Origin of the sequence: Cryobacterium algoricola (assembly GCF_004402485.1) — a bacterium.
GTDB classification, from domain to species: Bacteria; Actinomycetota; Actinomycetes; order Actinomycetales; family Microbacteriaceae; genus Cryobacterium; species Cryobacterium algoricola.
On record NZ_SOFG01000011.1, the window covers coordinates 911,058 to 1,010,144 of the forward strand.

At 67.2% G+C, this 99,087-nt stretch carries 101 protein-coding genes, 3 tRNA genes and 1 pseudogene (1 of these 105 cut by a window edge); 66 read left to right on the top strand and 39 right to left on the bottom strand.

Going from position 1 to position 99,087, the window contains the following annotated elements; all coding sequences use genetic code 11:
* Positions 1-1,684: the 3' portion of an HNH endonuclease signature motif containing protein gene (locus tag E3O44_RS10940; protein WP_134534752.1), read on the top strand. Its footprint begins 11 nt before the window's first position; 1,684 of the gene's 1,695 nt are visible here — the last part of the coding sequence; its start codon lies off the left edge, out of view; the stop codon is at positions 1,682-1,684.
* Positions 1,685-1,806: 122 nt separating this feature from the next.
* On the opposite strand, the gene E3O44_RS10945 is transcribed toward E3O44_RS10940, so the two are convergent.
* The 3 genes from E3O44_RS10945 to E3O44_RS10950 are packed head-to-tail and all read right to left on the bottom strand — an operon-like array spanning position 1,807 to position 3,447.
* Positions 1,807-2,445, bottom strand: coding sequence for an anthranilate synthase component II (locus E3O44_RS10945; RefSeq protein ID WP_134534753.1), 639 nt, complete (start codon positions 2,443-2,445; stop codon positions 1,807-1,809).
* Positions 2,442-2,603: a hypothetical protein gene (locus E3O44_RS19235; RefSeq protein ID WP_166787341.1), complete on the bottom strand. Its 162-nt coding sequence runs from the start codon at positions 2,601-2,603 to the stop codon at positions 2,442-2,444. Before E3O44_RS19235 ends, E3O44_RS10945 begins: the two co-directional genes overlap by 4 nt.
* Before the next feature lie 10 nt (positions 2,604-2,613).
* Entirely contained in the window at positions 2,614-3,447 is an 834-nt protein-coding gene (locus E3O44_RS10950; protein ID WP_241976250.1) for a class E sortase, read from the bottom strand.
* An 80-nt stretch (positions 3,448-3,527) separates the two neighbouring features.
* Between E3O44_RS10950 and E3O44_RS10955 the strand changes: the two genes are divergently transcribed.
* Positions 3,528-3,773 (top strand): cell division protein CrgA, encoded by a 246-nt coding sequence (locus tag E3O44_RS10955; protein ID WP_134534754.1) that lies wholly within the window; start codon positions 3,528-3,530, stop codon positions 3,771-3,773.
* A gap of 79 nt (positions 3,774-3,852) precedes the next feature.
* Here E3O44_RS10955 and E3O44_RS10960 read toward each other — a convergent pair whose 3' ends face one another.
* Together E3O44_RS10960 and E3O44_RS10965 are read right to left on the bottom strand one after the other, a co-directional pair.
* The gene (locus tag E3O44_RS10960; RefSeq protein ID WP_134534755.1) at positions 3,853-4,692 is read right to left on the bottom strand and encodes a rhomboid family intramembrane serine protease; all 840 of its coding nucleotides are present in this window, start codon (positions 4,690-4,692) and stop codon (positions 3,853-3,855) included.
* An 11-nt stretch (positions 4,693-4,703) separates the two neighbouring features.
* The gene (locus E3O44_RS10965) at positions 4,704-5,243 is read right to left on the bottom strand and encodes a peptidylprolyl isomerase (protein WP_134448572.1); all 540 of its coding nucleotides are present in this window, start codon (positions 5,241-5,243) and stop codon (positions 4,704-4,706) included.
* 122 nt (positions 5,244-5,365) lie between these two features.
* Here E3O44_RS10965 and E3O44_RS10970 point away from each other — a divergent pair, with 122 nt between their 5' ends.
* A complete protein-coding gene (locus tag E3O44_RS10970) occupies positions 5,366-5,893 on the top strand; it encodes a hypothetical protein (RefSeq protein ID WP_134534756.1) in 528 nt (175 codons plus the stop codon).
* Between the two features lie 98 nt (positions 5,894-5,991).
* Here the strand turns inward: E3O44_RS10970 and E3O44_RS10975 are convergent.
* The 9 genes from E3O44_RS10975 to dnaA all read right to left on the bottom strand — a co-directional run bounded on the left by E3O44_RS10975 (position 5,992) and on the right by dnaA (position 16,054).
* Positions 5,992-6,064 (bottom strand) — tRNA-Ala (locus tag E3O44_RS10975).
* 57 nt (positions 6,065-6,121) lie between these two features.
* Positions 6,122-6,195, bottom strand: a tRNA-Ile gene (locus tag E3O44_RS10980).
* 151 nt (positions 6,196-6,346) lie between these two features.
* On the bottom strand, positions 6,347-6,757 hold the full coding sequence (locus E3O44_RS10985) for a DUF3566 domain-containing protein (RefSeq protein ID WP_134534757.1): 411 nt from the start codon (positions 6,755-6,757) through the stop codon (positions 6,347-6,349).
* A complete protein-coding gene (gyrA, locus tag E3O44_RS10990; RefSeq protein WP_255454374.1) occupies positions 6,750-9,242 on the bottom strand; it encodes a DNA gyrase subunit A in 2,493 nt (830 codons plus the stop codon). The genes E3O44_RS10985 and gyrA overlap by 8 nt, the downstream gene beginning before the upstream one ends.
* 91 nt (positions 9,243-9,333) lie before the next feature.
* Positions 9,334-11,310, bottom strand: a complete 1,977-nt coding sequence (gene gyrB, locus E3O44_RS10995) for a DNA topoisomerase (ATP-hydrolyzing) subunit B (RefSeq protein ID WP_134534758.1) — start codon at positions 11,308-11,310, stop codon at positions 9,334-9,336.
* Positions 11,311-11,432: 122 nt separating this feature from the next.
* The gene (locus E3O44_RS11000; protein WP_134534759.1) at positions 11,433-11,921 is read right to left on the bottom strand and encodes a DciA family protein; all 489 of its coding nucleotides are present in this window, start codon (positions 11,919-11,921) and stop codon (positions 11,433-11,435) included.
* The gene (recF, locus tag E3O44_RS11005; RefSeq protein WP_134534760.1) at positions 11,914-13,104 is read right to left on the bottom strand and encodes a DNA replication/repair protein RecF; all 1,191 of its coding nucleotides are present in this window, start codon (positions 13,102-13,104) and stop codon (positions 11,914-11,916) included. Before recF ends, E3O44_RS11000 begins: the two co-directional genes overlap by 8 nt.
* Positions 13,105-13,112: 8 nt before the next feature.
* Positions 13,113-14,261, bottom strand: coding sequence for a DNA polymerase III subunit beta (gene dnaN / locus E3O44_RS11010; protein ID WP_134534761.1), 1,149 nt, complete (start codon positions 14,259-14,261; stop codon positions 13,113-13,115).
* Between the two features lie 371 nt (positions 14,262-14,632).
* Entirely contained in the window at positions 14,633-16,054 is a 1,422-nt protein-coding gene (gene dnaA, locus E3O44_RS11015; protein ID WP_134534762.1) for a chromosomal replication initiator protein DnaA, read from the bottom strand.
* 442 nt (positions 16,055-16,496) lie between these two features.
* Here dnaA and rpmH point away from each other — a divergent pair, with 442 nt between their 5' ends.
* The 8 genes from rpmH (at position 16,497) to E3O44_RS11055 (ending at position 21,680) form a co-directional block, all read left to right on the top strand.
* Complete coding sequence (gene rpmH, locus E3O44_RS11020; RefSeq protein ID WP_010204566.1) at positions 16,497-16,634, top strand: 50S ribosomal protein L34; 138 nt, start codon at positions 16,497-16,499, stop codon at positions 16,632-16,634.
* A gap of 8 nt (positions 16,635-16,642) precedes the next feature.
* Positions 16,643-17,035 (top strand): ribonuclease P protein component, encoded by a 393-nt coding sequence (gene rnpA / locus E3O44_RS11025; RefSeq protein WP_166792618.1) that lies wholly within the window; start codon positions 16,643-16,645, stop codon positions 17,033-17,035.
* A gap of 27 nt (positions 17,036-17,062) precedes the next feature.
* Positions 17,063-17,374: a membrane protein insertion efficiency factor YidD gene (gene yidD / locus E3O44_RS11030; protein WP_134534763.1), complete on the top strand. Its 312-nt coding sequence runs from the start codon at positions 17,063-17,065 to the stop codon at positions 17,372-17,374.
* An 8-nt stretch (positions 17,375-17,382) separates the two neighbouring features.
* Positions 17,383-18,360: a membrane protein insertase YidC gene (yidC, locus tag E3O44_RS11035; RefSeq protein ID WP_134448555.1), complete on the top strand. Its 978-nt coding sequence runs from the start codon at positions 17,383-17,385 to the stop codon at positions 18,358-18,360.
* Positions 18,361-18,426: 66 nt separating this feature from the next.
* On the top strand, positions 18,427-18,945 hold the full coding sequence (locus E3O44_RS11040; protein ID WP_134534764.1) for a Jag family protein: 519 nt from the start codon (positions 18,427-18,429) through the stop codon (positions 18,943-18,945).
* A 15-nt stretch (positions 18,946-18,960) separates the two neighbouring features.
* Entirely contained in the window at positions 18,961-19,590 is a 630-nt protein-coding gene (gene rsmG, locus E3O44_RS11045; protein ID WP_134534765.1) for a 16S rRNA (guanine(527)-N(7))-methyltransferase RsmG, read from the top strand.
* A 51-nt stretch (positions 19,591-19,641) separates the two neighbouring features.
* Positions 19,642-20,610: a ParA family protein gene (locus tag E3O44_RS11050; protein ID WP_134534766.1), complete on the top strand. Its 969-nt coding sequence runs from the start codon at positions 19,642-19,644 to the stop codon at positions 20,608-20,610.
* A gap of 2 nt (positions 20,611-20,612) precedes the next feature.
* On the top strand, positions 20,613-21,680 hold the full coding sequence (locus E3O44_RS11055; protein ID WP_134534767.1) for a ParB/RepB/Spo0J family partition protein: 1,068 nt from the start codon (positions 20,613-20,615) through the stop codon (positions 21,678-21,680).
* A gap of 488 nt (positions 21,681-22,168) precedes the next feature.
* Here the strand turns inward: E3O44_RS11055 and E3O44_RS11060 are convergent, their stop codons facing one another.
* The 6 genes from E3O44_RS11060 to E3O44_RS11085 form a co-directional block, all read right to left on the bottom strand.
* The gene (locus E3O44_RS11060; RefSeq protein ID WP_134534768.1) at positions 22,169-23,128 is read right to left on the bottom strand and encodes a D-alanine--D-alanine ligase family protein; all 960 of its coding nucleotides are present in this window, start codon (positions 23,126-23,128) and stop codon (positions 22,169-22,171) included.
* 42 nt (positions 23,129-23,170) lie between these two features.
* The gene (locus E3O44_RS11065; RefSeq protein WP_134534769.1) at positions 23,171-24,490 is read right to left on the bottom strand and encodes an aminotransferase-like domain-containing protein; all 1,320 of its coding nucleotides are present in this window, start codon (positions 24,488-24,490) and stop codon (positions 23,171-23,173) included.
* A gap of 136 nt (positions 24,491-24,626) precedes the next feature.
* Complete coding sequence (gene trxA, locus E3O44_RS11070; protein WP_134534770.1) at positions 24,627-24,950, bottom strand: thioredoxin; 324 nt, start codon at positions 24,948-24,950, stop codon at positions 24,627-24,629.
* 70 nt (positions 24,951-25,020) lie between these two features.
* Positions 25,021-25,995 carry a thioredoxin-disulfide reductase gene (trxB, locus tag E3O44_RS11075; RefSeq protein WP_134534771.1) on the bottom strand — a complete coding sequence of 325 codons (975 nt, stop codon included), beginning with the start codon at positions 25,993-25,995 and terminating at the stop codon, positions 25,021-25,023.
* Between the two features lie 134 nt (positions 25,996-26,129).
* Entirely contained in the window at positions 26,130-27,749 is a 1,620-nt protein-coding gene (gene murJ, locus E3O44_RS11080; RefSeq protein ID WP_134534772.1) for a murein biosynthesis integral membrane protein MurJ, read from the bottom strand.
* The gene (locus E3O44_RS11085; protein ID WP_134534773.1) at positions 27,742-30,153 is read right to left on the bottom strand and encodes a DUF6049 family protein; all 2,412 of its coding nucleotides are present in this window, start codon (positions 30,151-30,153) and stop codon (positions 27,742-27,744) included. The genes murJ and E3O44_RS11085 overlap by 8 nt, the downstream gene beginning before the upstream one ends.
* 80 nt (positions 30,154-30,233) lie before the next feature.
* Here E3O44_RS11085 and E3O44_RS11090 point away from each other — a divergent pair, with 80 nt between their 5' ends.
* The 11 genes and pseudogenes from E3O44_RS11090 (at position 30,234) to E3O44_RS11140 (ending at position 39,711) form a co-directional block, all read left to right on the top strand.
* Positions 30,234-31,667: a CCA tRNA nucleotidyltransferase gene (locus E3O44_RS11090; RefSeq protein ID WP_134534904.1), complete on the top strand. Its 1,434-nt coding sequence runs from the start codon at positions 30,234-30,236 to the stop codon at positions 31,665-31,667.
* A gap of 265 nt (positions 31,668-31,932) precedes the next feature.
* Positions 31,933-32,301 (top strand): annotated as a pseudogene (gene rpsF / locus E3O44_RS19895) (30S ribosomal protein S6); the annotation flags it as partial.
* Between the two features lie 219 nt (positions 32,302-32,520).
* The gene (locus E3O44_RS11100) at positions 32,521-33,024 is read left to right on the top strand and encodes a single-stranded DNA-binding protein (RefSeq protein WP_134534775.1); all 504 of its coding nucleotides are present in this window, start codon (positions 32,521-32,523) and stop codon (positions 33,022-33,024) included.
* A 61-nt stretch (positions 33,025-33,085) separates the two neighbouring features.
* Positions 33,086-33,349 carry a 30S ribosomal protein S18 gene (gene rpsR, locus E3O44_RS11105; protein ID WP_035835236.1) on the top strand — a complete coding sequence of 88 codons (264 nt, stop codon included), beginning with the start codon at positions 33,086-33,088 and terminating at the stop codon, positions 33,347-33,349.
* A gap of 8 nt (positions 33,350-33,357) precedes the next feature.
* Entirely contained in the window at positions 33,358-33,807 is a 450-nt protein-coding gene (gene rplI, locus E3O44_RS11110) for a 50S ribosomal protein L9 (RefSeq protein WP_134448533.1), read from the top strand.
* Between the two features lie 436 nt (positions 33,808-34,243).
* A complete protein-coding gene (gene dnaB, locus E3O44_RS11115; protein WP_134534776.1) occupies positions 34,244-35,635 on the top strand; it encodes a replicative DNA helicase in 1,392 nt (463 codons plus the stop codon).
* A gap of 119 nt (positions 35,636-35,754) precedes the next feature.
* The gene (locus E3O44_RS11120; RefSeq protein WP_134534777.1) at positions 35,755-36,918 is read left to right on the top strand and encodes a Re/Si-specific NAD(P)(+) transhydrogenase subunit alpha; all 1,164 of its coding nucleotides are present in this window, start codon (positions 35,755-35,757) and stop codon (positions 36,916-36,918) included.
* Positions 36,918-37,229, top strand: a complete 312-nt coding sequence (locus tag E3O44_RS11125; protein ID WP_134534778.1) for an NAD(P) transhydrogenase subunit alpha part 2 — start codon at positions 36,918-36,920, stop codon at positions 37,227-37,229. The genes E3O44_RS11120 and E3O44_RS11125 overlap by 1 nt, the downstream gene beginning before the upstream one ends.
* Entirely contained in the window at positions 37,226-38,599 is a 1,374-nt protein-coding gene (locus E3O44_RS11130) for an NAD(P)(+) transhydrogenase (Re/Si-specific) subunit beta (protein ID WP_134448525.1), read from the top strand. Before E3O44_RS11125 ends, E3O44_RS11130 begins: the two co-directional genes overlap by 4 nt.
* Before the next feature lie 228 nt (positions 38,600-38,827).
* Complete coding sequence (locus E3O44_RS11135) at positions 38,828-39,454, top strand: HdeD family acid-resistance protein (RefSeq protein WP_134534779.1); 627 nt, start codon at positions 38,828-38,830, stop codon at positions 39,452-39,454.
* Positions 39,451-39,711, top strand: coding sequence for a hypothetical protein (locus E3O44_RS11140; protein WP_198415894.1), 261 nt, complete (start codon positions 39,451-39,453; stop codon positions 39,709-39,711). Before E3O44_RS11135 ends, E3O44_RS11140 begins: the two co-directional genes overlap by 4 nt.
* 30 nt (positions 39,712-39,741) lie before the next feature.
* Here the strand turns inward: E3O44_RS11140 and purB are convergent, their stop codons facing one another.
* Positions 39,742-41,124, bottom strand: coding sequence for an adenylosuccinate lyase (gene purB / locus E3O44_RS11145; protein WP_134534780.1), 1,383 nt, complete (start codon positions 41,122-41,124; stop codon positions 39,742-39,744).
* Entirely contained in the window at positions 41,121-41,648 is a 528-nt protein-coding gene (locus E3O44_RS11150) for a low molecular weight protein-tyrosine-phosphatase (RefSeq protein ID WP_134534906.1), read from the bottom strand. Before E3O44_RS11150 ends, purB begins: the two co-directional genes overlap by 4 nt.
* Before the next feature lie 151 nt (positions 41,649-41,799).
* Here E3O44_RS11150 and E3O44_RS11155 point away from each other — a divergent pair, with 151 nt between their 5' ends.
* Positions 41,800-42,174, top strand: coding sequence for a hypothetical protein (locus E3O44_RS11155; protein ID WP_134534781.1), 375 nt, complete (start codon positions 41,800-41,802; stop codon positions 42,172-42,174).
* Positions 42,171-43,643, top strand: coding sequence for a hypothetical protein (locus E3O44_RS11160; RefSeq protein ID WP_134534782.1), 1,473 nt, complete (start codon positions 42,171-42,173; stop codon positions 43,641-43,643). The genes E3O44_RS11155 and E3O44_RS11160 overlap by 4 nt, the downstream gene beginning before the upstream one ends.
* Before the next feature lie 42 nt (positions 43,644-43,685).
* Here the strand turns inward: E3O44_RS11160 and E3O44_RS11165 are convergent, their stop codons facing one another.
* Positions 43,686-44,078: a phage holin family protein gene (locus tag E3O44_RS11165; RefSeq protein WP_134534783.1), complete on the bottom strand. Its 393-nt coding sequence runs from the start codon at positions 44,076-44,078 to the stop codon at positions 43,686-43,688.
* A 137-nt stretch (positions 44,079-44,215) separates the two neighbouring features.
* Between E3O44_RS11165 and E3O44_RS11170 the strand changes: the two genes are divergently transcribed.
* The 15 genes from E3O44_RS11170 (at position 44,216) to E3O44_RS11240 (ending at position 57,696) form a co-directional block, all read left to right on the top strand.
* Positions 44,216-45,319 carry a histidinol-phosphate transaminase gene (locus E3O44_RS11170; RefSeq protein ID WP_241976254.1) on the top strand — a complete coding sequence of 368 codons (1,104 nt, stop codon included), beginning with the start codon at positions 44,216-44,218 and terminating at the stop codon, positions 45,317-45,319.
* Between the two features lie 4 nt (positions 45,320-45,323).
* Positions 45,324-46,451, top strand: a complete 1,128-nt coding sequence (gene pdhA, locus E3O44_RS11175; RefSeq protein ID WP_134534784.1) for a pyruvate dehydrogenase (acetyl-transferring) E1 component subunit alpha — start codon at positions 45,324-45,326, stop codon at positions 46,449-46,451.
* A 107-nt stretch (positions 46,452-46,558) separates the two neighbouring features.
* Complete coding sequence (locus tag E3O44_RS11180; protein WP_134534908.1) at positions 46,559-47,518, top strand: alpha-ketoacid dehydrogenase subunit beta; 960 nt, start codon at positions 46,559-46,561, stop codon at positions 47,516-47,518.
* 45 nt (positions 47,519-47,563) lie between these two features.
* Positions 47,564-48,973 carry a dihydrolipoamide acetyltransferase family protein gene (locus E3O44_RS11185; RefSeq protein WP_134534785.1) on the top strand — a complete coding sequence of 470 codons (1,410 nt, stop codon included), beginning with the start codon at positions 47,564-47,566 and terminating at the stop codon, positions 48,971-48,973.
* A 106-nt stretch (positions 48,974-49,079) separates the two neighbouring features.
* A complete protein-coding gene (locus E3O44_RS11190; protein ID WP_134534786.1) occupies positions 49,080-49,838 on the top strand; it encodes a VIT1/CCC1 transporter family protein in 759 nt (252 codons plus the stop codon).
* A 200-nt stretch (positions 49,839-50,038) separates the two neighbouring features.
* Positions 50,039-51,064, top strand: a complete 1,026-nt coding sequence (locus E3O44_RS11195; protein WP_241976255.1) for a metal ABC transporter substrate-binding protein — start codon at positions 50,039-50,041, stop codon at positions 51,062-51,064.
* Positions 51,065-51,071: 7 nt separating this feature from the next.
* Entirely contained in the window at positions 51,072-51,863 is a 792-nt protein-coding gene (locus E3O44_RS11200) for a metal ABC transporter ATP-binding protein (protein ID WP_241976257.1), read from the top strand.
* On the top strand, positions 51,864-52,775 hold the full coding sequence (locus E3O44_RS11205; RefSeq protein ID WP_241976259.1) for a metal ABC transporter permease: 912 nt from the start codon (positions 51,864-51,866) through the stop codon (positions 52,773-52,775).
* Entirely contained in the window at positions 52,775-53,644 is an 870-nt protein-coding gene (locus E3O44_RS11210; protein ID WP_134534788.1) for a metal ABC transporter permease, read from the top strand. Before E3O44_RS11205 ends, E3O44_RS11210 begins: the two co-directional genes overlap by 1 nt.
* Positions 53,641-54,045, top strand: coding sequence for a Fur family transcriptional regulator (locus E3O44_RS11215; RefSeq protein ID WP_134534789.1), 405 nt, complete (start codon positions 53,641-53,643; stop codon positions 54,043-54,045). The genes E3O44_RS11210 and E3O44_RS11215 overlap by 4 nt, the downstream gene beginning before the upstream one ends.
* Positions 54,046-54,236: 191 nt before the next feature.
* On the top strand, positions 54,237-54,473 hold the full coding sequence (gene rpmB, locus E3O44_RS11220) for a 50S ribosomal protein L28 (RefSeq protein WP_134448494.1): 237 nt from the start codon (positions 54,237-54,239) through the stop codon (positions 54,471-54,473).
* Positions 54,473-54,640: a 50S ribosomal protein L33 gene (rpmG, locus tag E3O44_RS11225; RefSeq protein WP_092322741.1), complete on the top strand. Its 168-nt coding sequence runs from the start codon at positions 54,473-54,475 to the stop codon at positions 54,638-54,640. The genes rpmB and rpmG overlap by 1 nt, the downstream gene beginning before the upstream one ends.
* A 3-nt stretch (positions 54,641-54,643) precedes the next feature.
* Positions 54,644-54,949 (top strand): 30S ribosomal protein S14, encoded by a 306-nt coding sequence (rpsN, locus tag E3O44_RS11230; RefSeq protein WP_134448490.1) that lies wholly within the window; start codon positions 54,644-54,646, stop codon positions 54,947-54,949.
* A gap of 322 nt (positions 54,950-55,271) precedes the next feature.
* Positions 55,272-55,559 carry an HU family DNA-binding protein gene (locus E3O44_RS11235; RefSeq protein ID WP_134534790.1) on the top strand — a complete coding sequence of 96 codons (288 nt, stop codon included), beginning with the start codon at positions 55,272-55,274 and terminating at the stop codon, positions 55,557-55,559.
* 127 nt (positions 55,560-55,686) lie between these two features.
* Positions 55,687-57,696, top strand: coding sequence for a bifunctional copper resistance protein CopD/cytochrome c oxidase assembly protein (locus E3O44_RS11240; RefSeq protein WP_174775068.1), 2,010 nt, complete (start codon positions 55,687-55,689; stop codon positions 57,694-57,696).
* A 16-nt stretch (positions 57,697-57,712) separates the two neighbouring features.
* On the opposite strand, the gene E3O44_RS11245 is transcribed toward E3O44_RS11240, so the two are convergent.
* On the bottom strand, positions 57,713-58,795 hold the full coding sequence (locus E3O44_RS11245) for a hypothetical protein (protein WP_134534791.1): 1,083 nt from the start codon (positions 58,793-58,795) through the stop codon (positions 57,713-57,715).
* Positions 58,796-58,983: 188 nt separating this feature from the next.
* Between E3O44_RS11245 and E3O44_RS11250 the strand changes: the two genes are divergently transcribed.
* A complete protein-coding gene (locus tag E3O44_RS11250) occupies positions 58,984-60,276 on the top strand; it encodes an ATP-dependent DNA helicase (protein ID WP_134534792.1) in 1,293 nt (430 codons plus the stop codon).
* Between the two features lie 61 nt (positions 60,277-60,337).
* Here E3O44_RS11250 and E3O44_RS11255 read toward each other — a convergent pair whose 3' ends face one another.
* Positions 60,338-61,018 (bottom strand): hypothetical protein, encoded by a 681-nt coding sequence (locus E3O44_RS11255; protein ID WP_134534793.1) that lies wholly within the window; start codon positions 61,016-61,018, stop codon positions 60,338-60,340.
* Between the two features lie 46 nt (positions 61,019-61,064).
* Positions 61,065-61,478: a DUF4383 domain-containing protein gene (locus tag E3O44_RS11260; RefSeq protein ID WP_134534794.1), complete on the bottom strand. Its 414-nt coding sequence runs from the start codon at positions 61,476-61,478 to the stop codon at positions 61,065-61,067.
* 84 nt (positions 61,479-61,562) lie between these two features.
* Here E3O44_RS11260 and E3O44_RS11265 point away from each other — a divergent pair, with 84 nt between their 5' ends.
* The gene (locus E3O44_RS11265; protein ID WP_134534795.1) at positions 61,563-62,096 is read left to right on the top strand and encodes a DinB family protein; all 534 of its coding nucleotides are present in this window, start codon (positions 61,563-61,565) and stop codon (positions 62,094-62,096) included.
* Positions 62,097-62,168: 72 nt separating this feature from the next.
* Here the strand turns inward: E3O44_RS11265 and E3O44_RS11270 are convergent, their stop codons facing one another.
* Positions 62,169-62,435: a GlsB/YeaQ/YmgE family stress response membrane protein gene (locus E3O44_RS11270; protein WP_134448476.1), complete on the bottom strand. Its 267-nt coding sequence runs from the start codon at positions 62,433-62,435 to the stop codon at positions 62,169-62,171.
* Between the two features lie 286 nt (positions 62,436-62,721).
* Between E3O44_RS11270 and E3O44_RS11275 the strand changes: the two genes are divergently transcribed.
* Entirely contained in the window at positions 62,722-64,182 is a 1,461-nt protein-coding gene (locus tag E3O44_RS11275) for a nitronate monooxygenase (protein WP_241976261.1), read from the top strand.
* A 62-nt stretch (positions 64,183-64,244) separates the two neighbouring features.
* Here E3O44_RS11275 and E3O44_RS11280 read toward each other — a convergent pair whose 3' ends face one another.
* The gene (locus E3O44_RS11280) at positions 64,245-65,144 is read right to left on the bottom strand and encodes a D-hexose-6-phosphate mutarotase (protein WP_166792619.1); all 900 of its coding nucleotides are present in this window, start codon (positions 65,142-65,144) and stop codon (positions 64,245-64,247) included.
* A 212-nt stretch (positions 65,145-65,356) separates the two neighbouring features.
* Between E3O44_RS11280 and E3O44_RS11285 the strand changes: the two genes are divergently transcribed.
* From E3O44_RS11285 to E3O44_RS11300, 4 genes are all read left to right on the top strand, one after another.
* The gene (locus tag E3O44_RS11285; protein ID WP_134534797.1) at positions 65,357-66,415 is read left to right on the top strand and encodes an ABC transporter ATP-binding protein; all 1,059 of its coding nucleotides are present in this window, start codon (positions 65,357-65,359) and stop codon (positions 66,413-66,415) included.
* Positions 66,412-67,239 carry an ABC transporter permease subunit gene (locus E3O44_RS11290; RefSeq protein WP_134534798.1) on the top strand — a complete coding sequence of 276 codons (828 nt, stop codon included), beginning with the start codon at positions 66,412-66,414 and terminating at the stop codon, positions 67,237-67,239. Before E3O44_RS11285 ends, E3O44_RS11290 begins: the two co-directional genes overlap by 4 nt.
* Before the next feature lie 199 nt (positions 67,240-67,438).
* Complete coding sequence (locus E3O44_RS11295; RefSeq protein ID WP_134534799.1) at positions 67,439-68,326, top strand: NAD-dependent epimerase/dehydratase family protein; 888 nt, start codon at positions 67,439-67,441, stop codon at positions 68,324-68,326.
* Positions 68,327-68,458: 132 nt separating this feature from the next.
* Complete coding sequence (locus tag E3O44_RS11300) at positions 68,459-69,301, top strand: fructose-bisphosphatase class II family protein (protein WP_241976263.1); 843 nt, start codon at positions 68,459-68,461, stop codon at positions 69,299-69,301.
* 106 nt (positions 69,302-69,407) lie between these two features.
* Here the strand turns inward: E3O44_RS11300 and E3O44_RS11305 are convergent, their stop codons facing one another.
* Both E3O44_RS11305 and E3O44_RS11310 read right to left on the bottom strand, forming a co-directional pair.
* On the bottom strand, positions 69,408-70,190 hold the full coding sequence (locus tag E3O44_RS11305) for a ferredoxin reductase (RefSeq protein ID WP_241976265.1): 783 nt from the start codon (positions 70,188-70,190) through the stop codon (positions 69,408-69,410).
* The gene (locus E3O44_RS11310; protein ID WP_134534800.1) at positions 70,187-70,780 is read right to left on the bottom strand and encodes a sulfite oxidase-like oxidoreductase; all 594 of its coding nucleotides are present in this window, start codon (positions 70,778-70,780) and stop codon (positions 70,187-70,189) included. Before E3O44_RS11310 ends, E3O44_RS11305 begins: the two co-directional genes overlap by 4 nt.
* 96 nt (positions 70,781-70,876) lie before the next feature.
* On the opposite strand from E3O44_RS11310, the gene E3O44_RS11315 reads away from it, so the two are divergent.
* Together E3O44_RS11315 and E3O44_RS11320 are read left to right on the top strand one after the other, a co-directional pair.
* A complete protein-coding gene (locus E3O44_RS11315; protein WP_134534801.1) occupies positions 70,877-71,578 on the top strand; it encodes an SOS response-associated peptidase in 702 nt (233 codons plus the stop codon).
* 52 nt (positions 71,579-71,630) lie between these two features.
* Complete coding sequence (locus E3O44_RS11320; RefSeq protein WP_166792620.1) at positions 71,631-72,494, top strand: Sir2 family NAD-dependent protein deacetylase; 864 nt, start codon at positions 71,631-71,633, stop codon at positions 72,492-72,494.
* A gap of 12 nt (positions 72,495-72,506) precedes the next feature.
* Here E3O44_RS11320 and E3O44_RS11325 read toward each other — a convergent pair whose 3' ends face one another.
* On the bottom strand, positions 72,507-73,367 hold the full coding sequence (locus E3O44_RS11325; RefSeq protein ID WP_134534803.1) for a DeoR/GlpR family DNA-binding transcription regulator: 861 nt from the start codon (positions 73,365-73,367) through the stop codon (positions 72,507-72,509).
* A gap of 270 nt (positions 73,368-73,637) precedes the next feature.
* Here E3O44_RS11325 and E3O44_RS11330 point away from each other — a divergent pair, with 270 nt between their 5' ends.
* The 5 genes from E3O44_RS11330 (at position 73,638) to E3O44_RS11350 (ending at position 78,901) form a co-directional block, all read left to right on the top strand.
* The gene (locus tag E3O44_RS11330) at positions 73,638-74,930 is read left to right on the top strand and encodes an ABC transporter substrate-binding protein (protein WP_198415895.1); all 1,293 of its coding nucleotides are present in this window, start codon (positions 73,638-73,640) and stop codon (positions 74,928-74,930) included.
* 84 nt (positions 74,931-75,014) lie between these two features.
* A complete protein-coding gene (locus E3O44_RS11335) occupies positions 75,015-75,935 on the top strand; it encodes a carbohydrate ABC transporter permease (protein WP_241976267.1) in 921 nt (306 codons plus the stop codon).
* 1 nt (position 75,936) lies between these two features.
* Complete coding sequence (locus tag E3O44_RS11340; protein WP_134534804.1) at positions 75,937-76,782, top strand: carbohydrate ABC transporter permease; 846 nt, start codon at positions 75,937-75,939, stop codon at positions 76,780-76,782.
* 51 nt (positions 76,783-76,833) lie between these two features.
* Entirely contained in the window at positions 76,834-77,694 is an 861-nt protein-coding gene (locus E3O44_RS11345; protein WP_134534805.1) for a ketose-bisphosphate aldolase, read from the top strand.
* Positions 77,695-77,698: 4 nt separating this feature from the next.
* The gene (locus E3O44_RS11350; RefSeq protein ID WP_241976269.1) at positions 77,699-78,901 is read left to right on the top strand and encodes an ADP-dependent glucokinase/phosphofructokinase; all 1,203 of its coding nucleotides are present in this window, start codon (positions 77,699-77,701) and stop codon (positions 78,899-78,901) included.
* Between the two features lie 43 nt (positions 78,902-78,944).
* Here the strand turns inward: E3O44_RS11350 and E3O44_RS11355 are convergent, their stop codons facing one another.
* Both E3O44_RS11355 and E3O44_RS11360 read right to left on the bottom strand, forming a co-directional pair.
* Positions 78,945-79,694: an SDR family oxidoreductase gene (locus tag E3O44_RS11355; RefSeq protein WP_134534806.1), complete on the bottom strand. Its 750-nt coding sequence runs from the start codon at positions 79,692-79,694 to the stop codon at positions 78,945-78,947.
* A gap of 73 nt (positions 79,695-79,767) precedes the next feature.
* A complete protein-coding gene (locus E3O44_RS11360; RefSeq protein ID WP_134534807.1) occupies positions 79,768-79,947 on the bottom strand; it encodes a hypothetical protein in 180 nt (59 codons plus the stop codon).
* Between the two features lie 146 nt (positions 79,948-80,093).
* Between E3O44_RS11360 and E3O44_RS11365 the strand changes: the two genes are divergently transcribed.
* From E3O44_RS11365 to E3O44_RS11375, 3 genes are all read left to right on the top strand, one after another.
* Positions 80,094-81,752 (top strand): cation:proton antiporter, encoded by a 1,659-nt coding sequence (locus tag E3O44_RS11365; protein ID WP_134534808.1) that lies wholly within the window; start codon positions 80,094-80,096, stop codon positions 81,750-81,752.
* A 102-nt stretch (positions 81,753-81,854) separates the two neighbouring features.
* Positions 81,855-83,249, top strand: coding sequence for a hypothetical protein (locus tag E3O44_RS11370; protein WP_166792621.1), 1,395 nt, complete (start codon positions 81,855-81,857; stop codon positions 83,247-83,249).
* A gap of 98 nt (positions 83,250-83,347) precedes the next feature.
* Entirely contained in the window at positions 83,348-83,776 is a 429-nt protein-coding gene (locus E3O44_RS11375; protein ID WP_166792622.1) for a hypothetical protein, read from the top strand.
* 34 nt (positions 83,777-83,810) lie between these two features.
* Here the strand turns inward: E3O44_RS11375 and E3O44_RS11380 are convergent, their stop codons facing one another.
* Positions 83,811-84,335 (bottom strand): GNAT family N-acetyltransferase, encoded by a 525-nt coding sequence (locus E3O44_RS11380; RefSeq protein ID WP_134534811.1) that lies wholly within the window; start codon positions 84,333-84,335, stop codon positions 83,811-83,813.
* 254 nt (positions 84,336-84,589) lie between these two features.
* On the opposite strand from E3O44_RS11380, the gene edd reads away from it, so the two are divergent.
* Together edd and eda are read left to right on the top strand one after the other, a co-directional pair.
* Positions 84,590-87,085 (top strand): phosphogluconate dehydratase, encoded by a 2,496-nt coding sequence (gene edd / locus E3O44_RS11385; protein WP_134534812.1) that lies wholly within the window; start codon positions 84,590-84,592, stop codon positions 87,083-87,085.
* A complete protein-coding gene (gene eda / locus E3O44_RS11390) occupies positions 87,085-87,717 on the top strand; it encodes a bifunctional 4-hydroxy-2-oxoglutarate aldolase/2-dehydro-3-deoxy-phosphogluconate aldolase (RefSeq protein WP_134534813.1) in 633 nt (210 codons plus the stop codon). Before edd ends, eda begins: the two co-directional genes overlap by 1 nt.
* 84 nt (positions 87,718-87,801) lie before the next feature.
* Here eda and E3O44_RS11395 read toward each other — a convergent pair whose 3' ends face one another.
* Positions 87,802-88,563, bottom strand: coding sequence for a hypothetical protein (locus E3O44_RS11395; RefSeq protein WP_134534814.1), 762 nt, complete (start codon positions 88,561-88,563; stop codon positions 87,802-87,804).
* Between the two features lie 170 nt (positions 88,564-88,733).
* On the opposite strand from E3O44_RS11395, the gene E3O44_RS11400 reads away from it, so the two are divergent.
* Positions 88,734-89,198: a DUF2510 domain-containing protein gene (locus E3O44_RS11400; RefSeq protein WP_134534815.1), complete on the top strand. Its 465-nt coding sequence runs from the start codon at positions 88,734-88,736 to the stop codon at positions 89,196-89,198.
* Positions 89,199-89,321: 123 nt separating this feature from the next.
* Here E3O44_RS11400 and E3O44_RS11405 read toward each other — a convergent pair.
* A tRNA-Gly gene (locus E3O44_RS11405) sits at positions 89,322-89,395 on the bottom strand.
* Between the two features lie 72 nt (positions 89,396-89,467).
* On the opposite strand from E3O44_RS11405, the gene dcd reads away from it, so the two are divergent.
* Together dcd and E3O44_RS11415 are read left to right on the top strand one after the other, a co-directional pair.
* Positions 89,468-90,070: a dCTP deaminase gene (gene dcd, locus E3O44_RS11410; protein WP_134534816.1), complete on the top strand. Its 603-nt coding sequence runs from the start codon at positions 89,468-89,470 to the stop codon at positions 90,068-90,070.
* Between the two features lie 111 nt (positions 90,071-90,181).
* Entirely contained in the window at positions 90,182-90,715 is a 534-nt protein-coding gene (locus E3O44_RS11415; protein ID WP_134534817.1) for a hypothetical protein, read from the top strand.
* A 7-nt stretch (positions 90,716-90,722) separates the two neighbouring features.
* Here the strand turns inward: E3O44_RS11415 and E3O44_RS11420 are convergent, their stop codons facing one another.
* The 3 genes from E3O44_RS11420 to E3O44_RS11430 form a co-directional block, all read right to left on the bottom strand.
* On the bottom strand, positions 90,723-91,169 hold the full coding sequence (locus E3O44_RS11420; protein ID WP_134534818.1) for a hypothetical protein: 447 nt from the start codon (positions 91,167-91,169) through the stop codon (positions 90,723-90,725).
* A 68-nt stretch (positions 91,170-91,237) separates the two neighbouring features.
* Complete coding sequence (locus E3O44_RS11425) at positions 91,238-92,038, bottom strand: isocitrate lyase/PEP mutase family protein (protein ID WP_134534819.1); 801 nt, start codon at positions 92,036-92,038, stop codon at positions 91,238-91,240.
* A 76-nt stretch (positions 92,039-92,114) separates the two neighbouring features.
* On the bottom strand, positions 92,115-93,434 hold the full coding sequence (locus E3O44_RS11430) for an MFS transporter (RefSeq protein WP_134534820.1): 1,320 nt from the start codon (positions 93,432-93,434) through the stop codon (positions 92,115-92,117).
* A gap of 197 nt (positions 93,435-93,631) precedes the next feature.
* Here E3O44_RS11430 and dnaK point away from each other — a divergent pair, with 197 nt between their 5' ends.
* From dnaK to E3O44_RS11455, 5 genes are read left to right on the top strand one after another with little or no spacing between them, the layout of a single operon-like run.
* Positions 93,632-95,500 carry a molecular chaperone DnaK gene (dnaK, locus tag E3O44_RS11435; RefSeq protein WP_134534821.1) on the top strand — a complete coding sequence of 623 codons (1,869 nt, stop codon included), beginning with the start codon at positions 93,632-93,634 and terminating at the stop codon, positions 95,498-95,500.
* Positions 95,500-96,105, top strand: a complete 606-nt coding sequence (locus tag E3O44_RS11440) for a nucleotide exchange factor GrpE (protein WP_134534822.1) — start codon at positions 95,500-95,502, stop codon at positions 96,103-96,105. Before dnaK ends, E3O44_RS11440 begins: the two co-directional genes overlap by 1 nt.
* Positions 96,098-97,105, top strand: a complete 1,008-nt coding sequence (locus tag E3O44_RS11445; protein WP_134534823.1) for a DnaJ C-terminal domain-containing protein — start codon at positions 96,098-96,100, stop codon at positions 97,103-97,105. Before E3O44_RS11440 ends, E3O44_RS11445 begins: the two co-directional genes overlap by 8 nt.
* 2 nt (positions 97,106-97,107) lie before the next feature.
* Positions 97,108-97,524 (top strand): heat shock protein transcriptional repressor HspR, encoded by a 417-nt coding sequence (locus E3O44_RS11450; RefSeq protein ID WP_134534824.1) that lies wholly within the window; start codon positions 97,108-97,110, stop codon positions 97,522-97,524.
* Complete coding sequence (locus E3O44_RS11455) at positions 97,511-98,680, top strand: class I SAM-dependent methyltransferase (RefSeq protein ID WP_420897918.1); 1,170 nt, start codon at positions 97,511-97,513, stop codon at positions 98,678-98,680. Before E3O44_RS11450 ends, E3O44_RS11455 begins: the two co-directional genes overlap by 14 nt.
* Positions 98,681-99,087: the final 407 nt, after the last annotated feature.

Consider the following 99,087-nt stretch of genomic DNA (forward strand, 5'->3'; position numbering starts at 1 on the left):
TTCGGATCCACAGTCACACACCCCGCAGACACCCGGTTCCGGGGCCGCGGGGGATCATCCCACCAGGGCGGGCCTCGCCTCCACCGAGTCGTCGGCTGAGTCGTCGGTCGAGTCGGCTCATCCGGTTGCGATTACTGAGGGCTTCGAGGGTGCGGAGGGGCTGGCCGGGTCTGTGCCGTCGGTGCATGCGGATGCTGTCGCCCGGCTCCTCGAGGCCCAGGCGGCTCTCGCGGAGGCCTTGGCCGCGATCCCGGTCGGACTGCTCAGCGATACGGAAGCCGTGACGGCGCTCAGCACGGTCGAGGCGATCGGGCGGACGGTGGATGCGGCCCGGGTGAACACCGCGACGGATGTGGATCGGCGGGCCCGGGTGCTCGGCCGGGATGGGTTGGCGTGGAAGATGGGCTGCAAGGGCCCCTGGGACGTCCTCACCCGGGTGACGAGGGTGTCGGCCCGGGAGGTCAAGCGACGCACCAAGCTCGGGGACGCGGTGTTGCCGCGGCCGTGCGGTGGGAGCAGCTGGTTGCCGCCGTTGTTCCCGACCGTTGGGGCCGCCCTGACGGCGGGGGAGATCGGGGTGGAGACGGCGGAGCTGATCGTGGCGGGGCTGCAGACGATCAGTCACCGGGTGGCGCCGGATGACCTGCTCACGGCGGAACGTGCTCTGGTCGCCACGGCGGCGGGGCGGATCACACCGGAGACCGAGGATTTGGCCGGAGCGGGTGTCCCGGTAACCACGGATCTGATCCGGGGGATGGTGTTGCAGTGGCAGGCCTTCCTCGACCCCGACGGCGTCCTGCCGCAGGAGGACGTGTTCGAGGCGAAGTCGAACATCGGCTTCGGCCAACTCAAGAACGGGTTGTACCCGGTGAAGGGTGGGGTGACGCCGGAACTGTTCGGGATGATGAACACCCTCTTCGACGCGTTCCTCAGTTTCCACGCCCGGCCCGCATTCCCCACCGAGGAAGAGCAGGCGCTGATGGATTCGGGGCAGATGATCCCCGGCGCCGAAACCGCAGGCGACGACGGCACGGGCCCGGAGCTTGATGTGATCGAAGCCGAGCTGCGGGAACGCCGCCAGGACACCCGCACGAGCGGGGAGAAGCGCGCGGACATCCTCCGGGCCCTGTTCGAACATGCCGCCCGCGACCAGGACACGCCCAGCATGGGCGGGTCCGCTCCGACGGTGTTGGTGCACGTGAACGCGGCCGACCTCGCGAGCGGGGTTGGTGTGGGGTGGATCGACGGGGTCGAGGCCCCGGTGTCGCTGAAGACGGTGCATCAGCGCATCTGCGACGGCGGCTTCCAGGGGGTGTTGTTCGGCGAGAACAACCAGGTCCTCAAACTCGGCCCCGAACGGCGGTATTTCAACCGGGCGCAGCGGCGGGCGATCACCGCCCGGGACGGCGGGTGCATCATCCCCGGCTGCAAAGCGCCCGCGCACTGGGCGGAAGTGCACCATGTGAAGCCGTGGGCGAAAGACGGACCCACGAATGTCGACAACGGGGTCCTCTTGTGTTGGTTCCATCACCACACGATCGATACCTCGGGGTGGGAGATCCGCATGGTCAAGGGGTCACCGCAAGTGCGGGCTCCGGGGTTGATCGATCCGCAACGACTCTGGCGGCCACCGAACCGACACCGCGCCCATCAGGTCCTGACCGGACCACCCAACCGCGACTGAACATCAGATCAAGACAGACTCGACTGACCAAGGCACTGGCTGGCTCACCTTCGCACCCGGCATCCACCACACTCGTGCGACCGCAGCGCGGCACGGAAGAGCACAGCCGCGCGGAGGTGACGCTAGGACAGCTTGAGGATGGGGTGGAGTCCCCGTGCGGTCTCCTGGGCCTCAGGGAGGCCGGTGAGGGCCAGCCAGTTGGCCAGCATGAGGTAGCCACCCTCCGTGAGGACCGATTCAGGGTGGAACTGCACACCGAGAATCGGAGCGGATGCGTGCCGGAGTCCCATGATCACGCCTCCAGCCGTGCGCGAGGTCACGACGAGGTCACTCGGGACCGTGGAATCGACGACGGCGAGCGAGTGGTATCTCGTCGCAGTGAAGGGCTGGGGAACGCCGGCGTAGAACGCGCTGTCGTCGTGCGTGACCTGACTCGTCTTGCCGTGCATGAGCTCCTCGGCGTTCGTCACCGTGGCCCCAAAGGCCTCCGCGATCGCCTGATGACCCAGGCATACGCCGAAGAGCGGCGAGCCGGCCTCGAACGCGGCCCGGACGACGGCAATGGACACTCCCGCGTCGGCGGGCTTCCCCGGCCCCGGCGAGAGCAGCACCCCGTCGAACTCAGCGATGCGCGCAGCGGCTTCCGCCGGCGGGAATGCGTCATTCCGCACGACCTCGGTCTCTGCCCCCAGTTCCATCAGGTACCCGTTGAGGGTGTAGACGAAGCTGTCGTAATTGTCGATGACGAGTATGCGGGTCATGGCGTGCCGACCGTCGATTCCTGGCTGTTGACGATGGTGTCCACCCACGGGAACACCCACGTGGCGAGGACGAAGAGGACAAGAGCGATGAGCACCAGCACCTGGAGGATGCGGAGCCAGAGGGGGCCGGGAAGGACCCGCCACAGTGCTGCGTACATGATGAGCCTCCTAGCCCGCGGCCTGGGCCGCGATGATGGCGGCAAGTTCCGCTGGCGGGCCGGCCGAGATGGGTTGCCAGGAGTCGAAGACACCGTAGGCGATGATGCGTTCCGCGGTCGAGTAGAGCGGGTTGCAGCTCGTGAGGGTGATGATGCGGTCGGTCGCGGTCGCCCCCGGCGCGTGCGGGACGGCGGCGAGGACGCCGACGTCGGTCGGTTGCACGTATTCCAGGTCACGGAACCGGTACGTGTAATACCCGTCGGCCGTCTGCACGAAAATGGGATCGCCGAGCTGAAGCTCGTTGATCAGGTGCATGCCGCCGCCATTGGCACTTCGGTGCGCCGCCACCACGAAGTTCCCGACCTCGCCCGGCATCTGGGTGCCCGGGTAATGCCCGATACCCAGCCGCGGGCTGTTGAGCACATTGAGCCCGACGCCCTCCGCGATGGTGCGCGAATACGCGGCGCCGTAGCGCGGCACGTAGAGCACGGCGAACGGCTGTGCCTCGGCAGGGGCAACGGCAACCACGGGAGTTCCGAAGCCCGACGGCTGCGCAGGAGCTGCAGTCGGCGTATTCGTCGGCGTGGGTGTCGGCGTCGAGCTGGCCGCCTGCGCGTCGTCGATCCATTGCTGGCTGATCTGGTTGGCCGCGCTGGACTGCTCACCGGCGACGACGAGGTCGTTCCACCACAGCTGCCAGGCAATGAAGAGGAAGACGAGCACGCCTCCCGTGATGAGCACTTCACCGAAGACACCGATCACGCTCACCGGCTTGCGGCGCCGGAGTGCTCGTCGCGCGCGACGACTCTCCGCTGGCGCGGCGGGCGGGGTGGCGTCGGACATGGTTCCGATTCTAATCGGCAGAGGCGCCCGGCAAGCCCTGGCGAGGTCGCCCGAGGGGCAATGGCGCTAGAATCGCAGGCATGGCTCGAACGAATCCCCGCACTAAGCCCGCCCGCACCGAGGTCGTTCGCTCTGGCGAGGACGCCCCGAACGCCGTCTGGTTCAAACCAGTCATGTTCGGCTTCATGCTCATCGGGCTGGCGTGGATCATTGTCTTCTACGTGAGCCAGGGCACGCTGCCGATTGGCAGCCTCGGTTCCTGGAACATTCTCGTCGGATTCGGGATCGCCTTCATCGGCTTCCTGATGACCACCCGCTGGCGTTAACCTCTCGGTTACCCCCTGTTTGGGGACCAATTACACCGGTGTAATTATCCCCAGTTGTGGACAGACCTGTGGATAACTTTCAGCCCAGGAACTTGACGAAACTCAGGGCGACGAGAACGAGCGCGAAACCTGCGACAAGCCAGTTCTGCAATGACTGGTGCTTGCTGCGCCGCGTCTGCACGTATATCAGACCGAGAATCGCTCCGCCGATGAGGCCGCCGACGTGCGCCTGCCAGGCGACATTGAGGCCCGGCACGAAGCCGATCACGAGGTTGATTCCGACGAGGATCAGCAATTGTGTCGAATTGCCTCCCAGTCGTCTCTGGATGACCAGGAATGCGCCCATCAATCCGAAGATGGCACCGGATGCCCCGACGACGGCTGTGAGCGGACCGGCCAGGAACAACACCCCGAGGGAACCCGCGAGCCCGCTGAGCAGGTACAGGGCGAGGAAGCGGCCACGGCCGAGCATGCCCTCGAGGATCTGGCCGAAGATCCACAGTGTGTACATGTTGAGAAGCACGTGGAAGATGAAGCCGGTCGAGTGGACGAACACGCTCGTGAGCATCCGCCACGGCTCGAAACTGCCGGGGTACGAGTAGATGCCGGCGTAGAGCAATGCGCTCGTCACGTCGAATCCGGGAAGGAGCTGCAGCAGGAACACCGCGAAGGTGACACCGATGATGCCGTAGGTGACGACGGGACCACGGCTCGACGAGATCCGGGACAGGAGGGCCGGGCGAGTGCGCGGGGCGTTCTGCCGCTGTTCCTTCATGCACTCGGGGCAGATCACACCGACGGCGGCCTGGGTCTGGCACTCCGGGCAGATGGTGCGGCCGCAGCGCTGACAGAGGATGAAACTTTGCCTGCCCGGATGCCGATAGCAGAAATTGGCTGCGGATCCGGGCAGGTCAGTCATTCGAAGTGGGCCTAGACCTGCTCGACGGTGACGGACTCGATGACGACCTCCGTGAGGGGACGGTCACGGCCATCGGTCGGCACGGTGGCGAGCTTCGCGACGATCGCGCGGGAGGCTTCGTCCTCGACGGCGCCGAAGATGGTGTGCTTGCCCTGCAGCCACGTGGTCGGGACGACGGTGATGAAGAACTGCGAGCCGTTGGTGCCGCGACCGCCCTGGATGCCGGCGTTGGCCATCGCGAAGACGTACGGCTGGGTGAAGTCGAGGTCGGGGCTGATCTCGTCGTCGAACTGGAAGCCGGGGCCGCCGGTGCCCTGGCCGAGCGGGTCGCCGGCCTGGATCATGAAGTCCTTGATGATGCGGTGGAAGACGGTGCCGTCATAGAGGGGAGTCTTCGAGACCTTGCCGGTGCCGGGGTGCTTCCATTCGATCTCGCCGGTGGCGAGGCCCACGAAGTTCTTGACCGTCTTCGGCGCGTGGTTGCCGAAGAGGTTGACCTTGATCGGTCCGAGCGATGTATTGAGCGTTGCGACGGCGGTGTGCTTTGACATGGGGTCAATTCTTGCACAGGCGCGCAGGCTGATTCTGACCGTCCGCGGCATCCGAAGCCCTCTTACGGTATTGCGTGGCAAGATGGATGGTGTTCGCCACATGACATCGATGGAGGGTCCAGATGAGCCTGTCACGCAAGCGCCGCAAGGAACTTACGAAGCTGCGCAAGAGCGCAGACGAGTTGTGGAACCACCAGCAGGAGGTTCTCGACCGGGCAAACGTGCTTGCACGTGAAGCCGCACACCAGGCGGGGGTACTCACCCGCGAGGAAGTCGTTCCCCGGGTCCGCGAGAGCTACGACCAGGTCGTTCGCCCCAAGGTCCAGGCCACCCAGGATCTGGCCGACGGTGTACGCAACCAGGTCGTCACCAAGGTGCTTCCCGGTATCGGCAGCGCGATCGGCACCGTCATGAGCGTCGGAGACGTCGCCAGGGACGCCCGCGTTCGCGCCGCTCTCAGCCGCCTGCACTTCCAGCAGCCCGTTGTGATCGAAAAGAAGGGCCCGGGTGCCGGCGCATACATCGCGCTCGGTGTCGCCCTGGCCGCCGCCGCAGGCGTCGCATACGCCGTCTGGCAGACGTTCCGTGCCGACGACGAGCTCTGGGTCGCCGACGACGAGCCCAAGACTGCTACCTCCGTCGAGTCGTAACCGACTCAGGTCGTAACAGACACAGACAGATACACAGAAGGCCCGCATCCACTGGATGCGGGCCTTCTGTCGTTCTACTGCGAGATTGCTGCGGATTGTGGAGCCACGGGGAATCGAACCCCGGACCTCCTGCTTGCAAAGCAGGCGCTCTACCAATTGAGCTATGGCCCCGCACATTCACGGGCGTGATGGCCGGAACGGCCAGGACTACATAAAACTGCTACTGCGTGGGGATACCGGGATTTGAACCTGGGACCTCTTCATTATCAGTGAAGCGCTCTAACCAACTGAGCTATATCCCCCTTATTGGGCAGATTTGAGACTACCGGAAACCTCCGGTTTCTCCCAATCGAGCAGCCGATCAGATCGGAGCCTGCCCGATTGGGAGCGGCGGTGACACGGGTGAAGCAGGTGAAACGGGTGAATCGGGTGACGCGGGTGAAACGGGTGGTGCTAGTTGTTCGTGAAGCCGACGAGCAGTCCGCCGGTGATCTTCACGCTCAGGTTGTACAGCACGGCGTAGACGGCGCCCAGGGCCGTGATGACGACCGTGTTCAGCACCGCCACGACGACGGCGAAGCCCATGACATTACCGATGGAGAGAATGCTGGCCAGATCGGAGGACGAACCGGCGATATCGGCGTACAGGGTGTCGATCTTCCCGAAGATCCCGGTGCCGTTGAGCACCGTGAAGATCAGGAAGGTCGCGACGATGGTCACGATACCGAGGCACAGGGCGATCAGGAACGACAACTTCACCGCCGACCAGAAGTCGATGTAGACCAGCTTGAGCCGCACCTGCTTTGTTGTCGCAGTGGGTCTCCGGCCGGACTTCTTGGCAAGTTTTTCAGCAACACTACTCATCTAACGGTTCTTCCTCTCCCGAATCGCTCTCCGGCTCGTCCGCAGTATCCTCGGCGATCAGGTTACGTTCGGAGTTTTTCGCAATCGCGATGATCCGGTCTTCTTCCGCAAACTTAGCGAAGACGACGCCCATCGTGTCCCGTCCCTTGGCGGGGACTTCTGCGACGTCAGAGCGTACCACCTTGCCACTGGCAAGGACCACGAGTACTTCGTCCTCGTCCTCCACGATAAGGGACCCGACGAGGTCCCCGCGATCATCGTTGAGTTTTGCGACCTTGATGCCGAGTCCGCCACGGTTCTGCAGGCGGTACTGGTCGGCCGCTGTGCGCTTGGCATAGCCGCCCTCCGTCACGACGAACACGTAGCCGTCGTCCGAGACAACGGATGCGTCGAGCAGGCGGTCATCGCCGCGGAAGTGCATCCCGATCACGCCAGAGGTGCTCCGGCCCATCGGTCGCAGGGCCTCGTCGCTCGCGGTGAACCGGATCGACATGCCCTTCCGGGACACGAGCAGCAGGTCGGAGTCTTCTTCGACGAGGAGCGCGGAGACGAGCTCGTCGCCCTCGCGCAGCTTGATCGCGATAATGCCGCCGGTGCGGTTCGTGTCGTACTCGCTCAGCGCCGTCTTTTTGATCAGGCCGTCGCGCGTGGCGAGCGTGAGGTACTGGGCCGCCCCGTAGTCGCGGATGTCGAGGATCTGCGCGATCTCCTCACCCGGCTGCAGTGCGAGCAGGTTGGCGACGTGCTGGCCCTTGGCGTCCCGGCCGGATTCCTGTGCTTCGTACGCCTTGGCGCGGTAGACCCGCCCGGTGTTCGTGAAGAACAGCAGCCAGTGGTGCGTCGTCGTGACGAAGAAGTGCTCCACGACGTCGTCCGCGCGCAGCTGGGCGCCCTTGACGCCCTTGCCGCCGCGGTGCTGGTTGCGGTAGTTGTCGCTGCGGGTGCGCTTGATGTAGCCGCCGCGGGTGACCGTGACCACCATCTCCTCTTCGGGGATGAGGTCCTCAACCGACATGTCGCCGTCGAAGCCGAACATGATCTCGGTGCGGCGGTCGTCGCCGAACTTCGTGGTGATCTCGGTGAGCTCGTCGCTGATGATCGTGCGCTGGCGTTCCGGGCTCGCGAGGATCGACTGGAACTCGACGATCTGCAGCTCGAGTTCGGCGGCCTGGTCGATGATCTTCTGACGCTCGAGGGCCGCGAGGCGGCGCAGCTGCATCGTCAGGATGGCGTCGGCCTGGAGCTTGTCGACGTCCAGGAGCTCCATCAGGCCGGTGCGGGCGTCCTCGACGGTCGGAGACCGGCGGATGAGCGCGATCACCTCGTCGAGGGCGTCGAGCGCCTTGAGGTAGCCGCGCAGGATGTGCGCGTCCGCCTCGGCCTTGTTGAGCCGGAACTGGGTGCGCCGCACGATGACGTCGACCTGGTGGTCGACCCAGGCGGAGACGAAGCCGTCGAGGGGCAGCGTGCGCGGCACTCCGTCGACGATCGCGAGCATGTTCGCGCCGAAGTTCTCCTGCAGCGGGGTGTGCTTGTACAGGTTGTTCAGGACGACCTTCGCGACGGCATCGCGCTTGAGCACGATCACGAGGCGCTGGCCGGTGCGGCCGGAGGTTTCGTCGCGGATGTCGGCGATGCCGCCGATCTTGCCGTCCTTGACGAGGTCGGCGATCTTGATCGCGAGGTTGTCCGGGTTGACCTGGTACGGCAGCTCGGTGATCACAAGGCACGTGCGGCCCTGGAGCTCTTCGATGCTGACGACGGCGCGCATCGTGATGGAGCCGCGACCGGTGCGGTAGGCATCCTGGATGCCCTTGATCCCGAGGATCTGCGCGCCGGTGGGGAAGTCGGGTCCCTTGATCCGCTGGATGAGCGCTTCGAGGAGCTCCTCGCGCGTCGCATCGGGGTTCTGCAGGTACCACAGGGCGCCGGCGGAGACCTCGCGCAGGTTGTGCGGCGGGATGTTGGTGGCCATGCCGACCGCGATGCCGACGGAACCGTTGACGAGCAAGTTCGGGAAGCGCGAGGGGAGCACGGTCGGTTCGAGGGTGCGACCGTCGTAGTTGTCCTGGAAATCGACGGTGTCCTCGTCGATGTCGCGCACCATTTCGAGGGCGAGCGGGGCCATCTTCGTTTCGGTGTACCGCGGGGCGGCTGCGCCGTCGTTTCCGGGAGAGCCGAAGTTGCCCTGGCCGAGCGCGAGCGGATAGCGCAGGCTCCAGGGCTGGACCAGCCGGACGAGGGCGTCGTAGATGGACGAGTCACCGTGGGGGTGGAACTGGCCCATCACGTCACCGACGACGCGCGCGCACTTGCTGAACGCCTTGTCCGGGCGGTACCCGCCGTCGAACATGGCGTAGATCACGCGACGGTGCACCGGCTTCATGCCGTCACGCACGTCGGGAAGCGCACGCCCGACGATGACGCTCATGGCGTAGTCGAGGTAGGAGCGCTGCATTTCGAGCTGCAGGTCGACCTGGTCGATCTTGCCGTGCTGCTCGAGATGAGCCGCCTTCGCGGCGGCTTCCGCTGCGAGCTCCTCGTTGGTGGTGTTGCCGGTGGTGTTGTTGGTGTCGTCAGATGTCAAGGAAACGCACGTCCTTCGCGTTCTTCTGGATGAAGTTGCGGCGGGACTCGACGTCCTCGCCCATCAGTGTGGAGAAAATCTCGTCCGCCGCCGCTGCGTCGTCGAGCGTGACCTGGAGCAGCGTTCGGGTCTCAGGCGCCATCGTGGTTTCCCACAGCTCCTTGTAGTCCATCTCGCCGAGGCCCTTGTACCGCTGGATGCCGTTGTCCTTGGGGATCCGCTTGCCCGCTGCCGCGCCATCGGCGAGGAGCGCGTCGCGTTCCTTGTCGGAGTAGACGTATTCGTGCGGGGAGTTCGTCCATTTGAGCCGGTACAGCGGCGGCTGCGCGAGGTACACGTAGCCGAGGTCGATGAGCGGCCGCATGTAGCGGAACAACAGGGTCAGCAGGAGGGTCGTGATGTGCTGGCCGTCGACATCCGCATCGGCCATCAGGACGATCTTGTGATACCGGACCTTGTCGGGATTGAATTCCTCGCCCATGCCGGCGCCGAATGCCGTGATCATGGCCTGGACCTCGGCGTTTCCGAGGGCACGGTCGAGCCGCGCCTTCTCCACGTTCAGGATCTTGCCGCGAAGCGGGAGAATCGCCTGATACTCCGGGTTCCGGCCCTGGACCGCGGAGCCGCCGGCCGAGTCACCCTCGACGATGAAGATCTCGGAGAGGGACGGGTCCTTGCTCTGGCAGTCCTTGAGCTTGCCCGGCATGCCGCCACCCTCGAGGAGGCCCTTGCGCCTAGCCGTTTCGCGCGCCTTGCGCGCCGCCATCCGGGCGTTCGACGCCTGGAGCGCCTTGCGAATGATCTCCTTGGCCGAGATCGGGTTGCGGTTGAACCAGTCGGACAGCTGGTCGTTGGCGACCTTCTGCACGAAGGACTTCGCCTCGGTGTTTCCGAGCTTCGTCTTGGTCTGGCCCTCGAACTGCGGTTCGGCGAGCTTGATCGACACGACGGCGGTCAGGCCTTCGCGCACATCGTCTCCGGTGAGGTTGTCATCCTTTTCCTTGAGGATGCCCTTTTCCCTGGCGTACTTATTGACGAGGGTCGTGAGCGCCGCGCGGAAACCCTCTTCGTGGGTGCCGCCCTCGTGGGTGTTGATCGTGTTCGCGTAGGTGTGGACGCTCTCCGTGTACGCGGTGGTCCACTGCATGGCCACTTCGAGGGCCATCTTGCGTTCGTGGTCCTCGAATTCGAAGGAGATGATCTCTTCGTTGACGAGTTCGGCCTTCTTGGCACGGTTGAGGTACTCGACGTAGTCGACGAGTCCCTTCTCGTACATGAAGGTCTTGTGCATCGGGGCGCCCTCGGCGTCGAGGTGCTCCGGTCGTTCGTCGGTGAGCGTGATAGTGAGTCCCTTATTAAGGAACGCCATCTGCTGGAAGCGCGCCCGCAGGGTCTCGAAGTCGAAGTCCGTGGTTTCGAAGGTTTCGGCGCTCGGCCAGAACGTGATCGTCGTCCCGGTCTCTTCGGAGGCTTCGTCCTGGCTCAGCGGGGCGAAGGGGACACCGTCGTGGAAGCTCTGCCGCCACACGTGGCCCTGGCGACGGACCGCAACGTCGAGCCGGGAAGACAGCGCGTTGACCACGGAGCTGCCGACGCCGTGGAGGCCACCGGAAACCGAATAACCGCCGCCACCGAATTTACCGCCGGCGTGGAGCACGGTCAGGACGACCTCGACCGTCGAACGGCCCTCCGCCTTGTGGATGTCGACGGGGATGCCGCGACCGTTGTCTGCGACGCGAACGGCGCCGTCGGCGAGGATCTCGATGCCGATGGTGTCGCAGTATCCCGCGAGGGCCTCGTCCACCGAGTTGTCCACAATCTCGTAGACCAGGTGGTGCAGACCTCGGGGACCGGTCGACCCGATATACATACCGGGGCGCTTCCGAACGGCTTCAAGTCCTTCGAGGACCTGGATATCGTCGGCGCCGTATCCATGCTCCGGCTCGATCAATGGTTCGACTGACATCTGTTATGGAGCTCCTGACCGTCGCGCGGGCGACCCTTGAGTCTACCAAACAGGGCATGGCCTCCCGGCCATAAACGGGGATCTGACGCGTTTTGCCTAGTCGGTTGACCTGTTTTGGCTCCCTAGCCGTAGGTATCGCGTGGACCGCGCCCTGGAATTGATCTGGGACCCTTTTTCCAGGAGGGAGCGTTGGGTCCCTGAAAACGGATTGACACGATGCCCGCGTCCGGATAGCGGACGGAGATGTGCGTCATGATTTCGACGCGCATCATCCGGAGCTGGGTTGCCCACGCCGTCGACTCGCAGTGCACGGTCAGCACGCCCTCGTCGATGCCGGCGGGAGTGGAGTGTTTCGATGTTTCCTCACCGGCGAGTTCGATCCAGGATGCGAGCAGTTCCGACTGCGCGAGGGGTGAGTTCCACCCGAGCTGCATGGTCAGGGAGTCGATCGTGTCGCCGAGGCCACGTGGATCGCGGCCGATGCCGAACGGAACACTCGAACCGGTGTCGTCCCGTACCCGGCGCCTGGCCTTCACGCGCTTCGCGTTCGGGTCGCCGAACACATCCTTGAACCGCAGGTAGACCCGTGCGGCCTCGCTCTGCTCAGCCATCGACGACCTCCCCTGCGTTGATATGAATGGTGTGCGCCGCCAGTTGTTTGGGGACATCCTCGAACACGGCCGCAGTGATGAGCACCTGATCGAATCCCAGCACCGCAGCCGCGAGGCGGCTGCGGCGGGACTGGTCGAGTTCAGCGAAGACGTCGTCGAGGATGAGGACGGGATCCCCGCTCGCGGAATCCCTGCGCAGGAGTTCGGCGGCCGCGAGCTTGAGCGCGAGGGCGAATGACCAGGATTCGCCGTGGCTCGCATATCCCCGCGCCGGCAGGGCGTTGAGCATGAAGACGACATCGTCGCGATGCGGGCCGACCAGGGTCATCCCGCGGTCGAGTTCTTTCCGGCGAACGCCGGAAAGGGCCGCCCGGAACAGCTCGGCAGTCGCCCCGGCCTCCTTCGCGATCCCTGCGGTGCCGGCCGATCCACCGGAGGATGTACCGACATCACTGCCTTCGTCGCTGCCGAGCGTGTCGTCCGATCCGAGGATGCTGAGGGCGCCGAGCAGCGCCGGGCCGTGATCGGCGTCGACGACGGCCTCATACGCAGAGCGAAGGGGACCGCCGAGTTCATCGGTGAGCTTCGCCCGCTCGTCGATGATCTCCGAACCGAATTCCACGAGACGGTCGTCCCAGACCTCGAGCGTTCCGAGCTGGGTTGTGCGCAATCCGGACGCCCTGGCGGATTTCAACAGGGAGTTGCGCTGCCGCAGCACCCGGTCGTAATCGGCGAGCACCCCGGTCAGACGAGGGGACCGGAGTACCAGGAGCTGGTCGAGGAACCGGCGTCGCCCCGACGGGTCGCCGCGCACGAGCGCGAGGTCTTCCGGAGCGAACAGGACACTCGAGAAATACCGCGGCAGCTCCCGCGTCTTGATCACCGAGCGGTTGACCTGCGCCCGGTTCAGTCCGGACCGGTTGATCTGCACTTCGGCGAGGAGATCCCTGCCGTTGTATTCGAGCTTCGCCCGGATGATGGCGGCGTCCTCGCCGGACCGGATCATCGCCGCCGTCGTCGACACCCGGTGCGAACCCAGTGTGCTCAGAAAGCCGAGAGCCTCGACCAGGTTGGTTTTGCCCTGGCCGTTGCTCCCGACGATGAGGTTGGGTCCGGGATTGAACGGAACCTCGACCTGCGCATAGTTGCGGAAGTCGGTCAGGGACAGGTGAGTTACCCGCACCGCAGTTCTTAGCGCAACAGCAGGTTCGGCTGGAGCAGGTACTTGTAGCTGTCCGCACCCGGCTGGTCACGCGAACTCTGGCTCGTGATCAGGACAGGTCCCGGCTTGTTGGGGTTTTCCGTCTTCGTGAATGAGATCCGCACGAATTCGGAGTGCACGGCCGTGAGGCCGTCCAGCAGGAACTGCGGTTTGAGGGAGACGACGGTTTCAACGCCGGACAGTATCGCATCGACGGATTCCTTCGCCTGCGCCTGCTCCGACCCGACTGCTTCGAGAGTGAGTCCGTCGGTCGTGAAGCTGAAACGCAGCGCGGCTTCGCGCTCGAGTACGAGAGCGACGCGACGGGTGGCCTCGATCAATTCCGCGGTGTTCATCACGGCGTAATTGTCGACCTGGTCAGGGAAAAGCCTGCGAACGGGTGGGTAGTTCCCCTTGATCAGGAGGCTCGTGACGGTCTTCTTGTCCGCGGTAAATGCGATCAGTTCGCGATCGTCGGTGTTGGTGATCGCCACGGAAATCGTGCCGCTGTGGCCGAAGGTCTTGCCGACTTCCTGCAGGGTGCGGGCGGGTACGAGCGCGGTGATGGTGTCCGTGGCGACCATCGTGCCCGGATCCCAGTCGATTTCCCGGACGGCGACGCGGTAACGGTCGGTCGCAACGAGGCTCAGGCTGTTCTCCGAGATCTGCAGCTGAACGCCCGTGATCACCGGAGTCACATCGTCACGCGATGCGGCGACGGCGACCTGGGCGACTGCTGCGGCGAAATCCTCGGCCGGAACAAGGCCGGCTTGCCCGCTCACGACGGGGATGCTCGGATATTCCTCGACAGGCATGGACAGGAGCGTGAAGCTCGCGCTTCCACAGCTGACGGTGATGCGGGAATCCTTGGTCACGAAGCTGACGGGAGCATTCGGCATCCGGCTGGCGATCTCCGCGAGGAGACGACCGGAGACGAGAACCCGACCGGTCTCTTCGACCTCGGCTGCAATTTCCGTTTGTGCGGAGACCTCGTAGTCGAATGACGAGAGGATCAAGCCGGTCGCTGTTGCCTCGATCAGCACACCACTCAAAATGGGCAGCGTGGTGCGCTGGGGAAGGAGTTTGACAGCAAATGAAACGGCTTCGCTGAAAACGTCCCGGTTGGCCTGAAATCTCACGAAGTCACTCCTGTCGGTCGGAGACCTGTTTGGGCTCAATGGTAGTCGTTCTCACAACGGCTTCTGCGTCGTTCGATTTCCTCCGGCTTCGGAGGAAAGGTTGTCGGCCAGAGAGAAGTTTAAGTTTTTGTTAATCTTCTTAACCGTTGTGGAAACTGTGGATAACTCTGTGGATGCGGCTCATTCACTGGGAACTACAAACATGTAACTTGTGGGCAGCCTGTGAGCGTTAATCGGCTTCCGGTTCAGGACGAGCCTGTCGGCGAGCGGAGTTTGCACAAGCCCTTCCGGAGTTTCCACAAATTCGCACGAGTTGTCCGACGAGTTTCCACAGGGTTATCCACAGCTGTGAAAACTGAGGGATTTTGCACTTATTTGTAGCGGTGGTCCTGTTTGATGCGGTTGGTGAGTTCCGTGACCTGGTTGTAGATCGACCGGCGTTCCTTCATGAGCTCGCTGATCTTCTTGTTCGCATACATCACCGTCGTGTGGTCCCGGTTGCCGAACAACTGGCCGATTTTCGGGAGCGACAGATTGGTGAGTTCCCGGCAGAGGTACATCGCGATCTGACGGGCCGTGGCAACCGCCTGGGAGCGGGAAGAGCCGTAGAGGTCGTCGACCGTGAGCTTGAAATAGTCGGCGGTGTTGGTGATGATGTCGACCGGCGCGATCACATTGTCCTCGTCGAGGGTGATCAGGTCCTTGAGCACCGTCTGGACGAGGTCCATGTCGACCGGAGTCCGGTTGAGGCTGGCGAAGGCGGTGACCCTGATCAGGGTGCCTTCGAGTTCACGGATGTTGGACGAGACCTTCGACGCCATGAATTCGAGGATGTCGTGGGGGACCTGGAGCTTCTCGCTCTGGGCCTTCTTGCGCAGGATCGCGATGCGGGTCTCGAGGTCGGGTGCCTGGACATCCGTGATGAGGCCCCACTCGAACCGGGAGCGCATGCGGTCTTCGAAGCCGGTCAGTGCCTTCGGCGGCAGGTCACTCGTGATGACGACCTGCTTGTTGTGATCGTGCAGGGTGTTGAAAGTGTGGAAGAACGCCTCCTGGGTCTCCGCCTTGCCCTGCAGGAACTGGATGTCGTCGATCATCAGGATGTCGATATTGCGATACCGGGACTGGAATGCCGAGCCGCGGTTGTTCGCGATCGAATTGATGAAGTCGTTGGTGAATTCCTCGGAACTGACATAACGCACGCGGATGCCCGGGTACAGGCTCATGGCGTAGTGGCCGATGGCGTGGAGCAGGTGCGTCTTGCCGAGTCCGGACGAACCGTAGACGAAGAGCGGGTTGTATGCCTTGGCCGGCGCCTCGGCGACGGCGACGGCAGCCGCGTGTGCGAAGCGGTTCGACTGCCCGATCACGAAATTGTCGAAGCTGTACTTCGAATTGAGCCGGGTGTCGTGCGGGCTTTCCACGGGCGGCGCGCTCTCGAAAACCGATTGGGGCGTTGCCGGGGTCTCGACATCCCGCGGCAGTGCGGTCTCCTGGACCGGTCGGAGCGACTCCTGCTCGAGTTCCGGGTTGACGACCACATAGAACGTGGACACAGCGGTCGCATCGGACAACTTGCCCATCGCGGCGAGCAGGGGAACCCGCATCCGCTGGTTGAGCATGCTCGCGGTGAACTCGTTCGGCACCTCGAGGTAGAAGGTGCCGGCGGCGATGCCCTTGGGTTCGACCAGGTTGAGGAAGCCGTAGAGCATGGGAGTGATGGTGTCATCCGATTCGAGGCTGGTGAGCACTGCCCGCCAGGTGTCCGCGATCGGTTGTTCTTCGGCTGCCATTGTTCCCTCTGTCGATACTGTCTGTCGATACTGTTTGTCGGTACTGTCGAAAACTTGTTGAATGCACCCGGCATCGCCGGAAGAGTCGACACCAGTGTGAGCCGAATCGACGGCCTCAGCAAAAGCATCCACAAGGTTATCCACCGCCTGTGTGCAATTCGGGCTGTGTTTTACAGGCAATGGGGGCTGCCTGTGGATAACTTGTCCTCACGGTAGTCAATGACGGCCGCGGCGGCCAACTCTGTTGTGGATTCGGTACGTGTCGTTCACCGGAAACCGCGAAAAGATGTGCAGAATCTTCCGTTTACCGCCGTCGGGTTTGACCAGCACCGATTGAGGCCGTAGTTTTAATCAGTTGACCCCAGCCCGCGGGCTACCTCACTCTTTCCCGGCCGCTCTACATTTTTTGGCCTGCGGAGATTCAATACGTGGAGACCACACAATGAGCAAGAGAACTTTCCAGCCGAACAACCGTCGTCGCGCCAAGGTGCACGGCTTCCGTCTTCGCATGCGCACCCGCGCCGGCCGTGCAATCCTCGGTGCCCGCCGTCGTAAGGGTCGCACCGAGCTTTCCGCCTAAGCACTCCCGTGCTCGCGGGGACCAATCGCATCACGAGCGGCAGCGACTACAAGATGGTCGTTCGCCGTGGCGTGCGTGTTGTTGGTCCGCATTTCGTGACGTACCTGCGTGACAACTCCGAGGGGCTTCCCCCTCGGTTCGGTTTCATCGTCGCCAAGAACGTGGGGAACGCCGTCCGGCGCAACCGAATGCGCCGTCGCCTGAAGGCGGCGTGCTTCGGTCTGCTCCCCTCGGTGCACCCCGGCACGGATGTCGTCATCCGGGCACTTCCGGCGGCGCACGAATTGGACTGGCCCGTTCTTCAGGCCGAAGTCGGCCAGGCGCTCCAGAGTTTCGAGCGCCGAAAAGCGGCAGGCACCACCGGATCCGGGCATCGCCGGCCGGAACGACTGCCCTCGTGATGCAGCGTCTGCGATGAGGTCAGCCTCATGAAGTCGGTCCTCGTGTGGATCCTTCTGATCCCACGCAATCTCGGAGTGCTGCTGCTGCGCGTCTACCGCGCGGTGGTCTCACCGCTGTATGGCGACGTTTGCAGGTACTATCCCTCTTGTTCGGCGTACGCACTCGGTGCCGTTCAGGAACATGGCCTGGTTATCGGGTCCGGTCTGGCGGCTCGCCGTCTTGCCCGGTGTCATCCGTGGGCCGAAGGCGGAGTCGATGACGTTCCGCTGAAGCGCAAGCGTCGCTACGCCGTGACGTCGTTTGGATTTGTAGTCCCAGTGAGCCACGGAAAGGGCTGACCCAAAGTATGGACCTCCTAGGTACGATTCTCTGGCCTTTGAAATGGGCTGTCGAGCTCCTGCTCGTCGCCTTCCACTGGTTGTTCACGACCGTCGGACTCGGCTACAACGACGGCATCACCTGGGTCCTTGCGATCGTCGGGCTCGTGCTCGTCGTGCGCGCCGCGCTCATCCCCATCTTTGTACGGCAGATTCGCAGCCAGCGCAAGATGCTCGAGGTTGCCCCTCAGCTCAAGAAGATCCAGGACAAGTACAAGGGCAAGAAGGACCAGTTCTCCCGCGAGGCGATGTCCCGCGAGACCATGGAACTCTACAAGCGCACGGGTACGAACCCGCTGAGCTCCTGCCTCCCGCTCCTGCTGCAGATGCCGATCTTCTTCGCGCTGTTCTCCGTGCTCAATGACGCCCAGCACGCGAAGGCCGGCGTCGGGCCGCTCAACTCCCAGCTCGCCGAGAGCTTCGGCAGCGCCACCCTGTTCGGGGTCGCCCCGCTGCACGAATCGTTCTCCACCCAGTGGGCCCTGCTCGTGGCCGGCAGCCCGTACAACCTCGCTGTGATGCTCATCGCGGCCACCATGGTCGTGCTGATGACCGCGTCGCAGTTCATCACGCAGCTGCAGATCGTCTCCAAGAACATGTCGCCGGAAACCAAGGCGAGCCCGATGTTCAAGCAGCAGCGCATGATGTTGTACCTACTCCCGCTCGTCTTCGCCTTCTCCGGTATCGCGTTCCCGCTCGGCGTCATGTTCTACTGGCTCACCTCGAACATCTGGACCATGGCCCAGCAGTTCCTGGTCATCCGCAACATGCCGACACCGGGCAGCGAAGCAGCGAAGGCCCGCGAGGAGCGTCTCGCCCGCAAGGGAAAGCTCATCGCCAAGGACGGCGACATCATCGTGGTCGAGGAACCGAAGAAGCAGCAGCCACAGCGCCAGCAGCCCGTTGGCAAGTCCCGGGCCAAGAAGCAGACCGGCCCGAAGAAATAGACTGAGCCGCACGGCCGGAACGGCCGCACGGAACGACTGAACAGAACCACGGAAGAGACGGACATCGTGACTGAGAACACCGACGTGATCGCCGCGGCCTCCCCCGCGGAAGATGACTCCCCCACCCTCGATCAGCTCGAGAAGGAGGGCGACGTCGCCGCGGACTACATCGAGGAATTCCTCGACATCTGCGACCTCGACGGGGACATCGATATCGACGCCCGCAACGGGCGCGCCTACGTGTCGGTCAATTCGACGGATGCCGGAAGCCTGCGTCTGCTCTCGCGTCCGGACACCGTGAACGCCCTCCAGGAACTGACCCGCCTCGCGGTACAGAACAAGACCGGGTCGTTCTCCCGGTTGATCCTCGACATCGGCGGTTCCCGCGAGGCCCGCCAAGCGGAGCTGGGCGTCCTGGTGACCCGTGCGATCGAGCGCATCGTCGCAGGCGCGACGGAAGCGTCCCTGCCGCCCATGTCCTCCTACGAGCGCAAACTCGTGCACGATCTCGTCTCCGAGCACGGATACGTGTCGGAATCGACGGGTGAGGGCCGCGACCGCCACACGGTCATCACCGCGGCGTAGTTTCACGTGGAACACGTGAACGACACGCTCGAGATCGAACCCGTCGTCACCGCGGGACTCTTCGGGGAACGCATCGACGTGGCGCGGGCCTTCGCGGCCAACCTGGCGAGCCAAGGTGAGGAGCGTGGCCTGATCGGCCCGCTCGAATTGCCCAGGCTCTGGAGCCGGCACATCCTGAACTGTGCGATCATGGCACCCCTGCTCCGCCCGGGACTGGTCGGTGACGTCGGGTCCGGTGCCGGGTTGCCTGGGCTTGTGCTCGCGATCATGCGGCCCGACGTTGATTTCGTGTTGATCGAACCGATGGAGCGGCGCGTCGCCTGGCTGACCGAGCAGGTTGCCGAGCTCGGTCTGGCCAATACGAGCGTGATCCGCGCCAGAGCTGAGGATGTGCACCTCCCGCAGCCACTCGATCAGGTCACCGCGCGAGCAGTAAGCGCTTTCCGAACTCTGATTCCCCTGACGGCGCCGCTCGTCAAGGCAGGGGGCGAGCTCGTGCTGATGAAGGGTGCCGGGGCGCCGGGAGAGATCTCGGCGGCGACCAAGGAGATCCGACGGTTCCACCTCAGCAATGTCGAGGTCATCACGCTCGGCGAGGGCGTGCTGCAGGACGTCACGCGGGTCATAAGGGCTACAGTTGATTAGTCCCCGATTGGTGTTTCGCAGCTGCGAACATGGATCGTGCAGCACCCTCGGATGGCTCTTCAACCGTCGAACGTAAGGTTTCACGTGAAACAACCCGGCCAGGATCAGCACGACACCGCGGCCGCACCCGGCTTTGACACCAGCACTCCCCTCGCGAGGGAAATCAGCGAGCTGACGCGCCGACGTCAGGTGATCGCGGCGGAGCGGCTGCCGAAGCCCGAGCGGACGCGGATCATCACGGTGTCGAACCAGAAGGGCGGCGTGGGCAAGACCACGACCGCCGTGAACCTGGCTGCGGCATTGGCGCGTCAGGGTGCCCGGGTGCTCGTGATCGACCTCGACCCGCAGGGAAACGCGTCGACCGCCCTCGGCGTCGAACACCGCGCGGACACCCCGAGCGTGTACGACGTGATCATCAATGACATGGACCTCGCGTCCGTCGTGCAGAGCAGCCCGGAGTTCGGTTCCCTTTTCTGCGTGCCGGCCACGATCCACCTCGCCGGAGCCGAGATCGAGCTCGTCTCTCTCGTGGCCCGCGAACAGCGGCTGAGCCGGGCCCTCAGCCTGCACTTGAAGACGATGACGGATCCGTACGACTACGTCTTCATTGATTGTCCCCCGTCACTCGGACTCCTCACGATCAACGCCTTCGTGGCCGCGAAAGAGGTCCTCATCCCGATTCAGTGCGAGTATTACGCGCTCGAGGGCCTGAGTCAGCTCCTGAAGAACATCGAGCTGATCGAGAAACACCTCAACCCAGAACTCACCGTGTCGACGATCCTGCTGACGATGTACGACAGCCGCACCAATCTGGCCAACCAGGTGGCGCAGGACGTGCGCGATCACTTCCCCAATCAGGTGCTGAGCACCCTCATTCCGCGGTCCGTGCGGGTTTCTGAGGCGCCGAGCTATGGCCAGAGCGTGATCAGTTACGACTTGAACTCGGCAGGATCGCTCTCCTACCTTGAAGCAGCAGCGGAAATCGCCAGGCGCGGTGCCCCCCAGACAGGAGAACGATAGTAATGGCGAAGAGAACAGGCCTCGGCCGCGGCATTGGCGCCCTGATTCCGATTCAGGACGACCCCAACCTCGCTCGTCCCGTCGATGTCTTCTTCCCGTACTCCCCCGCGGCCAAGGCCAGTGCTGCTGCGGCACTAGCCGCCGCCAACGAGGCGGCAGGGATCGGTACGGTCGAGCTCGTAGCCGCGCCGGACGCGGATGGCCCAACTGTTCCCAGCGCACCGGAAGAGCCGGAAACGGAGGTCACCCTCCTGGTACCGGTTCCGGGTGCCCGGCTCGCTCACCTCAACCCCTTTGACATCGTCCCGAATGCGCAGCAGCCCCGCAGCGTCTTCGACGAGTCCGATCTCGCCGAACTGGTGCACAGCATCCGCGAGGTCGGGGTGCTTCAGCCGATCGTGGTGCGCCCGCTTCCGGACCAGCCCGGCAAGTACGAGCTCGTCATGGGCGAGCGGCGGCTGCGCGCGACCAAGGAAGCCGGACTCGATTCCATTCCCGCCGTCGTCCGTGAGACCGCGGACGTCGATATGCTGCGTGACGCGCTGCTTGAGAACCTTCATCGCGCGCAGCTGAACCCGCTCGAAGAGGCGTCCGCATACCAGCAGCTCCTCGCGGACTTCGGCATCACCCAGGACGAGCTGGCACAGCGAATTGGCCGGTCAAGGCCGCAAATCACGAATACGATCCGTCTACTGAAGCTCCCCGAAGCCGTGCAACTGCGCGTCGCGGCCGGGGTCTTGTCCGCCGGGCATGCCCGCGCGATCCTCTCCGTCGGAGACCCAGAAGGGATGCTGCGGCTCGCGGACAAGATCGTCAACGAGGACCTGTCTGTTCGTGCAGCGGAGGCCGCGGCGACCGCGGTGCCGAAGGTTCAGGTGCCGCGCCCGTCCGCGGGCAAGCGTCAGGGGCACCTCGACGAGATCGCCCTGCACCTCGGCGATCGTCTGGACACCCGGGTGAAGATCAACCTGGGCGCGCGTAAGGGGCAGATCAACATTGATTTCGCCACGATCGGCGACCTGAACCGGATCCTTGCGGTTCTGGGAGAACCCGGTTTCGGCTCCAACTAGTCCCTGCACCGCGCGGGAGTACATTCGTGCGGTGTTTCACGTGAAACATCCGGCGCAGGAGCCGTGCGGTTCTGGTTCCGGAATCTGTCCCGTTGATATGATGCTCTGTTCATGTTTCACGTGAAACCATGGCGCGAGCTACAAAATGTGTGCAGGTTTCACGTGAAACATGGCGGTCGAATATCAGACGGCCACATTGCGCCGCTGGATGGAGTCACACCGAGCCTCTGACGTGTCGGGTGAATCAGTAGGGTGCTGTGGATGTTTCACGTGAAACACGCTGTTTTTCCGGTTTGCTGTCGCGCGTCGGGCGTGATGTGAATGTTTCACGTGAAACGGTGTCACAGATGACCAGGAGCGGCGTGAATTTCGAGTGATTTCAGGTCGCCAGAACGCATCCTAAGCCGACTTCAGAGTTTCCGGAATTCTCGGATCGGGGCCAAATTGGATCGAATTCGGTAGAAATTTGGCGATGTGGGCGGTTCGTGTCAGTCAATGGTCGCGACCGCGGCACGTGCGAGAGACTCGTAGACATCACCGAGCGTCGCACCCGAGGCTTCGATGGACTGGGGGACTAGTGAGGTTTCCGTGAGTCCGGGAAGCACGTTCGCCTCGAGGAACCAAACCAACCCGTCATCGTCGACGATCAGGTCGATCCGGGAAATGTGCCGGAGTCCGAGCAAAGCGTGGATTCCGACCGCGGTCTCGGAGACAAGGGACGCTGTCTCTGGGGTGATGCGGGCGGGAGCATAGAAGAGGGTCTCGCCGGCGTTGTACCGGGCTTCAAAGCTGTACACGCCGTTGACCGGGACGATTTCGACCGCGGGAAGGGCGCGGGGGCCGTCCCCTGAGTCGATGACCGTCACGGCGAGCTCGGTGCCGCGTACCTTCTCCTCGACCAGGGCAACGGAATTATAGGTGTACGCCTCCACCATGGCTCGGGGGAGTTCGGCCGCCGTTTCGACGATCGTCACTCCCTGGGCGGATCCGCCCTGGGAGGGCTTCACGACGAGGGGAGTAGGGAGCGCCGTCAGGAGGTGCTCGAGCACGCTCGCGGCACCGAGGTCACGGAATGTCTCCTTGGAGAGGGCGATCCAGTTCGGAGTCGCGAATCCGGCTCTCCGGACGAGTTCCTTGGCGGTGGGCTTCGTCCAGGCGAGGCTCGCCGGGCCGCCGCGCGAGCCGACGTGGGGGATTCCCGTCGTCTCGAGGAGCGCCAGAAGGGCACCGTCCTCGCCGGTTGCGCCGTGCACGACCGGAAAGATGACGTCCGGTGCCCGGGTGGTGAGGTCGAGCAGGAGCCCGGCCTGGGGGTCGAGGAGGGTGACCTTGTGCCCGAGAACGGTGAGGGCATCCGCTACCCGGCGGCCCGATCGGAGTGAGATATCGCGTTCATGCGAGATTCCACCGGCTAGGACGACGATCGCCAGGGGAGAAATATCGGTCATGATCAGGGATTCCTTGCTAATCGCTTGGGAATGGTGCTGGGGTTAGGAGATATCGGTCGGTAGCGGGTTGAAGCGACCGGGGGTGCGGACCGGATCGAGCGAGCCGGTGCCGGCAAATGTTTCCAGGAGGTCGAGCTCGTCGCGGACGACGGTCGCCAGGCGGCGAACGCCGACGCGGATCTCAGCGGGTGTGGGATAGCAGAACGACAGCCGGATGTTCTGCTGCCCGTCGCCATTGGCGAAGAATGCCGTGCCCGGCGTGTACGCGACGAGCTCCTTGACGGCACGAGGGAGCATGGCTTTGGAATTCAACAACGGGGGCAGGGTGACCCAGACGTAGAACCCGCCGTTGGGATTCGTCCAGGTGAGCTCGGGCAGATACTCGTCGAGGGCGTTCAGCAGTGCGTTCTTGCGCTCGTGGTACACCCCGCGGAAGGTATTGATCTGGGCCTTCCAGTCCGCCGTCGCGAGGTACTCCGAGATCACGAGTTGGCTGAATGAGCTCGGCGACAACACGGCCGCTTCGTTGGCGAGCACGAGCTTTTCCCTGATCGCGTGCGGCGCGAGGGCCCAACCGACCCGGAAACCCGGAGCGAGAGTCTTGGAAAAGGTGCCGAGGTAGACCACGCCGTCCTGTTCGAGGGAGCGCATCGCGGCCGGCGCCGGCCGATCGAAGTAGAGGAGCCCGTAGGGGTTGTCCTCGAGGACGAGGATATTGTTCGCCCGGCAGATCTCGAGGATCTCGATGCGGCGTTCCCAGCTCAGTGTGACCCCGGCAGGATTGTGGAAGTTCGGGATCGTGTACAGGAACTTGATGGTCTTGCCGGTGGCGCGGAGCTGCGCGATGTGTTCACGCAGGGCCTCAGGAATGAGTCCGTGTTCGTCCATGGGAACGTGGTCGACCTCGGCCTGGTACGACTTGAAGATGACCATGGCTGTGACGTAGCTCGGGCCCTCGGAGATGACGACGTCACCGGGGTCGAGGAAGAGCTTGCTGACGAGCTCGAGCGCGTGCTGCGAACCCGTCGTGACGACGACGTCGTCGGCGTGGGCGCGGATGCCTTCGAGCGCCATGACGTCGAGGATCTGCTCCCGGAGTGCCGGTACCCCCTGGCCGGAGCCGTATTGCAGGGCGACGGGCCCCTGTTCCCGCATGACGCGTTCCATGGCGTTGACCACGAGGTCAGGCGGCAGGGCGGCCACGAACGGCATTCCCCCGGCCAGGGAGACGACCTCGGGCCGTGAGGCGACGGCGAAGAGGGCACGCACTTCAGAGGCGCGGAGACCTGCGGCTCGCTCGGCGTAGTGGTGGTACCACGGGTCGAGGTTGTTACCGGCCTGGGAAGAGCCCTGTGCAGTCACGTCACATCCGTTCTGGTGAGGCTTCAATCGTAGGCCCACCCGGATATGACAAAGCCCGCCCGGCAGGAGCCGGGCGGGCCTCGTTGACCTCTACGTGCGGTGTTTCACGTGAAACCGTGTCCAGTGGACGGAACGATCAGGCCAGGTAGGCGGCCAGGTCGGAAACGAGGACGACCTTCGGCTTGGCGCCGATGACCGTCTTCACGACCTCGCCCTTCTGGAACACCTTCATCGCGGGGATGGAGGTGATCTGGTACTTCGCGGCCAGGGCGGGGAAGTCGTCGACGTTGAGCTTGACGATGTCGAGCTTGTCGGAGTGCTCTGCGGCGATCTGGTCGAGAATCGGGCTGACGGCGCGGCAGGGGCCGCACCATTCTGCCCAGAAGTCCACGAGGACTGTCTTCTCGTTGTTGATGACTTCCTGGTCGAAAGTCGCGTCTGTAACGGCACGTGCGGACATGTGTGCTCCTTAGCTAAAGCCTGTTGGGAAACTGGCTGTTGGGAAACCGGGTGTTTGGGAAACTGTCTGTTTAGTTGGTGGCTGTCTCGAATACGGCGTCGTCGGTGCCGGTCAACAACTCCGTGGCAAGAGCGGCGAGGAAATTCTCCGCGTCGAGCGCCGCGACGGTGCCGGATGCGGCAGCGGTCACGGCCTGACGGTAGTGCGGGTCGATGACGTCGCCGGCCGCGAAGACACCCGCCTGGCTGGTCCTGGAGGAGCGCCCGTCGACCGCGATGGTGCCATCGGTCGTGAGGTCGAGCTGCTGGTGCACGAGATGCGTCCGCGGGTCATTGCCGATGGCGATGAAGACGCCGCCCACCGGAAGCACGTTCTCGGCCCCGGTAACCGTGTCGCGCAGCTCCAGGCCGTCGACGGCATCCGTGCCCGTGATGCCCGTGACCGTCGAGTTCCAGATGAATTCGATCTTCGGGTTGGCGAAGGCGCGTTCCTGCATGATCTTGGAGGCGCGCAGGGTGTCCTTGCGGTGCACGACATAGACCTTGCTCGCGAACCGGGTCAGGAAGGTCGCTTCCTCCATGGCTGAGTCGCCGCCGCCGATCACGGCGATCGTCTTCTCCTTGAAGAAGAAGCCGTCGCAGGTGGCACACCAGGAGACGCCGCGGCCGGAGAGGCGTTCTTCGTCTTCGAGTCCGAGCTTGCGGTACGCGGAACCTGTCGCGAAGATCACGGTCAGGGCCTCGTGGGTTTCACCGGAGCCGAGCGTGACGGTCTTGACGGAACCCGTCAGGTCGAGTTCGGTGACGTCGTCGTAGACGACCTCAGTGCCGAAACGTTCGGCCTGCTCCTGCATCTTCTGCATCAGGTCGGGACCCTGGACACCCTCGGGGAAGCCGGGGTAGTTCTCGACCTCTGTCGTGTTCATGAGTTCGCCGCCGGCCTCCACCGAACTCGCGATGAGCAACGGTTCGAGGTTGGCACGTGCAGCGTAGATGGCGGCCGTGAATCCGGCCGGGCCGGAGCCGATGATGATGATCTGACGCACGCGTAGACTCCTTCGCAGTGGGGGCAGGGCAGGTGCTCTCGCCTCGCTGCCGGGTACAACACATCCTAATCGGATGCTATTCCGCGCCTCCCGGCCAGGACCCCGCGTTCACGGTCGGTTGCCAGTGTGCCGGGCTAGTTCGTTCCGCGCGGGCGGAACCGGTTGATCAGGGGTACCAGGAAGACCCGGAGTTCCTCGCTGCGCATGAGCAGCAGCATGCCGAAGTAGGCGAGCGCCATCACAGCCCCGATGATGGCCATCGACACGATCGCTTCCAGGCGGCCGGAGACGGCGAAACCGCCCTCGTGTGTACCGCCCAGGAGAAACAGAAGGCCCAGGCCCAGGATGAGGGAAGGGAGTGCGGCGACCAGGTAGCGGATCAGGCTCCGCAGGATGCGGCGGCCGTCGATCCCGCCCAGGCGGCGACGCAACAGGTGGCCGGCCAGGACCGTCTGCAGGATTCCGGACACCGTCACGACGAGCGCGATGCCGACCGCGATCCAGGCCGGGGGCAGCAGGGAGCACCCGAGCACTCCGCCCACGACCAGAATGACCTGGAACAGGGTGAAGAAGAACGGCGTACGGGTGTCGCCGAGCGCATAGAAGGTGCGCTGCAGGACGAACAGCACGCAGAATGCGACGAGGCCGAGGATATAGGCGATGATCACGTTCCCGGTGCCCTGTACCTGCTCGAACTTCCCCTGCGTGAACACTGCGGCGAACGGATAGGCGCAGACGAGGATGACCGTCGACGCGAGCACGATCAGGAGCGATGTCCCTCGGATAGCCGACGAGGCATCCGTTCTGAGCTTCACGACGTCACCGCGGGAGGCATGCTCGCTCATGCCGGTGAAGTAGGCCGTGGCGACCGAAACGGTGATGACCGAGTGCGGGAGCATGAAGATGAGCCAGGCTGTCGCAAGCACGGCGACGGATGCCTTACCCGTGGCCTGGGTGACGACCTGGGTTTCGACAATCCCTGCGGCCGTGGTCAGCAGGAGCATGCCGAAGGTCCAGCTCGCGGTCTTCCCTGCAGCGCCGAGACCGACACCGCGGAACTGGAAATCGGGGCGGAAGCGCAGTCCGATTCGACGCCAGAAGTAGAAGAGCACGACGGCCTGGGCGACGACGCCGAGGGTGGCCGTGCCGCCCAGCAGAGCGATCATGCCCGGCGTGAATTCGCCTGCCGTGCGATCGCCGTTCGGGTCGGTACCGGCGACGAGGGCGAAGGCCAGGATTCCCGCGAGGGCGACGACGTTGTTGAGGACCGGGACCCAGGTGAAGGGTCCGAACGACTTGCGCGCGTTCAGGACCTCACCCAGAACCGTGTACAGGCCGTAGAAGAAGATCTGGGGCATGCACCAGTAGGCGAAGGCGATGGCGAGGTCCAACTGCGCTGAAGGCAGGTGCAGGCCGATGAAGGGTGTGATGACCGGGACCAGGAGTGTCGCGGCGAGGGTGGTGACCGCGAGGATGGAGAGGGCGAGGGTCAGCAGCTTGTTGATGTACGCGGTGCCGCCGTCGAGGTGCAGGCCGGCCCTGACGATCTGGGGGACGAGAACCGCGGTGAGGACTCCGCCGGCGACGATCGTGTAGACGGTATTCGGCAGTTGATTGGCCAGCGCGAACGCGTCGGCGCTCGTGCCGTAGAGGCCGATCACGGCGGCGAGGACGATGACCTTCACGAAGCCCAGGATGCGGGAGACGATCGTGCCGGAGGCGAGGAACGCGCTCGCGCGCCCGATGCTAGCCACGCGGCACGACCGGAGGCTCGGCGGGGATGTCGGTGGAGTCATCAGTGGGGTCATCGGTGGGGTCATCGGTGGGGTCATCGGCGGTCGGAACGATCGCAGTGCGTTCCCGGCGGCGGCGCTGCACGTTTCGCCAGATCCCGAATCCGAAGAAGAGGACGAGCAGTGTCGCGAAGATCAGCGAACCGAGGCCTTCCCAGTCCGCGCGCACGTTGATCGGGATGTGAGCGGGCTGGCCGGCAATGGACCCGTCCGGCGTGAAGAGGGTGATCCGCAGGGTGACCGCGCCGTTTCCGACGGCGGCGGTCACGGGGACCTTGACGGTCCTGGCGGAGGACGCCTCGATCGTGGCCTCGATGACGTCGCCGCTCACGATGAGCCGGCCGTTGGACGGGACGACCTGGACCTTCACCGTGACGGCCTGCGCCAGGGCATTGTCGAGGGTGATCGGGATGTCGACCTGGCTGCCGACGACGTTGATCGGACCCTTTGTCGACACGCTGATCGAGGAGAGCAGTGCTGTCGAGTCCACGAGACTCGCATCGACGGCCTCGCTCCAGGCTTCCGTGTCCTGCGCCCAGCTCGTCGACAGCAGTGCGAGCGTCGTCAGCCGTTGGGCGGCCGTGATGGCGAGCGGGGTGGACAGCGCCGTTGAGAACGACGTGACCTCCCGCTCGCGCTCGAGCAGGCTGCGCGCCTTCTCGATGCGGATGCCGGAAACCGCCTGGGACTGGAAGCTGACGTCCGTGGCAGGCGATGCCGCGCGTGCGGTGGCCAGGCTCGCCGGTGCCCGCCAGCCCAGGCTTGCCAGGGCTGCGAGGGTTTCACTCAGCCGGGCGCCGCCCGGCACGGTGTCGCGGTCGAAGGTCGCGAGGAGGGTGCGCGCCGTCGCCGGGCGTTCGGCGGAGACGACCGCGATATGGGAACTCAGTTCGGCCATGGCGACCTGCCAGTCGGTGTCCGTCGTCGCGGTGGCCGCTGCCCTGAGTGCTGCGGAGATCGGCTCGTCGGTGACAAGAGCGTTTCCGTGGCCGCCGGCCAGGACCACGTTCGCGTTGGGGGTTTCGGTGAGGTCCGACTGGGCGGTGTTCGCCCCGCCGAGGATGAGGCTCGAAAGGCCGGCCGCCGTGAAGGTGTCGAGGTCAGCGGCCGCGACCGTGCCCGTCGCCGGCCAGCCGACGTCGGTGGCCGTGTAGTTCCAGGCCAGGAGTTGCTCGCTCGTGGGGGGCGTACCCGGAGCGGTCGTCGGTGTCGGAGTGGGAGTGGGAGTGGGCGTCTCCGGGGTGGCCGCGGGGGTGGCCGCGGTGTTGACCAGGCCGGCGGGGGCGCTGCCGGTCGTCGTCGGAGTCGGCGTCGGAGTCGGCGTCGGTGCCGGTATCGATGCCGACGGTGTGGGTGTGGGTGTCGGGGACGCGAAATCCGAGGCGTTGATGGACTGGTCGAACGAGATCGGAGCCAGGAGCGTTCCCGACGCGGCCTGGGACTGGAGCGTGAGGTCGGCATCCGCATAGCCGAGCGGGAATATATCGTTTCTGGCCTCGCTCAGGCGCTTGAGCCAGGCGAGGGAACTCGGAGGCGCCGCGTTGCCCAGGATGCGGATCGACGCGATGATCATCGGGTCGATCGCGAGCGTGACGTCGCGGTTGATCACGCCGTCGAGCTGCCGGGTCAGCCTGCCGCCGGGAGCGGTATAGGTTTCGAGCGATTTCGCCGGGATGAGTCCGGTGTTCTGCTCCGGCACCGTGATCGGCATCACGACGGAGAGACCGACCGGGGTGACGACCTCGTTGGAATACCAGACGAAGGTGCCGCGACCCTGGGCGAGCACGGACCCGTCCTCGGTGATGGTGGCTGAGATGCCGCGGGCCCCCCAGGCATTGCCCGAGGTCAGGCCGACGTCGGAGGCGGGCACCGTGATGGCGACGCTTGCGGTCCCAGAGGGCGGAATGGCGGCCGGAAGCTCTGAACGCAGCATCAGGTCGCCCGGCTTCCCGACCTTGGTGGGATGCAGCCAGGCGGTGAGCGCGCTGCGGCTGGTCAGGGCGCGTTCGGCGAGGTATACCTCGATCGTGCCGGGCGTGATGGTGTCCGCACTGTCATTGGTGATCCGAACGGTGACCGCGAGGTCCTCCCCGGACCGGAGGGGCGCAAGGGAGACGGGGGCGACCGTGACCGTGACGGGCTCCGCGGCCGTGGCATCCGCTGTCGGCGCGGGCGTGGGAGTCGCCGTGGCCGCGACCGCCGTGGCGATCGGCGCGCCGGGCACGAAACCCGACGAAGCCAGGGGAAGCAGTCCGGCGAGGATGCCGATCAGGAGCGCGGAGACGGGGACCCTGAGGTGCGACCAGCGGCTGCTCGCCGCTGACGGGAGCGCGGGCCGACGCGCAGTACTTGACTCGGCCACCATATAGGGGATTCTACGGCGTGCGCCCTGGGTAACCGGTCTGCGACAGCAGCACGAGGCGACCAGGAACTAACATGGGGGGCATGCAGAGCGTCGCGACAGCCCTCACGCGGCTGGGCGACCTGGCTGCCACTCCTCCCGTATCCCGTCTGGCCCTGGCCTTCGAGGCCGCGGGCCATGAGCTTGCCCTCGTCGGCGGTCCGGTGCGCGACGCGTTCCTGGGCCGAACGCTGCACGACCTCGATTTCACGACGGACGCGACGCCGGAGCAGATCCTCGAGATCGTCACCCCGATCTCCGAGGCGCAGTGGGACATCGGGCGGGCCTTCGGCACCATCGGGGCCAAGGTCGCCGGTGAGACCGTGGAGATCACGACGTACCGGGCGGACAGCTACGACGGGGTGACCCGCAAGCCGGAGGTCGTGTTCGGCCTGAGCCTGGAGGACGACCTGCTCCGCCGGGACTTCACCGTCAACGCGATGGCGCTGCGCCTCCCCGGACTGACCCTCGTCGACCCGGCGAATGGGATCGGCGACCTCATGGCCGGGGTGTTGCGGACCCCGATCTCGCCGGAGATCTCCTTCGGCGACGACCCGCTGCGCATGATGCGTGCCGCGAGGTTCACCGCCCAGCTCGGTTTCACCCTCGATCTCGACACGGCGATCGCGATGGACGCGATGGCGTCGAGCATCCGCAACATCTCGGCGGAACGGGTGTGTGAGGAGCTGTGCAAGCTCCTCCTCTCCGACAGCCCGCACGGCGGCCTCGAGCTGCTCGTGGACTCCGGCCTGCTCGACATCGTGCTGCCGGAGATACCGGCCCTGCGCCTCGAGGTCGACGAACACCACCACCACAAGGACGTCTACCAGCACACCCTCACCGTGCTCGACCAGGCCATCGGGTACGAGAAGTCCCGGGAGAGCTTCCCGGGCGGCCCTGACCTGATCGTGCGGCTTGCCGCCCTGTTCCACGACATCGGGAAGCCCGCGACCCGGAAGCTCGAGCCCGGCGGAATCGTGAGTTTCTACCACCACGACGTGGTGGGCGCCAAGCTCGCGAAAAAGCGCCTGCGGGCGCTGCGCTTCGACAATGACACGATCGCGGCCGTGTCCCGGCTCATCGAGCTGCACCTGCGCTTCTTCGGATACACCGAGGGTGCCTGGACGGATTCGGCCGTCCGGCGCTACGTGCGCGACGCCGGCGACCAGCTCGAACGGCTGCACATCCTCACCAGGGCCGACGTGACGACCCGCAACCGGCGCAAGGCCGACCGGCTGGGCTTCGCGTACGACGACCTCGAGCAGCGCATTCGCGAGCTCGCCGAGCAGGAGGAGATGGCCGCAGTGCGGCCAGACCTCGACGGAGAGCAGATCATGGCGATCCTCGGCGTGAAGCCGGGCAGGGAGGTCGGCGAGGCCTACCGTTTCCTGCTCGAACAGCGCCTCGACGACGGGCCACTCGGTGTCGAGGAGGCAACACGTCGCCTGCAGGCGTGGTGGGCCGGCCACGGCCAGTAGCCTCCTCACCAGGGGCGGATGCGCGCAGTACTGCACAGGTGCGGCATCCGGCCGCTGGGCGCACGCGCGTCACGGCATGCTCGGGCTGAGAACGCAGGTGCGGCGCGGAGGGCGCCGCGCCGCTGTGGTGGCTTTTGGCCGCCTCATCGAGTAGTCTGGGCAGGTTGTCTGCGCGCCGGATTCCCGGCCTCCGCTCTCAGCACATGCACAACCCTCCTGTTGCAGAGATTCTGCAGCCGTTTAGTCCGAAGGAGGTGGGTTAGTCATGCATCAGTACGAGTTGATGGTTATCCTCGATCCCGAGATCGATGAGCGCACCGTAGCTCCCAGCCTTGACAAGTTCCTCAACGTTGTTCGCAACGATGGTGGAACGATTGACAAGGTTGACGTTTGGGGTCGCCGCCGTCTCGCATACGAGATCAACAAGAAGTCCGAAGGTATCTACGCCGTCGTCGACTTCACCGCGAACGCTTCTGCCACGGCCGAGCTCGACCGCCAGCTGAAGCTGTCGGAAGCCGTCATGCGCACCAAGGTTCTCCGCGCAGAAGAAGGCATCGCCCAGGTTGCCGTCGCGAGCAAGCTCGCCGCCGAGAAGGCCGCCCGCAAGGCAGCCAACCCGAAGGTCATTGCCGCGAAGGCCGAAGCCGCAGCCGCCCCGACCGCCAAGGTCGCCGCGTCTGTCAAGCCCGCATCGGCGCCCGCCGCCGCAGCCGTCAAGGCCGCAGCACCGGCAGCTCCTGCAGCCCCGGCAGCAGTCGTCACCCCGGCAGCAGTCGCCAAGCCCGCAGCGGTCGCCACACCGGCACCCGCAGCAGCCGCCGACACCGCCGACAAGGCAAGCGACAAGTAGCCCATGGCCGGCGAGACCGTAATCACCGTGGTGGGCAACCTGACCAGCGACCCGGAACTGCGTTACACGCAGGGCGGGTTGGCGGTTGCCAACTTCACCATCGCATCCACTCCGCGCAATTTCGATCGCGCGGCCAACGAGTGGAAAGATGGCGACGCATTGTTCCTGCGCGCGAGCGTTTGGCGTGAATTCGCCGAGCACGTCGCCGGTTCACTGACCAAGGGTTCTCGTGTCGTCGCTACTGGGCGGCTCAAGCAGCGTTCCTATGAAACGAAGGAAGGCGAGAAGCGCACAAGCTTCGAGCTGGAAATCGACGATATCGGTCCTTCGCTCAAGTACGCCACTGCTTCGCTCACTCGCGCTGCATCGTCATCTTCCCCCCGTGGCGGTAACACCGCAGCGGCCGGGAACGACGAGCCCTGGGCAGCCACTCCGCCCGCCGCCGTCAACAGCGGTGGCGACGTGTGGAACACCCCGGGCAACTTCAGCGACGAGACACCCTTCTAGCCACTCGCGGCGCCCCGGCGCTGCCTGGCTGAAACGCACTTCTTAAGAAAGTAAGGAAATCATGGCTGGAAAGTCGAGCGGCGACCGCCGCAAGCCGCTCCGCGGAGCTAAGGGTGGCAAGAACGCCGCTCCCGCGAAGTCGATCCGGGTTGGTGTCATCGATTACAAAGATGTCCCCACCCTGCGCAAGTTCATCTCCGAGCGTGGAAAGATCCGCGCCCGTCGTATCACCGGTGTCTCCGTCCAGGAACAGCGCCTCATCGCCCGTGCCGTCAAGAACGCCCGCGAAATGGCGTTGTTGCCCTACGCCGGCTCAGGCAGGTAGGTAGCCAAATGTCGAAAATCATTCTGACGCACGAGGTCTCCGGCCTCGGCGCACCCGGCGACATCGTCGAGGTCAAGAACGGGTTCGCCCGTAACTACCTCTTCCCGCAGGGTTGGGCCGTTTCCTGGACCCGCGGAGGCGAGAAGCAGATCGAACAGATCAAGGCTGCTCGTGTCGCCCGTGAGCACGCCACGCTCGAAGAGGCCCAGGCCCTGAAGGCAACCATCGAGAACACCAAGGTCCGTCTGGTCGTCAAGGCCGGAACGGGCGGACGCCTCTTCGGCTCCGTCAAGACCACGGATGTTGCCGAAGCCGTCGCCGCTGCAGGCCTCGGCGCCATCGACAAGCGCAAGATCGAGCTCAGCCCGATCAAGTCTGTCGGAGAGCACCAGGCAACGGTTCGTCTTCGCGACGAGCTGAGCGCCACCATCACCCTCGTGGTGGTAGCAGCCAAGTAAGCAGTCATACTGCCGGCCTAGCGGCGGACTCCTCACGGAGTCCGCCGCTAGGCTCGTTTAAGGCTTTAACCACCCCTTTCGAGGGTGTTTTCAGTTGGTGAATCCCCGGATTTGTACACAGGAATTATTCTGAGCACAAACATTCAAGGTGTACTTGAACCTGCTTTTTACCCACAGGTGTGAATAGAATTAATGCCTGATCAAACCGCATTAACTTTTCAAAGAAGAATAGTTCTCCACAGCCGAGTCCACAGGTTGTGCACACGACTTGCGGCGTTTCGCCCCTCTTGTGCACAGTGTTATCCACAGGGGTATTTGTCGCCTGGGGAAACCGGTCCGTATCGTGGGCACGCGGCCGGATATCGAGGTGTGCCGGAATCGTCCGATGGTGTCGGCGGTCCCTGATAGAACATCACCACGGATAAAGGAGGCACCGTTGTCGATCGCTCACCTGGGTCTTGCGGACAAACGCGGTACTGATCCGCGCAGCGGAACCGAGACCCGATACACCGAGCGAACGCTCCCGCACGACCTCCTCGCAGAACAGAGCGCCCTCGGCGGCATGATGCTCAGCAAGGACGCCGTCGCAGACGTCGTCGAGACCGTTCGCGCCGCGGACTTCTACATCCCCAAGCACGAGCTGATCTTCGACGCGATCCTGTCGCTCTACGCGCAGGGCGAGCCGACGGACGTCATCGCCGTCACCGACGAACTCACGAAGCTCGGCGAACTCTCCCGAGCCGGCGGCGCAGACTACCTGCACACCCTCACGAGCCTCGTCCCGACCGCGGCCAACGCCGGATTCTATTCGTCCATCGTCGCCGAGAGGGCGCTGCTGCGCCGCCTGGTCGAGGCCGGAACGCGCATCGCCCAGATGGGCTACTCGGGCGAAGGCGAGGTGCTCGACCTCGTCAACAACGCCCAGGCCGAGATCTACGCCGTCACCGGCAGCACCGAGACCGAAGACTACGTGCCCCTCACCGAGGCCGTGACGGCGGCAATCGACGAGATCGAGGCCGCCAAGGGCAAAGACGGCCAGATGACCGGCGTGCCGACCGGATTCGCGGACATGGACGAGCTCACCAACGGCTTCCACCCCGGCCAGCTCATCATCGTCGCGGCACGTCCTGCGCTCGGAAAGTCGACCCTGGCGCTCGACTTCGCGCGCTCGGCATCGATCAAGCACGACATGCCGAGCATCTTCTTCTCCCTGGAAATGGGACGCAGTGAAATCGCGATGCGCCTGCTCTCCGCCGAGGCATCCGTGCCCCTGCAGAGCATGCGCAAGGGCACCGTCGACGCCAGGGACTGGACCACGATCGCCGCAACGCGCGGCCGGATCAACGACGCACCGCTCTACATCGACGACAGCCCCAACATGACGCTCGTCGAGATCCGCGCGAAGTGCCGCCGCCTCAAGCAGCGCGTCGGCCTCAAGATGGTCATCATCGACTACCTGCAGCTGATGACCTCCGGCAAGAAGGTCGAGTCCCGCCAGCAGGAAGTCAGCGAGTTCTCCCGGGCGCTCAAGCTCATGGCCAAGGAACTGCAGGTTCCCGTGATCGCCCTCTCCCAGCTCAACCGTGGACCGGAACAGCGTGCGGACAAGATGCCGGCCATCTCCGACCTGCGCGAGTCCGGCTCACTCGAGCAGGACGCTGACATGGTCATCCTGCTGCACCGCGAGAGTGCATACGAGAAGGACAACCCGCGGGCAGGCGAGGCTGACCTGATCGTGGCCAAGCACCGCAACGGACCCACGCGCACCGTGACCGTGGCTTTCCACGGACACTATTCGCGCTTCGCCGACCTCGCGCCCGGTTCGTAGATTCCGCGTTAAAGCCGCCCCCGCATCCCCGGTACGCTAGCGGTAGGGCGGTAAAACCGCGCAAGCTTTCGGGTTGTCCGGATTTGCTCGTGGCTGGCCGCCGCGAAGGAGATACCCGCGTGAAGGTTGGCATTGGGCGAGAGCGCATCGAGGGAGAGCGTCGTGTCGCCGCGACACCGGAGACCGTGCAGCAACTACGAGGCCTCGGTGTCGAGGTCCTGATCGAGGCCGGCGCGGGCATCGCGGCGGGCTTCTCCGATCGCTCGTACGCGGATGCCGGTGCCACCGTCGTCCCGCAGCTCGCGCTCGACGAACTCGACGTCTACTGCCACGTGCGCCCGCTCACCCCCGAGCTGGCCGCCCGGCTCCACTCCGGCCTGGTCACGGTCGGACTCGCGGCCCCCGCCAACGAACTGCCGACCGTCACGGCACTCGCCGCCGCCGGCGTCACGGCCTTCGCCCTCGAACTCGTGCCGCGCATCAGCCGCGCGCAGTCGATGGACGCCCTGACCTCGCAGGCCCTCGTCGCCGGCTACCGGGTCGTCCTCGAGGCGGCCATCCGCTTCCCGCGGTTCTTCCCGATGTACATGACCGCCGCCGGAACCATCCCGCCCGCCCGCGTCCTCGTCCTCGGCGCCGGCGTCGCGGGCCTCCAGGCGATCGCGACGGCCAAGCGCCTCGGCGCCCGCGTCTCCGCGTACGACGTGCGCCCGGCATCCGCCACCGAGGTCACCTCGATGGGCGGAACCTTCGTGACGCTCGACCTCGATGCCGTCGAGGGCGCAGGCGGGTACGCCCGCGAGCTCAGCGAGGACCGCGCGGTGCGCCAGCGCGAGCTCCTCGCCCCCCACGTCGCCGCGGCGGATGTCCTCATCACCACGGCCGCGATCCCCGGCCGCCCGGCACCCCTGCTCGTGACGCACGACATGGTCACCGGCATGCGGCCGGGCTCGGTCATCGTCGACCTCGCCGCTGAGACCGGCGGAAACGTCGAAGGCGTCGTCGCCGGCGTCGACACCCTCGTGCCGGTCGCGAGCGGAGATGGAAGCGTCACCCTCGTCGGGATGAAGGACGCGGCATCCACGATGCCGGCGGACGCATCACGCCTGTACGCCAAGAACATCGCGAACCTGCTCGCGCTCATGACGAGCGAGGGCACGGTCGCCCCCGATTTCACCGACGAGGTCATCGCCGGCGCCTGCCTCACCCACTCGGGCGAAGTTACGCACGAACCGACCAAGGAAGCCCTCGCGGCCCTGGCCGCGCTGCAAGGAGAAGACTGATGGATCCGATCACCCTGTTGACCGTGGTGGTGCTGGCGGTCTTCGTCGGCTTTGAAGTGGTCTCGAAGGTTTCGAGCACCCTGCACACCCCGCTGATGAGCGGCGCGAACGCCATTCACGGCATCATCCTGATCGGAGCGATCACCGTCGCCGGCCAGACCACCAGTATCTGGCTGCTGATCGTGGCCCTGCTCGCCGTGCTCCTCGCGACGGCGAACCTCGTGGGCGGCTTCGTCGTCACCGACCGGATGCTCAAAATGTTCGCCCCCCGCAAACCGGCCGGCACCGACGCGAAGGACACCGCCAAATGAGCCTGCTCAGCCCCGAGTGGACCGGGCTTCTCTACCTGGTCTCCGCCGTCTGCTTCATCCTCGCCCTCCGCGGCCTGTCCTCGCCCAAGACCGCCAGGCGCGGCAACCTGATCGGCGCCGCCGGAGCGCTCCTCGCCGTCATCACGGTGTTCTTCTCGGTCCGGATGGACAACATCCCCGCCATCATCGTGGCCATCGCCGTCGGCTCGGCCATCGCCGCCCCGATCTCGCGCCGCGTGCAGATGACGCAGATGCCCCAACTCGTCGCCCTCTTCAACGGCGTCGGCGGCGGCGCGGCCGCGCTCGTGGCCATGCTCGAGCTCGGTGAAAGCGCCAATGGCTGGACCAGGGTCGCGGTCGTCTTCACGATGCTCGTCGGAGCGGTGTCCTTCGCCGGCTCCGCCGTCACCGTCGGCAAGCTCCAGGGCCTGATCAGCTCCCGCCCGCTCGTGTTCCCCGGGCTCGCCTGGGTGATGGGCGGAATCGTCCTCCTGGCCCTCGTCACCGGCGGCTTCGTCGTCGGCACCGGCGCAGCAGGCTGGGCGGTCGTGCTGCTCGTTCTGGGCCTCGTCGTCGGCGCCCTGCTCGTGCTGCCGGTCGGCGGCGCGGACGTGCCCATCGTCATCTCCCTGCTGAACGCGTTCACCGGGCTCGCCGTCGCGGCCTCCGGCATCGTGATCGGCAACCTCCTCCTCGTCGTCGCCGGCACCCTCGTCGGTGCGAGCGGTACGATCCTGACCCGCGCGATGGCCGCCGCCATGGGCCGCGGAGTCAGCGGAATCATGTTCGGCGCCTTCAAGGGCGGCTCGACCGCGGGCTCGACCACGCAGAGTGACCGCCCGGTACGCTCCTCGAGCCCCGAAGACGTCGCCGTGCTGCTCAACTACGCCCAGCGGGTCGTCATCGTGCCCGGCTACGGACTCGCCGTCGCCCAGGGCCAGCACACGATCGCCGAACTCGCCACGACCCTGCAGGCCAGGGGCGTCGAGGTCGTCTTCGCGATCCACCCGGTCGCCGGGCGGATGCCCGGGCACATGAACGTGCTCCTGGCCGAGGCCAACGTGCCGTACGAGTCGCTCAAGGAAATGGCCGAGGTCAACCCCGAGTTCAAGAACACCGACGTCGCCCTCGTCGTCGGCGCGAACGACGTGGTCAACCCCGCGGCCAAGACCTCGCCCGGCTCGCCGATCTACGGCATGCCGATCCTCGACGTCGGCGACGCCCGCCAGGTCGTCTTCCTCAAGCGCTCGATGCGCCCCGGGTTCGCGGGCATCGAGAACGAGCTGCTCTACGACCCGAAGACGACGCTGCTGTTCGGCGACGCCAAGGACTCCCTCACCAAGATCCTCGGCGCGGTCAACGCGCTCTAGGAGGTCAGCGGCGACTCCCGGCTCCGGCCGGGAATCGCCGCTCGCGCCGAGTGTCGCCGTTGGACCGGCGACACTCGGCGTTTTTTGCGTCACTCGGCGACTCTCGGCGGCTGGTCGGTTCCGCGGGCTTCGACGGCGAGCGGATGCTCCGGGCGGGCCCGCGTAGACTTGGCCAGTCTCGAACCGAAGACAATGAGCATCCGCCGCAGGCAGGAAAGGGGTCTCCGTATGGCCGAAGCACCCGACACAGCCGGCACGGATCACCGCACCGCCGGCTACTGGACTGTGCCCCTCGTGCGCGCGGGCGTCGCCGTCGTTCCGGCCGTCCTGATCACGTTCACCGCGAACCACTCCCCGGAATTCGGGCTCCTGGTCTTCGGCGCCTTCGCGCTCGCGAGCGGGGTCGTCATCGCCGTGCTGAGCCGCCGCACGCTCGCAGACTCACGGGAACGCGGCGCCTTCCTCGTGCAGGGCATCGCCGGTGTCGTCGCCGGGGCGCTCGCGCTCGTTTTCCACGGCGGCGGGCTCGGCTTCTTCCTCTACCTCGTCACGGTGTGGGGCATCGTGACCGGCTTCCTGGAGTTGTCGAGCGGCATCCGTGCCCGGCGCAGGGACCCGGCAGACCACGACTGGCTCGTGATGGGCGCGGCGACCGTGCTCTTCGCGATCGTCGTGCTCGTGCTGCCGCCGAACGTCGTCGTCTCGGTCGGGTTGTTCGGCGCCTACCTCGTGATGCTCGCGGTCTACCTCGGCATCGCCGCGTTCTCGCTCAAGTGGGCCGTTGCGGCGGGCGCCGCCGCGGCATCCGTCGACTCGATCCACCCCGCAGCACCCAACGATTCGGACACCCAGTGACCCAGAACACGCCGCGCAAGCCCAGCCGCTCCGAAGTACTGAAGCCGCTCGAACTGGTCGGCCTCGCCGGCGTGATGGCCGTCTTCCTCGGGCTCGTCGTGCTGATGAGCACCAGGGAGCCGCTGCTCGCCCTGATCGGGTTCGGCATCACGTTCATCGTCGTGCTCGTCGTGATCGCGATGCTCGTGCTCAACATCAAGCCCAACGACGCCGAGAAGACCGACATCGACGAGCAGGACAAGGGCCAGAAGCCCTAAGCTCCCAGCCCGTGCCCGTGCCCTGAGGCTTCAGCCGAGGTAGTCGACGAGGCTGTCGGCGAGGCCGACGTAGGCCGCGGGAGTCAGCGCGAGCAGGCGGGCCCGGGCTTCTTCCCCGATCTCGAGTCCGGAGACGAACGCGACGAGGTCGGCCTGGTTGATCCGCTTGCCGCGGGTGAGGTCCTTGAGCAGCGCGTACGGGTCTGCGATCGTCGACCGGCCGGCCGAGACCTCCGCCCGGATCACGGTCTGGATGGCCTCGCCGAGGATCTCCCAGTTGACGTCGAGGTCGTGCGCGAGCAGGACCCTGTCGATGTCGATCTCGCCGAGGCCGCGCACGATGTTGTCGAGCGCGAGCAGGGAGTGACCGAAGCCGACGCCGATGTTGCGTTGGGTCGTCGAGTCCGTCAGGTCCCGTTGCAGGCGCGAGGTGACGAGGGTCGCGGCGAGCGAGTCGAGGATCGCCGAGGACAGTTCGAGGTTCGCCTCCGCGTTCTCGAAGCGGATCGGGTTGATCTTGTGCGGCATCGTGGAAGACCCGGTGGCGCCGGCCTGCGGGATCTGCCGGAAGTACCCGAGGGAGATGTACGTCCAGACGTCCGTCGCGAGGTTGTGCAGCACCCGGTTGACGTGGGACACCTTCGAGTAGAGCTCGGCCTGCCAGTCGTGCGACTCGATCTGGGTCGTCAGGGGGTTCCAGGTGAGCCCGAGCCCCTCGACGAACGCGCGGGACACGGCCGGCCAGTCGGTCGTGGGATCCGCCGCGACGTGCGCCGCGAACGTTCCGGTCGCGCCGCTGAACTTGCCGAGGTAGTCGTTGGTCTCGATCTGCGCGGCCAGGCGTTCGAGCCGGTACACGAAGACCGCGATCTCCTTGCCGACCGTCGTCGGAGTTGCCGGCTGGCCGTGGGTGCGGGCGAGCATCGCATCCGCACGGTACTCGAGGGCGCGCAGCCGGAGCAGGCCGATGGTCGCGCGGAGCTTGGGCAGCCAGACCTCGCGCACGGCTGCGCTCACGGTGAGGGCATACGCGAGGTTGTTGATGTCTTCGCTCGTCGCGGCGAAGTGGGTGAGCTCGCTGATCCGGTCGAGGCCGAGCGTGGTGAGGCGCCGGCGCACGAGGTATTCGACGGCCTTGACGTCGTGGCGCGTGGTGGCCTCGAGAACGGCGAGTTCGTCGATCTCGGCCTGGCCGAAGTCGGTGACGAGGGCGCGCAGCGATGCCTTGTGCTCGGCGTCGAGCGGCGTCGAGCCGAACAGGCGGCGATCGGTGAGGGTGATCAGCCACTCGACCTCGACGTGCACCCGCGCGCGGTTGAGTCCGGCCTCCGACAGGTACTCCCCGAGTTCGGTGACGGCGGCACGGTAACGGCCGTCTAGTGGGCTGAGGACCTGGGGGGGTAGTGGACTCATCGGACTCCCTGTCGAATTGCGGGCTCTAGTTGCGCGAAGAGCGCGAGGTTTGCCTTCTCAATCATGCCCAATACCGAGTCAAACAACGCATCGTCGGAATAGTACGGGTCCGGCACGTCGTGCAGGGACGCCTGTTCCTGATCGAAGCTCAGCAGCAGGCGTACCTTGCTCCTGTCCCGGTCGCTCACCGCCCAGTTCCGCAGGATGCGCTCCTGGGTGCGGTCGAGCACGACGACGAGGTCGTAGTCGGCGAACCAGACGGGGTCGAACTGGCGCGCGCGGTGGTGGCTGCCGTCGTACCCCTGCCGTTTGAGGGCGGCGACCGTGCGGGCATCCGCCTGCTCGCCGACGTGCCAGTCTCCGGTGCCCGCCGAACTCGTGAAGATCAGCCGGCCCAGCCCCGACCGGGTGACCAGGTCGCGGAGGGTGATCTCCGCCATCGGCGAGCGGCAGATGTTGCCCGTGCACACGAAGATGATCCGAAAGGGCGTCGCCTCGTCGGGGCGGATCGCCGAGAAGGTCATGGGTCCATTGTCCGTCACTTTCGCCTCCTCCACACCTGGTCGGGGGACTTCGCTTTCCCCAGGTTCCCGCCGGCCGCGGCTCAGGCGGGCACGGGCGCACAGGATCGGTCTGTCGGGGCCCGCCGGGGCGGCCTCGCGGAAGGGCAGGCCGATGCCGTGGTGGCAGTATCCGCCGGAGACCGACGGGTTGACCGAATTGCGGCACCAGCGGATGCTGCTGCGCACCCTGGCCGACGACATCGCCCTCGCGGGGCGCCGGCTTCTCCCCGCCGGAGCCCCGACCGAGTGGCGCTCCGAGGCGCAGCGCGTCTATCTCGAACGACGCTGGGAACTCGCAGCGCTCGTCGCCGGTGCGGAGCGGAGCGTCGAGGAGGCGCTCACCGCGGTGCTCGCGCGAATCGAGGTGGTGAAGGCGCGGCTCGCGGCCGAAGCGGCCGAAGCTGCGGCGGCGATCGCGACGGCTTCCGTGCCCCAGGCGCCGGCGCAGACCCCGGCCCGGGCGACGCCGGGAGGATGGTCGGAGTGAGCGGGCCGGGGTCCGGAGAGGGGCTGATGGTCTCCGGCGGAGGCGGAACCCTCGTTGCGACGGACGCCGTTCTCGCCGAGGGGGCCGTGCTCCGAGCGCTCCAGACGGAATCCGAGTCCTGGCGTGCCCGCCTGGCCCGGATCCGGGCGCTCGACTCAGCGCCGACGCCCGCGGTGACCTGGACGGACGCCGATCCGGGTCTCGTGCTCCTGCGTGCGGACACCGTGATCGCGGACATCGTCGAGCGGAGCAGGACGCTCGCCGACGGGCTCGTGACGGCCGCCGAGGAATACGGGCGCGTCGAGCGGGCGGTCGAGCGCGCGAGCGGCGTCGCGGGAGGGTGGCTCGGTTACCTCGTGGGGCGCGCGGCCCCGTTGATGATTCTCGGCGCGCTGCCGGACCTCGCGGCCATCGCGCTCGGCGCGTTGGTGGGCAGGGCGGTTTTCGGCGGCGCTGGGGCCGGCGGGAGCCTGGCAGAGGTCGCCGCGTGGTTCCAGGCGAACCCGGGACTGGTGAGCGACCCGGCCGTCGTCGCCGCGGTGCGCGTACTCGTGTCCTCCGCAGACGACGCGGCCGTCGGCGCGCTCGGGTTGCCGTTTCCCGCAGCACTCGAACTCGGTGACGAGGGGCTCGGCGTGCTCGGCGTCTCGTCCGTCGCCTCCGCTGCGCTGCTGCTGGTCAGCCCCGTCGGCCTCCTCAGGGAAACGCCCGTGAGCGTGCACCGGGTCGCCGAGGACGGCAGCCCGCTGCATCCGGCCGTGCTCGCGGCCCTGCCCCCCGACGGGTTCGGGGAGCTCGCCCGGCGAATCCCCGAGGCGCGGGCGGACGGCCCGCAGATCCGGATCGAGCGCTATGCGGGCGCCACGGGATCCCCGCCGTCCTGGATCGTCTACATCGGCGGCACAGCGGAGTGGGACCCCACGGGGACCGGGCAGCCGTTCGACCTGACCAGCGACGTCTCAGGGGCCGCGGCCCCGCTCGGTCCCTCCGGCTCGTATCGCGCCGTCGTCGAGGCGATGCGCGCGGCCGGTGTGCAGCCGCAGGACCCGGTGCTCCCGGTCGGGCACTCCCTCGGCGGCCAGGTCGCGGTCCAGCTCGCCGGGTCCGGTGAGTTCAACACCGTCGGGGTCGCCTCATTCGGCGGGCCGACGGCGGAGCTCTCCATTCCGGCCGGGGTGGAGGCCGTCACCGTCGAGCACACCGACGACATCGTTCCGGCGTTCGGCGGCCTGCCGCAGGAGACCGACGACCGGGTCCTCGTGCGCAGCAGGGCATTCGCCGCCGGTGAGACGCCGGCAGGTCAGGCGCTGCCTGCCCATTCCCTCACGAGCTACCAGGCCACCGCCCGCCTGATGGACGGGTCGGCGGAACCGAACCTGGTGCGCTTCAGGGACGCCCTGGCCGGGCTCGTCGGAACGGGACCGGCCGAGGTCACCCGGTGGCGCGGCATCCGCGTGACCGGGCCGTGAACCCCGGGCCGTGAACCCCGTGAACCCGGTACGCGGAACGGGCTACTGGCGGCCGGTGGCTGGACGCGCGAGCACGCCGAGCAGCCAGCTGATGATGCCGAGCACGAGCGCCCCGAGCACCCCGGTCCAGAAGCCGTCGACCTGCAGGCCGAAGCCGAGGCCGTCGGAGATCAGGGCCACGAGCATGAGGAGCAGGCCGTTGACGATGAGCGCAAGGAGGCCGAGGGTCAGCACGTAGAGCGGGAAGGCGATGACGCGGACAAAACCGCCGATCACGCCGTTGACGAGACCGAAGATGAGGGCGATCAGGAGATAGGTCACGACGATGGCGCCGGTGTCCGGCGCATAGGGTTCGACGCTCACTCCCGGCACGAGGAGGGTGGTGAGCCACAGGGCGACGGCATTGAGGATCAGCTTGATCAGGAATCGGGCCATGCGACCACTATGGCACCTGACCGGGCGTTGCGCACGTGTGGCATGGCGTGGCGCGACCGGTGGCACGACCGGTGGCGCGACCGGTCTCCGCGTGGCTCATGCGGCCGCGCGAATACGCCCCGGCGTAGAATCGCCGAGTGAGCCCCACAGACCAGTCAGCGGTGCGACTCCGCCCCGAAATCATCGCACTCCCGGCCTACCGGCAGGGTAAGGCGGCAGCCGCGAGTGCCTTCAAGCTCTCGAGCAACGAGAACCCGTTCGGGCCGCTGCCCGGCGTGATCGCCGCCGTCGGCGCGGAGACGGCATACAACCGTTATCCGGATGCCTCCGCATCCGTTCTGCGGGAACGCCTCGCCGCCCGCTACGGGTGTTCTCCGGACGAGGTGCACGTGGGCAGCGGCTCCGTCGCCCTGCTCTCCCAGCTCATCCTCGCCGCGGCGGGCCCGGGCGACGAAGTCGTCTACTCCTGGCGCTCCTTCGAGGCGTACCCGAGCCTCGTCACCGTCGCAGGCGCGACGAGCGTGCAGGTGCCCAATCGACCGGACCACGGCCACGACCTCGCCGCCATGGCCGCCGCGATCACAGACAGAACCCGCGTGCTGATCGTCTGCAGCCCGAACAACCCCACCGGCACGATCGTGCGCGCCGCGGAGTTCGAGGCCTTCATGGCGAGCGTCCCCTCCACGCTGCTCGTCATCCTCGACGAGGCGTACGCCGAGTTCGTGACCGACCCCGACGCGGTCAGCGGCATCTCCCTGCTGGGCCGCTACCCCAATCTCGTCGTGCTGCGCACGTTCTCCAAGGCCTACGGCCTCGCCGGGCTCCGGGTCGGCTACGGCCTCGGCCCGGTCGCGATCCTCGACGCGGCCCGTGCGACGGCGATTCCGTTGTCGGTCACGGGGGTCGCCAGCGCTGCCGCGATCGCATCGCTCGATGTCGACGACGAGCTCATGGAACGGGTGCGCACCATCGGCATCCGTCGTGACACGATCTGGCGTGCGCTCACCGAGCAGGGCTGGAATACCCCAGCACCCCAGGGCAACTTCATCTGGCTGCCGACCGGCGCGGAGACCGCCGCCGCGGCCGAGGCGCTCGGCGCCGCCGGACTCGTCGTGCGGCCCTTCCCCGAGGGCATTCGGATCTCGATCGGCGAGGAAGAATCTGTGGACGAACTACTGCGAACCTGCGAAGACCTTGTCCGAAATCTACCAATGGGCCATTCGGCCCGGCGGCTAGGTTAGTACGATGGCAGCGAGTGAGAACGACTCCCCCCTGGTCCAGGTGCTCTCGACGAGCGGTCTCGTCGAGCCGAGCGAGGCGGCTGCGGAGTTCATGCCGTACCTCGACCGCCTGACCGAAGACGACCTCCGCAGGTTCTACCGCGATATGGTCGTCGTCCGGCGCTTCGACAAGGAGGCGGCCAACCTGCAACGGCAGGGCCAGCTCGCCCTCTGGGTGCCGAGCCACGGCCAGGAGGCCGCCCAGGTCGGCAGCGCCTATGCCACCCGCCCCCAGGACCACGTCTTCCCCTCCTACCGCGAGCACGTCGTCGGCATGATCCGCGGCCTCGACCTCGTCGACATCCTGCGGATGCTGCGCGGGGTCACCCTCGGTGGCTGGAACCCCGAGGAGCACGGCAACTTCCACCTCTACACGCTCGTGCTCGCCTCGCAGACCCTGCACGCGACCGGGTACGCGATGGGCATGCAGCTCGACGGCACGACCGCGACCGGCAACCCGGAGACCGACGAAGCCGTCATCGTGTACTACGGCGACGGCGCCTCCTCCCAGGGTGACGCCAACGAGGCCCTCGTCTTCGCGGCGAGCTACCAGACCCCGCAGGTCTTCTTCCTGCAGAACAACCACTGGGCGATCTCGGTCCCCGTGACCCGGCAGTCGCGCACCCCGCTCTACCTCCGTGCGGGCGGCTTCGGCATGCCCGGCACCCAGGTCGACGGCAACGACGTGCTCGCGAGCTACGCCGTGACCGCGAAGCACCTCGACGACGCCCGCGCGGGCAAAGGCCCCGCCCTGATCGAGGCGATGACCTACCGGGTCGGCGCGCACACCACCGCAGACGACCCCACGAAGTACCGTGACCCGGAGGAACTCGCCGCCTGGGTCGCGAAAGACCCGATCGTCCGGTTCCGCGCCTACCTGCAGGGCCTCGGCGTCGAACAGGACTTCCTCGACGCCGTCGACGAAGAGGCAGAGGACCACGCAGCGGATGTCCGCCGCCGGGCCCTCGAGATCCGCTCGCCCGAGCGCTCGGTCATCTTCGACAACGTCTACGCCGAACCCCACCCGCTGATCCAGGAGCAGAAGGCCTGGCTCGACCGATACGAAGCATCCTTCGAAGGAGGCGACGCGTGAGCGACACGATCGTGACAGAGACAGTGGTCCTGGAGTCGGCAGTGCCGGCAGTGCCGGCCTCGGCGGCGGCGGCATCCGCTGCGCCGGCCACCTCGGCGAACCTCCCGATGGCCAAGGCGCTGAACGCCGGCCTCCGCCAGGCGATGCTGGACAATCCCAAGGTCCTGATGATGGGCGAGGACATCGGGCCGCTCGGCGGCGTGTTCCGCGTCACCGAGGGCCTGCACGCCGAATTCGGCGACAAGCGCGTGCTCGACACCCCGCTCGCGGAGTCCGGCATCGTCGGCACCGCGATCGGCCTCGCCCTCCGCGGCTACCGCCCGGTCTGCGAGATCCAGTTCGACGGCTTCGTGTTCCCCGGCTTCGACCAGATCACCAGCCAACTCTCCCGGATGCGCAACCGCCACGAGGGCCGGGTCACGATGCCCGTCGTGATCCGGATTCCCTACGGCGGGCACATCGGCTCGATCGAGCACCACCAGGAGAGCCCGGAGGCGTACTTCGCGCACACCCCCGGACTGCGCGTGGTCAGCCCCTCGAACCCGCACGACGCCTACTGGATGATGCAGGAGGCGATCGCCTCGGACGACCCGGTCATCTTCTTCGAGCCGAAGAGCCGCTACTGGCCCAAGGGCGAGGTACGCTTCGGCGCGAGCGGAATTCCGCTGCACGCGAGCCGGGTCGTGCGCGCAGGCACCGACGCCACCATCGTCGGGCACGGCGCCATGGTCACGGTCCTGCTGCAGGCCGCCGAACTGGCCGCGGTCGAGGGCATCAGCATCGAGGTCATCGACCTGCGCTCGATCTCGCCGATCGACTACGGCCCCATCCTCACGTCCGTGGAGAAGACCGGCCACCTCGTCGTCGCCCAGGAGGCATACGGCTTCGTCAGCGTCGGCTCCGAGATCGCCGCGACCGTGACGGAGCGATCGTTCTATCACCTCGAGGCTCCCGTGCTGCGCGTCTCCGGCTTCGACACCCCCTTCCCGCCCGCGGCCGTCGAGACCCACTTCCTGCCGTCCCCGGACCGGGTCCTCGAAGCGGTCGATCGCTCCCTCGCCTACTGACATGCACCGCCCCGCACCGCGCATGACCCACAGCAAGGAATCCAGATGAGCGTCCTGAACTTCACCCTTCCCGATGTCGGTGAGGGCCTCACCGAGGCTGAGATCGTCGAGTGGCGCGTCGCCCCCGGCGACACCGTGTCGATCAACCAGGTGCTCGTCGAGATCGAGACGGCCAAGTCGCTCGTCGAACTGCCGTCTCCGTTCGTCGGCGTCGTCGGCGCAATCCTCGTCGAGGTCGGCACCACCGTGGACGTCGGAACGGTGATCATCACGATCGTCCCGGCCGAGGAGCCCGCCTCCATCGGTTCGGCTCCGGTCGCCGCACCCGCTGCCCCGTCGGCGGATGCCGAGGCCGGCCAGGTCCCCGCAGCACGCGTCACCGAGCTCGCCGGCGCAGCCCTCGACACCGGATCGACCATCACCGCCGAGGAGCCGAAGGTGCTCGTCGGCCGGGGAGCCGCTCCGAGCGTGCCGACCCGCCGCCGTCGGGGATCCGACGTATCGGCACCGCACGCCTCGATCGCTCCTCCCGCGATCGAAACGCCCCGGCCGGCGGCCGCAGCCCAGGCGAAAGCGCCGCGCGCGGCATCCGCCGGGCCAGTCATCGCCAAGCCGCCGATCCGCAAGCTCGCGAAGGACCTCGGCGTCGACCTCGCCCTCATCGAAGCGACCGGGCCGGTCGGCGACGTCACCCGCGAGGACGTGCTGCGCGGGGCGACCCAGGCGAGCGTGTTCCGCAACATCCAGACGCCCGAGTGGCCGAGCGACCGTGAGGAGCACATCCCGGTCAAGGGCGTGCGCAAGGCGATCGCGCAGGCCATGGTCGGCAGTGCGTTCACCGCGCCGCACGTCAGCCTGTTCGTCGACGTCGACGCCACGCGCACGATGGAATTCGTCAAGCGCCTCAAGGCCTCGACCGACTTCGCCGGGGTGCGGGTCTCGCCGATGCTGATCATGGCGAAGGCGATGATCTGGGCCGTGCGCCGCAACCCCACCGTCAACTCGGTCTTCACCGACCAGGAGATCATCATCAAGCACTACGTGAACCTCGGCATCGCCGCGGCCACTCCGCGCGGGCTGATCGTGCCGAACGTCAAGGAAGCCCAGGACATGAGCCTGCTCGAGCTCGCCCGCGCTCTCGAGACCCTCACCCTCACGGCCCGCGACGGAAAGACCACTCCGGCAGACCAGGCCGGGGGCACGATCACGATCACCAACATCGGCGTCTTCGGCATGGACACCGGCACCCCGATCCTGAACTCGGGCGAAGCCGGGATCGTCGCCCTCGGCACGATCAAGCCCAAGCCCTGGGTCGTCGACGGCGAGGTGCGGGTGCGCCAGGTCACGACCATCGGCGCGAGCTTCGACCACCGGGTCGTCGACGGCGACGTGGCGAGCCGCTTCCTTGCGGACGTCGCGAGCATCATCGAGGAACCGGCCCTCCTCCTCGAATAAGCGGGTCGAACTTTGGGAAGCCTTACCTCACCAGCCCTTTAATGCGCTGGTGAGGTAAGGCTTTCCACGCTGGCGGCCGCGGAATCCCTGTGGTCTGATGTTCTCCATGACCTCCATCGCCCCCGCCAGAATCACCCCCGTCGTCCCAGCGGTCGCGGCAGAAGCCGACGACCGGAAGCGCACCGAGAGCCACGCCGGCCGCCTGAACTGGCTCCGCGCCGGGGTACTCGGCGCCAACGACGGCATCGTCTCCGTCGCGGCCCTCGTCGTCGGCGTCGCCGGCGCGAGCGGCTCGACAGCGGTCATCGCCGCGGCGGGCACCGCCGGCCTCGTCGGTGGGGCGATCTCGATGGCCCTCGGCGAATACGTGTCGGTCAGCAGCCAGAGCGACAGCCAGCGCACCCTGATCGCGCGCGAGAAGCGCGAACTCAGCGTCGACCCCGAGGGTGAACTCGAAGAACTCGCGCTGCTCTACGAGAAGCAGGGCCTCGCGCCCGCGACCGCCCGGCAGGTCGCTACGGAATTCACCGCGATCGACCCGGTGCGCGCCCACCTGCTCGCCGAGCACAGCATCACGGAGGACGACGTCGTCAGCGCCTGGCACGCCGCCTGGGTCTCTGCCGCGGCGTTCACCCTCGGCGCGCTGCTGCCGTTCCTCGCCATCCTGCTCCTCCCCGCGAGCGTACGCATTCCCATCACCTTCGCCGCTGTCCTGGTCGCCCTAGCCGCCCTCGGCGCGACGGGCGCCCACCTCGGCGGCAGCCCCAAGCTGCGGGCGATCATCCGCGTCGTGCTCGGCGGCGCCGCCGCTCTCGTGGTCACCTTCCTGATCGGCTCCCTGCTCGGCACCTCCGGCGTCGTCTAGCCGCCCCAGCCCGCCGTCCCCGCGTCCCCACTTCCGGCCCCACCCTGTTCCGAATTCAGGAGTTGCCGGGGAACGGGGCGGGGCTGCCGCACTGCTTGGCGGGACCGCCGGGCCTGGAGGGGTCTGACTCCTGAATTCGGAACAGCCGACGCGGTCTAATGGTTTTGACAATCATTATCAATAGGGATACCGTCGCATACGTGACCACCTCGAAACTCCTCCTGCCCGCCCTCCTGGCCGCGACCGCGCTTGCCCTCAGCGGATGCTCGGCCTCCAGTAACGGCTCGGCTGGCGGTTCCGGCGGCTCCGCGGGCGATCTCCGGATCGTCGCGACGACCACCCAGGTCGCCGACCTCACCCGCAACGTCATCGGCGATGCCCCCGGCGTCACGCTGACCCAGCTCATCCAGCCGAACCAGAGTGCGCACAGCTACGACCCGTCCGCGGCCGACCTGACCGCCCTCGGTCGTGCCGACGTGCTCGTGATCAACGGCGTCGGCCTCGAGGAATGGCTCACCGACGCGATCGACGCCTCCGGCTTCCACGGCGTCACGATCGATTCCGACGCGGGCATCACGATCGCCGAGAGCGGCGCCGGCAACGACGAGGCGGCCCACACGGCGGATGCCGCGCACGACCACGCGGGCGGCAACCCGCACATCTGGACCGACGTCGCCAATGCGGAGGCCATGACCCGGACCATCGCCGCCGGCCTCGAGGCCGCGAGCACCGCGGACACCGACCGGGCGGCCGCCTTCACGGCCAACGCCGCGAGCTACGAAGGCACGCTCGCCGCGCTCGACAGCTGGATCCGCGCGAACATCGACCCCGTCCCCGCAGCGGAACGGCTCCTCGTCAGCAACCACGACGCCTTCGGCTACTTCACGACCGCATACGGAATCACCTACGTCGGCAGCGTGATCCCGAGTTTCGACGACAACGCAGAGCCGAGCGCGACCGAGATCGACCAGCTCGTCACGAAGATCAAGGCCACCGGCGTCAAGGCCGTCTTCTCCGAAGCGTCGATCAGTCCCAAGGCCGCCGACACGATCGCCCGGCAGGCCGGCGTCACCGTGTACTCCGGCGAGAACGCCCTGTACGGCGACTCCCTCGGCCCGGCCGGCAGCGACGGTGCCACCTACGTGGCCTCCCAGCTGCACAACGTGCGCCTCATTCTCGAGTCCTGGGGCGTCACCCCGACCGCCGTCCCGGCAGACCTGCGATAGTGAACAGGTGAACGAGAACGATTCTCACGTGCCCGAGAACGCACCCCTGGCCCTGCACGTCGACGGGGCATCCTTCGCCTACGCCCAGACGCCCGCGCTCGAGGACGTGACCTTCGACCTCCGTGCCGGGGAGGCCGTCGCCCTGATCGGCCCGAACGGGTCGGGGAAGTCGACCCTGCTCAAGGGCGTGCTCGGCCTGATCCACCGCGTTGCGGGCACCGTCGAGGTGCTCGGCGAGTCCCCGGCTCCCGCCGGCGCGGTCGGCTACGTGCCCCAGGCCGACGAACTCGACCCGGAATTCCCGGTCACCCTCGAGCAGGTCGTGATGATGGGCCGTTACCGCTCCCTCGGCTGGCTCCGCCTTCCCGGAAAGGGCGACCGCGCGCACGTCGCCGCCGCCCTCGACGCCGTCGGCCTCCGCCACCGCGCGAGGGCCCGGTTCGGTGAACTTTCGGGCGGCCAGCAGCAACGCGGCCTGCTCGCGCGCGCCATCGCATCCGGCCCCCGCCTGCTCCTGCTCGACGAGCCGTTCAACGGGCTCGACCAGGAGAACAGGGAGGCGCTCGTCGGCACCGTGAAACGCCTCAAGGCCGAGGGCGTCGCCGTGCTCGTCTCGACCCATGACCTCGAACTTGCCAGGGACGTCTGCGAGTCCGTGCTCCTGCTCAACGGCGGTCAGGTCGCCTTCGGCCCCCTCGACGAGGTGCTCAGCCTCGAGAACGTGCAGCGCACCTTCCGGTCCGTCGGCGTCGAACTCGACGAGCACACCGTCGTCGTGCCCGGCCACACGGGGCACTGAGTGGATGTCTGGGGCGCCATCACCGACGCCTTCTCCCTGCCGTTCATGTCCCGCGCCCTCGTGGTGCTGCTCGTGCTCAGTCTCGTCGCGGGCGTCGTCGGGGTGCTCGTCAACCTGCGCGGGCTCGAATTCATCAGTGACGGGCTCACCCACGCGGTGTTCCCCGGCATCGCGATCGGTTTCGTCTGGGGCGGCCGCGAGGGCCTCTTCGCCGGCGCGATCGTCGCGGCCGTGCTCACCGCGGTCGTGCTCGCGGTGCTGATGCGCCGGGCCGTGCCCGTCGACGCGGCGATCGCGATCGTGTTCACGGCCATGTTCAGCATCGGTGTGATCGTGGTCTCCCGGCAGACCAACTACGTCGGCCAGCTCGAGCAGCTCCTGTTCGGGCGTTTGCTCACGATCAGCGTGGTCGAGGTCGTGCAGACCGTCGTGATCTGCGCGGTCGCCCTCCTCCTCGTGGGAATCACCCTCAAGGAACAACTGTTCCGCGCCTTCGACCGCACCGGGTTCTCGGCCGTCGGCTACCGGCCGTTCGTGCTCGACCTCGTGCTCAACGTGGCGATCGCCCTCGTCGTCGTCGCCGCGTCGAGCGCCGTCGGTACCCTGCTCGTGCTCGCCGTGCTGATCGTGCCCGGCGCGGTCGCCCGGCTCGTGACCGTGCGACTGTGGCTGCTGTTCCCGGTCGCGGCGGTCTTCGCGGCTCTCGCGGCCTGGGTCGGACTCACCCTCGGTTACGTGGCATCCGTCGGCGCCGGCATCAACCTGCCGAGCGGCGCGACCGTCGTGCTCGTGCTCGTGGCCGGCTACGCGCTCGCCCTCGCCGGCCGCCTCCTGCTCGACCGGTTCAGGCGCGGCAAGCACCAGCACGACCGGATGCGTGCACCGCAGCCGCGGACTGCGGCGGTGCGCTGATGGACTACTTCAGCACCGCCCTCCTCGCCGCGACCGTGATCGGGGCCCTCTGCGGCCTCGTCGGGTCGCTCGTCGTGCTGCGGCGCCGCACCTTCTTCGCCCAGGCCCTCACCCACGCGACCTTCCCCGGCGCGGTCGCCGCCGCCATGCTCGGGCTGAGTATTCCGCTCGGGGCCTTCGTCGCGAGCATCGCCATCGTCGGGATCATGACCCTGATCGGCCGGGTTCGTCGCCAGGGCAGCCAGGTCGCCTCGGGAATCGTGCTGACCGCGGGCTTCGCGCTCGGGGTGCTCCTGCAGGCGCTCAACCCCTCCCTGCCCGTCCATGTCGACTCCTTCCTCGTCGGATCCATCCTGACCACGACCGGCTCCGACATCGGCCTCGCCGCCGGCGTGCTGGGGATCGCCGTGGTGGCGACGGTCTTCTTCGGCAAGGAACTGCTGTTCTCGACGTTCGACCCGAACGGCTACCGCGCGGCCGGATACCGGGAATGGCCGGTGGAACTCCTGACGCTGGGCCTCATCACCGCGACCGTCGTCACGGCGATGCCCGCCGTCGGCGCGATTCTCGCGATCGCCCTGATCGCGGCTCCCGCGGCCGCTGCGCGCCTGCTCGCCCGCACCGTCGGCCAGATCCTCGTCGCGGCGCCGGTGCTCGGGGCCGCGGCCGGGATCATCGGTGTGCTGCTCTCCCGTGCCCTCGACGTCGCCGCGGGGCCCGCGATCGCGCTCACTGCGGCAGCCTTCTTCCTGCTGGCCCTCGCCGTGCGTCAGCTCCGCACCCGGGCCGGCAGTTCACGCGCCGCGGGGAGCTCCCGGACGGCAGCCGGTCGTGCCGGAACCCGGGCCAGCCTAGGGTGGAAGGCATGAAGCGCAACACCTGGCAGCGCGAGGCCGTGCGCACCGCCCTCAGCGACACCATCGGTTTCGTCAGCGTGCAGGGCCTGCACGGCAGGCTGCACGCGACGGGGTCCCCGATCGGGCTCGCGACGGTCTACCGCGCCCTCGCCGATCTCGCGGGAGAAGGCGAAGCCGACTGCCTGCAGTCGCCGGACGGCGAAAGCCTCTACCGGGCGTGCAGCACGACCGACCACCACCACCACCTGATCTGCCGGCACTGCGGCCTCACCGTCGAAATCGAAGCGGATGCCGTCGAAACCTGGGCGAAGAACGTCGCCGCCGAGCACGGCTTCACCCAGGCCGCCCACGTCGTCGACGTGTTCGGCCTCTGCGCGGCGTGCACCGCGGCATCCGCCACCGCCACCCCCTGAGCCGAGTCGCCCTGAGCCGAGTTGCGCGGCCAGCCGCCGACCCGTAGAGTTAGCCGTTGCTGCGCATATCTGTGCGTGCACTGCCGGAACACGTCGGCTTCGCTTCCCGCACCTCAGGGAGTGGGACCACTGTGTTCGGCCGACAAGAGATCTTGGGAAGGGCATTCGCCCTTCGGTATTGGAGGAGAACCATGGCAGCAACCTGCCAGGTGACCGGAGCCGTTCCCGGCTTTGGACACAACGTCTCGCACTCGCACCGACGCACCAAGCGTCGTTTCGACCCGAACGTACAGACCAAAAAGTACTACGTGCCTTCGCTGCGCCGTAACGTCACCCTGACCCTCTCGGTCAAGGGCATCAAGGTTATCGACGCTCGTGGCATTGAGTCGGTCGTCAAGGACCTGCTCGCCCGTGGGGAGAAAATCTAATGGCCAAGCAGCATGACGTTCGCCCGATCATCAAGCTCCGTTCGACGGCCGGCACCGGTTACACGTATGTGACCCGCAAGAACCGTCGTAACGACCCCGACCGTCTCGTACTCAAGAAGTACGACCCCGTAGTGCGCAAGCACGTTGACTTCCGAGAGGAGCGCTAACACATGGCCAAGAAGAGCAAGATCGCCCGTAACGAACAGCGCAAGATCGTTGTTGCCCGTTACGCCGTCAAGCGCCTGGAACTGAAGAAGGCCCTCGTCGACGAGTCCGGTACGGACGAGTCGCGCGAGGCAGCCCGCCTCGGCCTCCAGAAGCTTCCCCGCAACGCTTCGCCGGTGCGCGTGCGCAACCGCGACGCCGTCGACGGTCGCCCCCGTGGCCACCTCTCCAAGTTCGGCATCTCGCGCGTGCGTTTCCGCGACATGGCGCACCGCGGCGAGCTGCCCGGCATCACCAAGTCCAGCTGGTAACACCCGCTGAATCGCTCCGCTGAACTCCGGTTCCGCGAATGAGGGGATGTCGACTTCGGTCGACATCCCCTTCTGCGTACCCGGGCGGATGTCTCGGCACGAGACCCCGGATTCCGTCCGGATTCCGCGCACAGCGGAAATGGTGCTCCCAGACGGGTAAAAAGCACCCCAAGATGCCGAAAAACGCCGGAAATACGCGGAAGTTCGCGGAACTCTGTTAGATTCAACCCGGTCCAACCGACCAACGGAGGCGTCTTCTGGCGTCGCCCGCATTACCCGCATACCTGTTTTTTTACAGACGAAGGTCCGAGGAGGACACTCAATGGCTGACAAGTCGCTGAACAAGACCGAGCTCGTTGCCAAGGTTGCCGCAGACTCTGGCCAGAGCCAGGTTGCCGTCGACAGCGTGCTCAACGCGTTCTTTGCCGCACTCGCCGAAACCGTCGCCAACGACGGCAAGGTCACCATCCCGGGCTGGCTCGGCGTCGAGCGCACCGCCACCGCGGCGCGCACCGGCCGTAACCCGCAGACGGGCGAGGAAATCGCCATCGCAGCCGGCCACCGCGTCAAGCTGACCGCCGGCAGCAAGCTGAAGGCCGCCGCCAAGTAACATCGGCACCCGTTCCACCAGCTTCATCCCGAGGAGGGCGTCGGCTTCGGCCGGCGCCCTCCTCTGTGTCTGCTCCGCGGCATCCGCTCACGGCTCACCCACCCTGCTGGCCGGTTAAGCTGGAGCCGTGCCTCGTCTCGTGCGGATCTCCGGTCCTGCAGCCCTCCTCCTGGTGGCCGTGCTCTCGACACTGCTGGCCCTCGCCTACGGCGGCGGCGCCGCTGCGCAACTGCTCGCCGACCCGGGGCCGCTCGTGCGCTGGGGACTCCCGGTCGCCAAGCTCCTGGTCAACCTCGGCGCCGCGGGCACGATCGGCGCCCTTGTGCTCGCGTGCTTCGCGCTGAGCCCCCGTGAGAGCGCGTACGGAGCCTCGCTCGACTTCGCTGCCGGGGCCGCGGCTCTCTTCACGGCCGCCGCCGCACTCACCGGGTTCCTGACCTTCCTGCAGGTGACGGATGTCCCGCTCGCCTTCGACGATCGCTTCAGCGCGACCGCCGGCCAGTTCTTCAGCCAGATCGAACTCGGCCAGGCCTGGCTCGCGACCACACTCATCGCCGCGGGCGTCACCGTGCTGTGCTTCGCGGTGCGCAGCCAGACCGGGCTCGTGTTCGTCACGGCGCTCGCGGTCGGCGCACTCGTACCGATGGCTCTCCAGGGCCACGCGGCGGGCAGCCAGGGCCACGATGTCGCGATCACGGCCCTCGGGCTGCACCTCGTGTTCGCGGCGATCTGGCTCGGCGGGCTCCTGACGGTCATCGTGCTCCGCAGGCAGCTCGACGGCACGCGCATCAACGCCGTCATCGGCCGGTATTCGACGCTCGCCATCGTGAGCTTCGTCGTCGTCGCGGCCTCCGGTTACGTCAGCGCCGAGCTGCGCATCGGCAGCATCGACCGGCTTCTGACGCCGTACGGCATCCTCGTGCTCGTCAAGGTCGTCGCCCTCATCACGCTCGGCGGCTTCGGCGTGCTGCAGCGGCGGTTCCTCGTCGAGCGGATGCGCAGGGCCACGCTCGCCGGACCGGGCGCCGCCGGCCGCAGCGCGAGCGCCTGGTTCTGGTGGCTCGTGGTCGCCGAACTCGCGTTCATGGGACTCGCCTCGGGGGTCGCCGCGGCGCTCGCCCGCACCGCCACCCCGGTCGCCCAGATCGTGGCGACCCAGGTGCCCACCTCGACCCCCGCGCAGATCCTCACCGGAGAGCTGCTGCCTCCGGAACTCACCTTCGCCCGCTACTTCACCGAGTGGAACTTCGACCTCGCCTGGGTGCTGTTCTGCGCCTTCGGGATCTTCTTCTACATCGCGGGCGTCTACCGCCTCCACAAGCGCGGCGACTCCTGGCCGATTTACCGGACGGTGTCCTGGGTGGTCGGCATGCTCATCCTCTTCTACATCACCAACGGCGGCGCCAACCTGTACGCGAAGTACCTGTTCTCCTCGCACATGCTGATGCACATGGCACTCACCATGCTCGTACCGGTCTTCCTCGTGCCCGGCGCCCCGATCACCCTCGCGGCCCGGGCGATCCACAAGCGCACCGACGAGAGCCGCGGCGCCCGCGAATGGATCCTCCTCGCGGTGCACTCCCGCTACGCCGGCGTTCTGACGAACCCGCTCGTCGCCGCGGTGCTCTGGGCCGGGTCGCTCTGGGTGTTCTACTACTCGAACCTGTTCAGCTGGGCGACGACCGACCACATCGGCCACGAGTGGATGGTCGTGCACTTCCTGATCACCGGGTACCTGTTCGTGCAGTCCCTGATCGGCATCGACCCGGTGCCGTATCGGCTGCCGTACGCCTTCCGGCTGCTGCTGCTGCTCGGCACGATGGCGTTCCACGCTTTCTTCGGGGTCGCCCTGATGACCGGGACGGGCCTGCTCCTCGCCGACTGGTACGGCGCGATGGGCCGCACCTGGGGGGTCAGCGCGATCGCCGATCAGCAGCTGGGCGGCGGGATCGCCTGGAGCGTCGGCGAGATCCCGACGATCGCGCTCGCGATCGCCGTCGCGATCCAGTGGTCCCGCAGTGACGAGAAGGAGACCCGGCGCAAGGACCGCAACGCCGACCGGACCGGCGAGGCCGAACTCAACCGTTACAACGCTCAGCTCGAGCGGCTCGCCTCGCGCGACACCCGCCGGCCGTAGGCCCGGGCGGGGCGGGTCAGCGGAGCTGGATCGCGAGCGACCCGTCGGCCCCGACGACGACCTGGATCGAGACCGCGAACGGCACGTCCTCGTCCCGGGTGCTGAGGTCTCCGTCGAAGAGCGACTGGACGGCGACCTTGATGTGCGCCCGGCCGGCCGTCGCCGGCATGTCGAAGGCGGTGTCCCCTGCGGCGAGCGTCACGGCGGGGTATTCGGCGATCGACCAGGCCGGCACCGACTTGACCCGGTCGTTGATCTCGATCCCGAACGGGCAGTCCGAGGGCTGCAGCACCGTCTGCGTCGCGCAGCTGTCGAGGAAGGTGTTGAGCTCCGACTGGACCTGCCCGACGAAGGACGCGTTCGGTTCGGCGTCGACCGAGACATCCGTCGCCCCGGACTGGGTCACGGGAACCGACTGCGGCGCCGCGCTCAGCAGGGCGGACTCGTGCGCGATCGTGTACCGGGCCGGCGCGAACGCGAGGTACGCGGCCTGGTTCGAGAACGTCACCGGGGCGTCGGCAGCCGCGTGCGCGCGGGTGTCGAGGGTGAGGCCGTTGACCGAGAAGCTCGCCTCGTGCAGCACCGTGACGCCGAGCACCGCGAGCGGGCTGGTGTCGAAGCGCCACGAGTCGAAGACGGCCGCGTATGTCCCGGCCCTGGCCACCCGGAATTCCATCGTCTCCGGCGCCCCGTCGAGGTCGAAGGCGTAGATCACGGTGTGCACCTCGGCGGTGCCGGTGCTTGCCTGTGGGCCGGAGCCCGGGCTGCCCTGCGTAACAGTGTCGCTGACGAGCCTGATCGCGGTGATCGAGCTGAGCACGGATGCCCGAAGCAGGGTGTTCGGAAGATCCGTCGGCAGTCCCGCAGCGGTCAGCTCTGCCGCGGTCGGGGTCACCCCCGGCAGGCTCAGCGCGCTCACGGTGTCGTGCCCGGCCAGGGCGTCGAGGTACTGGCGCACGAACCCGCCCGCGCTGTACACCTCGCGGTTGAGCGAGCCGATCGCCGCGACGAGCGCGGCGACGAGCAGGACGGCAACCAGGACGACGGCGACGAGGGTTCGGCCCCGGTCGCGCAGGGCCGTACGGTCGCGGTTGCTCACGTCCACATTCTACGGGCGCGATTCTCCGCACGCGGCCGGTGGGTGACGGCGTGGGCGACGGCGTGGGCGACGGCGTGGGCGAGCGCGGGTCGCGAGCGGCGTTGTCCACGGATGCCCGGCATCCACCATCGGTACCCGCGCGGGCGGATACAGTGGAATGTTCCCACCATTCCTACTGAAAGCGACCCGTGTCCCCGATTTCGTTGTCGCGTGAGCAGGCCGAGGTCTACCAGGCCATCGAGAACACGCGCCAGAATGTCTTCGTCACCGGGCGCGCGGGCACCGGCAAGTCGACGCTCCTGAACCACCTGTCGTGGAACACCAGCAAGCAGATCGTGATCGCGGCACCGACCGGGGTCGCCGCGCTCAACGTGGGCGGGCAGACGATCCATTCGCTGTTCCGGCTGCCGATCGGGGTCATCGCCGACCACGCGATCGACCAGAACGACCAGGTCAAGAAGCTGCTCAACACGATCGACACCGTCGTGATCGACGAGGTCTCGATGGTCAACGCCGACCTGATGGACGCGATCGACCGCAGCCTCCGGCAGGCCAGGCAGCGCCCGAACGACAGCTTCGGCGGCGTGCAGATCGTCTTGTTCGGCGACCCGTACCAGCTCGCACCCGTGCCCGGCGATTCCGACGAGCGGGCGTACTTCAGCGACACCTACCGGTCGATGTGGTTCTTCGACGCGAAGGTCTGGAAGGGCGCCGAGCTGCGCATCTTCGAGCTGACCGAGGTACACCGGCAGCGGGATGCCGACTTCCGGCACATGCTGAACGCCGTGCGCTACGGACAGGTCACCGCCGAGATCGGCGGAGCGCTCAACGCGGCGGGCGCCCGCACCCCGCCGAAGGACGGCGTGATCACGCTCGCGACCCGCAACGACGCGGTCAACCGGATCAACGCGGCGGCGCTCAAGCGGCTTCCGGGCAAGGCGCTCACCGCGAAGGCGGAGGTCACCGGGGATTTCGGCGGCCGCACGTATCCGGCGGACGCGGTGCTCGAGCTCAAGGTGGGCGCCCAGGTGATGTTCCTGCGCAACGACTCCCCGCTCGACGGCGGCCCGCGCTGGGTCAACGGCAGCATCGGCACGGTCACGAAGGTGAATTCGACCGTCTTCGTCGAGATCGACGGCACGACGCACGAGGTCGAGCCGGCGGTGTGGGAGAAGTACAAGTACAGCTACAACCAGGCGACGAAGAAGCTCAGCAGGGATGTCGTCGCCGAATTCACCCAGTTCCCGCTGCGCCTGGCCTGGGCGGTCACGATCCACAAGTCCCAGGGCGCGACCTACGAACGTGCGATCGTCGACCTCGGCACCCGGGTCTTCAGCCCCGGCCAGACCTACGTGGCGCTCAGCCGGCTGACCGGCCTCGACGGCCTCTACCTCACCCGGCCGCTGCGCCCGAGCGACATCATCGTCGACGAGGACGTCCGGCGCTTCATGGGCAGTCAGGGCGCCCTCCCCGCCTCCTGACCGGGCCCGCAGTCCCCGCTTCTCCAGCGGATGCCTGGGCCCGCCGCCCGGGGACCGCCGGCTAGTGGTGGTGGCCGGCCGGGGTCCCGGGGGTCGGGGCCGCGGGAAGACCGTGCGAGCCGTGCGGGACGGCGTGCGCGCCGGCATCCGTCGCGGCAAGCGCCGGAGTGGTGAGCCCGGACACGACGAGGGCCGCGAGCGTGAGCGCCGCGAGGAAGCGCCACCCGCCCGCGGCCTCACCCGCGGCCTCACCCGCGGAGGACTGTGCCGAATTCAGGAGTTGGCGCCCCATTCGGGGTGATTCGGGGTGATTCGGGCCGAATTCGGCCTGAACTCCTGAAGTGTGAACGCGCTCGGTGGCGGTGGAGGTGGCGGGGTTGGTGGCGCGGCGGGTGCGGCGTAGGGCGAGTGCGAGGGAGCCGGCCAGGAAGAGGTCGAAGAGGGTGGCGGTCGCCATCGGCTGGAGCGGGAGACCGGTCGCGGCGGCGGGCACGCCGAGGCCGCTGCCGAGGGTCGCGACGGCGCCCCACACGAGGACGGGGATCAGGGCTCCGAAGAGCGCTGCCCCGGGGGCGAGTGCCCGCCCCCGGACCAGCGTTACAGCGCCCCAGCCGAGTTCGGCGGCGCCGAACCCGACCAGGGTGATCATGAGGAGCACCGGGGCGCTCGCACCCACGGCGAGGTGGATCGTTCCCGCGCCGATGGCGGCAAAGGAAAGCCAGAGGCGGCTGATCGGGGTCATCGAAGCTCCTGTTCGTGGGTGGGGGTGCTGGTGCTGCGGGGCCGGGTCAGGCGATCGCGGAGTTGTTCCGGACGACCTTGTCGGTGGCGAGGCCGGCCCCGAGCAGCACGATCGCGCTCGCGAGGTGCAGGAAGTGGTCTGGCGTGTTGAGCGCGAGGATGTTGAGCTCAGAGCCCGCGATGAAGAACCCGACGATGCCGAGAAGTAGGTAGACCGCACCGATGGTGGTGTTGACCGACTTGGCCGCGACGACGCTCGAGAGGCCGGCGATCAGCAGGGCGGCGCCGATCAGCAGGTGGGCGACGTTGTGCAGCGGGTTGACCGCGAAGAGGCCGAGCAGGAGCCCGCCCTGGGTGGCGATGAAGCTGACGCCGCCCGTGACGGCGAAGCCGAGCAGGCCGACGAGCAGGTAGACGGCCCCGAAGACGGTGGCGACGAGGCGGTTCGGTGAAGTGCGCATGAGAGTTCCTCCTGGTAGAGACCGCTGGGGTGCGGTTGCCAGTAATTCGGAGTGAAGCTCACAGCGGATTGGTAGGCTCGCGGCATGAATATTCCCCCGGACACCAAGGACTGGACCTGGGTGCTCGAGCGCCCCTGCCCCGAGTGCGGTTTCGTCGCCGCCGACGTCGTCTTCGCGGAGATCCCGCGGTTGATCCGGGAGAACGCCGCGGCCTGGCGCCCCGTGCTCGAGCGAGCCGATGTCGCGGTGCGGCCGGACGAGCACACCTGGTCCGCCCTGGAGTACGCGGCCCACGTCCGCGACGTGTTCCGCATCTTCACCGTCCGGCTCGCTCTGATGCGCACGGAGGACGACCCGCTGTTCCCGAACTGGGACCAGGATGCGACCGCGGTGGCGGAACGGTATGGCGAGCAGGCCCCCGACCGGGTCGCCGTGGAACTGGCGGAGGCCGCGGAAGCCGCTGCCGTCGCTTTCGCCGCGGTGCCGGTCGCCGACCTCGGCCGCGTGGGACGGCGCAGCGACGGCGCCCGGTTCACAGTGACGACGATGGGACAGTATTTCGTGCACGACCCGGTGCATCACCTGCATGACGTCACCGAGGTGTCAGAGCACCACTAGGGTCGCTGCCGCCGGTTCTGAGGCGGGCGGCGCGGGGTGACGGGCTGATGCACCGGGCGGTTCAGACCGCCGTTATGCGGTGTGCCGCCGGTTGACGACGGCACCGTAGATCAGCAGCACGATGATCGATCCGGCGATGGCGAGCAGCCAGCTGGAGAGCTGGAAGAAATCGCCGATCCCGACGCCGAAGAGGAGCGACCCGAGCCAGCCGCCGAGGATCGCGCCCACCACTCCGAGGAGCAGCGTCACGAACCACCCGCCGCCCTGGGTTCCCGGCAGGATGGCTTTGGCAATCGCTCCGGCGATCAGCCCGAGAAGTAGAAATCCGATGAAACTCATGTCAAGCGTCCTTTCGTTCACGAGCAGGGATTCGTTCGGTGTGTCAGTGCGCTTCCGCCCACTCAGACGGGAGCAGGTCAACCTCCTTCTCCGTTCTTCGTCGAACAGTGTGCCACCATCCGCCCGTTTGGTCGCGGGCTCGGGGTCCGGATGCAACCCTTTTCCGGAATATGCCGTGGGTTACGATTGCCCTGCGCCCTGCAACTGATCACCCCCGGTCTCAGCGACTGCAGTGGCACCCCCGTTCTCGCGGCGGACGCCCCGGCGCACATCGACGGAGGCCCTCTTGTCCGACAGAAAACTGCCCGTGGTCATCCAGGGCGGCATGGGCATGGCCGTGTCCTCCTGGCGGCTCGCCAACGCGGTAGCCCGCACCGGCCAGCTCGGCGTCGTCTCCGGCGTCGCCCTCGACTCCGTGCTCACGCGCAGGCTGCAGGACGGCGACGTCGGCGGCCACATCCGCCGTGCGCTCGCCGCGTTCCCGGTTCCCGCCCTCGTCGGACCCGTGCTCGAGCGGTACTTCCAGGCGGAGGGGCGAGCCGCGGGCGAGCCGTACCTTCCCGTGCCCAAGCTCTCCCTGACGCCCACCCGCGAGCAGCAGGAGCTCAGCGTGCTCGGCAACTTCACCGAGGTCTGGCTGGCCAAGGAGGGCCATGCCGGGATCGTCGGGATCAACTACATGGAGAAGGTGCAGATGGCGACCCCGCCGGCAGCACTCGGCGCCATGCTCGCCGGGGTCGACTACGTGCTGATGGGCGCCGGCATCCCGCGCCAGATCCCGCACCTCCTCGACGAACTCACCGCCGGCAGGGTCGGCACGATCGACATCGACGTGCACGGCGCCGAAGCGGATGCCGTGCACACCGTGAGCGTGGATCCCGTCGACGTCCTCGGGCTGACACCGGAGACCCTCCCGCCCCTGCACCGCCCGTTCTTCGTCGCCATCGTCTCGGCGCACGTGCTCGCGTTCTACCTGGCGCGTGATGCGGACATCCGCCCGGACGGGTTCATCATCGAGGGTCCGACGGCCGGCGGGCACAATGCGCCCCCGCGCGGCCGGCTCACGCTCGACGATGACGACCAGCCGATCTACGGCCCGCGCGACGACGCGAACATCGTCAAGATCGCCGAACTCGGCCTGCCGTTCTGGCTCGCCGGCGGCTACGGCCAGCCGGAACGCCTGGCCGTCGCGCTCGCCGCCGGCGCGCAGGGTGTGCAGGTCGGCACCCTGTTCGCGCTCAGCCAGGAGTCCGGCCTCGCGCCCGAGCTGCGCGACCAGGTGCTCGGCCGCCTCGACGCGACGGAGCTCTCGATCCGCACGGACGCCGCGGCCTCCCCGACCGGATTCCCGTTCAAGGTCGCGCAACTGCCCGGCACGCTCTCCGAACCGGCGGTCTACGCCGACCGGGTGCGCCTCTGCGACCTCAGCTACCTGCGCGAGCCCTATACCAAGAAGGACGGCACGGTCGGGTTCCGCTGCCCGAGCGAACCCGTGCACATGTACGTGCGCAAGGGCGGCACAGCCGAGGACGCCACCGGCCGCGCCTGCCTCTGCAACGCCCTCACCGCGACCGTCGGCCTCGGCCAGACCCGTAAGACCGGCTATGTCGAGGTGCCGCTGCTGACGCTCGGCAACGACATCGACGGCGCCGCCGTGCTCCTCGCGGCGCACCCCGAAGGGTGGAGCGCCGCTGACGCCGTCGGCTGGCTGCTTCGCGACGCCGCGGTCTCCCCGACCGCCCCCTGACCCCTACCTTTCCGGTCGAGAGTGCCCGCTACACCGGTCACTCTCGACCGGAAAGGTGACTCTCAGGCGGCTGGGGTGACGGTGAACTCCGCCGTCATGGTGTGGCTCGCACCGGGGTCGAGCGTGATCGCGTCCGCGCCCACGTTGCAGGTCTCGACGCAGACCATGCCCGTCCATTCCTGGGATCCGAAGTCCGCCATCGCGGCGGCCTTGTCGATCCACGGGTTCCAGACGACCGTGCTGTCCGAGCCGGTCTTCGTGACCGCGATGCGGCGGGTTCCGTCGTCGATCGTCGTCGTGGCCGTCGTGCCGGAGTAGACCCGGTCCGTCTCGGCCGTGAAGGACACGGGTTCCGGAGAACCGGGTGTGGGCGTTGCGCCCCCGACCTTGTCGAGGAACGGAACGCCCTCGAGGCCCGCGACGGTCGTGCGGTGGATGTCGTCGATCGCGAAGTAGCTGTGCAGCGCCTCCTCGACGGTCACGGCCATCGTGTCCCGGTTGATCACGGTGAGCTCGAGGCGCAGCGTCGCACCGACGGTCACCGTGTAGCGGGCCTCGAACGGATGCGGCCACGCCGACGCGCGCGTCGCCGGCGAGTCCGTGAGGTGGAACGTCAGGACGACATCGTCACCGACCTCTGCCGCACCGGACAGCTGCCACTCGGTCACGCGGGCGAACCCGTGGGCCGGCGCTGTCGCATCCGCTGCGTTCGGACCGAACCAGGGGAAGCAGATCGGGATGCCGCCCCGGATGGCGGTGCCCGGGGTGAAGCGGCTCCCCGCGCTCATCCAGAGCACGGGGGCACCGCCGGCGGGAACCCACGAGGCAACGTGCGCGCCGTGCAGGTACACCTCGGCCGAGCCGGCGCGGCCGGTGACCCGGACGATGGGAAGCCCACCGACACCGGGTGCGAGGTGGACAGATGCAGGCAGGACGGGAAGCGCTGTGGGAACGGTTGACATGGGAAACCTCCAGGGTTCACTCTCCATTTTCCCACGGAGTCTTTCCCACGGAGTCAGTCTCTCGCTGCGGGGACCGGGCAGGAGTACTGTCTGCACTAAGGACTGGGCCCTGAGCTACGGCAAAACTGAGCGGCGGCTAGCTCCGGCGCGCCAGTGCCGACGGGGAGCATGGACTCCTCCTCCGACCCGCACCCCAGTCGAGAGGACACCCGATGAGTCACGTCGAAACAGCGAGCAGACCGAATCCTGGCGCGTCCTCCCCGCGCACGGATGCCGCGATCGAGGCTGTCGAGATCACCAAGCACTTCGGCAGCACCCAGGCCCTGCACGGTGTGACCTTCACCGTCCCCCGCGGCAGCGTGTTCGGCGTGATCGGTCCCAATGGCGCCGGCAAGACCACGACCATGCGCGCGCTGCTCGACATCATCCGGCCGAGTTCCGGCCATGCGACCGTGCTCGGCACCGACTCCCGCAACGCCGGCCCCGAGCTGCGCCGTCGGATCGGCTTCCTGCCCGGAGAACTCATCCTCGAGGGCCGCATCACCGGACGGAAGCTCCTGCAGCACTATGCCGACATCTCCGGGCCGGTCCGCACCGGGCACATCGACGAACTGGCGGAACGTTTCCACCTCGACCTCGGTCAGCCCGTGCGCAAACTCTCCCGCGGCAACAAGCAGAAGCTCGGCATCGTGCAGGCGTTCATGCACGAGCCGGAACTTCTTGTGCTCGACGAGCCGACGAGCGGGCTCGACCCGCTGATGCAGCAGGAGTTCCTGCTCCTCGTCAAGGAGGCCCGCGACGCCGGCCAGACCGTATTCCTGTCCTCGCATGTCATCAGCGAGATCCAGCAGGCCGCCGACGAGGTCGCGATCCTGCGCGACGGGCGCATCATCACCGTCGCGAGCGTCGAGGCCCTGCGCCAGACGGCCGTGCGGCACCTGCGGATGACGGCCACCGGCATCCGCCCCGCCGACCTCGCCGAGCGCCTCGGCGGGCTCGACGGCATGGCCGGGCTCGTCTGCACGGCCGTCACGAGCCAGACCGGAGCGGCGGCCACCGAGGCGACCGCGACCCTCGAGGGTGCGATCCAGCCCTTCATCCAGGCCGTATCCACGCTCAGCCTCACCGACCTCGTGCTCGAGGAACCCGACCTCGAGGAATCCGTGCTCGCGCTCTACACCGCCCCGGGGGAATCCGCCGAGTCGCATCGGGCCGCCCGGGCGACCAGGAAGGTCCGCGGGACCCGCGCCGAACGGAAGGAATCGAAATGACCGCGTCCACGGCAACGGATGTCCGACGCGCGCCCCTGCCGATCTTCGGCAAGGCCTTCGCCGACGGCCGGCGCGCCATGCTCGGCTGGGGAATCGGCATCGCGGCGGCGATCTTCCTCTACCTGCCGCTCTACCCGAGCATGATCGGGACCTCCGAGATGCAGAAGCTCATCGACTCGCTGCCGAGGGCCCTGATCCGCACCCTCAACTACGACCAGATCAGCACCGGTGCCGGCTACACCCAGGCCACGGTCTTCGGCCTGATCGGGTTCCTGCTGATCGGCATCGCCTCGATCGGCTGGGGCGCGGCCATGCTCGGCGGCGACGAGGAGTCCGGCCAGCTCGAGCTCACCCTCGCCCACGGCGTCACCCGCGTGCAGGTCGTGGTGGAACGGTTCGCGGCCCTCGTGCTGAAGATCCTGTTGATCACCGCCCTGATGTTCGTGCTGATCGCACTTCTCAACGGCCCGAGCCAGCTCGGCATCGACGTCGGATACCTGGCCCAGACCTGCCTGCTCTTCGCGGGCCTCGTGTTGCTCTGCGGCAGCGTCGCGATGCTCGGCGGTGCCCTCACCGGCCGCAGGGTGTGGGGCATCGGCGCCGGCGCCTTCGTGGCGGTCGTCGGCTACGTATTCAACGCCCTCGGCAACCAGAGTGCCGACCTCGAGTGGTTGCACGGGCTCTCGCCCTACTACTGGGCCTTCGGAAACTACCCGATGACGAACGGCGGAACGCCGATCGCCTTCGTCGCGTTCTACGGCGGCTCGCTGCTCGTCGCGGCCGCGACGGCGCTCGTGCTGCGCCAGCGCGACATCGGCGTCTGAGCGCGTGCGCCGTCGGCGACGTAAAGTCGGAGAATTTCGCGACACGCCGTGATGCCGGGCGGCGGATGCTGCGAGTCGCGAAAATCTCCGACGTCACGCATCCGCTCGCCCGGTTCGCGACATGTTCGCGCCGAGCCGCAGTGTCGGCACGGTAGCGTGAAGGTCCAGCAGGTCCAGCAGGTTCAGCAAAGGAGCGCTCATGAAGGTCGTCGTCACCGGTGCCAACGGAAAAGTCGGTCGGGCCGCCGTGCAGGCGCTGCTCGCCGCCGGACACGACGTGACGGGGGTCGATCTCGCCCGCCCGGTCTTCGAGCGGGCGGTGGAGGGCGCGGCGCGCTACATGATGGCCGACCTGACCGATGCCGGCGAGGCCTTCGCCGTGATCCGCGGCGCAGACGCCGTCGTGCACACCGCGGCGATCCCGGACCCGACAGCGAACCCCGCCCACGTGGTATTCCGCACCAACCTGATGGCGACCTTCAACGTGCTCGAGGCCGCCGTGCGTTTCGGCGTGCCGCGCTTCGTCAACATCTCGAGCGAGACCGTTCCCGGCTTCTTCTTCCCGGAGCGGGACTTCCTGCCCGACTACGCCCCCGTCGACGAACAGCACCCGATCCACCCGCAGGACCCCTATGCGCTCACCAAGCACTTCGGCGAACAGCTGATGGACGCGGCCGTCGCGCGTTCCGACATCCGCTGCATCTCGCTGCGGCCGAGCTGGGTGCAGAACGAGGACAACTACGAGCAGAACCTCGGCCCGCAGGTGCGCGATGCCGCGGTGCTGAGCCCGAATCTCTGGAGCTACATCGACGCCTACGACCTCGCCGACGCGATCGTGCTCGCCGTGGAGTCCGAGTTGCCCGGCCATGAGGTGTTCTACATCGCCTCGCCGGACAACGTCGGCGGGCGCGACTTCGCCGAGATCCTGCACACGTACTACGGCGACAGGATCGAGCTGCGCCCGCTGGCCAGAACGGATGCCTCCGGCATCTCGAGCGCGAAGGCTCAGCGCCTGCTCGGCTGGGTTCCGAAGCGGTCCTGGCGGGACTACCTCGGCGCCGACGGCACGGCGCTGGTGCGCTCGTGACCTGCGTTCGTAACACGGAAGGGTTAGGCTGACGCCATTCCAGTCTCCGGTACACCCGTTCCCGTTCGTCCCACCTCCGAGCCGGAAAGTGAGCCCACCGGCATCCCCGGCGACTCAGGTTCCGGCGCCGTCGTGCTCGGCGCGCACTCCTATCCCGCCGGCCTCGTCGCCCGCGTGCGTGAGGCGACGGATGCCGCGGCCGCGGCCTGCCTGCCGTGGCTCGGCCTCGGCGACAAGATCGCCATCGACGACGCCGCTGTCACGGCCATGCGGGCCGTGCTCGCGGACGCCCCGTTCTCCGGCACCGTCGTGATCGGCGAGGGCGAGAAGGACGCGGCCCCGATGCTCGCCAACGGTGAGGCGCTCGGCCAGGGCGTCGCGCCGCTCTGCGACGTCGCCGTGGACCCGCTCGACGGCACCCGCCTCGCGGCCGCCGGTCTCCCCGGTTCGATCTGCGTGATCGCCCTCGCCCCGCGCGGCACCATGTTCGATCCGGTCGATGTCTTCTACATGGACAAGCTCATCTGCGGCGCGGCCGGCCGGGGCGTTGTCGACATCCGCCGCCCGATCGCCGAGAACCTGGCCCGACTCGCCGCCGTCACCGGGGCGGCCGTGACCGATCTCGTGGTCGTCGTGCTCGACAAGCCCCGCCACACCACGCTCATCGCCGAGATCCGGGCCACCGGCGCCGAGCTCCGTCTCGTCGGCGAGGGCGATATCGTCGCCGCCGTCACGGCAGCGACCTCGGGGACCGACGTCGACGTCGTCGTCGGTGTCGGCGGGACACCGGAGGGCATCATCGCGGCCTGCGCGGTGCGGGCACTCGGCGGGTTCATGCAGGGCCGCCTCGCACCGCAGACTCCCGAGCAGCACGCCGCGGCGATCGCGGCCGGGCACGACCTCGACCGGGTCCTCGAACTCGACGACCTCGTCGCGAGCGAGGCGGTCCTGTTCGTCTCGACAGCCGTCGGCTGAGCCGGCGCAAAGTCGGAGATTTTTGCGAAACGCCGCCGGTCCGGTCGGCGGATGCAGCGTGTCGCGGAAATCTCCGACATTACGTGATCGCGGGGGCGCGGAAACGTTAGCCGCCCTCGGCACCGCCGTAGCGCTCCGTCCGGATCCGGGCGGGATCCCGGCCCGAGCGAACGAGGGCGTCCGCCACGAACTCGACGAAGGGGGTCGCACCGCAGACATACGTCAGGGCGGTGCTGCCGAGGGGCTGAACACTCGCCGCGAGGCGGGTGAGGTCGAGGCGGCCGGGGGCGTGCGGCCATCCGCTCGGCGCACGCCGGGTGTACACCCAGTCGAGGTCGAACCGGGGAGAGACCCGGGCGAGCTCCTCGAGCTCGGCGCGGTAGTACGCCATCTCCGGTGAACGCACCGAGTAGAGCAGACGGAACGGCGACGGGTTGGTGCCCGCCTCGTGGGCGCGGATCATGGCCATCAGCGGAACAACGCCGGAGCCGCCGGCGATGAGCTGCACCGGTGCGGGTTCCTCGTCGAGCCAGACGAACCAGCCGCCGATCGGTCCGCGGATCTCGAGCCGGTCGCCCACATCGAGGCCGCGCACGAGATACGGCGACACCTCGCCGTCGGTGAGTTCCTCCACGGTGATCTCGAGGATCCCCCCGGTCGCCGCCGAGGCGAGCGAGTACGAGCGCACCGCCGTGTAGCCGTCCGGCGCGGTCAGGCGCACGTCGATGTGCTGCCCCGCGACGAGCGCGGGCAGCGCGGCGGCCTCGGGCAGCCGCATCCGGATCGTGCGTGCCGTCGGGGTCTCGGCGTAGGCCTCGACGACCAGGGCCTCGTGCCAGTCCGAGGCGTTCCACGTGGAACGGGCGGCGCTCGCCGGAAGGTCAGTCACCAGTACCGTTCTTCACGCCAGGGGTCGCCGTGCATGTGGTACCCGTTCTGCTCCCAGAAACCCGGATCGTTGCGGGTCGACAGCTCGATGCTCCGCAGCCACTTCGCGCTCTTCCAGAAGTACAGCGCGGGCACGAGCAGCCGGGCGGGGCCGCCGTGCTCCGGGGCGAGCGGCGAGCCGTCGAACTGGTGCGCCACCCAGGCCTTGCCGCCGCGCAGCTCGTCGAGTGGCACGTTGGTCGTGTACCCGCCGTAGCTGCGGGCCATCGCGAACCCCGCCTGGGTATCGACACCGTCGAGCAGCGTGTCGAGGGAGACGCCGCGCCAGCCCGTACCGAACTTCGACCAGCTCGTCACACAGTGGATGTCGACGGTCACGTCCTCCTGCGGCAGCGCCTGGAACTCGTCCCAGGTCCAGGTCGTCATCAACCCGGACTCGCTTGTGATGCTGAAGCGCCACTCCTCGGGCGTGACCCGCGGGGTCGGCCCGATCGAGAGCACCGGGAAGTCGGTGACGAGGTGCTGGCCCGGGGGCAGGCCGGGGACGGGTTCGCGGCGACGGCCCATGAAACCGGGCGAAAAGAGACCCATGGTGACTCCTCCAGAACGAACAGGCTGCGGGAATGCCGGTTCGCAAAGCCTAGCCGCGCGATTGTCAGCACGCACGGGCCGGATTAGCCTGAGCGCATGTGCGGACGATTCGCGATGGACAAGGACACCGACGATCTGATCCAGGAGTTCGTCGCGTCCGGCGGTGATTTCCGGGACTGGCGGCCGTCGTACAACATCGCGCCGACCGACCGGGTGCCCGTGGTGCGCGAGTGGGAACACGACGGCACGATCACCCGCGAGGTCGATGCGGCGACCTGGGGGCTCAAGCCCGCCTGGTCGACCGGCGGCAACCGACCCGCGCCGATCAACGCCCGGATCGAGACGGTTGCCACTAATGGCATGTTCCGCACGGCCTTCGATTCCCGGCGCTGCATCGTCCCGATGACGGGCTACTACGAGTGGGAGAGCCTCCCGGACGGCAAGCAGCCGCACTTCATCCACGGCGGCGGGCTCCTCGCCGCGGCCGGACTCTACGCGGCGCGCAAGGAGCCTGATGATTCCTGGTCCCACAGCATGACGATCATCACGCGGGAGGCCCGCGACGCGTCCGGCGAGATCCACGACCGGATGCCCGCATTCCTCGAACGGAATGTCTGGGACGAGTGGCTCAGGCCGGGCAAACTCACCGACCCGAATCACCTGCTCGACCTCCTCGACCGAACCTCCAGCGCCGTCGCGGCACACATCGAGAGCTATCCGGTCTCCCGGCGGGTGAACAGCGTGCGGGTGCCCGATGCCGAGCGGCAGGACCCGGCGCTCATCCGGCCGTTGGCCTGAGGCGCAGAATGGAAGGGCGGCCGTCGACTCGGGCCGTTTCTGGAGATGCTCCATGCCCGTCCCGTCCGCCCAACCGACAGCATCCGTTCTGCACACCCCGCTTGCCCCGAGCCGCGCGCTGCTCGCGCGGGCGCACCGCGTCATCGTGATCGCCGGCGCCGGGATGAGCGCCGACATCGGAACCCCCGTCTACTGGACCGGAGACAACGCGGCGTACGGCGACACCGTCTCGCACTACGGCCACACGAATCTCGAGCACTCCTGCGCGCCGCTCTGGCTCGAGGAACCCGACCAGCAGGCCGCGTTCTTTCGCGAAACCTGGCGGGGGATGCGCGAATCGGAGAAGCCCGCCCGGCCGGCCGACCCGTACTTCGTGCTCCAGGACTGGCTGGATGCCGCGGCGAAGGACTACTTCGTGCTCACCTCCAACGTCGACACCGCCTTCACCGACCACGGCTTCCCTGCTGAGAAGCTCCTCGAGATCCACGGCGCCTACGATCGCTCCCAGTGCCTCGCCGAACCGGAGGCGCACGGCGTCTTCCCGACCGTCGACCCGGGCCTCGCCACCACCGTCTGCCCGACCTGCGGCAGTCTGGCCCGGCCCAACGTGCTGTTCTTCGACGACTACTGGTTCAACAACGCGGCGAACGAACTCCAGGAGGAGGACTTCCTCGACTACCAGCAACACCTCGCCGCGGAGGACGCCGGCAGCACGGTCATCCTCGAGGTGGGGGTCGGCCTCACCGTGATGAACCTGCGCAACCTGACCTGGGACCTGCACTCCCGCTACGACCTCCCGATCGTGCGGATCAACCCGTTCCACGTCGGCCGCGGCGATGACGTGTCCGCGGGGACCGCGCCGATCTACGAGCACCAGCTCACCGCGCTCGTCGGGCTCCGCGCCCTGCTCGGGTAGCCGGGCGGAACGCTACGGACCGGTGGGCCTGTCCGGTGGGCCGGGCGGCGGCGTCAGCACCTCCACGTTGTTCGCCCGGAAGGCCTTGGCCAGGTCGGCCGGCGGGGCCTGGTCCGTGACGAAATAGTCTGCCCGGCCCAGCTCGGCGACCTGGGCGAAAAGCTGGCGCCCGAACTTCGTTGAGTCCGCGAGGATCGCGACACGCGAAGCCCGGGCGACCATCTCGCTCATCATGACCGCCTCGGCCAGATTGCTCGTCGAATATCCGCCATCGGCCGAAACGGCCCCCACCGAAATCAGGGCCAGGTCGCAGCGCACGTCGAGGTCGTTCCCGTTGCCGGCGAACTGAAACCCGACGGGTCCGATGGTCGACTGGCCGCTGAGTCGCACGGCGCCGCCGAAGACATACAGGTCACGACAGACATCCGGTGGCATCTCGATCGGAATGCGGAGGTTGTTGGTGGCCACCGTCAGGTTGCGGTGCTTGTCCAGGTGGCGCACCGCTGCCAGCGTCGTCGTGCCGGCGTTGATCATGATGACGGAGCCGTCCTGCACGAGGCCGGCCGCCAGCGCGCCGATCCTGTCCTTCGCGGATGTCTGCAGCCGCAATCGGAGGTCCAGCTTCTTCTCCGTGGTCTCCATGACCGATTGGCTGACCGCACCGCCGTGGGTCCGGACCAGTACCCCGTCGGCGTCGAGCTGGTCGAGGTCCCTTCGGATGGTGTCGGCCGAGACCCCGAAGTGCTCCGCGAGGGCTCCGACCGTGACCTGTCCTGCCTCCGACACGAACAGGGCGAGATCGGCCTTGCGTCCCGCGGGTAGGCGGGCGGCCTGATCGGGCCGGTTCGAGCGCGGGGTTGTGGAATGGGACATGCCTGATATTAGCATTTTCTTGCATTTTCACTCAGTACTTTGTCGATTTGATCGGGATAATCCCGGACATTCACGCATGACCATGCATACAGGCGAGACTCCCGAGCGGTCGGCCCTCCCCGTAAATTCAGTGAAGTCACGGCATATGCCGTCACAAATTGATGCTTTTGTATGCTTGACGATCAGCAATTCACTCCGCTACCATCATGCAACAAGGCGCAGAAAAGCGCATACAACAGCAGAACACAGCAAAACTTGGAATGGAGAACCATGAATAGCAAAGGCGCTATGGTCCGGAGGGCCGTCGTCCCTCTTGTCGTCGCAGGCATGGCCGTCACCCTGATCACCGGGTGCAGTACCAGTAGTTCGGTTACCGCGACCGCAGACCCGAACGAGAAGGTCACGCTGGAATTCTCCCAGTGGTGGGAGCCGGAACTTCCAGCGGGGGCACTGCGCACCCTGATGGACGAATTCCAGACGGAGAACCCGAACATTACGGTCAAGCTGCTCAGCGCGCCGTACGCGGCAACCAAGGACCAGACTGTCGCCGGCGCAGCCTCGGGAGTCATGTCCGACGTTGTGGGACTTGACGGGGCGTGGGTGAGTGACTTCGCCAAGCAGGGCGCGCTTGCCGACCTCTCCCAGCTGATGAAGGATGCCGGGTACGACGAGAGCCAGCTGGCCAGTCAGGTCAAGATCAAGGACTCGACCTTCATGATCCCGGTGCTCAACTTCGTCTATCCCATGTTCACCAACGACGACCTGCTGGCCAAGGCCGGCGTCACGGCACCGCCCACCAACCGGACTGAGTTCACCGCGGCAGCCGAAGCTGTGACCAAGAGCGGGGACGCCAAGGGCTGGGTCCTCCCGCTTTCGCTCCAGGCGCCGAACGGAATCCAGAATGACGTCATGTCCTGGGCGTGGGCATCGGGCGGGAGTATGCTCAAGAAGGGCGCCCCGGACCTCACGAACGCCGATGTCACGAGCGCGACCAACTACGTGAAGGACCTCTGGGACAAGGGCGTCATCGCCCCCGGTTCCCTCACCATGACGGAACAGGACAAGGTGGAGGAATTCACCAACGGCCGTGTCGGCATGATGATCGACTCCCTGTCGCACGTCACGAGCATCCGGGAGAAGAACCCGAACCTCAAGTTCAGCATTTCGGCGATTCCCGCGACGGACGGTTTCACCGGCAAGCGCGGCATCCCATACGCGTCCTGGGGCATCGGCGTCTCCGACACCGGAAAGCACAAGGCGGAGGCCTGGAAGCTCGTGCAGTTCCTGATGAGCGAGAAGACCAACTCCACGCTGTCGACGCTCGCACACGCCTTCCCCGGGAACACGACGTCCACACCGGACTTCACCGGGACCGACCCGCTGTTCAAGACAGCGTTCGACATCTACAAAAGTGGCACGCCTGTCAACGAATTCGTCGGGCTGCCGGTCGCCGAACAGCTGATGCGTGACTTCGACGAGCAGTTCCAGGGCGCGCTGACCGGAACCCAGTCGGTCGACGACATGCTGACCAAGGCCCAGGCCGCCTGGACGGCGAAGTTCTAGCCGTTCCGGCGCACCCCAGCCTCGCGTGGCCGCGTCAGGACTCGTTCCCGGCGCGGCCACCCAAACTCAAGGAGGGACCACGTCTTGAGAACCACACGCACCACGGGTGCTGAGCCGAGGACCGCGGCGAAGTCGCTGACCGGCAGGCTCACGCCCTACGGATTCATCTCCCCGACCGCGGCCCTGCTCTTCGTCCTGATGTTCATCCCGATCGCCATGGTCATGGGCTACTCGCTCATGGACAACGTCATCACCAACAAACATCCGGAGTTCGTCGGGCTGGACAACTACGTCAAGGTGCTCAGCAACGGCGTCCTGCCGACTGCCGTGCTCAATACGGCGATCTTCACCATCGTCAGCGTCATTGCCCACCTCGTCCTCGGCCTGTTGTTCGCCATGATGCTCAACACGAAACTGCTCAGCAATCTCACCACGGGTCTCTTCCGGGTGATCTACGTACTGCCGTGGCTGTTCACGGTCGCCATCATCGCCATCCTCTGGCGACTGCTGCTCAATCCGAACGGCGTCATCAACTACGTCCTGGTCGGCCTCGGGATCACTCCCACGGGCATCGAGTGGCTGTCGACGCCGGGGACGGCGTTGCTTGCCGTCACCTTCATCAACATCTGGGCCGGGTACCCGTTCTACATGGTCAGCCTCCTGGCCGGCCTGCAGGGAATTCCGACGGACCTCTATGAAGCAGCCAAGGTGGACGGCGCTTCGGCGCTCCAGCAGTTCTGGCACATGACCCTGCCTCAACTCAAGCCCATCATCATCAGCATGTCCCTGCTCGACGTCATCTGGACGTCGCAGCAGTTCGCGCTGATCTGGATGACCACGGGCGGTGGGCCTATCAACGCAACCGAGATGCTGAGCACGTTCACGTACAAGCTGGCCTTCAGCAACTACGAGTTCTCCCAGGCGTCCGCGAGTGCCGTCCTGCTCCTGATCGTGTCGACGGTCCTCGCTTACGTCTATGCCCGATACCAGAAAGCGCGGGAGTGAAATGGTTGCGACCAAACGACGGGTTCACCTGGCGAAGAAGACCGGACTGTTCATCGGACTGCTGATCGGCGCCGTCTTCGCCGGCTTCCCGGTGTTATGGATGGCTTCGAGTTCGTTCAAGTCGAATACGGAGATCTTTGCTTCCCCGCCGAAACTCATCACGGATAACTTCTCCTGGGATGCGTACACGTCGATCCTGACCGACCCCACCAAGGTGCGGTTCTTCATCAACAGCTACGTGGTGTCCTTGTCCGTCACGGTGTTGACTCTGCTCATCGCCATTCTCGCGGCGTATGCCTTCAGCCGATTCGAGTTCCGGTTCAAGAAACCCCTGAACATGATCATCGTGAGCGTGCAGGGCGTGCCTCCCATCACTCTGCTCATCCCGTACTTCGGGTTGATGGTGACCCTCGGCCTGTACAACACCTACCTGGGCCTAATCCTGACCTACATGGTGTTCACCCTGCCGTACGCGATCATCATGATGACCGGCTACTTCAACACCCTGCCCAAGGAACTGGACGAGGCGGCCCGGGTCGACGGGGCGAGTGCGATGGGAGCGCTGTGGCGAATCCTGGTGCCGATCTCCATCCCGGGCATCGTCTCGGTCGGCATCTACACCTTCATGATCTCGTGGAACGAGTTCCTCTTCGCGCTGACCCTGACCCGCACCCAGGACATGCGCACTGTGCCCATCGGCATCCAGCTTCTGATGGGTCAGAACTCCTACGAGTGGAACCAGATGATGGCGATGAGCATCCTCGGGTGCATCCCGGTCCTGCTCCTCTTCCTCTTCTTCCAACGCTTCTTCATCGGCGGCATGACCGCAGGAGCGGTCAAGAACTAGCCGCGTCTGTCTTTTCCCTCTCGTTTCACCCCAACCAAGGAGAACCCCCGCATGTTAATTAATGGCATCGACCTTCTGGCCGTCGCGAACGCGAACGACTTCGCTGTCCCGGCGTTCAACGTCAGCGACTACGCGATGATGAACGGTCTCTTCGAGATCAGCGAGGAGAAGAACTCACCGCTGATCATTGCGATCCACCCGGACGAACTGAGTCACATCGGCGTCGACATGCTTCCCGCGATCATTGCGCGCGCTCACCGCGCGACCGTGCCGGTTACCATCCACCTGGACCACGGGGCGACCTACGAGCAGGTGCTCGTGGCCATCCAGAGCGGTTTCACTTCCGTCATGATCGACGGATCCCTGCTTCCGTTCGCCGACAACGTGGCGATCACCAAGCGGGTCGTCGATGCAGCGCATGCCGTGGGAATTTCTGTCGAGGGTGAGCTCGGCACGATCGGCAAGACCGACAGCGAGGCCGAAGACGGCACGGCGAACATCATCTTCACCGATCCCGACGACGCGGTGAAGTTCATCGCATCCACCGGCGTGGACAGCCTGGCCATTGCCATCGGCACGAGCCACGGAATCTATCCCGCAGGTATGAAGCCAGAACTCAAGCTCGACCTGCTCCGCGAGATCACCGGCAAGGTCGGCATCCCCCTGGTCCTTCACGGCGGGTCCAACAACCCGGACCAGGAAATCGGCGAGGCCGTGCGGCTGGGCATCAATAAGATCAATATCTCGAGCGACATCAAGTCGTCGTACCACTCCAAGATGCGCGAGGTCCTGGCCGACCCGGGTGTCCGGGAGCCGAACACGATCCAGCCGCCCTGCGTCGCCGCCATGAAGGTCACCGCGGCGCAGAAGATCGACCTGTTCAACGCGGCCGGAAAAGCAGCACTCTACTAATCGATTGGCACACATCTCCATGCGCGAAAAACTGGTGTTGGGGCTCGGCGGCACCGTCGACTACGAGATCGCCTGGGACTCCCGGGTGATCGAGCACCTCATCCGCGAATACTCCATTCGCGCGTCGGAGCTGGATGCCTCGATCCCGGTGATGAGCGAGCGGGACCTGGTCGTCACGTTGCTCGCGTTTCTCGCGGGCGGTGCCGGAGGAGAGCGATTCGTCGCCTCCTCCGACATCGTGGAGACGTTCGCCGCCCGGTTCGATCGGAGGATCACCCTGGGCGGCACGTGCGTGCGCGCCGCGATGGCGATGCAGGCGCTCGGTGTCGAGAGCACGGTGCACCTGGTCAGCATCGACGATCACGTTCGCAGGCTGCTCCCCGCGGGATGCGCCTATCTCTGCAGCGCGGATCACGACACGACCGACCCGCATCTCATCGTCCAGTTCAGCGCGGGTGCGCGTGTCCAGGCCGGGGACATCGACCTGGATGCGCCGCACCCGAACCGGGTCATCTACGCCAATGATCCACCGAACGAACGGCTGCTGCTGAGCGAGGGTCTCGGAGAGGCGCTCCGAGAGGCCGAGATATTCCTGATCTCCGGGTTCAACGTCATCCAGGACACGGACCTGCTCCGAGAACGTTTGCTGGACATCCGGCAGCACATGCAACAGTTACCGCTCGATGCCGTCGTCTACTACGAGGACGCCGGATTCCATGTCCCGGCGATGAGTCGGTACGTGCGCGACGCCCTCATCGGGGTGATCGACGTGTACAGCATGAACGAGGATGAAATGCAGGCCTACCTCGGACGCCCCGTCGATCTCCTGGCCGTCGACGAGGTGGCCGAGGCCCTCCGGGAATTGCAGCTCCTGATCCCCGCCGCGACCCTGGTCGTGCACACGAAGTACTGGTCACTCGCCCTCGGTGAGTTGGCAGCGTCCTATGCCGCGAGCCTGCAGGGGGGTATCACCATGGCGAGCACGCGGTATTGCTACGGGGACGATTTCACCGAGCGGGACTACCGGGAGATCGACAGCCGGGTGCCCAGCGTGCTCGGCACCCGTTTCGCTGCCGACCTCGAGGACCGGATGGGCCCCACTGTCCGGTGCCTGCCCGCGTTCGCGCTCACCGTGGCCGCGCCGACAACCATCGGACTGGGCGACTCGTTCGTCGGCGGGTTCATCGCGGCGCTGGCTCGGCGCTAGCCGGCCCTCGCGCCCCGCTCGAATAGCCGGGCGCCAACCGGGACTAGGTGGACCACTCAGCGGCCATCCACTCGGCGAATGTCATGGGGCCCTCGGCCGCGTCCGCGGTACCGCGCAGCACCCCGGAACGCATCCCGCGCCAGTACGCGCCGGGCAGGGACACCCCGAGTGCTGGCAGCCGTCGCCCCTCGGCCCGGATGACGGCGCGCACCATGTCGAGGAGGGTCTCATCGCGCGGACCGCGCAGGTCGCGGTGACGCCCGCGCCCGGTGCCCTCGGCGATCGAGACGAGCGCAGCGGCCACGTCGACGGCCGCGACCGGACGCAGCAGCCCGGCGGGGACCAGCGCGATCGGGCCGAACGACGCACGATCGAGCACCTGCCGCGCGAACTCGTGGAACTGGGTGGCCCGCAGGATGCTGAACGGCACCGGCCCGGCGGTGACGAGCCGCTCCTGCTCGACCTTCCCGGCGTAGTATCCGAGCGGCAGGTAGTCGATTCCGACGATCGACAGCGCCACGTGGTGTCCCACCGACTGGCGCACTTCGGCATCGAGCAGGTGCCGGGTCGCCGCGCCGAAGAAATCGACGGATGCCGCGGCCGAGGTGCTCGCCACGCTCGTGACGTCGATCACGGCATCCGCTCCCGTGAGCGCCGCGTCGAGTCCGACGCCCGTGCTGACGTCCTGCCCGGTCGACCGGGACAGCGGGACGACGTCGTGACCCCGGCGCTCGGCGGCAACGACGACGTGCCTTCCGACGGTGCCGGTCGCGCCGGCGACAGCAATCCTCATGATGCGACCTCCTCGCTGGGAATGCTAGCGCCCTCGAGCTGCGCTCCGCAGGCACCGCCGAGGCCGGGCGTGGTCAGGAAGGGAGGGTGCCCCGGGGCATGACGACGATCAGGAAAGTCGCGATCGGTCCCAGGAGGAGGGACAACAGCCACCAGATCAGCCGGCCGCGCCCCTTCGACTCCGCCAACCCCGCGTTCACGAGGGTCAATGCGAACCACCATCCGCCGAACGTTGCCTGATTTCCGATGTCCATGGCCTCATGATCGCAGACGTGCGGCCCAGGCGTCGTCCGGCATCCTTCCGATCGGTTCACGGCAACCGTCGACAGGAGAGCTCACGGGCTCGTGACCGGCCGCCCATGGGCAAGACTGGGACCACGGCTTCCGGAAGGCAGGCACCATGGACGTACAGCTGCTCCTCGTGATGACCGGCGCCCTCTTCATCGCGGCCTTCGCACACCGCCGGGGAGCGCAGGCCGGCATCATCACGGTCACGCTCGCCGCCGCGCTCTCGTTCCTGCCCGGACTCCCGCGGCTGCAGCTCGACCCGCACCTGATCCTCGGGGTCGTGGTGCCGCCGCTGCTGTACTCCGCCACCCTGAACTTCTCGCTCTTCGCGTTCCTCAAGAACCTCCGCAGCATCCTCGGCCTCGGCGTGGGGCTCGTCGTCTTCACGACCGTCGTCGTCGGATTCCTCACCTCGTGGCTCGCGCCGGAACTCGGCCTGGCCGGTGCGCTCGTCCTCGCCGCCGTGGTCGCCCCACCGGACTCCGTCACGACCGTGAGCCACGGACGCGAGCTCGGCCTCCCCCGTCGCACGGTCTCGATCCTCACCGGGGAGAGCCTGGTCAACGATGCGGCGGCGCTCACCCTGTTCGCCGTCGCGGTCGCAGCGGTCACCGGCGACGCCGGCTTCATCGAGAACCCGTTCCTCTTGTTCGGCTGGGAGGCCGTGATCGGGCTCCTCCTCGGGGTGATTCTCGGCCGGCTCATGTCGGCGGTGCGGGCGAAGGTGGGGAACCCCACCATCGAGAGCGGCCTCAACCTGCTCGTGCCGTTCCTGGCGTATTTCGCCGCCGAAAGCCTGCACGCCTCCGGCATCATCGCGGTCGTCGCCGCCGGCTTCACCGTGAGCCTGGCCAACTACCGCACGGTGCCCGCGGGCACTCCCTCCACGGCGTTCCGCACCCGGCTGCAGGAGGCCGCGCTCTGGCCCGTGGTGGACCTGCTCCTGGAGGCGTTCGTCTTCGCGTACATGGGATTGCAGTTCCGGTTCGTTCTGGAAGACCTGGCCGAGTCGAGCACCCCGACCGGATCGACGATCGGCCTCGCGCTGATCGTGCTCCTGGCCGTGGTGCTCTGCCGCTTCGCGTGGGTGTACTTCAGCTACGGTCGGTCGCAACTGGCCCTCCTCGTGTACGCCAAACGCCTCGCCCGCTCGCTCGAACCGGCGGCGATGGTCCGCCGACGTGACCGGCGTGATCGGCGCGGGCCGTCCGGTGGCCGGGGCGGTCGCGGCGGGCCCTCCGGCGGTCGGGGTAGGCCGGGCGAGTCTGCTGGTCGCCGCCAGGGCGGCCGCGACCTCGCCCACATCGAGACCCTCACGCCGCCGGAGAACCTGCTCGTCTCCTGGACCGGGATGCGCGGCATCATCACCCTCGCCGCGGCCGGCGGTATCCCCCTCACGATCGCGTCGGGGGCACCTTTTCCCGGCCGCACCCTCATCCAGACGGTCGCGTTCATCGTCGCGGTCGGCACCCTGCTGCTGCAGGGGGCGACGCTGCCGCTGCTCGCCCGGATGCTGCGCATCGACACGAGCGCGGAAGACGCCGAGATCGAGGAGGGCCGGGCCAGGGCCCGCGCCGTCGCGGACGCCGCCGGGGCCGCATCAGACGATGCGACCGCTCCGGTCGACGAGTACGCGGGCGCCAGCTTCGACCGCCAGCGCAATGCCCTGACCCGGGCGGTGCGGGAACGCGCGATCGACCCCGCGAGCGCGACGGACATCATCCGTGAGATCGATGCCCGGCAGGAAGCGGCGACACCGCCCCTCGACTGACCGTGAACCGAGCGGCGTGCGGGCAAAGCTGCTAAACAGGGGTGCGCTCGCACACTCCGAGCGCACGGGGGGCGTCGCATGGTTCAGGGTTCTCGAGAGCGGATGCCGTCGGGCACGCGCTCCTTTCGCGGTGCGTCCGTCTCCGGCCGGCGCGCGCTCGCAGCCATCGTCCTGTGCCTCCTGGCGACGGGCGCCCTCACCGCCTGCTCGCCTCAGGGGAACGCCGCGAACAAGTGGATGCGCGACCACCCCATCGTCCAGTCGTCCTCGATGCACCTGGATGGGTGCGAGGCGATGTGCGACCCCAGCGTCAGCGCGAAGATCAAGGACTCCGCCACCGACGACCAGGTGCGCCAGCTCGCGCGGGACTCCGCGCAGTACCTCGCCGGGAAGAACGCCCTCAGCATCTCGCTGGAATATCACAGCGTGACACTGTTCGTCGAGGAGGACGCGACGACAACGTCTGCCCTGGCTGACATCCTGATCGCCATCACCCACGACCCCGCTGTCACCGACGGGATGGTCGATACCCGGGGCCTCGATCTCGTCACGACGAAGGCTCAGCTGTTGCCCGTGTACACCGCTTACAGCGCGGGGAGCCCGGCCCCCGTCAGCGTCCGAACCTCGTGGGGCGGGGACGGATTCTCCCTCTCGAATGAGGCTCCGCAGCTCGCCGCGGACGGCGGGGCGCCGACCTGCCTCGCCAACGCGAACCTCCTCGCCGTGGTGGGAGATCTCATCGCCGACCCGGAGGTCACGTCCCTGGACGCGTCGATGTGTTCGGACACGAACGTCGGGACGATTGACATCGCGGCCGTGACGCGTGTCGCAGTCGTCCTCCAGCCCCTCGCGGCCGACCCGTTGCTGGCTGCCAACACCTTCACCGTCTCCGTCGACGGCGACCTGGCCTCCGATTCCCTCCGTACGGTGACGGCGGCCAGCGCCGGCTACGGTCCGTTCCTCGACTTCCTGGGGGCACTCCCGGGCGTGACGACCTACCGGACCACTGCCGACGGCACGATCGCCGTCTCGCCGGTGGCCGCCGGCCAGTGCGCGGCCGTCACGACGGCGATCGACGCCGAGCCGCGCCCGGCGGGGGTCAGTAAGGTGGCCGTCAGCTGCGGTTCGTACGGGGTCTACGTGAACGGCGACGGGACCGTTCCGGCCCAGCTCGGCCTGGTCGCCGCGCTCGCCGCGCTCGGGGCCGGAGACGCGGCGGTCCCGGTGTACGTCTCGCCGACCCGGTTGTCGCTCACGCCGCACCAGTACACCCCGGTGCTGGGGCGCCAGATCGTCGACGCCGTCATCGCGAGCGGACTGTGGAAGACCCGGCCCACCGAAATCGCCGTCTTCGACCGTCCGACCGTTTTCACCGTCGAATGGGAAGCCGGAGGAGAAGCGTCGCGGGCAACCCGTTCCGATGCCACCGACCCGACGAAGAAGCTCCTCGCCGACCTCGACGCGCAGTGGACCGCCCAGCGCCTCGCGCAGTCGTAGCACCTGTGTAGACCCCTACCATCGCGCTTCACCACCGGAGGAGAACGGCCGTGTTAGTACCCCAGAGAAACAGGGAAACGAGTTCGACGACCGGCGGGATGAACCTGTTGGTCGCGTGGGTGCTGTTCAGCGTTGCGCCGCTCTTCCTGTTGGGGGGTGCCCTGTTCGTCGTCCAGGGGAATCTGCTCATGGGACTGGTGATCGCGGCCGTTGCCTATTTGCCCGTCAGCTTCGGTCGCACTCACTTCCGGGCCGGGCGTCTCGAACGGGCCGCGTATCGCACCTACCTCAGTGAGCACCCCACGGAACCGGGGACACGTCGGCCGCGCCGGGACCCGCGGGAAGCCGAGGCGATCAGTGCTGAGGAGGCCCGGATCAGGGGCGAGGAGTGGGACAGGGAGGTGCAGACCACCTTCATCGATGAGGCCGAGAGTGCTGGGGACCTCTCTGCGGTGTTGCTGCTCCGGAGCGAAACGCCCGCCGAATCCGTCCGGCGCCTCGACATCACACGTCCGAGCGACCTCTGACGGCCTCCGCGGATTCCCACCGTAGCGGTGTGGGTCACGCCCGCTGCGCGGTGAGCTGCTTGACCATTTCGAGCTCCCGCGTCGTCGGGTCGAGGTCGTATGGCGCGGTCACTCCGGTTGCCGCGAAGCCGCGGTGCTCGTACGCGGCACGGGCACGGTCATTGTGCTCGTGCACGTGCAATGTGAGCCGACCCGATTCCGTGAGCGCCCAGCCCTCGATCCGCGACAGCAGGGCATCCGTCACTCCCGCCGCCCCGCCGCGGTAGTCCGGCGCGACGTAGACGCCGACGAGCAGCGGGCCGGTGGCCTCGTCGGGAATGTAGCCGGCCATCGTGCCGATCCAGCGGCCGGACGGCGCGATCGCCACGACCACGATGGAATGCTCGGTGGTGCCGCGCGCACCGCGCATGGTCCATTCGGCCTCGTCGTGCGCGAGCGCGACGTCGAAGGTCTCCCCGAAGGCGAGGGGCGTGTCGCGGAGCATTTCCAGGCGAAGTTCCCGGATCTCGCGCCAGTCTGCTGCCGTCGTACTGCGAATCGTGAAGCCCTCGGTCATCATCCACGCACGATAGCAGGGAAGCGCGCCGGGCCACGGGGAGGCGCCGCGCTCGCCGCGTTCGTGCCGCGTGCGTGCCGCACACGCGTCGACTTGACGACTCTCTCCCGGAGTGCCACACTCGCAATATCTGATTAATCAGATTAATCTGATTAATGAAATTCAGCGTCAACCTCGCTGTGCCCGCAGTCAGCGGAGCGCGGTGACCTGGGCCTGACAATGAGGTCGCGCCGACGCGTCCTCGCGAGAGGACGACGATGTACTCATCCACACCAGCCGGACTGACGGACGCCACCCCACCAGCCCGCGTCAGCAGCGACCCGCACACCCCTGTCGGCGTGCCCGACCGGCACCCGGTCCTGGTCGTGATGGGGGTCTCCGGCTCGGGCAAGTCGACCGTAGCCGCTCTCCTCGCCGGCCAGCTCGGGTGGGACTTCGTCGAGGGCGACGATCTGCACCCCGCGGCGAACGTGGCCAAGATGGCGTCGGGCAGTCCACTCACCGACGAGGACCGCTGGCCCTGGCTCGACACCGTGTCGTCGTGGATCGTCGGGCACACCACGGCAGACCGTCCCGGCATCGTCACCTGCTCGGCGCTGAAGAAGAAGTATCGGGACGTGCTGCGCGAGCAGAACGTGATCTTCGTGCACCTTGTCGGCTCGAAGGAACTGCTCGGCGCACGGATGTCCGCCCGACTCGACCACTACATGCCGGCCAGTCTTCTCGATTCGCAGCTGGACACCCTGGAGCCGTTGGATTCCGACGAGCGGGGCATCCTGATCGACGCGGCGAGGCCGCCGGCCGAGGAGGCCGCCAGGATCGTCACGATGCTCGGCCTGCGACCGGCCGCCGGCTCGTCCGCACTCGGTGCGGCCACACCGGGGCCTTCCACCGCTCAGCTGCCGGTCACCACCGCGGTGATCCATCCGGTCGTCGAAGCGGTCACGCGCCGCATCATCGAACGCAGCGCAGGAACCCGGGCGCGGTACCTGGCCCGGATCGACGCCGCCGCGGAGCAGGGACCGACCCGCGGTCGCCTGGGCTGCGCCAACCTCGCTCACGGGTTCGCCGCCACCGGCCAGCAGGACAAGGCCGCGCTGCGCGCCTTCGTGAAACCGAACATCGGGATCGTGTCCTCCTACAACGACGTGCTCTCCGCCCACCAGCCGTTCGCGGCCTACCCGGCGATCCTCAAAGACGCCGTCCGGAAGGCCGGAGGCATCGCACAGGTCGCGGGCGGCGTGCCCGCCATGTGCGACGGCATCACCCAGGGCAGGGACGGCATGCAGCTGTCGCTGTTCAGCCGGGATCTGATTGCCATGGCGACCGGTGTCGCGCTGGCCCACGACCTGTTCGACGGCGCGCTTCTCCTCGGCGTCTGCGACAAGATCGTGCCCGGCCTGGTCATCGGCGCCCTGGCCTTCGGTCACCTCCCGGCCATCCTGGTGCCGACGGGCCCGATGAGCTCGGGGATCCCGAACAAGGAAAAGAGCCGCATCCGCGAGCTCTATGCCGAGGGACTGGCCGACCGGGAACAACTACTCGAGGCCGAGACGGCGTCGTACCACTCCGCCGGCACCTGCACCTTCTACGGAACGGCGAACTCCAACCAGATGCTGATGGAAGTCATGGGCCTGCATCTCCCCGGAGCGAGCTTCGTCAGCCCGGACTCTCCGCTGCGCGAGGCGCTCACCGCGGCGGCGGCCCGCCAGGTGGTCGCGCTGACCGAGCTGAAAGACCAGTACACCCCGATCGGACGCGTGGTCGACGAGAAGTCGATCGTGAATGGGGTCGTTGCCCTCCTGGCCACGGGAGGGTCGACCAATCACACGCTGCACCTCCCGGCCATCGCGGCCGCCGCGGGGATCCAGCTTACCTGGCAGGACTTCGCGGACCTGTCCGAGGTCGTTCCCCTGTTGGTCCGCATCTACCCGAACGGCCCCGCCGACATCAACCACTTCCACGCCGCCGGGGGCACGGCGTTCCTGATCGGCCAGCTGCTCGACGCGGGCCTGGCGCACCCCGACGTCCGCACCGTCGCCGGCGCAGGGCTCGACGCATACCGCCGGGAGCCGGTGCTCGACGGAACCACCCTGAGCTACCGGCCCGGGCCCGCCGTGAGTCTCGACACGGACGTGCTGCGGCCCGCCTCGGCGCCCTTCGCACCGAATGGCGGGCTCCGGATGCTGAACGGCAACCTCGGCAGCGCCGTCATCAAGGTCGCGGCGGTGGCGACCGAACACCACGTCATCGAGGCGCCCGCTGTGGTGTTCGACGACCAGCACGTGTTCCTCGCGGCGTTCGAGGCCGGTGAGCTCGACCGTGATCTCGTGGCCGTGATTCGCTACCAGGGTCCGTCCGCGAACGGGATGCCCGAGCTGCACAAGCTCACCCCTGCCCTCGGCATCCTCCAGGATCGCGGCTATCAGGTCGCGCTCGTCACCGACGGGCGGATGTCCGGAGCCTCCGGGAAGATCCCGGCCGCCATCCACCTCACCCCCGAAGCGGCAGCGGGCGGCCCGATCGGCCGCATTCGCGACGGCGACATCCTTCGCCTCGACGCGACGGCGGGCACTCTCGACGTCCTCGTCGGCGACGACGTCTTCGCCGCCCGAGAGGTCACCGGTGCCGCGCTCGACGACGCCAGCTGGTCCGGCACCGGCCGGGAACTGTTCTCGGTCTTCCGCCGGCACGTCGGCCCGGCCGACCGCGGCGCCAGCGTCATCACCAACACCCACGAAGGAGCCCTCTGATGTCTACCCTGAACGCCGCTCAATTGCTCGATCTTGCTCCCGTGATTCCCGTCGTCGTTATCGACGATGCGGATCGCGCGGTGGAACTGGCCCGGGCCCTCGTCGCGGGTGGCCTGCCGGTCATCGAGGTGACGCTGCGCACCCCCGCCGCACTGCGTGCGATCAGCGCGATCGCCGAGCAGGTGCCCGGAGCCGTCATCGGCGCCGGAACCGTGAACAACCCGGTGCTCGTGCGCCGGGCCACCGAGGCCGGCGCCCAGTTCCTGATCTCGCCCGGGTCGACCGATGCCCTGCTCGACGCGATGGACGCATCCGGTCTGCCCTACCTGCCGGGAGCGGCGACCGCGTCGGAGGTCCTGCGGTTGATCGAGCGGGGACATCCGCAGATGAAGTTCTTCCCCGCCGAGGCGTCCGGCGGCCACGCCGTGCTGCGCTCGCTCGCGTCGCCCCTGCCCGAGGCTCGGTTCTGCCCGACGGGCGGGATCACCCTCGCGAGCGCGCCGGTCTACCTCGCGCTGCCCAACGTGGGATGCATCGGCGGCACCTGGATCACTCCGCTGGATGCCATTGAGCTCGGCGACTGGACGCGCATCGAAGGGCTGGCCCGACAGGCCGCCGGCCTGCGGCCCTGAGGCGACGGCCGCGGTGCGGGCCCCCAGCCCGCGGGCCTGGCCAGGTCTGGACCAGGCCAGGCCTAGCCCAGGCCGGGGTCAGATTTAGCTCAGGCCGGCTATGCGGTTCAGGGCGGCACGCATGATGAGCTCGGCGGGGTCGCCCAGGACCTCGTGGTTGAGGTAGAACGCCTCGAACCAGGCGCGCACCTCCTCCTCGGGGAGCCCGACCGCGACCCAGTCGACGCCGGCGACCGCCTCGGACGCCGGTTCCCCCGTGGCCGCATCGAGCCACGCCCGCACGATCGGTGTCTCGGGGTCCGCGTCTTCCGGGTTCCAGGTGAGGAGCAGGCTGTGTGCCTCATCGTCCGCGTGCAGATGGTCGGTGCGCCCGGAGCCCAGCCACGGCAGCATCATCTGCTCGCCGGGAATGGCCACGTCCACGATCTCCAGGGGAATCACCCCGTAGTCGCGGGCGTAGACCCGAAGCCCCTCGTGGTGCCAGTCGGCGGCTTCCTCGGCGTCCTCCGCGAGATCCTCGAGCAGAGGAAGGGTGTGCTTCACGAGCGCCAGGGCCCACGCCACGAGTTCCTTCGTCTCCCGCTTCGGCCACGGGCTGCGATCGCTCTCTTCCCCGTCGGCGGCATGGAAATGATGCTCGACACCGTCGGGTGTCGTTTCCAGGTGCAGCTCTCCGCCCTCGAACCCGATGGAGAACACGGCCACTTCTTCTTCGTCGGCCTCGCCCTCACCGTCGACGAACCAGTCGGCGTTCAGCACGGGGTTCCGGAACTGGGTCGGCAGCGGCGGAGCCTCCAGCGGCAGGTCGCCCAGGTCCAGCACCGCCCGGAAGACAGTGTCCGGCATTCGCAAAGTTGGGTCAGTCACAGGTACTCCTCGGTTCGGGTCGAGAATACCGGACGCAACGGATGTGCGGGTCCGGCGCTGGCCGCCGGATTGTGCGGATCGCCGCATATCGTATGCTCAGGGTCGGGGGTAGCCAACGGCCTGCGTGCCGACGACTAAGGGGAAGTCAGATGGCCCATGTTCCGGTCTCGCAGCCGACACCTGAGGATCCCGGCTGGTACCCGGTCGAGGTGCCTTCTGGCGCGTCAACAGGCAAGGTCGCTTACTGGGATGGCGCGGCGTGGACCACGATCCGTCGCGGTGACAGTGCAGGCACCCAGCCGCGTGAGTGGTTTGGCATCTGCGGCTTCCTCGTGCTCCTTGCGGGTATCGCCGCCGTGCTCCTGTCACCCGTCGTATTTCTCACGACCAAGGCCGGGTGGGTCGGTTCCGGAGCATCGACGACCGCCTCCCTTGGGGGAATCGTGTGCGTCGTCGGCGTTGTTCTCGCAGGTATCGGAATCGATCGAGCCGCCCGCAGGAAACACCGCGCACCTCAGGCACGAGCCACAATGGTGCTGGCGGTAGGTTTTGCGGTCTTCATGATCTCCGTTGTCCTACTCGGGATCGCCATTGTGACGGGTATGAAGGACTAGTCGCAGCGCCCCCAGCCGCTGGACTGTGCTGACGGATGCGGTGAGTCGCGAGATTCTCCGGCGTAGCGCATCCGCCTGGACCGCACAGCGCTCGACAACAAACGGTGACGGTTCGACCTTGAGTGGAGCGGATGACGGGAATCGAACCCGCGCTATCAGCTTGGGAAGCTGAAGTTCTACCATTGAACTACATCCGCGCGTCCGGCAGCGGGCAGAGCCTGCACCGGAACCGTGCCAGCATATCAAGTCCTCGCCGTTAGGCTGGACCCGTGCTGCTCTCCGATCGTGATATCAAGGCCGAAATCAACGCGGGACGAATCGGGCTCGAGCCCTACGCTCCGGAGATGATCCAGCCTTCGAGCGTCGACGTGCGCATCGATCGCTACTTCCGGTTGTTCGACAACCACAAGTACCCCTATATCGACCCGGCCGAGGATCAGCCCGAGCTCACCCGGCTGATCGAGATCCCGCACGACGAACCGTTCATCCTGCACCCCGGCGAATTCGTGCTCGGCTCCACCTATGAGAAGGTCAGCCTCGCCGACACGATCGCCGCCCGCCTCGAGGGCAAGAGCTCGCTCGGTCGCCTCGGCCTCCTCACCCACTCGACGGCCGGATTCATCGACCCGGGCTTCACCGGCCACGTGACCCTCGAGCTCAGCAACGTCGCCACCCTGCCGATCAAGCTCTGGCCCGGCATGAAGATCGGCCAGCTCTGCTTCTTCCAGCTGAGTTCCGCCGCCGAGCGCCCGTACGGCTCGAGCCAGTACAGCTCCCGCTACCAGGGCCAGCGCGGGCCGACGGCGTCGCGCTCGTTCCAGAACTTCCACCGCACGGATGTCTCCGTCGAGCCGACCGCGGGCGTCGAGTAGCCGCACCCCCCCCGCTCTGCCCTCGTCAGCCGGCGCGCCGGAAAAGGGCTGACCGGTGCGCACGAGGCCGGGTTCACACGGGCGCAACATGCGGCCGGTAAAATCGGGAGCATGACGACGACATCCGTACCCGGTTTTGCCGAGACGCTCATCGCGCCCGGCCCGACGCCCGAATATCCGGGGCGGATGCGTCGTTTCGGCCAACTCGTCGGCAGCTGGGCGGCGAAGGGGTCACGCCTGGACGAGTCCACCGGTGACTGGCACGAGCGCGAGTTCACCTGGATCGTCGAATTCGTGCTCGACGGGCGCGCGGTGCAAGACGTCGAGGTCGTCGACGTTCCCGTGAGCGACACGCATCCCGACGGCCGGGAAACCGTGGCCATGGCCGTGCGCGTCTACGACCCCCACGCCGGCGCCTGGCGGGTCAGCTACTTCGCCCCCGCGATCGGCGAGTACTGCCACCTCGTGGCGACCCCGCACCGCAACGGGCTGCGCCAGGACGGCACCGGCACCGACGGCCGTCCGATCCGCTGGAACTTCGTCTCCATCACCGCGGACGCATACTCCTGGGAGGGTTGGGTCTCCAACGACGAGGGCGCTACCTGGGTGCTCGTCGAGCACAACGAGGCCACCCGCATCCGCTGACCGGCAGCTAGCGCGCCACGCGCTCCCTGGCCGGCGCCAGGTCGCGGACCACGCCGGGCGCGAGGCCCAGCAGGGCAAAGACGGCGATCAGTTCCATTACACCGAGGCTGAAGTAGATCGTCTGCAGGTCCGAGTACTGCCTGATCAGCGCGATCTCCACAAAGATCCAGATCATCATGCCGAAGCCGGCGACGACGGTCGCGATCAGCGCCCAGTCGCTGCGGCGCAGCAGGCCGACCGCCGCGAGGAGCTGGGTGCCGCCGGCGACAACGCCGAGGATGAGCCCCGGAACGAAGTACGACGAGAACGGCGTGCCGTCAAGATAGGCCAGCGGCAGACCGCCGCCGTTGAACCCCGAGCAGAGCACCATGCCGGCGACGGCCGATACCGCTCCGAACAGGAGCAGACCGATCAGGATGCCGCGGACCAGCGCGGCGGAAACGTTGAGTTTCATCTCGGGAACCTCTCACTTTCTCCCGAGCATATTCCCCAAATCGCCGCCCTGCTGGCCCATGCGCCCCGCTAGAGCGAGAAGGGAAAGCCCAGATCGTCCGGGTAATCCCCAAGGGAGGTGAGCTGCGTCGCCGAGCGCTGCAGCGCGGCGAGCGTGAGTCCGAGCGTGCCGGGCCCGAAGCTCACCCGGGAGACGCCGAGTTCGGCGAGCCTGGCCAGGGGAACGGCACCCGGGTGCCCGATCACCGACACTCGACCGTTGACCTCGTCGAGGGCCCGCTTGACCTTGTCCTCGTCGCCGAGTCCGAGGAAGAAGATGACGTCGGCACCGGCGTCGAGGTAGGCGTTGGCGCGCGCGACGGCCTCGCTCCACTCGCCGCCGCCGGCGAGAGTGTCCACCCGGGCGTTGATCACGAGCGGCACGCCCGCGGCGTCCGCCCCGGTTCGTGCGGCGGACACCCGGGCGGCCGCGGTTGCGATGTCGTACTGCGGCGCCTTCGCCGCGCCGATCGAGTCCTCGAGGTTGATGCCCGAGGCGCCGGCCTCCTCGACGAGGCGACGGACGTTACGGGCGACGCCGGCGGCATCCGCTGCGTAGCCCTTCTCGAAGTCGACCGACACCGGCAGGTCGACCGCACCGATGATGATGCGGGCGGCGGCGATCGCCTCGTCGACGGTGAGCCCGCCGCCGTCTTCAAGGCCGCGCACGTTGGACACCGAATGCGACGCCGTCGCGAGGGCCTTCACGCCGGGCGCCTCCGACACGATCTTCGCGGTGATGGCGTCCCAGACGTTCGTGACGATGAGCGGCGTGCCAGGAACGTGGAGCGCGTTGAGAAGTTCGGCCTTCTGGATCTGCTGAGTTGTCATGCCCCCAGCCTGACAAAGAACCCGACCGAGGCCGAGATCACAGCGGATGTCCAGACGATGGACAGGGACCGCCCAGCTACGCGAGCGGGTGCTGCCTGGACTTCACCGGGATCAGCAGCAGCAGCCCGACCAGGAGCACGAGCGCGATGCCGAGGATGCCCCAGACCTGGCTGCCGGACAGGCTGACGAACAGGGCGAAGAGCGTCGGCGCGAGGAAGGTCGCCGCCTTCCCGGTCGTCGCGTAGAGACCGAAGATCTCGCCCTCGCGCCCGGCCGGGATGCTGCGCGCCAGGAAGCTGCGGCTCGCGGACTGGGCCGGCCCGACGAACACGCACATCAGCAGGCCGAAGATCCAGAACATCGTCGCGCCGCCGGTGGCGAAGAAGAAGACGGCGAGGCCGGCGACGATCGTGCCGGACAGGGCGACCACCATCACGTTCTTGGCCCCGAGTCGGTCGTCGAGGCGGCCGACCAGCACCGTGGAGATGCCCGCGATGATGTTCGCGACGATCGCGAAGATGATCACGTCGCCGCTCGAGAAGCCGAAGGTGCCGGCCGCGAGGATGCCGCCGAACTGGAACACCCCGGTCAGGCCGTCGCGGAAGACCGCGCTCGCGATCAGGAACAGTGCCATCTGGCGGTCATTGCGCCAGAGGGCGGCCACGTCGCGCCCGAGCAGGACATAGGAGCGGAAGAAACCGACCCGCTCGCGCTGGGTGGCGGCGGGGGCTGTGTACTCCTTGACCCGGAAGAGCAGCGGCAGGGCGAACAGTCCGAACCAGGCGGCCGCGATGAGCATCGACACCCGCACCGACAGCCCGTTGGCGTCCGTGACACCGAAGAGCCCGACGTCGGGGTGGATGAAGCCGAAGTAAAGGATGAGCAGCAGCACGATGCCGCCGAAGTAGCCCATCGACCACCCGAAGCCGCTGACCCTGCCGATCGTTCTCGGCGTGGAGACCTGGCCGAGCATCGCGTTGTAGTTGACGGTCGCGAATTCGTAGAACACGGTCCCGGCGGCGAGAAGGATCAGCCCGAGCAGCAGGAAGTCCGGAGAGGCCTGCACGAAGAACATCGCCGCCGTGAGGCCGACGACGATGAACGTGTTGACGCCGAGCCAGAGCTTGCGGCGACCGGAAGCGTCGGAGCGCTGCCCCGTGATCGGAGCGAGCAGGGCCACGAGCAGGCCGGCGATCGCGAGCGCCCAGCCGAGCTGGGCCGAGATGACGTCCTTGTCTCCGAACGACGACCCGGTGAGGTACACGGTGAAGACGAAGGTCGTGACGACGGCGTTGAACGCGGCCGAACCGCCGTCCCAGAGGCTCCAGGCGATCACGCCGCGCCCGGCCGAGGTGGGGTATTCTGCCGTGCCGCGGTGTTCCGCTGTCCCAGTCATGCGCTCAGAGTAGTGGTCGCCGGGGAACAGCGGGGAAATTACTCGGGAATCCAAAGTTGAGTCACTCCCACTCAACTTTCAGCTGGCTGGCTTGACTCCGATTTCAGGCGGTGCCACACTTGAGTCAATACCGCTCAACTCTTCGATGATCATACCGATCGTCCCGTTGAGCTCATACTTTGAAGGAGAACGCACACATGGCCCGTGCAGTAGGCATCGACCTCGGAACCACCAACTCGGTGGTGGCCGTCCTCGAGGGTGGAGAACCCACCGTTATCGCGAACGCCGAAGGCTTCCGCACCACCCCGTCCGTCGTCGCATTCACCAAGGACGGCGAGGTACTCGTCGGTGAGACCGCCAAGCGCCAGGCCGTCACCAACGTCGACCGCACCATTTCCTCGGTCAAGCGCCACATGGGCACCGACTGGACCGTCGGCATCGACGACAAGAAGTACACCCCGCAGGAGATCTCCGCCCGCATCCTCGCGAAGCTGAAGCGCGACGCCGAGCAGTACCTCGGCGACAAGGTGACGGATGCCGTCATCACCGTCCCCGCGTACTTCAACGACGCCGAGCGCCAGGCTACGAAGGAGGCCGGAGAGATCTCGGGCCTCAACGTGCTCCGCATCATCAACGAGCCGACCGCGGCCGCGCTCGCCTACGGCCTCGACAAGGGCAAGGAAGACGAGCTCATCCTGGTCTTCGACCTCGGCGGCGGAACGTTCGACGTTTCCCTCCTCGAGGTGGGCAAGGACGACGACTTCTCGACCATCCAGGTGCGTTCGACCGCCGGTGACAACCGCCTCGGCGGCGACGACTGGGACCAGCGCATCGTCGACTACCTGATCAAGAAGTTCAAGGAAACCACCGGCGTCGACGTCTCCAAGGACAAGATCGCCAAGCAGCGCCTCAAGGAAGCCGCGGAGCAGGCCAAGAAGGAACTCTCCAGCAGCATGTCCACCAGCATCCAGCTGCCGTACCTCTCCCTGACCGAGAACGGCCCGGCCAACCTCGACGAGACGCTGACCCGCGCCCAGTTCGAGAAGATGACCGAGGACCTCCTCGACCGCACCAAGAAGCCCTTCCAGGACGTCATCCGCGAAGCCGGCGTCAAGGTGGGCGACATCGCCCACGTCGTGCTCGTCGGTGGTTCGACGCGTATGCCCGCCGTCTACGAGCTCGTCAAGAGCGAGACCGGTGGCAAGGACCCGAACAAGGGTGTCAACCCGGACGAGGTCGTCGCCGTCGGCGCCGCACTCCAGGCCGGTGTGCTGAAGGGCGAGCGCAAGGACGTCCTGCTGATCGACGTCACCCCGCTGAGCCTCGGCATCGAGACCAAGGGCGGCATCATGACGCGCCTCATCGAGCGCAACACGGCCATCCCGACCAAGCGCAGCGAAACCTTCACCACGGCAGACGACAACCAGCCGTCCGTCGCGATCCAGGTCTTCCAGGGCGAGCGTGAGTTCACCCGCGACAACAAGAACCTCGGCACCTTCGAGCTGACCGGCATCGCGCCGGCCCCGCGCGGCATCCCGCAGGTCGAGGTCACCTTCGACCTCGACGCCAACGGCATCGTGCACGTGTCCGCCAAGGACAAGGGCACCGGCAAGGAGCAGTCCATGACCATCACGGGCGGTTCCTCGCTCGCGAAGGAAGACATCGAGCGCATGGTGCGCGAGGGCGAAGAGCACGCCGCAGAAGACAAGCGTCGCCGCGAAACCGCCGAGACCCGCAACACCGCTGAGCAGCTCGCGTACTCGATCGAGAAGCTCCTCAAGGAGAACGACGAGAAGCTCCCGGCCGAGGTCAAGACCGAGGTCCAGGCCGACGTCGATGCACTCAAGTCCGCGCTCGCCGGAGACGACGACGCGGCCGTGAAGACCGCGTACGACAAGCTCAACGAGAGCCAGGGCAAGATCGGCGAGGCCATCTACAAGTCGAGCCAGGCGGATGCCGCGACGCCCCCCACCGAGACCGGCGAACCGACCGCTGACGCGGGCAAGTCCGACGAAGACGTGGTTGACGCCGAGGTTGTCGACGACGAGGAAGAAACCAAGAAGTAATGGCCAAGGACAAGGGTCCGGTCAACGGGCCGTCCGACGAGGAATTGGAGCCGGTCGCCGCAGAGGAATCCGCGGCGGCCGAGGCCTCCGCTGACTCCGAGGCAGCGGCATCCGCTGAGGGCATCGAAGAAGACGAGTTGACGGTCCAGGACATCCTGGACGCCGCCACTCGCGAGGTCGCAGAGCCGACGAGCGAACATCTCGCCGACCTCAAGCGGGTCACCGCCGAGTATGCGAACTACCGCAAGCGCACCGAGGCGAACCGCGAGATCGAGCGTGAGCGCGTGACCGTGGACGTCGTCAAGGGCATGATCCCGGTGCTCGACGACCTGGACCGTGCTGAGAAGCACGGCGACCTCGTCGCAGACTCCGCATTCAGCACCATCGCAGCCAAACTGCGCACGAGCGTGGAGCGCCTCGGCGTGAAGCCGTTCGGCACGGTCGGCGAACCGTTCGATCCCACCGTGCACGAGGCCATCTTCCAGATGCCGACGCCCGATGTGACGGTCGACACGGTCGGCGAGGTGGTCGAGACCGGCTATTTCCTGGGCTCGACGCTGTTGCGTGTTGCCAAGGTCGTAGTCCAGGTACCGAGCGATGGCTAGCCAGGACTGGTTCGACAAAGACTTTTACAAGGTCCTCGGCGTCTCGAAAGATGTGACGCCGGCCGACCTCAAGAAGGCCTATCGCAAGCTCGCGCGTAAGTATCACCCGGACTCCAACCCGGGCAACCCTGCGGCGGAAGCGAAGTTCAAAGAAATCAGCGAGGCGCACTCGGTGATCGGCGACCCTGCACAGCGGAAGGAATACGACGCTGTGCGGGCCATGGGCGGTGGAGCACGCTTCACCGCCCCCGGTGGCGGGGGTTCCCAGCAGGGCGGCGGCTTCGACGACGTCTTCGGCGGCATGTTCGGTGGGGGTGCCCGGCAACAGGGCTACTCCTATCAGCAGCAGGGCGGGTTTGACGACCTGCTCGGCGGCATGTTCGGCCGGGGCGGCGGCGCAGGTGGCTTCGGAACGTCAACGGGAGGGTTCCGCGGTTATGGCGGACCGACCCGGGGTCGTGACGTGGTCGCATCGACGACCGTCGACTTCATCACTGCGACCCACGGCGACCAGATCACCCTGCAGACGCAGGATGGTCGGGCCATCAAGGTCCGGATTCCCGCCGGCGTCGCCGACGGGCAGAAGATCAAGCTGCGCGGCCAGGGGCAGCACAGCCCGGACGGCGGCGAGGCCGGCGACATCGTCCTCACCGTGACGGTGCGCAAGCACCCCGTGTTCGAGCGCGACGGCCTGAACCTCAGGCTGCACGTGCCCGTGACGTTCGTCGAGGCCGCCCTCGGCGCGACGATCGAAGTGCCGACCCTGGGCGGAGCGCCGGTCAAGCTGCGCATCGCCCCCGGCACGCCGAGCGGGCGGGTCCTGCGCGTCAAGGGACGCGGCGTCGTGACCCCGAAGGGCACCGGCGACTTGCTCGCCGAGGTCCAGGTGGCGGTGCCGTCGCACCTGTCCAAGGACGCCGAGGAGAAGCTCGCGGCCTTCGCCGCTGCTCTCCCCGACGAGAACCCTCGTGACGAGCTGCTGGCGAGAGCGAGAGACTGACGGTGGACGAAAACACCCGGGTGTTCGTCATCTCGACGGCCGCAGAGCTTGCGGGCATGCACCCGCAGACGCTGCGACAGTACGATCGCCTGGGCCTGGTGAGTCCGGACCGCACCCCGGGCCGGTCTCGCCGGTACTCGATGCGTGATGTGGTGAAACTGCGGGAGATCGCGGAGCTGGGTGCCGAAGGCGTGAGCCTCGAAGGCATCCGGCGGATCGTCGCGCTCGAGGACCACGTGCGCCGGCTCGAATCGCGCCTGCGCGAACTCGAGTCCGCACTCGCCGATGAACTGCTGAACCGTCCGGGCCGTCGCGTTTTCGCGGCCGGCCCGGCCGGTGAGGTCATCTCCATGCGCGCGGGTACCCGTACCCGCCGTGCCAACCAGGTCGTCATCTGGCGTCCGCTTGACGACCTCTGATCCCGTGGCGCCCGATCCCGCTGGGTTCGGCCCCGCCGCGTTCGACTTCGCCACGCTCCGGCGTTTCCCCGATGTCGAAGCCTCCAACCTCTTTGCGGTCGACGCGAGCGACCGGCTGATCCTCGACGAGGCGGCGGCGAGCTTTCCCGCCGAACGGCTCGTCGTTGTCGAGGACCGATACGGCGCCCTCACCCTCGGCGCCGCCGCACTCTTCGGGGCCACCGGCATCCGCGTGCACCAGGACGCGCTCTCGGGTGAGGCCGCCCTCGCCCGGAACGCCGGGGAGCTCGGTCTCACCGACCGGTACCGCTCGTTCCCGCTGGGCGAGGACCTCCTGTCCGGCGCGACGCTCGTTCTCCTTCAGCTGCCGCGCAGCCTCGCCGCCCTCGACGAGATCGCCGCCGCCATCGCCCGCTTCGCCGATCCGACGGTCGTGGTGGTCGCCGGCGGGCGTCTCAAGCACATGACCCCGGCCATGAACGAGGTCCTCGCGCGGCACTTCGAGAGGCTCCAGGTCTCCCCGGCCCGGCAGAAGTCCCGGGTGCTGCGTGCCACCGGCCCCCTCGGTGCCACGGAGCAGGTGAGCCCGGACTGGCCGCACGTCAGCAGGCACGACGACCTCGGGCTGACCGTGTGCGCCCACGGAGCCGCGTTCGCCGGAACGACGATCGACATCGGCACCCGCTACCTGCTGGGGTTCCTCGACCGCATGAAGCCGGGCGCCGTGCGCGCGATCGACCTCGGCTGCGGCACGGGGGTGCTCGCGGCCGCGCTCGCGCAGCGCCGACCCGGACTCACGATGATCGCGAGCGACCAGTCGGCCGCGGCCGTCGCATCCGCAAGGGCGACCATGATCGCCAACGGGGTCGCCGACCGGGTGACGGTCGTGCGCGATGACGCGCTCGGTTCCCAGGCGGATGCCTCGAGCGAGTTGATCCTGTTGAACCCGCCGTTCCACATCGGCTCCTCCGTACATGCCGGCATTGCGCTCAAGCTCTTCGCCGATGCCGCACGGGTGCTCCGCCCCGGCGGTGAGCTGTGGACGGTGTGGAACACGCACCTCGGCTACCGGCCGGCGCTCACGCGCCTGGTCGGCCAGACGCACCAGGTGGACCGGAACGCCAAATTCACGGTCACGGTTTCCGTGCGCCGGTAGGCGCCGGCCGCGTGAAACATGCCGGAAATGGCGGTGTGATCTATCCGACACGCCCGGGATGCGGCCGAGAGTTGCGGCCCCCGACGGTTCACCGTAAAGTCATCTAAGTCACCCCACAGGTGCGGAAAGCCGAAGCGCTTACCGGCCTCAAGCGGGACCACTTCCAATCCCGATCAACGCGTAAATTCGTTGGTTGAGATTGATGGCGTTTCACCAGATTCCCTTAGCGGGGGACCGAGCGAAACGACACGAAAGAAGAATAAGGAATTGCCTCGAAGCGACAGTCCGTAAGGGCCTGAAGTCGAGGTGTCCGATCCTTGAGAACTCAACAGCGTGCACAATGTCAAATGCCAAAAACCTCGTGGTTTGGATCCGTTTCTAGCGGTGAAGGATCAAGAGATTCCTTT

Bases quoted from the DNA above. Each gene is read 5' to 3' on its own strand.
- E3O44_RS10945 (WP_134534753.1), bottom strand. From the start codon at position 2,445: ATGACCCGCATACTCGTCATCGACAATTACGACAGCTTCGTCTACACC.
- E3O44_RS19235 (WP_166787341.1), bottom strand. From the start codon at position 2,603: ATGTACGCAGCACTGTGGCGGGTCCTTCCCGGCCCCCTCTGGCTCCGC.
- E3O44_RS10950 (WP_241976250.1), bottom strand. From the start codon at position 3,447: ATGTCCGACGCCACCCCGCCCGCCGCGCCAGCGGAGAGTCGTCGCGCG.
- E3O44_RS10955 (WP_134534754.1), top strand. From the start codon at position 3,528: ATGGCTCGAACGAATCCCCGCACTAAGCCCGCCCGCACCGAGGTCGTT.
- E3O44_RS10960 (WP_134534755.1), bottom strand. From the start codon at position 4,692: ATGACTGACCTGCCCGGATCCGCAGCCAATTTCTGCTATCGGCATCCG.
- E3O44_RS10965 (WP_134448572.1), bottom strand. From the start codon at position 5,243: ATGTCAAAGCACACCGCCGTCGCAACGCTCAATACATCGCTCGGACCG.
- E3O44_RS10970 (WP_134534756.1), top strand. From the start codon at position 5,366: ATGAGCCTGTCACGCAAGCGCCGCAAGGAACTTACGAAGCTGCGCAAG.
- E3O44_RS10985 (WP_134534757.1), bottom strand. From the start codon at position 6,757: ATGAGTAGTGTTGCTGAAAAACTTGCCAAGAAGTCCGGCCGGAGACCC.
- gyrB (WP_134534758.1), bottom strand. From the start codon at position 11,310: ATGTCAGTCGAACCATTGATCGAGCCGGAGCATGGATACGGCGCCGAC.
- E3O44_RS11000 (WP_134534759.1), bottom strand. From the start codon at position 11,921: ATGGCTGAGCAGAGCGAGGCCGCACGGGTCTACCTGCGGTTCAAGGAT.
- dnaA (WP_134534762.1), bottom strand. From the start codon at position 16,054: ATGGCAGCCGAAGAACAACCGATCGCGGACACCTGGCGGGCAGTGCTC.
- rpmH (WP_010204566.1), top strand. From the start codon at position 16,497: ATGAGCAAGAGAACTTTCCAGCCGAACAACCGTCGTCGCGCCAAGGTG.
- yidD (WP_134534763.1), top strand. From the start codon at position 17,063: ATGAAGTCGGTCCTCGTGTGGATCCTTCTGATCCCACGCAATCTCGGA.
- yidC (WP_134448555.1), top strand. From the start codon at position 17,383: ATGGACCTCCTAGGTACGATTCTCTGGCCTTTGAAATGGGCTGTCGAG.
- E3O44_RS11050 (WP_134534766.1), top strand. From the start codon at position 19,642: ATGGCTCTTCAACCGTCGAACGTAAGGTTTCACGTGAAACAACCCGGC.
- E3O44_RS11055 (WP_134534767.1), top strand. From the start codon at position 20,613: ATGGCGAAGAGAACAGGCCTCGGCCGCGGCATTGGCGCCCTGATTCCG.
- E3O44_RS11060 (WP_134534768.1), bottom strand. From the start codon at position 23,128: ATGACCGATATTTCTCCCCTGGCGATCGTCGTCCTAGCCGGTGGAATC.
- trxA (WP_134534770.1), bottom strand. From the start codon at position 24,950: ATGTCCGCACGTGCCGTTACAGACGCGACTTTCGACCAGGAAGTCATC.
- E3O44_RS11085 (WP_134534773.1), bottom strand. From the start codon at position 30,153: ATGGTGGCCGAGTCAAGTACTGCGCGTCGGCCCGCGCTCCCGTCAGCG.
- E3O44_RS11090 (WP_134534904.1), top strand. From the start codon at position 30,234: ATGCAGAGCGTCGCGACAGCCCTCACGCGGCTGGGCGACCTGGCTGCC.
- E3O44_RS11100 (WP_134534775.1), top strand. From the start codon at position 32,521: ATGGCCGGCGAGACCGTAATCACCGTGGTGGGCAACCTGACCAGCGAC.
- rpsR (WP_035835236.1), top strand. From the start codon at position 33,086: ATGGCTGGAAAGTCGAGCGGCGACCGCCGCAAGCCGCTCCGCGGAGCT.
- rplI (WP_134448533.1), top strand. From the start codon at position 33,358: ATGTCGAAAATCATTCTGACGCACGAGGTCTCCGGCCTCGGCGCACCC.
- E3O44_RS11125 (WP_134534778.1), top strand. From the start codon at position 36,918: ATGGATCCGATCACCCTGTTGACCGTGGTGGTGCTGGCGGTCTTCGTC.
- E3O44_RS11130 (WP_134448525.1), top strand. From the start codon at position 37,226: ATGAGCCTGCTCAGCCCCGAGTGGACCGGGCTTCTCTACCTGGTCTCC.
- E3O44_RS11135 (WP_134534779.1), top strand. From the start codon at position 38,828: ATGGCCGAAGCACCCGACACAGCCGGCACGGATCACCGCACCGCCGGC.
- purB (WP_134534780.1), bottom strand. From the start codon at position 41,124: ATGAGTCCACTACCCCCCCAGGTCCTCAGCCCACTAGACGGCCGTTAC.
- E3O44_RS11150 (WP_134534906.1), bottom strand. From the start codon at position 41,648: ATGACCTTCTCGGCGATCCGCCCCGACGAGGCGACGCCCTTTCGGATC.
- E3O44_RS11155 (WP_134534781.1), top strand. From the start codon at position 41,800: ATGCCGTGGTGGCAGTATCCGCCGGAGACCGACGGGTTGACCGAATTG.
- E3O44_RS11165 (WP_134534783.1), bottom strand. From the start codon at position 44,078: ATGGCCCGATTCCTGATCAAGCTGATCCTCAATGCCGTCGCCCTGTGG.
- pdhA (WP_134534784.1), top strand. From the start codon at position 45,324: ATGGCAGCGAGTGAGAACGACTCCCCCCTGGTCCAGGTGCTCTCGACG.
- E3O44_RS11180 (WP_134534908.1), top strand. From the start codon at position 46,559: ATGGCCAAGGCGCTGAACGCCGGCCTCCGCCAGGCGATGCTGGACAAT.
- E3O44_RS11185 (WP_134534785.1), top strand. From the start codon at position 47,564: ATGAGCGTCCTGAACTTCACCCTTCCCGATGTCGGTGAGGGCCTCACC.
- E3O44_RS11190 (WP_134534786.1), top strand. From the start codon at position 49,080: ATGACCTCCATCGCCCCCGCCAGAATCACCCCCGTCGTCCCAGCGGTC.
- E3O44_RS11210 (WP_134534788.1), top strand. From the start codon at position 52,775: ATGGACTACTTCAGCACCGCCCTCCTCGCCGCGACCGTGATCGGGGCC.
- E3O44_RS11215 (WP_134534789.1), top strand. From the start codon at position 53,641: ATGAAGCGCAACACCTGGCAGCGCGAGGCCGTGCGCACCGCCCTCAGC.
- rpmB (WP_134448494.1), top strand. From the start codon at position 54,237: ATGGCAGCAACCTGCCAGGTGACCGGAGCCGTTCCCGGCTTTGGACAC.
- rpmG (WP_092322741.1), top strand. From the start codon at position 54,473: ATGGCCAAGCAGCATGACGTTCGCCCGATCATCAAGCTCCGTTCGACG.
- rpsN (WP_134448490.1), top strand. From the start codon at position 54,644: ATGGCCAAGAAGAGCAAGATCGCCCGTAACGAACAGCGCAAGATCGTT.
- E3O44_RS11235 (WP_134534790.1), top strand. From the start codon at position 55,272: ATGGCTGACAAGTCGCTGAACAAGACCGAGCTCGTTGCCAAGGTTGCC.
- E3O44_RS11255 (WP_134534793.1), bottom strand. From the start codon at position 61,018: ATGACCCCGATCAGCCGCCTCTGGCTTTCCTTTGCCGCCATCGGCGCG.
- E3O44_RS11260 (WP_134534794.1), bottom strand. From the start codon at position 61,478: ATGCGCACTTCACCGAACCGCCTCGTCGCCACCGTCTTCGGGGCCGTC.
- E3O44_RS11265 (WP_134534795.1), top strand. From the start codon at position 61,563: ATGAATATTCCCCCGGACACCAAGGACTGGACCTGGGTGCTCGAGCGC.
- E3O44_RS11270 (WP_134448476.1), bottom strand. From the start codon at position 62,435: ATGAGTTTCATCGGATTTCTACTTCTCGGGCTGATCGCCGGAGCGATT.
- E3O44_RS11280 (WP_166792619.1), bottom strand. From the start codon at position 65,144: ATGTCAACCGTTCCCACAGCGCTTCCCGTCCTGCCTGCATCTGTCCAC.
- E3O44_RS11285 (WP_134534797.1), top strand. From the start codon at position 65,357: ATGAGTCACGTCGAAACAGCGAGCAGACCGAATCCTGGCGCGTCCTCC.
- E3O44_RS11290 (WP_134534798.1), top strand. From the start codon at position 66,412: ATGACCGCGTCCACGGCAACGGATGTCCGACGCGCGCCCCTGCCGATC.
- E3O44_RS11295 (WP_134534799.1), top strand. From the start codon at position 67,439: ATGAAGGTCGTCGTCACCGGTGCCAACGGAAAAGTCGGTCGGGCCGCC.
- E3O44_RS11310 (WP_134534800.1), bottom strand. From the start codon at position 70,780: ATGGGTCTCTTTTCGCCCGGTTTCATGGGCCGTCGCCGCGAACCCGTC.
- E3O44_RS11315 (WP_134534801.1), top strand. From the start codon at position 70,877: ATGTGCGGACGATTCGCGATGGACAAGGACACCGACGATCTGATCCAG.
- E3O44_RS11320 (WP_166792620.1), top strand. From the start codon at position 71,631: ATGCCCGTCCCGTCCGCCCAACCGACAGCATCCGTTCTGCACACCCCG.
- E3O44_RS11325 (WP_134534803.1), bottom strand. From the start codon at position 73,367: ATGTCCCATTCCACAACCCCGCGCTCGAACCGGCCCGATCAGGCCGCC.
- E3O44_RS11330 (WP_198415895.1), top strand. From the start codon at position 73,638: ATGAATAGCAAAGGCGCTATGGTCCGGAGGGCCGTCGTCCCTCTTGTC.
- E3O44_RS11340 (WP_134534804.1), top strand. From the start codon at position 75,937: ATGGTTGCGACCAAACGACGGGTTCACCTGGCGAAGAAGACCGGACTG.
- E3O44_RS11345 (WP_134534805.1), top strand. From the start codon at position 76,834: ATGTTAATTAATGGCATCGACCTTCTGGCCGTCGCGAACGCGAACGAC.
- E3O44_RS11355 (WP_134534806.1), bottom strand. From the start codon at position 79,694: ATGAGGATTGCTGTCGCCGGCGCGACCGGCACCGTCGGAAGGCACGTC.
- E3O44_RS11360 (WP_134534807.1), bottom strand. From the start codon at position 79,947: ATGGACATCGGAAATCAGGCAACGTTCGGCGGATGGTGGTTCGCATTG.
- E3O44_RS11365 (WP_134534808.1), top strand. From the start codon at position 80,094: ATGGACGTACAGCTGCTCCTCGTGATGACCGGCGCCCTCTTCATCGCG.
- E3O44_RS11370 (WP_166792621.1), top strand. From the start codon at position 81,855: ATGCCGTCGGGCACGCGCTCCTTTCGCGGTGCGTCCGTCTCCGGCCGG.
- E3O44_RS11375 (WP_166792622.1), top strand. From the start codon at position 83,348: ATGAACCTGTTGGTCGCGTGGGTGCTGTTCAGCGTTGCGCCGCTCTTC.
- E3O44_RS11380 (WP_134534811.1), bottom strand. From the start codon at position 84,335: ATGATGACCGAGGGCTTCACGATTCGCAGTACGACGGCAGCAGACTGG.
- edd (WP_134534812.1), top strand. From the start codon at position 84,590: ATGTACTCATCCACACCAGCCGGACTGACGGACGCCACCCCACCAGCC.
- eda (WP_134534813.1), top strand. From the start codon at position 87,085: ATGTCTACCCTGAACGCCGCTCAATTGCTCGATCTTGCTCCCGTGATT.
- E3O44_RS11395 (WP_134534814.1), bottom strand. From the start codon at position 88,563: ATGCCGGACACTGTCTTCCGGGCGGTGCTGGACCTGGGCGACCTGCCG.
- E3O44_RS11400 (WP_134534815.1), top strand. From the start codon at position 88,734: ATGGCCCATGTTCCGGTCTCGCAGCCGACACCTGAGGATCCCGGCTGG.
- E3O44_RS11415 (WP_134534817.1), top strand. From the start codon at position 90,182: ATGACGACGACATCCGTACCCGGTTTTGCCGAGACGCTCATCGCGCCC.
- E3O44_RS11420 (WP_134534818.1), bottom strand. From the start codon at position 91,169: ATGAAACTCAACGTTTCCGCCGCGCTGGTCCGCGGCATCCTGATCGGT.
- E3O44_RS11425 (WP_134534819.1), bottom strand. From the start codon at position 92,038: ATGACAACTCAGCAGATCCAGAAGGCCGAACTTCTCAACGCGCTCCAC.
- E3O44_RS11430 (WP_134534820.1), bottom strand. From the start codon at position 93,434: ATGACTGGGACAGCGGAACACCGCGGCACGGCAGAATACCCCACCTCG.
- dnaK (WP_134534821.1), top strand. From the start codon at position 93,632: ATGGCCCGTGCAGTAGGCATCGACCTCGGAACCACCAACTCGGTGGTG.
- E3O44_RS11440 (WP_134534822.1), top strand. From the start codon at position 95,500: ATGGCCAAGGACAAGGGTCCGGTCAACGGGCCGTCCGACGAGGAATTG.
- E3O44_RS11445 (WP_134534823.1), top strand. From the start codon at position 96,098: ATGGCTAGCCAGGACTGGTTCGACAAAGACTTTTACAAGGTCCTCGGC.